Below are 111228 nucleotides of genomic sequence, written 5' to 3'. Positions count from 1 at the left end.
GTTCGTGGCCGTTACCGATCGCCGTTACCGCCTTGCGGCGCGTAAGGCGCGCGCGGGGGCCGCTGAGCCGGAGGGCAAGGTGGCGGTTGCTGCGCCTCCGTCTGCACTGGTAGCTGAAATGGAGAGCAAGTCCTGATGTTCCGGTTGCGTTTTCTTCTTCCTCTGGGCGTTTTTCTCGTCGTGGTGGGTTTTTTCTTTGTAACACTGCGGCAACCGGAAGGTACCCGTGAAGCCTTGCCCTCGCCGCTTATCAACAAGGCCGCGCCGGATTTTCGTCTGACCCAGTTACACGAGCCGAACCAGTTTTTTACACCAGCGGACGCGCGGGGCAAGGTATGGCTGTTGAATGTGTGGGCGTCCTGGTGCGTATCGTGCCGCCAGGAGCACCCAGTCTTGATGGAGTTGTCGCGCGCGGGTCTGGTGCCGATCTACGGACTGAACTATAAGGATAAGCGCGAAGACAGCGTGAACTGGTTGGCGCAGTTTGGTAATCCTTATGTGTTAAGTGCCGTCGATGGTGATGGGCGGGTGGGTATCGACTATGGTGTGTATGGCGCCCCAGAAACCTATGTGATTGATAAAAAAGGGATCATACGCTACAAGCATATCGGCCCTGTTTCGGTGGATGCCTTGCAAAGCAAGATTTTGCCCCTGGTCCAGGAGCTTGAAAAATCATGAAGCATGTTTTATTTGCGCTAATGCTATGTCTTTCACCCCTGGCGGTGCTGGCGGGTGAGGCTCAACTCACGAACAAAGATCCGGCGCTGGAAAAGCGCGTTATGGCACTGTCCGCCGAGCTGCGATGCCTGGTGTGCCAGAACCAGTCGCTGGCGGACTCCCATGCCGAGCTTGCCGCCGATCTGCGCAACGAGGTGCGCGATCTGATGAAGTCAGGCAAGAGCGACGCGGAGGTGGTCGATTACCTGGTGGCGCGCTATGGTGATTTTGTGCGCTACCGCCCGCCGATGAATACGACGACAGCCCTGCTGTGGTTCGGACCCTTGATCCTGGCCGTGATAGGGGGGGGCGTATTATTTTTTAACCTGATGAAGCGGCGGCGGCGCGTTGCCGAGACCGCTTTGACTGATGAAGAGCGTAAACGTGCAGCAGCACTGTTGAATGATGGGGCGGGAGAGACTAAGGCATGACGGTATTTTGGATTGTGGCGGCGTGTTTTATTATCGCCGCCCTGCTTTTTGTATTACCCCCCCTGTTGTACCGAGTGGACAAGGATAAGAAAGAGGTAGTTGAACGCGAAGTTATCAACACCTCGATCTACCGCGATCAGCTTGCCGAGCTGGAGCGCGACCTGCGTAATGACATGGTCGAGCCGGAGCAATATGCCCAGGGCCGTCGTGAGCTGGAGCGGCGTCTGTTGGAGGATGTCACAACACAGCCTGGCACTGCGCCGCTTCCAGTCTCGGTCATGCCGCGTTCCAGCCGTGCTACCGCGATTGTGTTGGGTCTTGCCCTGCCATTGTGCGCCGTGCTTCTGTACGTCAAATTCGGCAGTCCCAATGCCCTTGGGCCGCAGCCGGTGGCCAGTGCCGACGCTACAGCGGCAGGACAGCATTCCGATGCGCCCGAACAGATCAAGGCGATGATCGGAAAGCTGATTGATCGTCTGAAAAAGAATCCGCAGGATCCCGAAGGCTGGGCCGTTCTGGGGCGGTCATTGTATGCCCTGGGGCGTTTCGACGAGGCCACTGAGGCTTTCTCAAAATCGGTTGCCATGGTGCGCACCGATGCCCAGCTTCTGGCGGATTATGCCGATTCAATGGCGATGGCCAACGGCGAGCGTCTGGATGAGCAGTCCATTGCATTGATACGCGAAGCCTTGAAGATAGACCCCAATAACCAGAAGGCGCTATGGCTGGGGGGTACGGCGGATTTCGAAGCGGGGAACTTCTCCAGCGCGGTTGCCCACTGGGAGCGTTTGTTGAAGCTTTTGCCGCCTAACTCCGATGTCTCGCGCACCATGGCGGCGAACATCGAAGAGGCGCGCGGCCTGGCCTCTGGCAAACCACCGGGCATGCCCGCAATGTCCGGCAATGCCGATGCTGTACCAAATGATGCCGGAACGGCTGCTCCCGCCGCCACTGTATCCGGTATGGTGAATATTGCCCCCGCGCTTGCGGCCAAGAGCGCACCCACCGATACGGTATTTATCTTTGCCAGGGCGGCGCAGGGTCCGCGCATGCCGCTGGCGATCATGCGTGCCCAAGTCAAGGATTTGCCGTTATCGTTTACGTTGGATGATTCCATGGCGGCAATGCCGACCATGAAGCTGTCCGGTGTGCCGGAAGTCGTGGTCGGGGCGCGCATCTCAAAGTCAGGCGACGCCATGCCGCGTGCGGGCGACTTGCAGGGCAGCAGCCAGGTAGTGAAGGTAGGCAGCAGCGCTGTTAAAGTGGTGATTGACTCGGTAGTGCCTTAGAGCCGGTTCAAGATCTCGCTGAAGGGCGCATTGCGGCACACCCTGGGTTGCCCTCAGTTTACCCTGAAAACCGCAGATGTACGCCACAGAGAACACAGAGGTGATTGCGGGGGGCATGGTTTTTCTCTGCGAGCTCCGTGGCTAACCGCTTTTTATTATGTTGGAACGATGATTCACGCAATAAGCAGATTGTGTATCGTATTGATGCCATTGCTGCTTATTGCGGCTTGTGATCGGCAAACCGCTGCCGTGGATGTCGCGGCAGCGGCAAAACCCTTTCCCTCCGTATCCTTCTCATCGCTGGATGGCGCCGCCATATCCTCGGACTCCTACCGTGGCAGGCTGGTGGTGCTGAACATCTGGGCGACCTGGTGTTCACCTTGCCGCCGCGAGATGCCCGATCTGGAGCGTTTGGGCAAGGCGCTCGACCCGCAACGCTTCGCGGTCATCGGTTTGTCCGCTGACGAAGATGAGCACGTAGTGCGCGAATACCTCAATGATAAAGGTTTGACCTTCGCCCGTTTCATCGACAAGGATTTGAAAATCATCCGCGACCGGCTGGGCATTTCAGTTTATCCCGCCACCGTGCTTATCGCCCCGAATGGCATGCTGATCGGCCAGGTAATTGGTCCGCGTGAATGGCACAGCCCCGCGATGATCAGGCTTCTGGAGGACGCCTATCAGGGCAAGGCTGTGAAATTGGACGAGATGCCCTTGGCGAGGGGTTAACACGGCTGCCTAACTCACGTAAGTATTGTAAGTGTCCCGCCTGTTTTTATCCCGGATTGTCCATTAGGTGAAATAGGGCACACAACGTCGTTCGTGGTGAGCTTGTCGAACCATGAACGGCCCTTCGACAGGCTCAGGGCGAACGGTTTTGGGGCTAACGGACAATCAGGGGTCTGCTCGAACAAACCCTACCCCCGCCCAGCCCCCCGTCAAGGACACCACTGAAGCGCTCGCTCTGTGGAGCGCCGTTCAGTAGGCGGTCTTGCTCAATCAGTATTTCCCTGAGCCGTGCCGGGCTGTTACTATTGCTATTGCGACGGATTTACGTGTTTATTGAGGGAGGGCACTACAGTATGATGCGCTTTGATTCAAGTTTTATAATTCCAGTCAAATCCCTTTTTATTCAGCATATTAAACGACAAGCCGTGCTTGTCGTGGGGGGCGTTCTGGCGTTGATGGGTTGGAGTGGCATGGTTCATGCCGCGGACCCCGGCAATGGCGGAAAAATCTATGCAACGCACTGCTCAAGCTGTCATGGCGAGGATGGTGCCAGCACCATGCCCGGCACGCCGGATTTCTCCCGGCGCGAACGGTTGTTTAAACCGGACACGGCGCTGCTCATTAGTATCCGCGATGGCATAAGCGTTATGCCTGCCTATAAGGGGCTGCTGACGGATCAGGAGATTCTGGACATCGTCGCCTATCTGAGAACCATCCGGTAATGCATTTCCTGCATCCCCCTTTGTGTGCCGCGCTGCTCGCGGCATTGACAGTTTCCGCCTGCTCCAGCGCGCAAGACAATGCGCCCGCCAAGCCTGGCCAGGCGGCTAACCCGGCGAGCGCGCCTCAGACCGCGCCACGGGACCTCCTGAGCAATAATGTCCAGCACGCGAATGACCAGCGCGTGCTGGAAAACTTTGGCGTGGGCGATGATGCCTACGTGCGGGCACTGGCGGTTGATCCTGAAAAAAACAGCCTCTGGGTAGGCACATCATTGGGCGTGCATGAGGTTGACCTGGCGAGCCGCGATGTGCGCAATACCTTCACGCGCGAGGCAGGGCTGGCCAATGAATATGTCTTTGACATTATGGTGGACAGCAAGGGAAACAAGTGGTTTGGCACCAATGGCGGCGGCGCCTCGCGCTATAACGACGGCAAGTGGAAGACCTACTTCCCCATGCACGGCCTTGCCGACTACTGGGTGTATTCGTTCGGCGAGCAAAGCGACGGCACAGTCTGGATAGGCACGTGGTACGGCGTCAACCGTGTCGACGCCAAAACGGGTGAATTCAAGACCTATCTCAAGGAGCTGGTCAACGAGTGGGTCTACGGCATCGGTGTTGATGCGCAAGACCGGGTATGGTTCGGCACGGAGGGTGGCGTCTCGATGTTTGACGGGAAGACCTGGACAGCCTGGACGCACAAGGATGGCTTGGGTGCGCCGAATGCCGATAATCTTCCCGTGAGTTCGAACACGGGCCTGGGGACGCGGGCGCGGCATGATTTGAGCGTTGCGATGGAAGGCAAGCCTACCTATAACCCCGGCTATGTATTCTGCATTCATGTCGGCCCGGACAATACTGTGTGGGCGGGCACCTGGGGCGGCGGCGTCAGCCATTTTGACGGGGCGCGCTGGACCAATTACACCGTCAAGGATGGACTTGCCGGGAACATTGTGTTCAGCATCGCCCAGGATAAAGACGGGGTGTTGTGGTTTGGCACGGATCATGGCTTGACACGTTATGACGGCAAAAACTGGCGCACTTTTACGCGGGGTGAAGGTCTTATCAATGATAGTGTCTACGCCGTTGCTGCTACCAGGGACGGCGAGGTATGGGTGGGAACCAAGGGCGGTGTAGTGCGCATTGGGTATCCTTCGAAACAGGCAAAGACAGGCGGGTAAATGAAGCTTGATTACAAAGGTTGGGCGGTCATCGTTCTTGTCGGCGGCGGTTTGTTGGCGGGTGCCTATGCTGTGGGGCAGAAACAGGGCGGCAAAACAACTGAGGCGGTTGATTCCACCGCGCAGGGTTCGGCAGCCGGAGGCGTAATCAATACAGCTGCCGCGCAAACCCCGCCCAATCTGTCAGCGGGTGCCGCCACGGCAGGCAATGGCAAATTTACCCATTTCCGTGTTGGCAATCGCAACGTCAAAGGTATATTTGCCGACGGCGACATCGTGTGGATCGGCACCTCCGGCGGCGTGATCCGCTATGACGTCAAAACCGACAATTTCAGGATTTTTGACAATAAGACCAAGGGGTTGCTTTCCAATGGCATTTTCCATGTGAGCAAAGTGAATGACTGGATCGTGGCAGGCACCTACGGCGGCGGCCTGTCTATTTACGACCAGAAGGCTGACCAGTGGAAAAACCTGAACATCCCCAATGGCTTGGCCGATCAGTTCGTCTACGATGTGGTGAAGGTGTCCAATGGCGATGTGTGGATAGCTACCTGGTCCGGTGCAAACCGTGTGCGCGGCGGGGCGCTGATGGATCCGTCAAAGTGGGAAAGTTTCACCGTTGAAAACACCAAAGGGGGCTTGCCCAACCCCTGGGTGTACGGTGCTGAAGAAGGCAAGAATGGCGAGATGTGGTTTGCCACCGAGGATGGCTTGGCCCGCTACAAGGACGGCAAATGGCAGAACTGGCAGCATGAAGAGGGCCTGGGCGCGCCGCTGGAGGCAGTGCGTGACGCCATCCAGTTCAACAATGACCCTGCCAAGTCCTCGTCGCACCATGCGCAACAGAAAGCCGAGCAGGGCTTGCAGAATGTGGATATCGCCTACAATCCAAATTATATCATTTCGCTCAAGGTGGATCGGCAAGGCATAGTCTGGTGCGGCACGTGGGGCGGTGGCCTTGCGCGTTTCGATGGCAAGACATGGCGCAACTTCACCACCGCAGACGGCCTGCCGGCCAATCATATCTTCATGTTGTACCTCGACCCGCAGGGCAAATTGTGGGCGGGAACGAATAAAGGCCTGGCCAGGCTTAATGACGACGGCAAGAGTTTCACCGTGATGACTACGGCCGATGGACTGTATGCCGATAACGTGTTTTCCATGGCTACCGCAACGGATGGCAGCCTGTGGGTCGGCAGTTTTGGTGGCGTGGCCCATCTTGTCGGGCAACAACGTTAACGGGGATAGCATCTCAAACGCCATGGGAGGGGCTGATCCACGAAAAACACGAAAGGCACGAAGGAACCTCTGATTAATCCAGAGATTCTGCGACACATCGATGTGTCGCCTTACTTTATCCCAAATGAACAATCTGGGATGAAGCTTTTGCGTGCTTTTCGTGGACGGTGCGTGTCATCAATTACTAATAAAACCAAGAAATTTGCCGACATACTCCTATACAGCAATATTGTTGTGTTTTTATGCGGCCTGCCCAGGGATAAAAATTTTGTTGCAGATGATCAACCAATGTAACCAGGGTGTCGGCTCATGAAGAGCCTTGGTACCCGTCTTGCGTTGGTTATATCCAGCGTCTTGCTTTGCCTGATGTTTGCCGCCAATCTCTGGTTGGAGCGGCAACTGACAGAGGCTATTTATGAGGAAGAAAGGGCGCAGGCGGAAAGCCACGCCAAGACCCTGCTCGCCAGTCTGCAGACCTTGATGTTGAATGGCCAGGGTACGCTCGCCCGTGAATGGCTGGATCGCATGCACGGAATAGCGGGCATCGTTGATATCGAGGTCTTGCGCCGTAATGGTCAGGAGGCGTTTAGCGATCTTGCCACAGTTAAACTGGTCAATCAGTATCTCAACATCCCGCGTTTTCAGCGTGAAGCAAACCCTCCCCATGACCCTTCTCCCCCGCCCATGGATATCTTCCAGAGGGCGCTGAAGGGTGAGTTCGTCGTTGATCGCAAGGCGGACTCGATGACTGTCATGATGCCGATACCCGTCAAAACGGAATGTCTGGCCTGTCATGGCTATGAAGACGCGCCGTTGCGCGGGATATTGAAGCTCACTCTTTCCTCCGAGGCCGCCGAAGCGCGCCTCCAAAGTATGCGCAACAACCTTTGGATGATTTCAACCCTGATGGTGGCGTTGATCGGTATAGTGATGTGGACAGCGTTGCGGCTTAGTGTGCTGCGTCCGATCAGTGCCTTGCGTGATGCAATCGTGCGGGTCGGCCAGGGGGAACGCAACACCAAGCTGCCGGTGCTGCATAAAGACGAGCTTGGCGAAGTGGCGACGGTATTCAACCGCATGCAGAATGACCTGCAGGCGTATGAGGCGCGTATCCGGGCGGTGACAGACAACGTGCTGGACGCCATTATCACCATCGACGAACGCGGCATTATCGAGTCTGTCAACTTGGCGGTGGAAAAGATCTTTGGTTATGCCCCGCATGAATTGCTCGGTCAGAATGTCAGCAGGCTGATGCCTGAACCTTACCGCAGCATGCATGATGAATATCTTGGGAACTATCTCCGCACCGGTAACGCCCGGATAATCGGCGGGCGGCGTGAGCTGGTAGGGATGCGCAAGGACGGTTTTATATTTCCTATCGATATTGCCGTGTCCGAAATGAGAGTGGCTGGGAGCCGTCGTTTTATCGGTATCGTCCGCGACATCACCGAGCGCAAGGAACAGATGGCGGCACTCGAATATCAAGCGCTGCACGATGCATTGACCAGTCTGCCGAACCGTACTTTGCTTTCGGATCGTTTGTATCAGGCCATACTCCGCGCGCAACGCGAAGGTGTGCAATTAGCGCTGGTTCTGACCGATCTTGACCGCTTCAAGGAGATCAATGATACCCTCGGCCACCAGAATGGCGATCTGATCTTGCAGCAGGTTGCCCAGCGCTTGCGCAATGCACTGCGCGAGTCCGATACCATCGCCCGTCTCGGTGGTGACGAGTTTGCAATATTGCTGCCCACGGCGGACCTTGCCCTGTCCACTCAAATTGTGAGAAAACTGGCGGCCGTACTTGAAGAACCCTTTATGATTGAAGAGCAGAGCTTGCACGTGGCGGCGAGTTTCGGCATTGCCTTGTATCCTGACCATGGCGCGGATGAGGATGCATTGATGCGGCATGCGGATGTGGCAATGTATATCGCCAAAAGAGCCAATCTGGGCTATGCCATTTATGACCCGGCAAAGGATCAGCACAGCCTGCGCAATCTGGCATTAATGGGCGACCTTCGTGCCGCCATCGACAATGGTGATCTGATTCTTTTTTATCAGCCTAAAGTGAATCTAGCGACTGGAAAGGTGGTAGGGGTAGAAGCGCTGGTTAGATGGCGTCACCCGCGTCATGGGCTGATGTTTCCGGATAGTTTTATTCCGTTAGCCGAACAGATCGGCCTGATCAACCCCCTGACTTACTGGGTTGTGGGGGAAGCGCTCAGGCAATGCCGGATCTGGAATGAAAAGGGCATCATGCTCAGTGTCGCCGTGAATCTGTCTGCGCGGAATCTGCTGGATATCCAACTTCCTTTTCATATTGACGCCCTTTTTTCCGGGGCTTGCAAGCAAGCTAATCGTCTGGTGCTGGAAATTACCGAAACCGCTGTGATGGCAGACACTGCCCGCGCGCTTGCAGCACTGGCCAGCCTGAGAGAGATGGGCGTGAAACTTTCTATCGATGATTTTGGTACTGGTTATTCTTCGCTGTCTTATCTCAAGCAATTGCCAGTGCATGAACTGAAGATCGACAAGTCATTTGTGTTGGGCATGGCAGTGGATGATAACGACGCGGTGATTGTGCGCTCCACTATCGATTTGGCGCACAATATTGGCCTCGCTGTAGTTGCCGAGGGGGTCGAGGATAAAGCCACTTATGACTTGCTGACAAGACTAGGTTGCGATGTCGCCCAAGGGTACTACATCAGCCGACCCATTCCTGCAGAGGAGCTCGAGCGCTGGCTGGTGGAGTCGTGCTGGGGGCTGGAGAGTTAGGTTTTGTAGCGTGCGCTATACCCATAAAGGGGGCAATGTGCGCACCATTTTGGAACTACTTGCCAGAAACGTCATTGCCAGGATTGACGTCGGTGGCCTGTGCATCAGAAGTGCCGTCTTCGCCGTCAGCCTCTGGCGCGGGCACGAACATGCGTGAAAAGAAGACGCCGACCTCAAACAGCAGCCACATGGGAATCGCCATCATGGTTTGCGAGATGACATCCGGCGGTGTTAGCAGCATTCCGAGCACGAACGCGCCGACAATGACGTAGCGGCGTGCTGCGACCAATTGATCCGGCGTGACTATCCTTGCCCACACCACCAGGATAGTGGCGATGGGCACCTCGAAGGCCATGCCGAAGGCAAAGAACATGATGAGCACGAAATCCAGATACTTACCAATATCGGTCATCACCGCCACGCCCACAGGCGCCGCGCCGACCATGAAGCCGAACACCATCGGGAACACCACGAAATAGGCGAACGCCATGCCAGCGTAAAACAGCAGCACGCTGGAAACCAGCAGCGGAATCATCATGCGGCGTTCGCGCTGGTACATGGCGGGGGCGATAAAGCCCCATAGCTGGTGCAGTGCCACGGGCATGGCAATGAATACCGCTGTCATGAAGGCGAACTTGAAGGGGATCAAAAACGGCGAGACGACTTCCGTGGCAATCATGGTGCCGCCTGCCGGAAGATTTTTCAGTAAAGGACTTGCCAGCAGGCTATAGAGATCGTTGGCGAACGGCACCAGCCCCAGAAAAATCACTGCCACGGCGGCGAGTACACGCAGCAGCCGGTCGCGCAGCTCAATCAGGTGCGCGGTAAACGGCTGTTCAGGCGATGGGGGGTAATTATGTAGGGGTTTTTGAGGCATTGTCCGCCTGGCTGATGGCCGTCAGCGTCTGATCGGCGGAGGCTGTGTTGATGATATTGGCCGTGACTGTAACGCCGGGGTTGTCGGCATGCTGAACCACGGGGACAGCGGGTTTGGTGGTGTCAACATTCTTATAGCGTTCCACCAGTTCCGTCTGTTCGGCAAGAAGACGTTTCAGCTCGTCGGCCTTATACGCCTCGCGCTCAATTTCGGTTTTGACCGCATTAGCGAAATGGCGCATTTTACCCGTCCATTTTCCTACGGTACGTATCATGGCAGGAAGGTCTTTCGGCCCTATGACCAGCAACGCGACCACGCCGACCACGACGATCTCCCAAAAACCTATATCAAACATGGTGTTGCCAAAACGTCGGCTAGAGCCTAAGCCTTTTCTTTAGTGTGGGTAACGGCGTCGCTATCAATCACGCGATTGGCGTCACTCTGCTGGATTTTCTCGGCATTGCTTTTGGTGGTAGTCTCCGCCTCAGCCTCGCCTTCACGCACGGCGCTACGGAAGCCCTTCACTGCACCGCCGAGGTCACCACCAATGCTGCGCAATTTTTTCGTGCCAAACAGCACGACAATGATGAGCAGAACTATCAACAACTGCCATATGCTAATACCGCCGATACCCATGATTGCTTCTCCAAATCTTCTGGTTACGTCATCTTCATATCTTAAGAACCCCGCGGATGGAGGGAGTTCTTAAGGTATACCCTAGAAAGGAAGCCGTGCTACTTGGCTTCCCTTTTTGCTTTTTCCTCCACCCCGGAGATCCCGAAGCGGCGCTGTAATTCCTGGAGTACATCCTCCGGTTTCAAGCCTTGATGTGCCAGCAGCACAAGCGTATGAAACCACAAATCGGCGGTTTCATAAACAACCTGCCGGTTATCTCCGCCCTTGGCCGCGATGACCGTCTCGGTGGCCTCTTCGCCGATCTTCTTGAGGATGCTGTCCAACCCCTTGGCATAGAGTCCTGCAACATAGGAGCTGTTCGGGTCGGCGCCCTTGCGATCTTCCAGTATCTGCGCCAGCCGCCCCAGGACGTCGTTTTCCACATTATTCCTCGCATCATTCATGACGAAGATCCATTGTGCTCTTCACGGGTACGCCGTAGATTTCTGACGCCTGCTTGATCACGGGTTCTACCGTTACCCATCCGCCATTCTGCAGGCGCTTGAAAAAGCAGTTGTGGCGTCCTGTATGACACGCAATTCCGCCCTTTTGTTCAACTGTCATCAATAGTACATCGTTATCGCAGTCGAGGCGGAGGTCGTTGACGAGCTGCTCATGGCCCGATTCTTCACCCTTGCGCCACAGTTTGCCGCGGGAACGCGACCAGTATACAGCCTTGCCGGTTTTTTCAGTCAAGTCGAGCGATTCGCGGCTCATCCAGGCGAACATCAGCACCGTTCCGCTGCCCGCCTCCTGAACGATCACCGGCACCAGTCCATCGGCGGTCCACTTGATCTCATCTAGCCACTGTTCGTTCATGTTTTGAAGTTACGCCTTACACGTGCCGCTGTGTCTTCGCAGGGACCCAAATATTTAGTATATACGAGCCGCCTGCCGAACACGAGGCCGACGATCGCCATGCTGTCTATCGTGTTGCAGTGCCAATCCCGGCCCTTCTCAGCAAATCCACTGCGAAATTGATAGGGATGGCGTAAGTGATGCCGCTGGGTTTTTCAATGACGGTTTCCTTGGTTTCCTTGACAAACACCGAGTTGACCACGCCGATCACCTCGCCGGTATCAGGGTGATAAAGGGGGCTGCCGCTGCTGCCTGGGTAGGCGGTGGCGTCGAGCTGGAAGACATCGTAAGGTGATTGCAGGCGCTTGATCATCTTGGGGTTTAGCTGGCTTGACCCGTCAGTGGGGGTGGCAACCGGAGTAATCGCCGAGATCAGCCCGCGGTGGCTTACGGGATGCAGCCCTAGTACGGCCCCGATGGGGAATCCGGTGAACGCGTAGAGTTCGCCTTCCCGCACCCGGTCGGAATCGCCGAGTTTGAGCGGGGTTAGCGGCGCGCCGGATATTTTCAGCAGGCTCACGTCATGTTCCTGGTCCTCGGCGACGATGGTCAGTTCGCGCGAGCTGGTGGAGTTGCGCTCGCCCACAAACAGTGCCAGCGTCTCCTTAGCTTCGGATGAGAGGTTCCGGGCGATGACGTGCGCGTTGGTTAGCACATAACTGCCATCGCCCACCACAAAACCGGTACCCATGAATTTTCCGGGGGGGCGGCGCGTCAACTGTAGTGTGCCGATACCTACAATGCTGGGTTTTATCCGTTCGATGGTGGTGGGCAAGGCTGTCTCTGGGCTAGCGGCATGGGATGCTGGGGCGAAAAAGGCCGCCGCCATGCAGACGAGCATACCGCCCCACATCGGCCAGCCTTGCTGCCGATGGTTAAAGCCTTTTCTTGCCATGCCTTGGAGTCTCCCTTGTCGATTGTTGTCATCGCAACAACAAGCAGCCGTCAGATGTGTATAAAAGCTATTATAATCGTCTGGTGCCGGAATATTTAGGGATATTTGGGGTAACGTTGGACGTGAGGACAGTTTGTCAGCGGGAGGGGTAGTATGCGTTTTGATTGTTTGACCAGTGACCCTATCCCCTTGCGACAGCCCGGTGGGAATTGGAAATGACTCGTGTCATCACCGTGCCGATTTGGTTGGCGTTGTGCGCCAGCCTTGTCTTTTCACTTCATATTCAGGCGGATGTATTCGAGGGTTCTCCCGGTAACTACCGTGAACTGCTCAAGGGGCTTAAACCCGGAGACACGTTATTGCTGGCGCCAGGCGAGTATCGGCAGGGTTTGCCAGTGCATAACCTCAGCGGCGAGAAAGAGAGTCCGATAATTATTTCCGGCCCGAAGAGTGGACCGCGTCCAATCTTTTTTGCCAGTCCTGAGCGTAATACCGTCAGTATCGTCAACGCCAGCTTTGTTACGATTCGCAATCTGGAGTTGAATGGGCAGGGTTTGCCGGTAGATGGTGTGAAGGCGGAAGGCCATGCGGAATGGACTCACCACATTACGCTGGAAAACCTCATAATCCGAGGCCATGACAATAACCAGCAGACAGTGGGCATATCCACCAAATGCCCTGCCTGGGGTTGGGTAATCCGCGGCAATGTAATCAGCGGGGCGGGCACTGGCATGTATCTGGGCAACTCCGACGGCAGTGATCCTTTCGTGGACGGTTTAATCGAGCGCAATGTTATTGCCAATACCACGGGCTATAACCTCCAGATTAAACATCAGCAGGTGCGGCCGGAGATGCCCGGCATCCCCACGGGCAAAAGCACAACCATCATCCGCCACAATGTTTTCATCAAGGAGGAGGGTGGCGCGAAGGGGCCGATGGCGCGCCCCAATGTGCTGGTGGGGCACTGGCCGCTTGAAGGTGCCGGGTCAGAGGATATGTATCTCATCTATGGCAATTTCTTTTACCAAAATCCCGACGAGGCGTTATTTCAGGGTGAAGGCAATGTCGCGCTGTACAGTAACCTGATGGTCAATGCCCACGGGGACGCGGTTAATATCCAGCCCCATAACGACATCCCTCGCGCGGTGAGTGTGTTCTACAATACAGTTGTCGCTACTGGCTCGGGGATCAAGGTGCAAACACGGGCCGATAAGCAGGCAGGGCTCCAGCGAGTGGCGGGCAACGCCATTTTTGCCGGCATCCCGTTGGCAGGTGGCATTCAGGAGGCCAATATTATGGACAGCTTTGCAGCGGCATCAAGATATTTGTCACGTCCGTTTGCCCCGCTAGGTGAGCTGGACCTTTACCCCAAACCCGGAAAACTGCAAGGTGAGCCGATGCCTATACGTGTTTTTAATGCTTTCCCCGAGTGGAATCGGGACTTCAACGACCGCCCGCGGAAAGGAAATTTTCGTGGTGCCTATGGTGGTGAGGGAGTAAATCCGGGCTGGCGGCTGGCGGCGGCTCCAAAACCCTATGACTTGAGGGGCGGCCCGGCCAAGCGGGGTTCGTCAATCAATCATATAGAGACACCATGAGAGGACCAAGCCAAGCCTCATCAGCAGGTGTTGCGCAACAACATCGCCGCAGCTTTGCTGTAGTGGGGCTGATGTATGCCTTGTTCGTAGTCTATGGGAGCTTGGTGCCCCTGGATTATCATCCCAAGTCTTTTGCATCTGCCTGGGATGAGTTTCTTCACATTCCTTATCTGCAACTCGGCATCGCCTCCAGAGCCGATTGGGTTGCAAACATTGTCCTCTATATTCCGCTCTCCTTGCTCGCCTTTGCTTCGGTGACGCGCAACCGCGAGACTGCTTTCCTCCGGACGGTAAAGGCGCTTGTGATATTTTCGGGCTGTCTGCTGCTGGCCATTGGGGTGGAATTTGCCCAGCTTTATTTTCCAGCGCGCACTGTTTCCAAGAACGATATTATTGCCGAGACTATCGGCATTATTATCGGGATATCTTTTTGGGGCGTGGCGTCGCGGCGGTTGAACACGCTATGGCAGGAGATCAAATCCCGCGGCCCTGCCGCTATGCGCGCAGGCCTCATTTTTTACGCGCTGGCTTATCTCGCCGCTAGCCTGTTCCCCTATGATTTTGTTGTCTCTTTCGCTGAGCTTTCGGCCAGGCTAGCCAAGGGGCGCGACAGTCTCTTCATTTCACCTGAATATTGCACCGCCATTCTGCCCTGCATGACAAAATTTGCGCTGGAATTCATGGCGGTTATACCTCTTGGCATACTGATTGGTGAAATGCTCAAGAGCTCCCGCCGCCCCGTTACCGGAATCGCAATGACCTGCGGCGCCATCCTGGGGTTTGTCATTGAGGGCACGCAGATCTTTCTCGGATCCGGTGTGTCTCAAGGGGTTTCCGTTCTCACTCGCGCAATGGGCATGTCAGCTGGTGCTTTTCTGTTTAGCAATATTAGCCACGGCACACTCGGATATCTTAAGCCGCACGCGAGACTCATCATTATCATCATAGTGCTGCCCTACTTGGGCGTGCTGGCCATGCTCATCGGTTGGTTCCAAAATCAGCCGATGAGCATGGCGGAAGGGTTAAACCGGCTGAATACTGTCCACTTTCTGCCCTTCTATTATCATTATTACAGCACCGAGCAGGCTGCCCTGATTAGCTTGATGCAAACCACGGCCGTATATGCGCCAATAGGACTCGGATACTGGGGATGGATACTGGGAATGCGCTATGGGATCTATGCTGGTAGCGCCATTATCGCCGGGATCTTAGGCGGGCTTGTATCATTTGCCGTGGAGGCATCGAAGCTATTTCTTTCCGGAGAACATCCTGATCCCACTAATGTTTTGATAGCTATAATGGCATCCGCCATGACATACAGAATAGCAGTGTGGCTGACTAAATGGTCTGCGGGCCAGAGAGCAGCGACGGCTCGGGCAAATCAGGCCCGGAGGCAGGGTAGAGCCTGTCTGTGAATAAATCATCCCTGCGTTGCTGCCCCAAAACACGCCAGGCAAGGCGCGAGGCGCGAAGTTTGGTTGTTCCAAATGAGCGGCGAGCAACGCCGCATGGCGTGTTTTGGGGCGCAACCCGGAGGGACGGGGCCGGTTTTGCGCAGTGCGGCGTCACGCTTCGCTCATGTGCGACAGGCACACTACGCTCAGCCTTCCTTGCCCTGCGCAAAACCGGCCTCCGTCGCAGGGATGATTTATTCACAGACAGGCTCTAACCCCGGACAGGCCATCAACGGGCGGGGAAGAGCAAGCGGCCCATCAATAAATGAGTGATGGCCAAAACGGGCCATACCTGCGCCATGAGAGAAGCAAGTCCCGTGACATTGAGGGGGTTGCCCCGGATGAGCGGCCAGGCAGGTAAGGCAATCCCCCCAGGCTGGACGATAATCGCGTCGATCAACTGCACAGCAACGAAAGAGATCAAAACGGCAAGGGCAGCGCCGCAAGGCTGCTTTTTACTCCTGTGCTGAATAACAAGCAAGAGTATCAGCCCCATACCCAGCCCTGCCAACGCCTCCACGGAAATAAGTCGTGCCAGAACCGGCAGCTTGAGAAATATCGCCGCAGCGAAGAACTTGAACAATACGGCAGCGGTAAACAAGGCAACAGATACAGGCATCATGCGGTGGCGGGGGCTGATCAACGTCGCGGTGAACAACCCCAATCCGGCAATTTCCAGCATAAAAATCAGTATTTTCTGGAATTGGATACGAGATATATCAGGTGGCGCTTCCCAAAAAGGGGTGAACCCTGTGTGAAGATTTCCGGCGACTAAAGAGGGGGTTTGCAAACTAAGCTGAGATAACGCCCATAACCCGAGCAATGCAATTCCAAGATTGACCCACCACCCTGGAAGAAACCACCGTTTACGCCACGCGAACAAGAGAGATCCAGGCCAGCGATGACCTTCGGTCACTCTTGCTACAAATGCGCCCGCAAATGCACCGGCAGTGTTGGTAAGAACATCAAGATTGGAGGGGTTGCGGCCAGGCAGAAAATTTTGCAGTATCTCCATCAAAAGACTCAACAGCAGGCCCGCCGTGGCCACCCACCACACCGCATAACGTAGCCTCATCCGGGTCCGCAGCACTGACGCCAGCAAGAACCCGAAAGGAAGATAGACCAGGATATTGGTGGTGATATCGGTACGTGTCGCATAACGCGGCCATGAGGCAATCAAAAATGCAAGGAAGTGCTCGCCAGGTACTCGCCAGGCAGTTGCGGGATAAAGGCTGCCGGCGATAAGCAGCGCAAGATAACTCCACAGGGACAACAGCAATAACGCCCAGCGCCAAGAGCTGCGTGTATCGTTGGAGCGGAAAGGGCGGTTCATATTAGTTTTAAACACAGCTTGCGTAATGCTTTGAGTGTACCAAACGATGTGGTTCCTCTCTACACATCATGAGGGCGCAGGGTGGCGTTCACGCAATCTTACGACCGAATCCCATATCCCCTGTTGAGCAGGTGCAGTGCAAATCCGAACAATCCCGCGATAAAGCCCAGGATGGCCGCATAGGCCACGCCCAGATTGACATCCGATACCCCCAGCAAGCCATAACGAAAGGCGTTGACCATGTACAGGATGGGATTGGTCAGCGAGATAGACTGCCAGAAGGGCGGCAGCATGGCGATGGAATAGAACACGCCGCCCAGGTAGGTGAGCGGTGTCAGCACGAAAGTGGGGATCACGGAAATGTCGTCGAAGCTCTTGGCGTAAATCCCGTTAATAAAACCCGCCAGCGAGAACAATATGCTGGTGAGCACCAGTACTGAACACGCAACCCACAGGCTGTGCAGCGGGATGGGGGTAAAGAACAGCGCCACCACCGTCACGGCCACACCTACCGCCAGACCGCGCGCCAGCCCCCCACCGATGAATCCAAGCAAAATTAGATAATTGGGCACCGGCGCCACCAGCATCTCTTCGATATTGTGCTGAAACTTCGAGCTGTAGAAGGACGACACCACATTGGCGTAGGAGTTGGTTATCACGGTCATCAGGATCAGCCCCGGCACGATGTACTCCATATAGCGGAAGCCGTGCACGTCGCCCACCTGGCTACCGATAAGGCGGCCGAAGATCACGAAATACAGTGCCGTGGTAATCATCGGCGGCAGGATGGTCTGGATCCAGATACGCGCGAAACGCAATACCTCCTTGACCAGGATCGCCTTGAAAGCGACATACTGCTCGCGCCCGTTCATGCCGCATCTTCCTTGCTGCCGACCAGGCCGATAAACAGCTCCTCCAGCCGGTTGGTTTTGTTGCGCAGACTGCCCACCTCGATGCCCTGCGCGGAGAGCGCGGCGAACAGCGTATTGATATTGGCGTCGCGCGATACTTCCACCTCCAGCGTGAGATCATCAACGCGGCATGTTGCAAAACCGGGAAGATCTGGCGTGACATCCAGCGGGCGCGCCAGATCAAGTACCAGCGTGTGCGAGTTCATGCGATTGAGCAACTGGCGCATGCTGGTGTTTTCAACGATGCGCCCATTATCAATAATGGCGATGTTACGGCACAGCCGCTCGGCCTCTTCCAGGTAGTGTGTGGTGAGGATGATGGTCGTTCCCGCTGCATTGATCTCGCTGAGAAAGCTCCACATCGAGTGACGGATCTCGATATCCACCCCCGCCGTCGGCTCGTCGAGAATCAGCAAACGCGGCTCGTGAACCAACGCCCGAGCAATCATTAAACGTCGTTTCATACCACCCGAAAGCATGCGCGCCTGATCGTGGCGCCGCTCCCACAATCCAAGCTGAGTCAGATAACGCTCCGCGCGCTCGCACGCCAAACGGCGCGGGATGCCGTAATACCCCGCCTGATTAACCACAACCTCCACCACCGGCTCGAAGATGTTGAAATTGAACTCCTGCGGCACCAGCCCGATGCACGCCTTGGCGGCCGCCAGATCGGTGTCGATGTCATGGCCGAACACCTGCACCGTGCCGCCGGTCTTGTTGACCAGTGAAGAAACAATCCCGATAGTGGTGGACTTGCCCGCGCCATTGGGCCCCAACAGCGCAAAGAAATCCCCCGGCGCTACTTCCAGATCAATACCGTGCAGGGCAGTGATGCCGTTTTTGTAGACCTTGGTGAGATTATGCAGGGAAAGGGCTGGAATCATGGTGTTGGGGTGATGAGTTTGTGATTAATGAAAGAGGGGCGTAATTGTAGCATGGACTGAGGTAGTTGCCCCGAGGCGGGGGATGAGTGTAGTGAAGTACAGTAACATACTGAATCTCATATCAAGATTCGTTGACGCCGGATGTTCTGCGGATGATACTAACATGCAGTAAAGGTGCTGGATCATAAGTTAGGCGTGAGTTTGGCCAACTTTTCCACCACTACATTTGGATGATGTGGAAACTGAGATGGAGTTACTTGGTGATAGATGGGACCAAAAAATCTAATGGTTCATGGTGGCAAACAATCCCAGGCATCTTGGCGGGGGTGGGGACTGTTATAGCCGCTTTAGCTGCTCTGATTGTAGCTCTCTTTCAAGCGGGAGTGCTAGGTCGAGCTACGGATAAGGTCCATCCCGGCCCTATGCCTGTCCTAGAGAGTTTTGTTGGCTACTATGATTATCGATCAACTCCCGATGATATGGATCATGGCCCATTGATAGATGAACAAGGAAATAAGTGTTATCAACTGATAGGGGAACTCAGCATACGAAAAGAATTTCAAAAAGGATATTCAATCCATGCTACAAGGCTTTATTGCGTAACATTTGAATATGACAAGGTAGGCCTGAAAAGAATCGCCCCTGTTGAGTGGGGAGCGAAAAACGATGATGTTTTCATGCCTCAGATAGGAGAAGAGATTATTTTTCTTCTAACAACCGAAAAAGACCCTCCAAATAGAGGCTTGGTAAAAGCATCAATTTCTGAAAAAACAAGAGAAGGGAAGGCAGGCATTATTAGTGGAACAATGCTGTATCTAATCCCGCGAAATCCTGAAAGAAATCGTAATTCTCCCGTAACTACTCACCCCCGATTAAGTTGACCTCACCCGCGAGAGCCATTTGAATCGCAATAAGAGGATTATGTCCCTTGTTGGCCATAGTTTGCAGATAGCTTGATATTCGGCAATAAGCCTGAGCATAAATCTCTGAGCGGAAACAGCCAGAGACCTTTTGCTTCACCTTGGACATTCTCAAATCACGCTCGGCCCGGTTATTGGTGAAGGCGACATGAGGGTTTTTGGCGAACAGCAGGACGGATGCCTCATGTTTTTGCAATCGGTCCAGCAGATTGTGTGCATCTGACTTGGCGAGTTTGCCGCGTTTCCCGCTGGGCTTTTGGGGAATAGGTGGAAGCTCTTTTTCGCCACGGGTGAGAATCGTGCGGTAGCGCTTTTGCAACCGCGCCAGCGCTTCATCGGTCAATCTCTTTTCCGTGCTTCTGGAGACGGTGGCGCAGCTCTCCTGTAAAAGGCGTTTCATGTGGCGCGCCCAGGCATAGTCATTGGCGTCAACAATGAACGTCAATTCGCGCAGCAGATGCGAGCCGCACAGGCCGTGAGAGCAGTGATCATAGGACAAGTAGGATGACCAGCAGTCATGAATGATGACGCCATCGTAGCGCGGAATAATATCGATCGACGTGATCGCTGCCGTGCCCCGTTTTCGATGTAAAAACTTGAGGGTGATCTCCCCTGCGGAGTACACGTGTATCCAGTGGTTTTGCTTATCCACCCGCAAGGAGGTCTCATCCACATGCATAGAGGGTGCTTTCAGCAGCTGTGCGGTGGCGTGCTGCTCCCACCGCTCCAAGGCACGATGAAGCCGCAGCACAAAAGCCAGAAGAGTGGCTTCAGAGATCACAACACCGATCATGGAGGTCAGCAGCGTTTGCGCGCGATTGATCGCGACCATCTGAGACACCAGTAAATTGATGACAAAGGCCTTTAAGCCATCGCCGTATTGCAACGGGCCGTGCATATCCGCCGGGAACTTCCCTTTGACCGTCGCATCGCAGACCGGGCACTGCTTGACCTCGGCATCCACATGCTCAACGACTTTCTCAAAAACAATATCGATCTTCGTCCGTCTTTCATGGTGACTACAGGGCGTATTATCCAGATCTTCGCCACATACATCGCAGAGGCGGACTCTAGAAAGAGTCACACTCTCTTTGACGCGCGTGTTTTTCAGCAGGGCGCCGTTTTCGTTTTTCCCCTTACCCTGGCTCCCCGGATGACTCAACGAGGAGTCGTCCTTTTCCGTTTGGGAGGAGGGCTTGCTGGAGTTGCGGCTGTCTTTCTTGGTTATTCTTTCCAGAAAAATGGAGAGCATCAGCTCCATCATCATGAACATGCTATTCATAAGCACCTGAGTTTCGCGAGGCACTTTACCGTCGCAACTGAGCTGCTCAAAATCCGCTTTCAACCGGCTGACTTCGTTTCTGACCGAGGTTTTGTCTAGGCTTGCCATTAATAAGGGGGGCTATACGTTTGGAATAGCCAAAGGATAACATGGCATTTTTCGACCCCCTGATAACGGTCAGATCAGGCTGAAATGGTTTTTTCGACTTGAAATGGCAAGGCGGCTCATTGAAGAGATCAAAGCCCCTGCCAGCGGCAATAGAGAATAGATTTTACACCGAGATAAGGAAGTGGTTTTTTCGATAGAAAAAACCTGTCAAGAGATTTTTAAGTTATTTTTCGTGTGAAGGGAGTGAGTAGTTACGGTGGAATTTCGCAGAAAGGAGAAACTTGGTCCTCCCTATTATTTTATTGATGAGAAAATTTATAACGACTGGTTTTCAAATAAAAATTTAATAAGATAGCTTGCCCACCCTTATAAATGTAGGGTGGGTTAGGCACGCAGTTTGTGCCTAACCCACCGGACTTGCCGCCAGGCACTCATGAAATAACGCGTTGTGTTGCTGCGCAACGCTTGGTGGGTTACGCATAAAACGCTAACCCACCCTAAATTAATTATCCGGGAAAATATGACGCTTCCGATCCTTTTTTCTTTTCGTCGTTGTCCTTATGCGATGAGGGCAAGAATGGCGATTAAATATAGCAATGTGGCTGTTGAGCTCAGGGAAGTTGAGTTGCGTGATATGCCGCAACATATGCTTTTGCAGTCAGACAAGGGGACGGTGCCTGTGCTTATTCTGCCCGATGGTGCGGTGATAGATGAAAGCTGGGATATCATGAGATGGGCATTATCAATCAATGATCCCGACGATTGGCTATGCCGGAATCAGGCGCATCTGCTAGAAGAGGCAGAGCATCTCGTCCATGAAAATGACTTTGATTTCAAAGCTCACCTCGATCATTATAAATATTCGGTGCGGTATCCGGATTTCCCTATGGAACATTACCGGGAAAAAGGAGAAGTTTTTTTGTCTGCGCTAGAAGCCCGACTACAGCAGCTTGCTTATTTGGTTTGTGATCGCATAACGGTTGCCGATATTGCAGTTGCACCCTTTGTGCGGCAATTTTCTCTGGTGGATATGGCATGGTTTTCCCAGTCGCCATACGCGCATGTGAACGCATGGCTGGATAATTTTATATCTTCGCCTTTATTTGAAGGCGCGATGAAAAAATATGATCCATGGGTGCCAGGCTCCAGTATTGTTGTGTTTCCGTAATTGTACGGTGTTACAAAGCGCCGGAATGCTATTGCATAGGGCATCAATGAGTGGAACGTATTGCGCCGAATGGTTTGATCGCTCGCAATACGCTACGCTAGATTTCAGTAGCTGAAGCCTATTTTACAGGCGGCACATACCCCTCTGGTGCCGCTGAACCCTCACCGAAAAAGAATTTTTCCATTTCGAGTTGCAGGAATTGGCGCGCCTTGATGTCTACCAGCGCGAGGCGGTATTCGTTGATGAGCATGGTCTGGTGTTTCAGCCACATCTGCCAGGCTTCCTTGGAGACGTTTTCAAAAATCCGTTTGCCCAACTCGCCGGGGTAAGGAGGGAGGGCCAGGCCTTCGGCCTCTTTATCGAGTTTGATGCAGTGAACGGTGCGGGTCATGCGTGATTGTCTCCTGATAATTGTGTCAATAAACGCTGAACGGGCGCGGCCAGTCCCAGTGCTTTGGGGGATGCGGGATTGTACCAAATGGCGCTGCCCCCCTCCATGATGCCGTTCATTTCACGCACACGGGCGTGAACTGGTTTGATGTCGAGGTGGAAATGGCTGAAGGTGTGGCGTAGCGCCGGCCATGCCTCGCTGGCGGTGATGTGGCAGCCGAGATGCTGCGCGCACCAGGCCTCAATGTCCTCATCCACAGGACATTCTGGAAAACTCCATAGTCCGCCCCAGATGCCTGCTGGTGGGCGCTGTACCAGCAATATACCATCATGGGAATCGCGTAACATGAGCAGGGTGGTGGCGCGCACAGGCAGGGTCTTGCGTGGCTTGGTGGCGGGGAATTCAGCTACACGGTTTTGCTGATACGCCGCACAACCATCGCTGAGCGGGCATCGCTCGCAGCTCGGATTGGCACGCGTGCAGAGTGTGGCACCGAGGTCCATGATCGCCTGGGTGTAGTGCGCCACCCGCTGATAGGGGGTGTGTTGCTCCGCCAGATCCCATAGCATTTGCTCGACGTCTTTCTTGCCTGGCCAGCCTTCGATGGCGTGAAAACGAGTCAGCACACGCTTCACATTCCCGTCGAGTATGGCGTGGTGTTGGCCTGCGGACAGGGCCAGTATGGCGCTTGATGTGGAGCGGCCGATGCCCGGCAGCGCCTGTACGGCGATGATATCAATCGGGAATTGGCCGTTGTGCCGCTCCTGCACTATGCCTGCCGCACGGTGTAGGTTGCGGGCACGGGCGTAATAGCCGAGTCCTGTCCACAGGTGCAGCACTTCGTCCAGCGGTGCAGAGGCAAGCGCCGTGATATCAGGAAATCGCGCCATAAAGCGTTGAAAATACGGGATAACGGTGGCGACCTGGGTCTGCTGTAGCATGACTTCGGAAACCCACACGCGGTAGGGTGTGGTGTTGTGCTGCCAGGGCAGGTCCTTACGCCCGTGCATGTCGAACCATGCCAGTAGGCGGTTACTGAATTGCGTGGTTTTCATGGTGTTGCGACGTTATCTCAGCGTGCTAGTGTGTGTTATGCTAATATTTTTTAGGCGGCATCTCGCGCCCTCAATAGTGCCAATGTCGACAATCGAACAGCAGGACATCTGGATCAAGGGCAATGAAGGCCCACCCTGTGAAGGGGTGTTTTCTTCCACCGCCTATGATCAGCGCGACCGCATGGTAAGGGCGGCCAAGGCATGGGGAATATCGTGGGCGCTGTCGGCGCTCTCGCTGGTTACGTTTATCCCCGTTGTGCATGTGCTGGCGGCGGTAGGTTTTTTTATTGCCGGGCCGGTTACAGCCTATTCAAGATACCGCACATTGTCCACCGCTAATAATGCGACGGGCACATGCCCCGTATGCCAGCAGGTAATCACGATTGCCGTGCAAGCGGCGGATAAATTGCCATTATGGACGTATTGCCCCTCGTGCAGTGCGCCCATACATTTGGTTTCCAAATCGAAAGAAGTTTGATCTAAATCAAAGTAGAGTTCCACCGGAGAAATTACAATATGCGTGGTGTGTTTGCCATTTTCATTTTAAGTATTCTGATCTTGAGCTTTGCCGCGATGGTCTTTACCGGATTGTATGCGCTTGGTGTCATTGGCCCGGATAGATAATCTTCCGGGAACCCTTGATTTATGGTGTGCTGGGTGTGATGATCACAAGGCACTATCCATGCCATTGTGCGGTGTGTGCGGCCTGGTCTCTGTTTCATTTGAAGGGAGAAAAAACCATGAAAGCCTATTGTGTAGTCGTTGCAGACGGGACTCGCGCCCGCTTTTTTACCCTGGAACCGGCAGCTCTTCCCGCGGGGGAGGCGGGGCCTAACCTGGTGGAGCATGAAGACTTAATCAGCACCGAAAAGGAAGTCTCGAGCACGGAGATGTGGACCGATACCAAATCGGCACGCGGTGGCTCGCGGCCCGGCGCACCCGCTTACGGTTATGATGACCAGCGAGACCGTCACGAAGACGAGTTTGAGCGGCGCTTTGCTCAACGCATAACCGAAGAAGCAGTCCGCGTGGCACAGCAACAAAAGGCCGCGCATCTTGTTCTGGTTGCGGAGACACGCATGCTGGGCTTCCTGCGTGATGCACTCGATGTGCCCGCCCATGTGAGTTTCGAGGTGCATGAGCTGGCCAAGGATCTGACCAAGCTCACGTCCAGTGAGTTGCATGAGCATCTGGCGGGTGCGAATCTGTTGCCGGCAAGACAGGGTGCCCCGGGGTGGGTTCCGCGGGCGCAGTGATGGCAGGGTGATGCTGAAAGGTTTGGAGCGGGTGATGGGAATCGAACCCACGCTATCAGCTTGGGAAGCTGAAGTTCTACCATTGAACTACACCCGCTCAGGCAGTCCAAGCATTTTCACGTGTTTTGTCGTTTAGGTCAATCTTTAGTATACAAATGACAGGGCGGGCTCAAGCCCGCCCTTGTGGGATACCATGGAAATTTTTGTCAACGGCGCGGCACGCCAGGTGCCGGATGGTTACAGCGTCGCCGATCTAGTCGAAACGATGGCTTTGACTGGTAAGCGCATAGCAGTTGAAGTCAATCTCGACATTGTGCCGCGCAGCGCACATGCGGCGCGCCATTTGCGGGCAGGTGATCGGGTAGAGATTGTCCATGCCATCGGCGGCGGTTAGTCTGTCGGCACCATTCGCGCTATAATTTCATCCAGCCCAGGCGCGTCCGCGCCGCATCACAGTTCAGGATTCCATCATGTCACAACCCACCATTTCAACCGATCCCTTAATCATTGCGGGCGTCGCCTATCACTCCCGCCTGTTGGTGGGTACGGGTAAATACCGCGACCTCGACGAGACACGCCGCGCCACTGAGGCGAGCGGTGCGCAGATCGTTACTGTGGCGGTGCGCCGCACCAACATCGGTCAGACCCCCGGTGAGCCCAATTTGCTGGATGTGCTGCCGCTGGATAAATATACCCTGCTGCCCAACACTGCGGGGTGCTACACCGCCGATGACGCGATCCGCACTTGCCGGCTGGCACGTGAGTTGCTGGATGGCCACGATCTGGTCAAGCTGGAGGTGCTGGGCGATCAGAAAACCCTTTTTCCGGACATTGCTGAAACTTTTAAGGCTGCCGATATACTGATTAAGGACGGCTTCAAGGTGATGGTCTACACCAATGACGATCCCATTGCCGCCAAACGCTTCGAGGAGATGGGTTGTGTCGCGGTGATGCCGCTTGCCGCGCCCATTGGTTCCGGGCTGGGTATCCGCAATCCGTACAACATCCGCATCATCATCGAGAATGCCAAGGTGCCGATCCTGGTTGATGCCGGTGTTGGCACTGCCTCCGATGCGGCGATTGCCATGGAGCTGGGCTGCGATGGCGTACTCATGAACACGGCGATTGCCTGCGCCAAAGACCCGGTATTGATGGCCTCGGCGATGAAAAAGGCCATCGAGGCGGGGCGTGAGGCCTACCGCGCCGGGCGTATGCCGCGTAAGCTCTATGCAAGCGCATCGTCGCCATTGGACGGGACGTTTTTCTAAGAACCTGTTCACGATCTCGCTGAAGGGCGCATTGCGGCGTTAAAATCGAACTCAAAATGCTCACATACTTCGTGTATGCTCCGCTTTTTCGTTCGATTTTGCCTTGCACTGCATCCCTTGATCGAGATCGTGAACAGGTTCTAAGCGCTGTAATATTCTTGCAATATTTCAGCTATAGATTATCCCGGTTTTTGATATGAGAATGTAGGTTGGGTCAAGCGAAGCGGACCCAACATTTAGTTTTGATAAACCACGTGGTTAGCAAGCTCTAAACTATAAGAATGAACGAGGCCGATCTAAAGCAGCCCGATCTTTATATCAACCGCGACCTGAGCCTGCTTCAGTTCAACCGGCGCGTGCTTGAACAGGCCAGGGATGAGTCCGTGCCGCTGCTGGAGCGTCTGCGCTTTCTGTGCATTTTCAGCAACAACCTGGACGAGTTGTTCGAGACGCGGGTGGCAGGATTGACGCAATGGGTGGCGCTGGAGTCGGCGCAGACCGGGCCGGACAACATCACCCCGCTGGATGCCCTGAAGCAGATCGGTGTTGAAGTACGCGCGCTGGTGGATGAGCAGTACCGGCTACTCAATGAGGTGCTGACGCCGCGGCTCGCTGCCGAAAACATCCGCTTTGTGCGGCGTACCCACTGGAGCGCCAAACAGAAGCGCTGGGTAAAGCGCTTTTTCGAGAACGAATTGCTGCCGGTGCTGAGTCCTCTCGGTCTTGATCCCTCGCACCCCTTTCCCAATATCCTCAACAAGAGCCTGAATTTCATTGTCTCGCTTACCGGCAAGGATGCCTTCGGGCGTAGCGGGGAGGTGGCGGTGTTGCAGGCGCCGCGCGCCTTGCCGCGCCTGATCCAGATACCGGAGGAATATGCGGGCGGTCCACATGATTTTGTGTTCCTTACCTCCATCATCCACGCGCACGTCAAGGATCTGTTTCCCGGCATGAAGGTGACTGGCTGTTACCAGTTCCGCGTCACGCGCAACAGCGAGCTGTTTGTGGACAAGGAGGAAATCGACGACCTGCTGCGGGCGGTGGAGGGCGAGCTGCCCTCGCGCCGTTACGGCGAGGCGGTGCGGCTGGAGGTGGCCGACAATTGCCCCCCCGAGATGGCCGCCTATCTGCTCGATCAATTTGAGTTGACCCAGGATGACCTCTATCAGGTCAATGGCCCCGTGAATCTGGCGCGCCTGATGACTATCCCCGACGTGGTGGACAGGCCGGACCTGAAATATCCGCCCTTCACACCGGGGCTGCCTGGGCGACTGAAGCGCAGTACCAATATCTTCCAGACGCTGCGTCATGGCGATGTGCTGCTGCATCATCCCTACGAATCCTTCGCCCCCGTGGTCGATTTCGTTCGCCAGGCTGCCGCCGACCCCAATGTGCTGGCCATCAAACAGACCCTCTACCGCACTGGGCGAGATTCGGTGCTGGTCGATGCCTTGCTGGAGGCGGCCCGTGCCGGCAAGGAAGTCACTGTGGTTATCGAATTGCTGGCGCGCATGGACGAAGAAACCAACATCAATATGGCGACTCAGTTGCAAGAGGCGGGTGCCCATGTAGTATATGGCGTGGTGGGCTATAAGACCCACGCCAAGATGATCCTGGTGGTGCGCCGCGAAGAGGATGGCCTGCGTCACTATGTGCATCTGGGCACTGGCAACTATCATGCCCGTACCGCAAGGTCGTACACTGATTTCGGCCTGTTTACCCGCAATGAAGTGATCGGCGAGGATGTCCACAAAATCTTCCTGCAACTCACTAGCCTGGGACGCATCACGAAACTGAACAAACTGTTGCAGGCGCCTTTTACACTGCACAAGGAATTGCTGAAAAAGATCGAGCGCGAGACTGAATATGCCCGCCGCGGACGCACAGCGCGCATCATCGCAAAGATGAATGCCCTGATCGAGCCGAACATTATCCGGGCGCTTTATCGGGCATCCCAGGCCGGGGTGAAGGTTGATCTGATCGTGCGTGGGGTGTGCTGCCTGAGGCCGGGAATACCGGGTGTTTCCGAAAACATCCGGGTGCGCTCCATCGTGGGCCGTTTTCTGGAACACTCGCGGGTCTATTATTTCCATCACAGCGGCGAGCCGGAGGTGTTTTGCGCCAGCGCCGACTGGATGGATCGCAATTTTTTCCGGCGCGTGGAAGTGTGTTTTCCCATCGAAGCCAAGACCCTCAAAAAGCGCCTCATACAGGAGGCGTTGATGATGTGCCTGGATGACAATGTACAAGCGTGGCTGCTGCAAAGCGATGGAAGCTATGAGAAGGTCGCGCTGGAAAACCAGCATCCATACTCGGCTCAACTTGCTTTGCTGGAAAAGTTGGCGGAGGGAAATCCGCAAGAGCCTCCTCCATGATGCTCACAATACTCGGGAAAAACGTCTACCGTCTTTTCACCAGGAACAATCCCATCGCTAGTGCCAATACCAGCATTCCCACCACAGGCATATTTCCCACCCGCACATAGGGTGTTGCGCCACTCATTGGCTGTATTGTAGCGGTTAGTGCATACGTCTTGAATTGCGGCGCGACAGCAAGCTGTTTTCCGTTGGGGCCGATGATGGCGGTGATGCCGGTGTTGGTCGCGCGCAGCAGGGGGCGGCCTGTCTCCAGGGCGCGCATGCGGGTGATTTGCAGGTGTTGCAGCGGGCCTATGGAGTGGCCGAACCAGGCATCGTTGCTGACATTGACCAGCAGTGTGGCAGCGGGCAACTGGCGAATCACCTCTTCGCCGAACACGGCCTCGTAGCAAATCGAGATGGCCGCTTTCTGCCCCGCAACGCTCAGCGGCTGTTGATCCAGCCCGCCCTTGCTGAAATCAGACATCGGCACCTGAAGAAAATCGACGACGCCCGCCAGCGCGCTTTTCATGGGCAGGTATTCGGTGAACGGCACCAGATGATGCTTGTGGTAAAACGCCTGGTGGCTGCCGAGGCTGGTCATGCTGTTGTAATAGCGTTGCGTGCGCATATCCATGACCGGTACGCCTATCAACATATCAGCATGATGTTCGCGCGCCTCCTCGCCCAGCGCGCCGAGGAAATCCTCCGCCTCGTGGTAAAACACCGGCATGGCAGTTTCCGGCCAGATGATGAGGTTGCTGTCCCAGTGCTCGCGTGTCATACGCAGATAAAGTTCAAGGGTGGGGTCTCTGACATCCGGCGTCCATTTGATGTCCTGCGGGATATTGCCCTGGATCAGGCTCACTTTCAGCGGTGTCCCTGTCGGCTGGGTCCACTGCTGCATGCCCAGCAATCCCGCTGTGATCCATAGCGCCAGCAACACAGCGATATGTCTTAGCCTGTGCCACACGCCACCTTTATCCAGTACCACCGCCAGCAACAATCCGGCGCTGAACGCCGTTGCCCAGGAGACCCCATACACACCCAGTACCGGCGCCAGGCCGGCGAGAGGCGTGTCGATCTGGCTATAGCCGAGATTCAGCCACGGAAAGCCAGTCAGGAACCAACTGCGCACCCATTCAAAGAAGGTCCAGCCCGCGGGGAAGATCAGCAGCAGCTTGATGCGCACGGCGGCGGGTGTCGGCGCGGGATAGACGCGGGTGACAAAGTAACCGAAGAGGGCGGGAAACCAGGCCAGCACGATGACGAACAGCGTCATCAGGAATACCGACAAGGGAAGGCTGACGCCGCCGAATTCGTAGATGCTGACATAGATCCACGTCACACCGGTGCCGAACATGCCCAGGCCGAACAGCAGGCCACGCCACATCGCGCGCCGTGGCGATACGTTGAGCCACAGGGCGATGAGCAGGGCGGGGATGATGACCGCCAGCGGGAAGATCCCGAAAGGGGCGAATGCCAGCGGCAGCAGCGCCCCGGCCAGCGGGGCCAGCAAGTCGCCACGCCAGTTGGCTGTGGCCTGTGCCTTACTGGTGAATAAAGGCCTCAAGCGTCTGCGCGCTCCCTACGCTGCCGCATCAATCATGACTCGCCGGACAGTGCGGGTTGCTCAATCTCGCCTTCTTGCGTGCGCATGGTTACTTGCAGCAGGTGAATGCGGCGATTGTCGGCATGCAGCACCTTGAAGCGGAAGCGCCCAATGGCCAGTGCCTCGCCGCGTCGCGGCACCTTGCCGAAGTCGTGCACTACCAAGCCGCCAATAGTGTCGAATTCTTCATCGCTGAAATCGCTCCCGAAGTAGCTATTGAATTCGTCGATAGGTGTCAGCGCCTTCACCGTATAGTTGAAGTCGCTGTGTTTTTTGATATAGGCATCTTCGTCGATATCGTGCTCATCGGCGATTTCACCGACGATTTGCTCCAGCACATCTTCGATGGTCACGAGGCCAGACACCCCGCCGTATTCGTCCACGACGATGGCCATGTGATTGCGGCTGGCACGGAATTCCTTGAGCAGCACATTGAGGCGCTTGCTCTCCGGGATAAACACCGCCGGGCGCAGGATGTCGCGCACATTGAAAACCGCGTGCCGCCCGGTGACGAAGTAACCCAGCAGGTCTTTCGCCAGTAAAATGCCGATCACTTCGTCGCGGCTGTCGCCGATTACCGGGAAGCGCGAGTGCTCGGATTCGGTGATGACGGGGAGGATTTCCTGCAATGCGGCGTCACGATCCACCACCACCATCTGCGCGCGCGGCACCATGATGTCGCGCACCTGCATTTCCGATACCTGCAGCACACCCTCGATCATCGCCAGCGCGTCTGAATCGAGCAGCTGACGCTGTTGCGCATCACGCAACAGTTCGATGAGTTGTTCACGGTCTTTGGGTTCGCCCAGCAAAACGTGGCTCAGTCTTTCAAGCCAGGAGCGTTGCGCTGCGCCGTTAGTAGATCGGCCTTCGTTCATGTGTTGTCCATAGGATTAAAAATTTTTCGATTCTCTTATGATGGTTGATAGGGGTCAGAAAAACCCAATCGCGCCATGATGTCTGCTTCCAGCGTCTCCATGGCCTGTGCTTCCTGTTCGTCGACATGATCATACCCTAGCAGATGCAGTACGCCATGCACTACCATGTGCGCCCAGTGGGCGAGAGCTTCCTTGTGTTGTTCGAGCGCCTCACGTTCAACGACTGGCGCGCAAATCACAATATCACCCAATAAGGGCACAGGCAGCAGGTCGGCGTCCTCGACGGCGAATGACAGCACATTGGTCGGCCCCTGTTTGTGTCGATACGTTTCATTGAGTGCCGTACCCTCTTCGTTGCCGACGATACGCACCGTCAACTGGGCTACCTCACGCCGCTCCGCCAGCGCCGCGTGCGCCCAGGTGCTAATCTGATCCAGTGACGGTATGGCATCGTCCTGGGTCAATTCAGGCCCGTACTGGACATCCACCTGAATACTCATCTATTCTTCTTCTTTTGTTTTGCTTTCAAACGATTCATAGGCGGACACGATGCGCTGCACCAGCGGGTGGCGCACCACGTCCCTCGCCTGGAAGAAGGTGAAGCTGATGCCCTCGACATCGCGCAGCACGTCGATGACGTGACGTAGCCCGGACTGGCGCGGACGCGGCAAGTCGGTCTGTGTGATATCGCCGGTTATCACCGCAACCGAACCAAAACCAATGCGTGTGAGGAACATCTTCATCTGCTCGGCCGTGGTGTTCTGCGCCTCGTCGAGGATGATGAATGACTCATTCAGCGTTCGCCCGCGCATGTAGGCGAGTGGCGCGATCTCGATCACGTTGCGCTCGATCAGCTTGGCGACACGCTCAAACCCCAGCATCTCATACAACGCATCATACAGGGGACGTAGATAGGGGTCGATTTTCTGCGCCAGATCACCTGGCAAAAAACCCAGCCGCTCGCCGGCCTCCACCGCCGGGCGTGTTAGCAGTATACGCCGTACCTTTTCCTGCTCCAGCGCCGCAACGGCGCAGGCTACTGCCAGATAGGTTTTGCCTGTGCCCGCCGGGCCGATGCCAAAGTTAATGTCGTGCGCCAGGATATTTTTTATATAGCGCTGCTGATTGTAGCCGCGCCCCTTGATCACGCCACGCGGAATACGCAGGTTCACGTCGGCAAATGCCGGATCAGGCGCGCCTACTAGAGCATCCAGTCCGGATTCCTGTAAAAACAGATGCACACGCGCGGGTGTGAGCGCGGCTTGTGCCGTTTCGCCATAGAGGCTCTGGAGCAGCTCTTCGGCGGTATGCACCGTTGCCGCGTCATCGCCGATCACACGGAACTCGTGACCACGGTTATTGATTTCGACACCCAAGCGGCGCTCGATCTGTCGCAGGTGTTCATCAAATTGGCCGCAGAGATTGACGAGGCGCTGATTGTCCGCTGGCTCAAGCGTAAAATCAGAAGAATGAGGTTGGTCGTTCAAGATGGGTAGGTATATAAGCGTTCTTAAAAATGGATACGATCAAGGATTGCGTATTTTACACTGATATTGCGATCAATTGATGAATTATCAAGCGCATTTCGCTGTGACGCGCTCCACCCGTTCGCCGCGTAGCGAGCTTGCCAGGGCCTCGGTAATGCGCACATCGACGAACTGTCCGATCAGCGCAGGATCGCCCGAAAAATGCACCGCGCGGTTGTTCTCCACGCAGCCGGAGATGGAGCCATCCGGGTTGAAGCGCTCCACCAGGACGCGCTGCACAGTGCCTATCATGGCGTGAGCGATTCTTGCCGAGTGTTCGTTGATGCTGGCCTGGAGCCGTGCCAGCCGTGCCTGTTTGACTTCCATCGGCACATCGTCGGGCAGGCTTGCCGCCGGGGTGCCGGGGCGCGGGCTGTAGACGAAGCTGAAGGAGCGGTCGAAGCCGATTTCTTCGATGAGATTCATGGTGGCTTCGAAGTCGGCGTCGGTCTCGCCGGGGAACCCAATAATGAAATCCGATGATATGCAGATGCCGGGCCGCAGCGCGCGCAGGCGACGGATCTTGGCCTTGTATTCTTCCGCTGTATAGCCGCGCTTCATCAGCGCCAGGATGCGGTCGGAACCGCTCTGCACCGGCAGATGAACGTGATCCACCAACTGCGCTACCGATCCGTAGGACTCGATCAGGCTGTCGGAAAACTCCGCCGGATGCGATGTCGTGTAACGGATGCGCTCGATGCCGTCAATCGCGGCGACGTAGTCGATCAGCAATGCAAGATCCGCATCGAAGCCATCATGCATGCGCCCACGGTAGGCGTTGACGTTCTGGCCGAGCAGCGTCACCTCGCGCACACCCTGCGCCGCCAGCAAGCCGACCTCGTTGAGAACATCGTCAAACGGGCGGCTGACTTCCTCGCCGCGCGTGTAGGGCACCACGCAGAAGGTGCAGTATTTGCTGCATCCTTCCATGATCGACACGAAGGCGGTGGGGCCTTCCGCGCGAGGAGGGGGCAGGCGATCAAATTTTTCGATTTCAGGGAAGGTGATATCCATTGTCCGAACGCGCTTGCGTTCCACTTCTTCCAGTAATGCGGGCAGACGATGCAGTGTTTGGGGGCCGAATACGATGTCGACATAGGGCGCGCGCTTGAAAATGGTCTCGCCCTCCTGGCTCGCCACGCACCCGCCGACCCCGATCACCAGGCCCGGACGGTTCTTTTTCCACTCGCGCCACCACCCGAGTTGGGAGAATACCTTTTCCTGCGCCTTTTCGCGCACCGAGCAGGTGTTGAGCAGCAACACATCCGCTTCTTCGGCGACGGTGGTCAATTCCAGCCCATGCGATGCCTTCAGCACATCCGCCATTTTGGAGGAATCGTACTCATTCATCTGGCAGCCAAAGGTTTTGATGTAAAGCTTGCGTCCCATAATAAAGCGCCTGTTAAAGCTTAATAACTTGATGGCATAAGCTACTACTTTTACAGAAAAACTTCCAGTTTTGCCGGCCGGGCTGTCGCCGATTTCGCCAAAATGCAAAGTATTTTCAGCGCCTTGCGGCTTTCCTGCATATTTTTATGGACTTGTCAATAAAGTGTGATATTCTCGGGCGGTAGCTGCTTGTAGTGTTTTGCAGTTATCGCTGGAATGCTGGGCTGGGCCGAAGATCTTACCGCTCTTTGCCAAGGGTTTCCCCGGCATTTTGGCAAGCTTAATGAGTTTGTTTTTTTATGAGGAAGTAACAATGCGTATCGGTACAGTAAAATGGTTTAACGAATCCAAAGGCTTCGGCTTCATCTCCCCGCAAGATGGTGGCGAAGATGTATTCGTACATTACAGCGCGATCTCCGGTGATGGCTTCAAAACCTTAGCCGAAGGCCAGACTGTGAAGTTCGAGGAGAAAAAAGGCCCCAAAGGCCCGCAGGCGACCATCGTACAGGCTGCCTGATCCTGAACAATTTAGAATAAGCCGCTTCTAGAATACTCTTACCCCCGCCTTTACGGCGGGGTTTTTGTTTGCGCTTCTAAATTCTAAATCAATAGTGGAATCGTAGGGTGCGTCCCACGCACCTTACCTAACCTTCTTTCAGCGTTTTCCGCCACCCAGCAGCGAACCCAGTACCCCGCGCAGGATCTGCCTGCCCAACTGGCTGCCAACGGCGCGTGCCGCGCTCTTGGCCATCGCTTCCACGACACTCTCGCGTTGGCGCCCACCTTGAGGCTTGGGTGCGGCCGATTCGCTCTCCAGGGTCTCAGCAACAGAGCGCCGTCCCCGCGCGGCGGGTGCGGCTGCCTCTTTCTGTGCGGCAGCGGACTCGGCGCGGCTCTTGATGATTTCATAGGCCGATTCGCGGTCAACGAGTTTTTCGTAATGGCCATAGATGGCGGACTGCTGGATAATCGTCTGCCGCTGCTGGGCGCTGATGGGGCCGACCAGGCTGTGCGGCGGACACATCAGCGTGCGTTGCACTATGGTGGGCTTGCCATTCTCATCGAGCAGTGACACCAGCGCCTCGCCTATACCCAGCTCGGTGATGACGCTGGCGACATCAAGATTGGGATTGCTGCGAAAGGTTTCGGCGGCAGCGCGCACGGCTTTCTGGTCGCGCGGGGTAAAGGCGCGCAGCGCGTGCTGCACACGGTTGCCGAGCTGTCCAAGGATCTTGTCGGGGATGTCCAGCGGGTTTTGGCTGACGAAATACACACCGACACCCTTGGAGCGGATCAGCCGCACCACCTGCTCGACTTTTTCCAACAGTGCGGGCGGCGCATCGTTGAACAGCAGATGTGCCTCGTCAAAGAAGAACACCAGCTTGGGTTTGTCGCGGTCGCCGACTTCGGGGAGTTGCTCGAACAGCTCGGAGAGCAACCACAGCAGGAAGGTGGCATAGAGCTTGGGCGAGGCCATCAACTTGTCGGCGGCCAGGATATTGATCGTGCCATGGCCATTGCTGTCGGTTTGTATGAGATCATCGATGTTCAGCGCCGGTTCGCCGAAGAACTTTTCGCCACCTTGCGATTCGATGCTCAGCAGGGCGCGCTGAATGGCGCCGATGCTCGCCGCAGAGACGGTGCCGTATTCGGTGGTGAAGTCCTTGGCGTTATCGCCCACGAACTGGAGCATGGCGCGCAGGTCTTTGAGATCCAGTAGCAGCATGCCCTGGTCATCGGCAATCTTGAATGCGAGCGTAAGGACGCCTTCCTGGGTGTCATTCAAATTCAACAGACGGGACAGCAGCAGCGGCCCCATGTCGGAGACGGTGGTGCGCACCGGATGGCCCTGCTCGCCAAACACATCCCAGAAGGTTACGGGACAGCCGGCGAAGTTAAATCCCTCCAGTCCCATCTTCAGAATGCGCTCCCGAACCTTTGGGTTGTCCACGCCAGGCTGACTGAGGCCGGACAGATCGCCTTTGACATCCGCCATGAAGACTGGCACGCCGATACGGCTGAAACCTTCGGCCAGCCCTTGCAGGGTGATGGTCTTGCCGGTGCCGGTGGCCCCCGCAATCAGCCCGTGGCGGTTCGCCATGGCGGGCAGGAGATATTGGGGTTGTTCCCCTTTGCCGATCAACAATGGCTCAGTCATTCAATGCCCCTCATTTTTTTGTCGCTTTAACACGTTCTGGCTAGCGTTGCAATATATCACTTGAGATATCCGTTTGAGAATTTTTCTAATCAATAAACGCTAACCTCTTATCGCTCTTTGGATTTATTGGTTATTCACAAAATCTGTGGATAACTTTGTGGAGGAATCATGGCCAACTGCGCCAAGGCCGCGCCATTGTTGGGTTTGTGACAGAATGATGACAAATTGTCGATTATATAAAAACATAATAAAATCAATAAGTTAAATAACGCAGCGGATGCTTTATAAAAAATTGACAATTTTTGGCTTGCTCTGTGCGAATCATCCTATTACTGTGCATAAAAAACTGGTCTAAGTCTAAAATGCGTCATAACTATGCGGTGTACCAGGGTTTTCAGGAAAGACGGATTGGTGTCAATGCGCGCTAAAAAGGCTTGACGGTGACGAGTATCACTATTGCCATTAATAGCAATACCGAAACCTCGTTAAACCACCGGTAAAACACATGGCTGCGGCGGTTGCGATCATGTTTGAAATCCAGCATCAGTTTGCCGCAGTACGCATAATAGGCAACGAGAAACACCACCAGCATGAGTTTGGCGTGCAGCCAGCCCATATGAGAATAGGCCTGCCATGCATAGTCGATGAGCAACCAGATGCCCATCACGATGGTGAGGATGGCCCAGGGCAGCACGAAAATGAACAGTTTGCGTTCCATGATCTTGAAGCGTTCGATGGTTGCCGCATCCTCGGTTATGGCGTGATGGACAAACAGCCGCGGCAGGTAAAACAGTCCTGCGAACCATGCCGTCATGAATATGATGTGAAATGCTTTGACCCAGAGCATGAAAATCCCTTCCTTAATTTCGATCTTGAGTTAAGGTGCATTATAAATATAGCATTAACCCTTGCTTCGCGTGCAGCTAAAGCCCCGGCGCGTTATTGCCGATGATAATAGAACTCCACACTAAGAGAACAGGGGAAACGTAATGCCATTGTCCCTACATCTTGCGTGGCATGGCTACGGGAAAGGCACCGGTATTTTCGCATTGATGGTGTGGTTGTTGCTGCTGCCCGTTGCGGGTTTTTCCGGGGATGAGATAGTTCCTGAGATTATCGCCGGAATTAACCGGGTCGATGCTGAGAAACTGATCGAGCTTGAGCGTCGCTCGAATCTGGTCATTATAGATTCCCGTCTCCTCGTTGACCGCAGGCAAGGTTATATAGAAGGCTCCATCAGCTTGACGGACACAGTAACCGATTGCGATTCCCTTGCGGCTGTAGCGTCGGATGTAAAGGCACCGATCCTTTTTTACTGCAATGGCCCGCGTTGCCCACGCAGTGCCAGGGCCGCGGGTATCGCGCAGGCATGCGGGTATCGCAAGGTCTACTGGTTGCGCGGTGGCTTTGAGGAATGGAAGCAAAAAAAATATCCATACATAAAGAAGTGATAATGAGCGGTTATATCTCCTGATGCGCTTCCCTCGCCTGTCATTACGTACCTTTACCACGCTGCTGCTGGTGGTGTTGAGTATGGCATTAGTGCTGTTGAGCGGTGAGATCTACCGCAGTGTTGCCCATGATAACCAGCGCCATGCCTTGATGGATCTGGTGAAGCTGAAGGCAACCGAGGCGTTGACGGATCTGGAGAGTCAATTGCTGGATATTGGTCTGGCCATTCAGCTTGAACCGGAGTTCCGCCGCGCTTTTGAACACAAGGATACGGATAGGCTGAATTTTGAATTGGACAACCAATTTAACCAGTATAGTGTTGCGACGGGACAGGTAAAGCTGTTAAGGCTGTCTGCCTACGACCTGAATTTAGCATTAATGGCCCAGAGTTCGACAGAATTGATTGATGCCGGACGCGATGTGGTTATTTGTCCATCGCTGCTGGAGCGCGCCCGTGCCCGCACGGGAACGGCGCGTCTGCAGACGATCGCCGAGCTGTGCCCGGTGGCAGGAGGCCGACCCTATTACACTGTGCTGGTGCCTGTCGGCGGTTTGCATCCGGTTGGTTATATTCAAATAGTGGCTGACCCGGCACAAAGTCTGCGCTCTATTGATGCCGCATTGGGAATGCCCGTAAGGATTTCCCTAAATGATGGCAGTGAGGTTTTTAGATCCAGCACCTGGCAAAATCAGGATGTCGCGCAAAACAAGCTGATTACTAGCTATACCTTGACGGATGAGCATGGCGGGAGTGTGCTGAAAGTCTCTGCCATGACCGATATCAGCGCATTCAGCCGGGATTTTGCCTACGCGCGCAATCTGGTGATGGGCATCGGTGGTGCCATTACGTTGCTGGCGGTATTTATTGCTATCCTGCTGTTACAAAAAACCACCCTGAAACCTATCGCTTTGCTGACCCGGCAATTGCGGGTGGTAAGGCAAAACCGAAAACATCTTGGCGAGCAAGTAGCCGTGCAAGGCGATGCCGAGGTGAGTGAGCTGGCTACCGTTTTTAATGAAATGAGCGGTGAGCTGGATAAGTTATACCAGAAGCTTGAAAGAATGGCCTTTACCGATGCGCTGACGGAATTGCCTAACCGCGCGCAGTTTCAGGAGCTGCTTCGGCAAGCGATATCATTAAGCAGGATGCGTGAGAGCCGTTTTGGCCTGATTCTGCTGGATCTGGATGGCTTCAAAGAAAGTAACTACTCACTCCCTTCACACGAAAAATAACTTAAAAATCTCTTGACAGGTTTTTTCTATCGAAAAAACCACTTCCTTATCTCGGTGTAAAATCTATTCTCTATTGCCGCTGGCAGGGGCTTTGATCTCTTCAATGAGCCGCCTTGCCATTTCAAGTCGAAAAAACCATTTCAGCCTGATCTGACCGTTATCAGGGGGTCGAAAAATGCCATGTTATCCTTTGGCTATTCCAAACGTATAGCCCCCCTTATTAATGGCAAGCCTAGACAAAACCTCGGTCAGAAACGAAGTCAGCCGGTTGAAAGCGGATTTTGAGCAGCTCAGTTGCGACGGTAAAGTGCCTCGCGAAACTCAGGTGCTTATGAATAGCATGTTCATGATGATGGAGCTGATGCTCTCCATTTTTCTGGAAAGAATAACCAAGAAAGACAGCCGCAACTCCAGCAAGCCCTCCTCCCAAACGGAAAAGGACGACTCCTCGTTGAGTCATCCGGGGAGCCAGGGTAAGGGGAAAAACGAAAACGGCGCCCTGCTGAAAAACACGCGCGTCAAAGAGAGTGTGACTCTTTCTAGAGTCCGCCTCTGCGATGTATGTGGCGAAGATCTGGATAATACGCCCTGTAGTCACCATGAAAGACGGACGAAGATCGATATTGTTTTTGAGAAAGTCGTTGAGCATGTGGATGCCGAGGTCAAGCAGTGCCCGGTCTGCGATGCGACGGTCAAAGGGAAGTTCCCGGCGGATATGCACGGCCCGTTGCAATACGGCGATGGCTTAAAGGCCTTTGTCATCAATTTACTGGTGTCTCAGATGGTCGCGATCAATCGCGCGCAAACGCTGCTGACCTCCATGATCGGTGTTGTGATCTCTGAAGCCACTCTTCTGGCTTTTGTGCTGCGGCTTCATCGTGCCTTGGAGCGGTGGGAGCAGCACGCCACCGCACAGCTGCTGAAAGCACCCTCTATGCATGTGGATGAGACCTCCTTGCGGGTGGATAAGCAAAACCACTGGATACACGTGTACTCCGCAGGGGAGATCACCCTCAAGTTTTTACATCGAAAACGGGGCACGGCAGCGATCACGTCGATCGATATTATTCCGCGCTACGATGGCGTCATCATTCATGACTGCTGGTCATCCTACTTGTCCTATGATCACTGCTCTCACGGCCTGTGCGGCTCGCATCTGCTGCGCGAATTGACGTTCATTGTTGACGCCAATGACTACGCCTGGGCGCGCCACATGAAACGCCTTTTACAGGAGAGCTGCGCCACCGTCTCCAGAAGCACGGAAAAGAGATTGACCGATGAAGCGCTGGCGCGGTTGCAAAAGCGCTACCGCACGATTCTCACCCGTGGCGAAAAAGAGCTTCCACCTATTCCCCAAAAGCCCAGCGGGAAACGCGGCAAACTCGCCAAGTCAGATGCACACAATCTGCTGGACCGATTGCAAAAACATGAGGCATCCGTCCTGCTGTTCGCCAAAAACCCTCATGTCGCCTTCACCAATAACCGGGCCGAGCGTGATTTGAGAATGTCCAAGGTGAAGCAAAAGGTCTCTGGCTGTTTCCGCTCAGAGATTTATGCTCAGGCTTATTGCCGAATATCAAGCTATCTGCAAACTATGGCCAACAAGGGACATAATCCTCTTATTGCGATTCAAATGGCTCTCGCGGGTGAGGTCAACATAATCGGGGGTGAGTAGTTACCAAAGAAATTAATGATACTTTGGGCCATCATGTCGGCGATGTCTTGCTGCAACAGGTGAGCGAGCGCCTGAAGAGAACTATCCAGTCAATAAATATCGTTTGTCTGCTGGGTGCCGAAGATGATGCGCCGGATGTGTTGGCCGGGCAGGAGCCGGTGATGGCACGCCTGGGCGGTGATGAGTTCGCTTTTCTTTTGCCTGCACTGACCAATGCGCAGGAAATTATGACCGTAGCGCGAGAAATCACCGAAACCCTGCAGACACCTTTTGTCGTGGAGGGTAACACGGTGGCGATTGGCGGCAGCGTGGGAATTACCCTGTTTCCCGATCACGGCGAGGATGGCGAGACCCTGTTGCGGCGCGCAGATATCGCATTGTACATCGCCAAGAACACCCGCAATGCCTACGCTCTTTATGACCCTGCGCACGATCAAAATAGTATTGACCAATTGACCCTGCGGGCCGAATTGCGCAACGCGATAGATACAGGAGAGTTGGTACTTCACTATCAGCCCAAGCTGCACATCAAAACCGGGCGTATCCAGGGTGTCGAGGCGTTGGTGCGCTGGCAGCATCCGCTGCATGGCTTGTTGATGCCGCCCCAATTTCTTCCTGTTGCGGAACGCAGTGGTCTTATTGGAGTGTTGACGCAATGGGTGCTGGTGGAGGCGCTGCGCCAGCACAATGTCTGGCAGCGCGCGGGCCTGGATCTCAAGGTGGCGGTCAATCTTTCCTCGCGCGTGCTCTATGATCTGCGCCTGCCGGATCAGATTGCTCACCATTTGATGAGATTTCATGTGCCCCCTTCCTCGCTGGAGCTCGAGATCACGGAAGACGCCATTATGATCGACCCCCAGCGCGCACTGGAAATACTGGCGCGGCTGAATGCCATGAGAATCAAACTTTCCATTGACGATTTCGGCACCGGTTACTCCTCGCTGGGTTATCTCAAACGCCTGCCTGTCGATGAAATCAAGATAGACAAAACGTTTGTCATGGAGATGGAACAATCCCGGAGCGACGCCGCCATCGTCCATGCCACCATCGACCTGGCGCACAACCTTGGCCTGAACGTGGTTGCCGAAGGCGTCGAAAGCGAGGGGATGTTGAGCATGCTGGCAAGGTTGAATTGCGATACCGCACAGGGTTTTTATATCAGCCGTCCCATACCGGGGGATCGGATGCAGGAGTGGTTGTCAAAATCGTCCTATACGCAACACGAGGTAATGATTGCGGAGGGCGTATGAATGCCGGTAGCAAGGTGATTTGGCAAAAGCAGCCTGTGGCAACAGGAGATAGAGCTATCCATTCTGGGATATAATCGGCCTCTAACAACAGGAGACCGAAAATGGCCACACCGAATATCGATGCCGTCAAAACCTATCTGCTTAACCTCCAGGACCGCATTTGCAAGGCACTTGAAGGGGAGGATGGCCAGGAGCGCTTCAAGGAGGATCGCTGGGATCGCGCCGAAGGCGGCGGAGGTATCAGCCGGGTGTTGACAGAGGGTGCGGTCTTCGAGCAGGCGGGCGTTAATTTCTCGCACGTATTTGGCGACAAGCTGCCGCCTTCCGCCACAGCCCATCGCCCCGAACTGGCGGGCCGCACTTTTCAGGCGTTGGGTGTGTCGCTGGTCATGCACCCACGCAATCCCTATGTCCCCACGTCCCACGCCAATGTACGTTTCTTTATCGCAGAAAAAGAGGGCGCCGAGCCCGTGTGGTGGTTTGGCGGCGGCTTTGATCTGACGCCCTATTATGGCTTTGAGGAAGACGCCATGCACTGGCACAGTGTCGCGCGCGAGGCCTGCCGGCCATTCGGCGAGGATATGTATCCGCGTTACAAGAAGTGGTGCGATGACTACTTCTTTCTCAAGCATCGCGGCGAGCCACGCGGTATCGGCGGGCTGTTTTTTGATGACCTCAACGAAGGCGGCTTTGCCCGTTGTTTCGGCTTCATGACCAGCGTGGGTGATCGGTACATCAATGCCTATTTGCCCATCGTCGCGCGTCGCAAGAATACCCCTTATGGCGAGCGCGAGCGCGATTTTCAACTCTACCGGCGCGGGCGCTATGTGGAATTCAATCTGGTCTACGACCGCGGCACCCTGTTCGGCCTGCAATCGGGCGGGCGCACCGAGTCCATCCTGATGTCCCTGCCGCCACTGGTGAAGTGGCGTTACAACTGGCGCCCGGAACCGGGGACGCCAGAGGCCAGATTATATGAAGTATTTCTCAAGCCGCGCGATTGGCTGGCGGACGAGAAGTAATTCAAAAAATAGCCGCCGAGAACGTCAAACCCTCCGCTCCCGTCTTGACCTTTGATAGTTTGGCGTTCTTTGCGGCTTAATCTTTGCCGGGTTCGCACGCGCCGCGACAGGGTATGCTGATGCGTTCACGCACGGTGGCATCCATGCGTAACGCAGTCAATGTCCCGCCCCACACGCAGCCCGTGTCCAGGTGATGGACGCCTTGCACGTCACATGCCCCCAGCGTCGACCAGTGACCGAAGACAATCTCCATATCCGCGCTAGCGCGGCCTGGCGCCATAAACCACGGCAGGTGCCCAGGTGACTGCGTGCCGGGGGCGCCCTTTTCTTTTAGCGCCAAGCGTCCCTCGCCGTCGCAATAACGTAGCCGCGTAAGGCAGTTGGTGATAAAGCGTAACCGGGCAGCACCCATCAATGTGGCTGACCACTGATCAGGCCCATTGCCATAAATTGCGGCAAGATAGTCGTGATAGCCACTCCCACACAACGCACCCTCCACCTCGGCAGCGCAGCCCCGCGCCGTGGTAAGATCCCACTGCGGTGGCAAGCCGGCATGGAGCATGGTGATGCCCAGCGTGGCGTCGTGATGCAGCAGGGGCTGATGGCTCAGCCATTCGAGCAGTTCTTCGCGGTCCGGCGCATGCAGCACATCGTGGAACGTATCGTTGCGGCGCGGGCGCGTATGGCCGCCCGCTACCGCGAGCAGATGGATGTCGTGATTACCCAGCACGGTCACCGCATGCGCGCCCAGGTCCCGCACGAAGCGCAACACTTCAAGAGACTGCGGCCCCCGGTTGACCAAATCGCCGGCAAACCACAGTTGATCTTGCTGTGGGTCAAAGGCGATTTTGTCGAGCAGGGCCATCAGGTCATCGAAACAGCCCTGAACATCGCCGATGGCATAGACCGCCATGGAGATTTAATTCTCGATCAGGCTGCGCAGCATCCACGCGGTTTTTTCATGCACCTGCATGCGCTGGGTGAGCAGGTCTGCGGTAGGCTGGTCGTTGGCTTTCTCGACCGCCGGGAAGATGGAGCGCGCGGTACGTGTCACGGCTTCCTGTCCTTCCACCAGCAGCTTGATCATCTCCTCGGCCTTGGGCACGCCGGTGGTCTCGGGGATGGAGCTTAATTGCACAAATTCGGAATAGGTGCCGGGTGCCGGGAAGCCCAAGGCGCGGATGCGTTCCGCAATCAGGTCAACAGCGAGCGCCTGTTCGTTGTATTGCGCCTCGAACATCAGGTGCAGTGTCTGGAACATCGGTCCGGTCACATTCCAGTGGAAGTTGTGGGTCTTGAGGTAAAGCGTATAGGTATCCGCCAGCAATCGTGACAGTCCATCCACAATCTCCGCGCGGTCTTTCTTCGAAATGCCTATGTCAATTTTCATGGGATTATCTCCTTTCTCTTTGAATTTGAAAATTATTTTCCCGTCATATGCGAATATTGCATAACCCGTTACTGATGTAAAGGACGTTGTTTTGGTTGACATGACCTGCCTGATCTGGGTATCTTATCCGGCTTTATGTTTGGTTGTCGCCACGTGCGGCGCCGTTCCATCCATTTGTTGTCGTTCAAAATATCGGATAAAGCTATGAAAAGAACATTTCAACCTAGCGTTATCAAGCGCAAGCGTACCCACGGATTTCGCGCACGTATGAGCACCCCGGGCGGCCGTCAGGTTATCAAGCGCCGTCGCGCCAAGGGCAGGACGCGCCTGTCAGCCTGACCGGCGACCCCGCCGCTTTGAGCTCGATGCTGGGCCCCGCTCTGGTTTTCGTTGTTGATTCCAAACAGGGGTCGGCTTCCGAGAAGCGTTTCGGCAGGTGTTGCCGACTCACCAGCCCCAGCGAATACAAGCTGGTTTTTGATGGGCAATATAAGTCGTCGGGCGGTGTCTTGGCCGTGCGGGCGCGGAAAAATGGTTGCGATTCCGCTCGCCTAGGTCTGGTGATATCGAAAAAAAGCGTGAAAGCCGCAGTGGGCCGGAATCGCATCAAGCGCTTGACGCGGGAGAGTTTCCGCCAGCACCAGGCCCGTCTTGCGGGCTTGGATGTGGTGGTGATGAGCCGCGCGGGTGCGGCGGATGTGCCCAACAGCAAAATATTCGCGATCCTGAGCAGGCATTGGGAAGCCCTCGAACGATGGAAAAAATCCTGACATTCATGATACGGGGCTACCGTTATCTGCTGAGCCCGTTCCTGGGTAACAACTGCCGTTTTTACCCAAGCTGTTCCTGTTACGCCGAGACGGCAATAAAAAACCACGGTGCATTGACCGGCTCCTGGATGGCGTTGCGCCGAATAGCGCGCTGTCATCCATGGCATCCGGGCGGCATTGATCCCGTACCTGAAAAAACGGATAAAAAGGCCTGATGGATAACTACAGAATTCTCCTGTTTGCAGCTTTGTCAGTTGTCATCCTGCTGCTCTGGCAGGCATGGCAGCAAGACTTTGGCGCGCCGCAAACGCCCACCGTTGTCGCAACCGGCCCCGGCGCCACTCCTGCCGTTCCTTCTGCTTCCCCGGCAGCAACAACTTCCACCGCTCCTGCACTAACCCCCGGAGCGCCAGCCGCAACCGTAGCGCCTGCTGTCCAGGCGGCTGCGCTGAAATCGGCGCAGCGCGTCCACGTCAAAACCGACGTGCTCGACGTGTATATTGATACCATCGGTGGTGATTTGCGCCAGGCGGATCTGCTCACCTACCCTGTTAAAGTGGATAAGCCGAACGAACCAGTGCGGTTGCTCACCGATGCGCAGGCGGATTTGTTTATTGCCCAGTCAGGCTTGTTATCGAGCCGTGCGGCCCCTGATTATCAGGCGCAGTTCAGCGCGGAGCAGACCGAGTACACACTGGGCGCCAGTGGTGCCAGCGAGATCAAGGTTCCGTTGGCCTGGACAGGGCCGGATGGCGTAGCCGTCACCAAAACCTATACCTTTAAGCGTGGCAGTTATGTCGTCGATGTCGAGCAGGCCGTGAACAACGCCTCGACGACAGAGTGGAAGGGGCGGCAGTACCGCCAGTTCCAGCGCCGGGATTCCTCCGATGGCGGCATGTCGCTGATTTATACCTACACCGGCGGTGTCATCTACAGCGAAGCAAAGAAATACGAAAAGATCCAGTTCGATGATATGGCGGCGGAGAACCTGAGCCGTGACATCCCCGGCGGCTGGGCGGCGATGATCCAGCACTATTTTCTTGGCGCCTGGATACCCAAAGCGGGCGAGGCGAATCACTATTACAGCCAGGCGCTGGATGACAAGCGCTATGTGCTCGGCATGGCGTCTCCCGAGATGGTCGTCGCACCCGGACAGAGCGGCAGTTTCAGCAGCCGCCTCTTCATTGGCCCGAAGTTGCAGGATACGCTGGAAAAGGTGGCACCTGGACTGGAGTTGACAGTCGATTACGGCATGTTGACGGTGATCGCAAAACCACTGTTCTGGCTGCTGGAGTGGCTGCATAAGATGGTGGGCAATTGGGGTTGGTCCATCGTGCTGGTGACCTTGATGATCAAGCTGGTGTTTTTCAAACTGTCGGAAACCAGTTACCGCTCTATGGCGAATATGCGTCGTCTGCAACCCAAGATGACCGCGCTCAAGGAACGTCATGGCGAAGACCGCCAGAAGTTCAGCCAGGCGATGATGGAGCTGTACAAAAAGGAAAAAGTGAATCCCATGGGTGGCTGCCTGCCCATCCTGGTGCAGATCCCGGTATTTATCGCACTTTACTGGATGTTGCTGGAAAGCGTGGAATTGCGCCAGGCACCGTTTATTCTGTGGATACAGGATCTTTCCACGCGCGATCCTTTCTACGTGTTGCCGCTGCTGATGGGTGCAACGATGTTTATCCAGCAAAAACTCAATCCGCCGCCGCCAGATCCGGTGATGGCAAAGATGATGAAGTTTTTGCCCTTTATATTCACGCCGTTTTTCGCTTTCTTCCCAGCGGGGCTAGTGCTGTACTGGGTGGTCAATAACGTGTTGTCGATTGCACAGCAGTGGTATATTACGCGCCGTATCGAACAACAGAGTGCGAAGGCTGCATGATAACGGCATGGACATCCTGCCAGGTTGTCCATTGCCCTGATTGAAGAAATGACCGCACCCACCGAAACTATCGTCGCGCTGGCCACGCCGCCGGGACGGGGTGGCGTGGGCATCGTGCGCGTGTCGGGACCGCTGGCATCAAGTATCGCCCACGGCGTGCTTGGATGTGTCCCGCCGCCGCGCCGTGCTGAATATCTGCCATTTCGTGATACCGATGGCGCGGTGATCGACACCGGCATCGCGCTATTTTTTTCCTCTCCTCATTCCTTTACCGGCGAAGATATCCTGGAGCTACAGGGCCATGGCGGCCCAGTGGTGCTGGATCTCCTGATAAAGCGCGCCATAGCACTAGGTGCGCGCCTGGCGCGCCCTGGCGAATTCTCCGAACGTGCCTTCCTGAACGACAAGCTCGATCTGGTACAGGCCGAGGCCATCGCCGATTTGATCGAAAGCGGCACCGAGCAGGCGGCGCGGGCCGCCACGCGGTCGTTGCAAGGCGAATTTTCTTTACACATCAATAGTCTGATCGAGCAGTTGATCGAACTGCGCATCTATGTGGAATCCGCCATCGACTTTCCCGAAGAGGAGATAGATTTTCTTTCCACGGGCAATGTTGGCGTGCGATTAAAAGGGATTATCGAAAACCTGCGTGGTGTCCTGGGATCTGCGCATCAAGGGCGTCTGCTGCGCGAAGGCATGACAGTGGTAATCGCCGGACGCCCCAACGCCGGCAAATCCAGCTTGCTCAACCGCCTTGCCTGTAGGGATGCGGCCATCGTCACCGACATCCCCGGTACCACCCGCGATGTGTTGCGTGAACACATCAACATCGACGGCCTGCCGCTGCACATCATCGACACCGCAGGTCTGCGCGATAGTACTGATCCCGTGGAGCAGCAAGGCATACAGCGCGCCTGGGGCGAGATTGCGCGCGCCGACCGCGTACTGTTGATGATGGATGACGGGGCAGCATTGGACGACGGGCAGAGCGATGAGCTGCGGAGCATCGTCGAAAAACTACCGACAGGACTGCCCATGACAGTGGTGCGCAACAAGATCGATGTGACGGGGCGCGCGCCGGGCGTCCGCGAGGGAGGCTTGGGTCCCGAAGTGGCGCTTTCCGCAAAGACAGGCGCGGGGATAGAGGCGCTACGCCAGCACCTGAAAGAATCCATGGGATACAGCAGCGCCGGTGAAGGCGGTTTCATGGCGCGCCGCCGCCACGTCGACGCCTTACAGCGCGCCCATCAGAGCCTGGAAAATGCAGATCATCAGTTTGAGCGTCACCGTGCGGGCGAATTGCTTGCCGAAGACCTGCGCCAGGCGCAGCAGATCTTGTCGGAAATCACCGGCGAATTTACTTCAGATGATCTGCTCGGAAGGATATTTGCGAGTTTTTGTATCGGGAAGTAGGCTGCAAACAATGCGTCTACCCTGTTGGACTTTGAAATCTCCCCCCGCACTGGTCTGCGATACCCATTTCGACAACTTGATGGCCCATCACTTCTATACGCAGGGAAGTGCTAGCCCTTGATTATTCCCATTTTGGGAACTATAATTTATCTTATCCATGGGAAAGATAAACCTTCATGCGCATTCTGGGATTGCCGCAACTCGAAGCGTTCAAGAAAAAACACGCAGATATTCGCGGGCCGTTGGACGCATGGCGCAAAGAGGTGGAGCGGGAGATTTGGCATTCAACCCAAGACATCAAAAAGCGGTATCCCAGCGCGGATTTTCTGGCTGAAAACCGCGTGATTTTTAACATTAAAGGCAATTCGTACCGATTGGTTGTCAAGGTGCGCTACCAAGGCGGAATGGTCTTGGTCGAATGGGTGGGAACCCATGCCGAATACGACAAAAAGAAATTTTAAGCTGTCTCAATATGGGCTTGGCTTAGGAGAGAAATGGCGATGAACATTAAAGTCATTAAGTCCAACGAGGACTACACGCAAGCAATGGCGCGGCTTTCCGCTCTGATGACGCTCGACCCTGAAGCTGGCTCCAAGAAAGATAATGAGCTGGAGTTGCTGGCGTTGGTGATCGAAGATTACGAGCGCAAAATCGTGCCACCTGCAGTGCCTGCCCCGGTGGATGCCATTCTGTTCCGCATGGACCAAATGAAACTCAGCCGCAAGGAACTGGAGCAATACATTGGTTCCACTTCTAAAGTCTCGGAGGTGCTGTCGCGCAAACGTCCATTGTCCCTTCCCATGATCCGGCGCCTACACCAAGGACTCGGTATTCCCGCCGATGTGCTCATAGGGTGTGAGGGTAATGAGATCGCCCTTGGTAACGCACCAGAGTTGGACTACAGCAAGCTTCCTCTCAAGGAGATGCTAGACAGAGGGTGCTTTGGCGACTTCAAAGGCAACGCGCAACGACTAAAGGACTATGCCGAGGATGAGTTTCTCAAATTCATGCACGACCTGTTGCCAAAACAGGCAGAGCCTGCGTTCCTGCGTGCACCGCTGCACCAGCGTGGCGTGCGCGGGGCTGACGGTAATGCCCTTCTCGCCTGGCGCCTGTGTGTGCTGAAAAAGTCCCGTGCAATGCCGGTTTCCCGCGAATACAAGAAAGGCATCGTCACGACCAAATGGATGAAGTCTCTCGCGAGTCTATCCGTCTTCGAAGATGGGCCAAGGCTTGCGCGCGAACAGCTAGGCATGGCGGGCATTACCTTGGTCACCGAGCCCCATTTCAAAGGAACTTATCTTGACGGTGCGGCCATGCTCGATGATGGGTGCCCCATTGTCGCGCTGACGCTACGCCACGACCGGCTGGATAATTTCTGGTTCGTGCTCATGCATGAGCTCGCCCACGTCGCCAAGCACCTGGACGCAGCGAATCCAGTGTTCACGGATGACTTGGAAAGTTCCGGCGAACAAGACCGCAAAGAGCGCGAGGCAGACGACATGGCTCAGGAAGTTTTGATCCCCCAGGCAGTTTGGGAAAAGTCAGCAGCCCGCACCAGTCACCTTGCAAAGGATGCCATTGCCCTGGCGGAAAAACTCAGCATTCATCCGGCCATCGTTGCCGGCCGTGTCCGGCATGAGACCAAGAATTACCGCATCCTGGCCAAGCTGCTCGGCCATGGTCTGGTCAGCCGCCACTTTGCCTAGCAGCCGAGGGTGGACACATCTTTCTGTGTCCACGCGGACAAAATCAACACGTGATCCTGTCGGCTGCATTTCATTCGTCCCATTTCAAGGGTTTGCAAACAACTCCTGGCGCGCCGCCTCGGTGACAGCAACTACGGCCGGATGAGTCAGTCGACGCTCCACTGAAATGGCGTAGAACCGTTCGATGATTTCATCGGTCCGGCCGATGGCCTCGACGCCATATTGGCGCCGCACCTCGTCGGCGATCACGGATGGCGCGATGAAGATACCGATGCCGGATTGTCCGAAGGCTTTCATCAAGGCGCTGTCGTCGAATTCGCCCACGATGCGCGGTTGAATCTGTCGCTCGCCAAACCAGCGCATGAGCCTTCCCCGGACGATGGTATTTTCGCCGGGCACCAGCATGGGTGCGCCTTGCAAGCTGTGCGGAAAGTCGCTGCCGTATAAGGCGGCGAGTTTGGATGTGGCGAAGAAGGTGATGCCGCATTCGCCGAGCTTGTGGCTGTATCCCTTCACGTCCATCTCTGAAGGCATCGGGCTGTCGGCAATTACCAGATCGAGACGCTGAATCGCCAGTTCCGCCATCAATCGCTCCAGCTTGTCTTCCCGGCAGACGATGCGCAGTGGCTCGGAGAGCGCCATCGCGGGGGCGAGTAGACGGTAGGCGATGGATTTGGGTACCACGTCGGCAATGCCAACCCGAAACAGCGTGTGGCGATCCCCGGGCTGGGTGCGCAGCATTTCCTCCAACCTCCCTCCCGTCTGGAAAATCTCTTCGGCGTAGGAGAGCGCGAGCCGGCCGGTCTCCGTGAGTTTCAGGCGCCGTCCGGCCCGCTGGAACAGTTCAACGCCCAGTGTTTCTTCCAGCAAGCCGATCTGGCCGCTGATGGTTTGCGGCGTAAGGTTCAATTGTTCGCAAGCGCGGACGATGCTGCCCGTCTTGGCGACGGCCCAGAAGTAGTGCAACTGTTTGTAATTAAGCATGGCGGCACCTCAATAGTTCGTTAATCCCGAATAATATAAAAGAATAACACTGCTTTTCTTGGTGATGGTGGGCACCTATCCTGAATGTGTAGGATTCCCTCACCACCCCCGAGGGGGTATGAGAGGATCCACTATCGCTTCACGCCGAGGCGGTAAATCTTCACGAAACCTCAATTGTCGAAGGGAATGATAATCATGAGCATGAAATCTTTTTTGTTGATGGGATGTCTTGGTGTCGCTGCTGTGCAGACTTCTGCCGCATGGTCCATTACGCTGCCACCACACGCTGCCGCAAAGGTGCCTGCCGCAGTTGTTCAGAAACTTGAAACAGGAACGCCCCAGGAGGTAATCGTATTATTTGATGACGCCGGTATTCAAAAAGAAGTTGCCGCCATGCGGGAGGCGGCTGGCTTGACCTCTGATGACGAAACGCTGCTTTCTTTTAAGAAAAAAGGCTTCGACACTACAAAATCAAGAGTATTTTCCAAATTGAAGCGCACCGAAGTGGGGGGTCGTTATCGACTATAGCCATCTGCCGATGGCGTTCGTCAAGATCAAGGATGGGCAGGCGCTCCAGCGATTTTTAAGTGATCCCGACGTCGTGGCGGTCTATGAAAATGTAGCCCATGAAGCGACTCTCCCGCAGAGTTTGGCATTGATCAATCAGCCCATTGCTCAATCGTTCGGCAAGACCGGCCGGGGTACGATGGTAGCCGTTCTGGACACGGGCCTTGACTGGACTCAACCTGGCTTTGATGGGGTAACCCCTGGCTGGGGATGCAGCGCAGTGGGGGGCAGTTGCAAGGTGCGCGTTGCCATTGACTTTGCGCCTAACGATGGCGTGCGTGATGATTTCAGTATGCACGGTACAAATGTCGCCGGCATCGTGGCGGGTGTCGCCCCTCAGACATACTTTGCGGCGCTTGATGTGTTCTCGGGCTCGACGGCGCAGGCTGCTCATGTACTGGCAGCGATCAACTGGGTGGTGCAAAACGCACGCCCTCACAATATTGTCGCCATGAATCTCAGCTTTGGTGGCAATGTTGGACACAGCGCCGAGTGCAGCAGCTCCTATATTGCCTCCGCATTTCAGAATGCCCGGAGTGCCGGGGTAATACCGGTGGTTGCATCAGGCAATAATGGATTTCTCAGTGGAATCTCCGAGCCGGCGTGCGCACCGGGTGCGGTGCGGGTGGGGGCGGTTTACGACAGCAATTTTGGCTCATACTCAGGAAGCTGCTCGGATGCCACCACGGCGGCAGACAAGGTGACATGCTTTTCAAACAGCGCATCTTTTCTGACGCTGCTGGCGCCTGGGGCTATGATTACTGCCGCAGGAGTTACCAAGGGCGGCACCTCTCAGGCGGCACCGCATGTTGCAGGGGCCGTCGCGGTGTTGAGGGCGTCTAATGGATTTCCGGGGGACACGCTGGATAATACGGTGGGTCGTATGGTCAATAGCGGTGTGCAGGTAAGGGATCACAGGAATGGCATAATCAAGCCCCGCCTCAATCTTGGCAGGGCGCTGGGCCTCAATTAGGGTATGGCAGGCAACCCCCTGGCGGAGAGGTTTATCCGCCAGGATCCGTTTAGCAGTGGACAAGCTAAAGAGGACCATCTGCTGGAGGTATGGTATTAACGTTTGTCCGGATTAGGGTATTGATGGTGGTGCCTCTAAAAAAGCTGGGTCCGAGTCCGGAAGGCCCGCCAATATCGGGCATTGCCGGGCCAGGATTGTGTACTGCCTGGTCAGGGAGCATTGGGAAACCTTTCCCCCAGCAGAAAGGCTCTTCTGCGGCGCACCTAAATTCAGGAGTTACAGCAGGAATGGTCATGTTGTTAATGCCCCCCTCCGCGTGTGTCTGTCCGGCAGAAAAAAACAGCAGCAGGAGCGCAGTCCCACAGGTTGTGTTTCGCAGATTCATTTTGATCCTCCTCATTGATTGCTCCCAAGGTCATCGTACTCTTGCCCAGCAAGGTCTGGCCGCCAAAGTCCGTTTAGCAGTGGACACGCGAAAAAACACCATCTGCTGGAGGTATGGTATTAACGTTTGTCCGGATTAGGGTATTGATGGTGGGGCCTCTAAAAAAGCTGGGTCCGAGTTCTTCGGGTATTGCCGGGCCAGGATCGGGTAATTCCCAGTGACGCCATCCGATGCAGCCATTCCTCGCGTCGCACAAAAATTCAGAATTTTCAGGAGTTACAGCAGGAGCGGCTATGTTGTTAATACCCCCCTCCGCGCGTGTCTGTCCGGCAGAAAAAAACAGCAGCAGGAGCGCAGTACCGCAGATTGTGTTTCGCAGATTCATTTTGATCCTCCTCGAGATTTGCCACGCCTCGATTTTGGTTTTCGGGTAATCAAGTTCGAAAATATCAGGTTTTTGCTCCAATGAGAAGCAAAATAATCCGTTCTTTATAGAGAATACTGGCCGCGATATTTATGTAACGGCGCGATTTTTCGAATCTTTAAGAGGTAGTGAGTTCAACAAGGTAATTAAGCATGGCGGTACCTCAATAGTTCGTTAATCCCGAATGATATAGCAAAATAATACTGCTTTTCTTGGTGATAATGGACGCCTATGCTGAATGCGTAGGGTTCACTCACCACCCCCGAGGGGGTATTTCAGAAGGCGGACTTATATGCAAATCAATATTTATGCGCATGGATTTACCACCACCGAAGCCCTGCGCGAGCATGTCACGAGGCGCTTGCATCATGCGTTGGGGGGCTGTGCTGACCAAATCTCCCAGGCCAGGGTGCGCCTGTCGGATGTCAACGGCCCGCGCGGCGGTGCAGACAAGTGCTGCCAAATCCAGGTGCGCTTGGCGCACCTGGCCGATGTGGTCATCGAGAATACTGAAGCCGATCTCTATGTCGCCATCGACCGTGCGGCGGAACGGGTCGGCAGGACAGCGGCGCGCCACATTGCCCGCCAACGACGGCCGGTTCGTATGTCGTCGCGTCAGGAACCCGCCTCCGACTCGCTGGTGGAATGTTGAGTCCACAGCGGAGCCAATCATTCAACTCTCATTTAGAGGTAATGCCCCATGAACATGAATTCGCAAATAACGTCCCTTGGCCGTGCCCAGACATCGGTTCTGGAAACCAATAAGGTCATACGCAACACCTATATGCTGTTATCAATGACGCTGGCATTCAGCGCTCTCACAGCGGGCGCGTCGATGGCGCTGAATTTGCCCCATCCTGGCCTGATTGTCACCTTGATCGGCTATTTTGGGTTGCTCTTCCTCACCGCCAAATTCAAAAACAGCAGTCTGGGCCTGGGGTTCGTCTTCGCTCTCACCGGCTTTATGGGTTACACCCTCGGGCCTATCCTCAGTAGCTATCTCAGTCTGCCCAATGGCGGTCAGATCGTGATGACCGCGATGGGCGCGACTGCAGCCGTTTTCCTCGGTCTTTCCGGCTATGCCGTGACCAGCCGCAAGGATTTCAGTTTCATGGGCGGCTTTCTCATGGTCGGCATCCTGGTGGCCTTCCTTGCCGGCCTCGGCGCAATATTCTTTGAGCTGCCCGCCCTGTCGCTGGCCGTCTCCGCCATGTTCGTGCTGCTCATGGCGGGGCTGATCCTGTATGAGACCAGCAATATCATCCACGGCGGCGAGACCAATTACATCATGGCCACAGTGACGCTGTTCGTCGCCATCTTCAACCTCTTTACCAGCCTGCTGCACCTTCTGGGCTTTGCCAACAATGGCGAGTAATGGCGTGATTCAATCGAGTCTGAATTCAATGAAAGCGGCAGGGACCATGGCACGTATGAGAGTCGTTGTGATCGCGCTGGCGGTCGTCGGCCTGGCGGGTTGTGAACAGGCTGAACAGTCTGCCCAAAGGGTGTTGGGCAAGGCCGAGCAATCGGCACAGGGGGTGATCGACCAGGCCAAGCAGGCCGCTGGCAATCTGCTCGGCGCGTCGGGTGAAGATCAGGGCAAGGAGGCTAAGGAGAAATCCAAGGATACGGGCGAAGAGCATGAGCGAAAATCCGCCGAAGGCAAGGACGAATGACGCGACTGAGTTTCGCAGAGGCGGGCGCGTCTGCGCTGTCCCTCGTCCCTATTCGTAACCGCAGGAGAAAGTAGGCAATGATTTTGAACAAACAAGAACCATGTTCGATTCCATCAGCAACTCCGTTAGACTCCGCATGGAATTGGAACCTGGCTGTCATTGATGCGCAGAACTGGGTAAAAGACATTTTTGTCAAACCTCGCGTCACTCGCTACCCGGTCAAATTGCTGCGTTACTGGTTTATGTACAATTTGCTCCGAGAGGAGCGAACCCGGCTTGGGCGGCCGTTGCGCGTGTGCGAGATTGGCGTTGACCGAGGGCAAATGCTGCGCTTCACGCGAGATGCCGGGTTTGCCGATATTGAGTCCTGGGTGGCGGTGGATTGCAGGCTGCAACCCGAATTGCGCGAGTCTGGCTATACCAGGCAGATCGAGGCTAATGTTGATCTGCCCGATTTTTTCCTGGATGAAAAATACGACGTGATCATCGTGCTCCACCTTCTGGAACATCTCTTTGAGCCGGAACAATTGACCCATCGGCTGTCTGCCGCGCTAGCGCCCGGCGGGGTCATGATCGGTGGTTTTCCTGTTACGCCAAAGTGGGCGGCATCCTATTGGCAGAAGAGAATCCGTCGTACCGCGCCAAAGTTTGGTCACGTTAGCGTATTCTCACCGCGACGCGTGGAAAACATGGCGAACAGCTCCGGACTCCGCCTTGATTTTATTTCTGGCGCTTTCCTTATTCGGAAAACCGGGTCATTTATTGAGAATTCCAAGATATGGCTACGGCTTAATTTGCTCTTTGGCGCTCTTTTCCCCGCGCTGGGCGGCGAAATCTACTGGCGAATGCGTAAGTGAATCATTCTGGCGTATCATTAGTGCTTTGATGTAAGGCTGGAAGTCCGATGTGGAACCCCTATGTAATCATTCTTGGCCTCTTTGTCGCTGCCGGTTTTGTCGTCACCCTCTGGGGTTTGAGGATTATCGCCAAGGGTCGGAGAACGTTGCGTTGGCCCTCCACCGAAGGCAGTATCGAGGAGTCCAGGCTCGCCTCGGATACCGACGATCTGTTTCCGCATATCCTGTTCAGCTACAAGGTGGGCGCCCAAACTTACCGGCGAGAACTTGGGTTTCCAGGCGGGACTAACCCGACGCCGGAATTCGCTGCGAGTTATGTCAAGAAATTTCCCGTAGGCGAGAGAGTCCGGGTCTTTTACGATCCCGAACGACCGGATCAGGCCACACTTGAGCCCGGCCTGGTGCAGGGTGACTGGATGATACTCACATTAGGTATCTCAGCCACGATTTTTGGGATTTTATTACTGGTGTTTGGTCATAGCTGAGGCTTCGCGTAGGTTGATGGGCGCGTCATTATTATGTCACCGCGAACAAATGAGGGATGAAGGAAGTGGCGTGGTAATGGAAAGCCTGCTATGAGCGAAATGCTCGAATGGACATGAGCCGATGATGCGTTGCCACCGAACAATTGCGTGCATCCTGTGTGTTCACTGCACAACGCGCGCCCCTCATGTAATCGACTGACGTCGGCCCAGTCCGGGGCGGGCAGTTTCATGGCCCGCCAGCTCGAACATCGTCATGCCGGCGATCTACTCGCCGAAGACCTGTGCCAGGCGCAATACATCCTCTCCGAAATCACTGGCGAGTTTACCTCCGATGACTTGCTGGGGAGAATTTTCTCCAGTTTTTACATAGACAAATAGGCCCCCGTCTACTGTCACATAGTCAAGCCCTGCAAGAGCTGCTTGCCAACGGTGGCGGCTCTCCATTGTTACCATTCCTCTTATTTCCCCGCCTGAAGCCCTATCTTTGCCAGCTTTTCGAAACTTTTTTGATAAAACTGCTAAACCTTTTTAGAAGCCATCCGCTACAGGCGGCATGAGACTCAAAAGAATAATGGCAAATGCCCACTATATAGGGATGAATGCAGCATGAACATCAAGCAAAAAATATGGTCGTTGCCGGTTGTCGCCGTGCTGATCTTTGCGGTTGGCATCGCGGTCAATTACGTGTTTTCTTCGTCAACTTCTGCGTTGCTGGATCGGGTCCGCAATGTCGATTATCCGTTACTGGGTAATACGCAACAGCTCATTGCCGATTTCAAAGGTATCCAGGAAAACCTGAAGAACGCAGTGACGGCCAACGACAAGAAGGGATTGGAGTTGGCAGGGGAGAAGGCAGCCAGTTTCAGGAATAATCTTGGCGAACTGACCAAGATTCCTGGAACGAAGGAAAGTGCGGAAAAGATCGGTAAGGAGTTTGACGAGTATTACCAGGCTGCCGGTGACACCGCCTCCATCATGCTGGGTGTAAAAAGCGGCGATATTAGCGCATCCGCAGCCAAGATGCAGCCGACCCTGGAGGCCTTGAATACCACGCTCAGCTCATCCAAGGAACATGCAGCCAAGGAATTTGCGGCGGGATTTGCCGGGATAGAAAGTAATGTGCAGCGCGGGCTAATGGCCAGTATCGCTGTCGCGGTAGTGATCATTCTTGGTTTGGGACTGATCTCCTTTTTTGTCATTACTTCCATCACTACCAGCCTGAAAGAAATTCTAAGCCGCGTTGAGGATATCGCTAGCGGTGACGCCGACCTCACCAAGCAGGTGAACATCGCGAGCACCGATGAATTAGGCCAGCTTGCAAGCTTGATCAACAAGTTCATCGGTAATCTGCATGGCGTGATGTCGCGCGTGGCAACGATCTCGAAGGATGTGCGGAATTCCTCAAGAGAGCTTTCAACAGTCACCTCAGGTTTGTCTCAAGGAGGGCAGATGCAGGCCGATCAGGTGACGCGTATCGCCCGCGCCATGGAGGAGGTATCGGCGACAATTACCGAGATGGATAGAAGCAGCGCCAACGCGGCGGACTCCGCCACGGCAACCTATCAGGCCGCAAAAGAGGGCGGATTGGTCATTCAGGACACCATCGACAGCATGCACAAGGTGTCGGATTCCGTGAACGAAGCTGCCCACATGGTGCAAGCGCTGGGAGCGAGTTCCAGCCATATCGGCGAGGTAATCCGCGTGATCCGGGACATCGCCGATCAGACCAATTTGCTGGCGTTAAACGCCGCCATCGAGGCGGCGCGTGCTGGTGAACAGGGGCGTGGCTTCGCAGTGGTGGCCGATGAGGTACGTAATCTGGCGGGCCGCACTTCGCAGGCGACCTTGGAGATTAACCAGATGATCGAGAAGATTCAGGGCGAGGTCGGTGTCACAGTCAACTGCATTTCGTCCGGGAGAGAGGCGGCGTCGATCGGTAAGGAACGGGCAGCCAATGCTCAGTCGGCGCTGGAAAACATTTTGGGCAGTATCAATGGTGTCGGTGGATTGATCCGTGAAATTGCCATGGCGACGGAAAACGTCGCGCATGGCGTACAGGAGATCACCAGCGAAACTGATCAGATTGCCAGTGTCGCGCAAAACAGTTTGGCGCAGACCCGGCACGCCATGCAGCAAAGCGACAAGCTGGATAGCGCTACAGAGCAGTTGGACAAAATGGTAGGTAGTTTCAAACTTTAACGGAAAGGAGAAGGAAATGCAGTCTATTTGCAAAAGGTATTTAGCCGTGGCCATTAGCGGCATCAGCTTGGCTGCTGGAGTTCAATCAGCGCTGGCGGTGGAGATAAATGACAAGCTTTCAATTTACGGGTATGGCCATCAAGCCTATATGCGTACCAACGGCAATGCCTATCTCGAGGCGGACAAGAAGGGTGATTGGGGTTACGGTGCTCTTGCATTGGTGATTGCCGCAACACTTGATGACAAGACCAAGGTCTGGATGCACCTGCATAATACGGCAGAAACGACGCGCATGGACTGGGCCTACATCGACCGCCAGGTGAGCGCCGGTCTTGCGCTGCGTGCTGGCCAGATAAAGATGCCGGTGGGGTTGTATAACGAAATTCGTGACATCAAGTTTCTGCAGCTTGCCACGTTGGCTCCGGCTCTCTATCAGGAAGCCTCAAGAATGACCGATGAGGGCTATCGAGGCCTCGGCTTGACTTATAATCACGCTGTCGGAGCGGGTAGCCTCTCCTGGGATGGTTATACGGGCCAGGTGGTTGATCTTGAGGTTCTTGCAGGAACCGCCAAGGAGAAAATGCGGCGCATGGTTGGCGGGCGCGTTACTTACAATGCTCCGGTGGATGGGCTGCGCTTCATGGCCTCGACTTATGACAGCAGGCTGCAGCAGGGAGGCGGTCTCGAAGGTAGCCGGAGAGTGTGGATATTATCGGCCGACTACAAGGCGAACAATCTTGACATCAAGGCCGAGTATGCGCCGATGAAGTTTTTCGGCATCAAGAGCAAAACCTATTACGCGCAGGCAGGCTATACCCTTGCCGAGAAGTGGACGCCCTTCGCCCGCTACGACTATGTTACGACCGACAGCACGCAGAGCGACGATCCTTCTTACTACCAAAAGACCGCTACCATTGGCGTAGGCTACAAGTTTAGCGACAACGTCGGTTTCCGCCTGGAAGACCACTTCAATCGTGGCTATGCCCTGCCTGTAGTTACCGGCGAAACCGTTGCGGGTGCTGGCAAGAACAACTGGAATATGTTGGTGGCCAGCATTAACTTCATATTTTAAGGCGGGAGAAAAAGAAGATGAAAGTGATTTTGCGTAGCATTTTGGCGGCGGGTATAGGCGCCATGATGGCCCTGCCTGCCTGGGCCGGAGATGTGGTGGTGATCGTCAACAAGGGCAACACCAATGCCGTGGACAAGGCATTTGTCGTGAAGGTTTATACGGGCGAGGCGAAAGCCTGGTCGGACGGCGGCCCGATATTTTCCGTCGATCAGGGAGAGAGCAACCCGGTCCGCGCGGATTTTTCCAGCAACGTGCTCGGTAAGAGTGTTTCCAACATGAAGGCGCTGTGGGCGCAGAACATCTTTGCCGGCAAGGCGCTGCCACCCAAGGTCGTCGACCAGGATGCCGAGGTCAAGAAGGTGGTCAGCACCAACAAAAATGCCATAGGCTACATCAGCGCATCCAGCGTGGACGACACCGTGAAAGTTGTCGTGAAGTAACCACCGCCGCGGAGCGCCGCCCGCTTGCGGCCTTCGCGGCTTTTTTAGAAATCATCCTCAATCATCGCTTTGAGCGCGGCAAGCCTGTTTCGCTCCTGTGGCGTCAGGTATTTCATCTGATAGATCTCAACCGCGCCTGGCGTGGCGAGGATTTTGCCGAATTGCTGTATCCAGGTGTCCAGTTGCGCATCCCGGTATTGATAGTCCCCAAAGGGAAAGGGTGCCCAGCCCTCGCCATCGCGCCCGGCGAATTCTTCGGGAGTCATTTCGATGGGGAATATTTCCTTGGCGCGTTCTTCCAGTTCGAGCGGGGCTAAGGGGCGCTGCGTCTTGTTTTCGGGCATGATTCTGGTCTTTGGTGTGGTGGTAAAGTTGACTGTAAAGCGTAACATATCCCAGGCAATGAAATTGCCGCTTCCCTTTTTTGGTGATTCGCGTAAAATACCCGGTTTTATTCCGCCTGCGCGTTGTGCGGGTTTTTCAGGTTTGATTCAAAGGAAGCAGACACAATGGTAACCATTCGTTTGGCACGTGGCGGCGCGAAAAAACGCCCTTTTTACCACATCGTCGTGACCGATTCGCGCAATCCGCGTGATGGCCGCTATATCGAGCGCGTAGGGTTTTTCAATCCCGTTGCGACTGGCGGCGAAGTGCGCTTGAACGTAAACAATGAGCGGGTGAATTACTGGGTATCCAAAGGTGCTCAGCCCTCCGAGCGTGTTGCTTCGCTGGTCAAGCAGCAGGCCGCCTGATAAGGCAGGGTCAGCGGGAGGTGCATGCGCCCGCTTACCGCCCTCGGCGCATCCATAGATGAGCACCCTGAATGGCGCAAGTGACAATCCCTCTGATTTGGTTGTAGTTGGGCGGATTTCCGGAATTTTCGGGGTGCGCGGCTGGGTCAAGGTGTATTCGTACACCCATCCGCTGGAAAATATTTTGGTCTATAACCCCTGGCAGGTACGCCTGGGAGAAGAATGGAAGCCCATGAGCTTGCTGGGCGGTCGCCCTCATGGCAAAGGCATCGTCGCGCAGCTTGAGGGTTTCAGCGATCCCGAATCCGCCAGGACCCTGTTGGGTGCGGATATCGCGGTGTGCCGGGATCAGTTGCCGTCACCTCGCTCCGGACAGTATTACTGGAGGGATTTGGTGGGCTTGGCTGTCGAGACGCTCGACGGCGTCGCGCTGGGCACGGTGGATCATCTGTTGGAAACCGGCGCGAATGACGTGCTGGTGGTCATGGGTGAGCGGGAGCGTCTGATTCCCTATATTGACCAGGTGGTGGTTGAGGTCGATTTGCATGAGAAACGCATGCGTGTCGATTGGGATCCTGAGTTCTAGCGGATGCGTGTCGATGTTGTCACCTTGTTCCCGCCCATGTTCGAGGGGTTCACCCAGCATGGCGTGACAGGCAGGGCGGTACAGCGGGGCGTGTTGCAGCTAGGGCTGTGGAACCCGCGCGATTACACCCATGATCGTCATCGCACGGTTGATGCCCGATCTTATGGCGGCGGCCCCGGCATGGTGATGATGGCGCAGCCAATGCGCGATGCCATCCGTGCGGCGCGCGCTGCCGACGTGGAGCCGGTCCGGGTGATTTATCTCTCGCCGCAGGGACGGCGCCTGGATCAGGCTGGTGTGCATGAGCTGGCCGCGCGATCCCGGCTGGTGCTGGTGGCGGGGCGTTACGAAGGGATTGACGAGCGGGTGCTACTGACCGAGATCGACGAGGAATGGTCGATTGGCGACTATGTGCTCAGCGGTGGTGAATTGGCGGCGATGGTGGTTATCGATGCCGTGGCTCGATTGCAGGCCGGCGTGCTGGGGCATGAAGATTCCGCGCAGCAGGATTCGTTTGCCGAAGGACTACTGGATTATCCGCACTATACCCGGCCTGAAGAGGTTGACGGGATGAGGGTGCCAGAGGTGCTGATGAGCGGCGATCATAAGGCGATCCACCGTTGGCGGTGCAAGCAGGCGCTGGGGCGGACATGGCTAAGACGGCCGGACATGCTGGAGGATTTGACACTGGATGCGGCACAGCGTGAGTTGCTGAGTGAATTCCAGAGAGAATACAAGAAGTTGTAGGACAGGCGCATAACCGGCTTGACTCAATGAAGCTAAGATTTAACTGATTGGAGCGACAAACTATGAACATTATTCAACAAATCGAAGCCGAGCAGATGACTCGTGTGTTGCCTGCTTTTAACCCAGGCGATACAGTGACGGTGCAGGTGAAGGTTAAGGAAGGCAATCGTGAGCGTTTGCAGGCATTTGAAGGCGTTGTCATCGCCAAGAGCAGCCGTGGCTTGAATTCATCCTTTACCGTGCGCAAGGTTTCGCATGGTGAGGGCGTGGAGCGTGTTTTCCAGACCCATAGCCCGGGCATTGAGTCTGTTTCGGTCAAACGCCGTGGCGCCGTGCGCCGCGCCAAGCTTTACTACCTGCGCGATCTGAAAGGCAAGGCTGCGCGCATTAAAGAAAAGCTGTAATATCGTTTTCCTTCATTCCTCTTTGGCAATCAAGGGGAATGAAGGAAATGCCGACGGGCATTTTCTAGTAGTAAATTCCAAGCGGGGTGAGCGCGTTGTGATGAGAGACGGACGTTGCAACAAGCATCGCCGGTTTCCCTTTGCGCGCGCTATCTTCCGCTTTATGTTTTCCTTTTCTCGCTTTTTCCCTCAGACGAATAACTCCCGCGTGGTTCTTGGCCTGGCCCTGTGGCTGATGCTGTTTGCCATGCCCATGGCGCATGCCGATCAATTTGAAGAATTAACCACGCTGGCAGGGCAAAGCGCTACGGCCGGTCTCGCGATGCATCTGATAGATGTGCATCAGCCTGCTGCCTCATCAACCCCCTCTGATTGGGCGCAATGGGAACGGGTACGGATAGCCATCCTTCAGCAGCAGAGAGATTGGGAAACGGTAGCGCAACGGGTGGGTGCCTTGCCGCAAAATATGCCGCAAGAGTTTGTCCGATGGGCGCTTGCGCAGGGCGTGGCTGCGCATCTTGATCTGGGCCATGGTGCGGCGGCGCGCGAGTTGCTGTTGCGCTTGCTGTGGACGCCCGGTGAAGCTGGGGAAAGCCGCCCGTTCGCACAGTGGCGCGTGATGGTGATTCGCAGCTATATCATGGATGGCCTTAAGGACGATGCGTATACCGCGATGCTGCGTTATCAGCAGGATTATGGCGATACAGACGCGCAAACCCAGTTGCTGCGCGCGCAGGTGATGCTGGTCTCCGGACGCGCCGCCGAGGCTATTCAATCGTTGTTGACTGTGGCGGGGCCGGAGGCTTCCACATTGCGTTTGCTGGCGCGCCTGCGTAGTGGCGATAACCCGGAAGGCATCATGCGCGAGACGGAGGGTGCGCTGGCTGATGATAAGCTAGCCGCCCCGATCAAGGCCAGGCTATGGGCCACGCAGGCCGAGGCGGCGCAGCGCAGCGGTGATTGTGCCCGCCAGGTGCGCGCGCTGGAGCAGGTGCTGTCTTTGGATCAAGGCGCATTGGCGAAAGACGGTCTGTTTACCATCACCGCTGATACGGTATGGGACGCCTATCGGAGCTGCGCGCGTGCGGTGGGAAATCGTGAGCGATTATTAATGGGTGAATTCGAGCCGTGGTTTGCTGCTGCGCTGTACTTGATGGCCACGCAGCCAGCCGAGGCGCGCGCGGTCTTCGCAATACTGGCGCAGGAGGGTGATACGCTGGAGCTTCGCCTGCGAGCGCATCGGCAGCTTATCAAGTTGCTGGCTAAAGACAAGCAAGGTGAGGAGCTGGTGCGTCGGTTATACCGTGATCCAGGGCGTTTTTCCTAGCTGTGTTGTCCTATGACGCCATTCTGACCGCGCCTTTTCCTCAGGCGAAGCTTGGTATCCGTATTAACCGTGGTGCACTTTGCACTATCGATTTCCTTGATCCCAGCATAGATGACCTGCCGCCAATGGAGCCCGTTGCCCGGGAGGTGGCGCAGCAGTTGATGGCGTATTTCGCCAATCCCGCCCATGTTTTTTCGTTGCCGTCGGCGCTGCTGGGTACGCCTTTTCAACGCCGCGTATGGCAGACGCTGTGCGAGGTGCCGCCCGGCAAACCGTGCCGCTATGGTGATTTGGCCCTGCGGCTTGGCAGTGGCCCGCGCGCGGTGGGTGGGGCGTGCCGGGCCAACCAGATCCCTATTGTTGTGCCCTGTCATCGTGTCGTCAGTGCGAGCGGGTTGGGAGGATATTCCGGCGCGGTTTCAGGCGAAGGACTGGCTATCAAGCGCTGGTTGCTGGATCATGAAAGTCGATTGTGATGCGGACCTTGCCGCCATCGAGGTGTTTCTCGATGCGATATGGATGGAGCGCGGTTTAAGCGCCAATACCTTGGCGGCTTATCGCACGGATCTTGCCGGTTTTGCGGCATGGCTGACAGCGCAGGGCAAGGCTCTTATTTCCGCAGGGCCGGAGGATTTGTCCGGTTATCTGGCGACGCGAAAGCATGTTCGTTCCATGGCGCGCTTACTGTCCTGTCTGCGGCGGTTTTATCAGTATCTGGTGCGGGAGGGGCGTTTGGCGGCCGATCCCAGCGCGCTCATCGACGCACCCAAGCTGGGGCGCCCCTTGCCCAAGTCGTTGACCGAGACAGAGGTGGAGGCATTGCTCGACGCGCCCCCGACTGAGGAAGTGTTGGGCTTGCGTGACCGTGCCATGCTGGAGCTGCTCTATGCCAGCGGCCTACGCGTTTCAGAGCTGGTGGGCGCAGGTGTTGCGCAGGTGAATTTAAGTCAGGGCGTGGTGCGTATCACAGGGAAGGGTGGCAAGGAGCGTCTTGTCCCGATCGGTGAGGAATCGCTGTTATGGCTGGAGCGTTATCTGCGCGAGGGACGGCCTGAACTGCTGAAAGGGAGGCAATGCGTCGCGATGTTTGTGACGCAACGCGGCGCGGCGATGACGCGTCAAGCGTTCTGGTATCTGATCAAGCGCTACGCGCAACAGGCCGGAATCGCCGCTGCCAGGATTTCCCCGCATACGCTGCGCCATTCGTTCGCCACCCATTTACTGAATCATGGTGCCGATTTGCGCGTTTTGCAGATGCTGCTCGGGCACAGTGACTTATCCACCACGCAAATTTATACTCATGTCGCACAAGAGCGGTTGAAGAGTCTGCATGCCAGGCATCATCCGCGTGGTTGATGTTGTTCGCTAGAGGTTTTAAAGATATATGCCATCCTTTGACGTGGTATCGGAAGTAAACATGCCGGAAGTGCGTAACGCGGTGGATCAGGCCAACCGTGAGATTGCCACGCGTTTTGATTTCAAGGGGTCGGGCGCGCACATTGAGCAGGCCGATGCTGTGGTCACTCTCCATGCCAGCAGCGAATTCCAGATTGATCAGATGCTGGATATCATGTTGGGCAAGTTCGCCAAACGTGGCGTGGATATTGCTTGCCTGGATAAGGGTAAGGTAGAGGCCGCCGGTAACAAGGCGCGTCAACCGTTCACCGTGCGCCAGGGGATCGATGCCGAGCAGGCCAGAAAGATTGTGAAACTTATAAAGGACAGCAAGGCGAAAGTGCAGGTTGCGATCCAGGGCGAGCAGGTGCGTGTTACGGGAAAGAAACGCGATGATTTGCAAGAGGTTATCGCGCTGTTGCGGCAGTCCAAACTTGATCTGCCTGTGCAGTTCACCAATTTCCGCGACTGAGAGCCTATCCGTGAATAAATCATCCCTGCGACGGAGGCCGCCCTTCATATACAGGGGGCGCAGGGCCAGGAACGCTGAGCGTAGTGTGCTTGTTGCACATGAGCGAAGCGTGACGCCGCACTGCGCAAAACCGGCCCCGTCCCTTTGGGCATTGTCACCTTCACGGTGGTTGCGCCCCAAAATAAGCCATGCGGCGTTGCTCGCCGCTCATTTGGAATTACCAAACTTCGCGTCTCGCGTCTTGCCTGGCTTATTTTGGGGCAGCAACGCAGGGATGATTTATTCACGGATAGGCTCTAAGGCGACAATGATGATTAAAAATGTGTTTCTTGTGATATTGCTTGCCGTATCCGGCACCCAGATTGTGATGGCGGATGACGCCGATATGGCTGAAATCAACAAGGCGCTGCAGGTACTGGCGCCCGGCGTAAAGCCGGACAGCATCACGCCATCCTCGCTTCCGGGGATATACGAAGTCATGCTTGGCGCGGATGTGGTTTATATATCGAAAAATGGGCGTTATCTGCTGCAAGGCGATTTAGTGGATTTGCAGACAAAGAAAAATCTGACTGAGGGAAAACGCGCCGCAGGACGCCTCAAGCTGGTTAATTCCATGCGGGAAGACAGAATGATTGTGTTTGCGCCGACAAAAGTGAAGCACACCATTACGGTTTTTACAGATATCGACTGTCCCTACTGCCGGAAAATGCACGCGGAAATGTCCGCGTTGAATCAGCTTGGCATCAAAGTGCGCTACATGTTGTATCCGCGTGCCGGGATAAACTCTGAATCTTATGAAAAAGCGGTATCCGTATGGTGCGCGAAGGATCGTAAGGCGGCGCTGACTACAGCGAAGGCCACTGGCACTATCGCAAAGAAAACCTGCGAGAATCCAGTACGGGAGCATATGGCCCTGGCCGACAGTATGGGGGTGACGGGTACGCCTACCCTGGTGCTGGAAGACGGCAGTACGTTGCCGGGCTATGTTCCGGCGCAGCGTTTAAGCAGATTGTTGGATGACGCCAGCGCGAGTAAAGTGAATTAAATCTAAAAACGGTATAGAGCACTTTACAAAGCGCCAAAATGTAGAGCATGATACTCAACAGTTATGGTTTTTATATTTCATGGCTGGGATGCTGGGGAAGGTTTGCAACGATTATTATCCATGGGACGGGGTGCAAGGATGGGGCATGGAAACGTGATCGCCACGGAGTGACGCGGGGCAAGGATGCCCGACTGGAGTAGTGGAAAGGCGGCCTTCGGGCCGCCTTTCTTTTTTCATGGCCTAACGCACAGGCAGAATCGCATTCTCGATGCGCTTTGCGCCTTTGATCGCGTCAGATGGGTAGGAGGGTAGCGGCGGCATGGCGATGGTTTTGTCGGTGGTCAACGCCAGGCCTTTGCGGTAACAGTCTAAGGCGTTTCCCTGTTCCCCCAGCCGCTCCAGTAGCTGCCCCAGTATCTGAAATGTTTCAGGTTTGGCCTCCTCACCAATGCTGCTCTCAAGGTAACGGCGTGCTTTGCCCCACAGACGGTTGCGTAGACACAGGCGGCCCAGCGTCAGCAGCAGCACAGTATTATTCTCCCGGTCTTTGAGCCACGCTTCTGCGCGGGCAAGCTGTTTTGCCGGATCGGCCCCGGTAGCCAGTCCATAGAGATAGACCAGGGTGTTGCTCCAATTTTTCTGGATTGACTCCTGCAACATCGTTTCCGCCTGCTCGCCCGCGCCTTGGGCGATGAGGGCGCGGGCGTATTCGGACAAGATGCTTTCGTGTTGACGCAATTTTTGCGGCACCTGCTGCCAGGCCTTTACCAACGCCAGTGAATCGGGGCCTTGTGCGGCGCGGGCCAGCAGCCTTGCATGAGCCGTGCATTCCAGGTCATCAGCACGTTGGCCATCTATGACGCCAAGCCGGCGCAGATCGGGCAGTAACTCAAGCAGGTGTTGCCATTCCTGTGATTCGATATATAAGGTCATGAGCAGTTTTAGCACAGCGGTGTTTTTGTGCGCGATACCGCGCAGTTTGTGCAGCGTGGCTATCGCCTGGCCGGTTTGTTTATGGGCGATTTGCAGGGTGGCTTGAGTTAAGCCGGTTGCGACATCATGGCTGGGGTCACATTGTTGTGCCAGTTGCAGATAATTGTCGCGCCGGTCATCAGCGCCTTGCTCCTGTGCGGCGCGCGCGGCGGCGAGATAGTTGAGGAGCGGTGTCTCGCTATGCTCGGTATGTTTGGTGAGTTCTTTCTCTGCTGCAGCCCAATTACCCTCAGCCAATTTGACAAATCCATGTATTAGCGCGGTACGCGCCCTGTTCAGCCGTTTCTGTTTCTGCAATTGTTTCAGCCGTTTTGGGAAGCGCCGCATCGCCGTCCAAAGGCGCAGCACGTAGTGGAAGGCGAAAAAGGCTAGCAGCAGCACAATCACTAGCAGCACGAGGCTGGTTTCCAGCGTCCACTCGCGATAAACGATCTGGACATATCCCGGATCGCCTGATACACCCAGACCGATGCCGGCGGCGGCAATCAGGGCGAGCAGCACATAGGCCAATAGCTTCATGGAGATGACTTACCTTGAGTGTCGCTCTGAACGCCAGGTGTGGCGGGTGCCACAGGGTGGGTGATGGCGCCTCCATTGCGCGCGAGCCAGGCGTGCAAGGTTTTCAGCGAGGGGGAAATATCCGGCAGCGGCGGCGCAAGATCCATCTTTTCAAGCCGGGCTATGGTATCTTGCGCGGCTTTGGCGGCGGCATCCTGCTCAAAATAGCGAGCCAGCCAGTCACGCGCGGTTGATAGGCTCATGTGCAAGGTTTTTGTGTCGCGCCGCAGCAGGGCAAGGCGCGCTGTTTCCAATGCCAGGCGCAGATTGTGGCGCAGGAAAAAACGCTGATCAGGGCTGGTCAGCGGCAGGATGGCCTGATCGGTGCGTCTGATTACCACCAGGCTTTTGAGTTCTTGCCATGCGCCGCTCCAGAAATTTTGTGTCTCACGAGGAAGCGATGCGGTGGGCGCCTTGGTTTGTGATCCCAGTGGCGTCCATCGTTCCACCTGATTTTGCAGGCTGTTGAGCGTTAAGGAGGCGCCGACGATATCCGGTTGCGGTACGGCCTTTAATTGGGTGATTTCATCGATTAACTGTTGACGCGCCCCAAGCAGAGCGGGATCGGCTGCTTCTCCCAGGCGCTGATTGGCTTCTTCCAGGGTGGTGATGGCGGTGGATACATCCTGCTCCAGAAGCAGGCGGTGGCTGGCGATGCGCATCAGGTATTCGGCATCCGATGCCGTCGAAAAGTCATGGCTTTTTTCCATGTTGGAGCGCATTTCCTGTGTGAAAGTGCGCAATGCCTGCTGCTCGGCCCGCAGCTCCTCCAGGCCTTTGAGTTCGCTTTTGATGGTGCTGTCCAACACGCGCAGCGCGGCGCCGGTTTGGGCCATATCATTGTTGAGCGCCTGCTGGCCGGTCCAGAGGAAATAGCCTGCTGCACCCAGGCCTATTGTAAGAAGCAGGGCAAGCAGCGCCAGAAACAGCGTTGGGCCGCTCCTGCGCGTCCATCCCTGTGCATCACGCGGGGCGGCGGATGTTTCAGGCTTTTTGGGAGGATTCACCGGAGGGGTATGGTTGGGTGACGCTGGCTCCGTGCCGGCATGCCCCGATGTTTTACCCTGAAGGGCGCTAGTTTCATTGTCGTTCATGTCATGTTCACAGATGAAACGTATTCGTTATTGCACCAGTCCTTGATGGCAGTCACCAGTCCCGCATCGCTGGCCTCACTTGCTATCAGTGGCTGACAGACAAAACCAAGTTCGCCCGCCAAGTCCGCCGTGCGCTTGCTGATTACCACCAAGGGTATATACAGCAGCCATTCCCTGCCTGTTTCGCCCGCTATTTCCCATAAGTTACGCAGGCTCTCGTTGCTGGTTACGATGATGACATCAATTCCGGCATCCATCACGCTGCTGAAGTCCGCCGCGGGTTTGCCACGCCGGTAGACTTCCGCGTACTCCACATGCGCGCCGCGCTCTCTGAGTGTGTCACCCAGCAGTTCGCGGCCACCTTCGCCGCGGAAGATCACTATCCTTTTGGATGCGACATCACGCATCATGTTCAGGGCGAGTAACGCCTCGCTATTGAACTGTTGGTGGGGGCGGATATCGACAGGCCTACTGCGGCGCTCCAACTCCTCGGCAGTGCGCGCACCCACCGCGGCCACCTTCAGGCGCGGCGGCCAGTCGTGGCGTGGCGACAACAGCTCCATCGTCTTGCTCACGGCATTGGTGCTGATGAAAATGGCGATGTCGAATTCATCGAGACGGTCGATAACTTTCCGCGCCGCGTTAATGTCCTGCGGATCGAGGATTTCAATCGTGGGAAGCAGCACCACGCGCCCGCCCTCGGCCTCAATCAGCTCGCACAAGCGCTGTGACTGATGGGCCGGGCGTGTAACTAATACGGTTTTGCCTTCCATTGCGGGATTCCGGGTCATGGTGGAGTGGGAAGGCCGTCCTGGTAGACATCTTTCAAGATCGCGGCGGCGCCACGCTTCAGTAAATCATCAGCAAGTGCTGTGCCAAGTTGCTCCGCCTCCTGCTGTGGCCCGTTGATTTCACCCCGCACCACCTCGCTGCCATCAGGGCGGCCCACCAGGCCGCGCAGGGTGAGATTGCCGCCATCGAGCACAGCGTATCCGGCGATGGGCACCTGACAACCTCCCTCCAGGCGTCGGTTCATGGCGCGTTCCGCCGTGACGCGGATATGGGTGGGCGCGTCATTTAATGGTGCGAGCAGGGCGTGGATGCGTTTGTCATCCTCGCGGCATTCGATGCCCACCGCACCTTGTCCCACAGCGGGTAGGGAGATCCGAGTGTCCAGATATTCCGTGATGCGTTCCGCCATACCCAGGCGCAACAGCCCGGCGCTGGCGAGGATGATGGCGTCGTATTCGCCTGCGTCAAGTTTCGCAAGACGTGTGTTGACATTGCCGCGTAGTGTGAGGATAGCAAGATCGGGTCGCTTCTCATTCAGTTGGCACTGGCGGCGCAGACTGGATGTGCCCACCCGCGCGCCCTGCGGCAGGTCATTCAGGCTGGCGTAGGTGTTCGAGACAAAGGCATCGCGCGCGTCTTCGCGTTCACATACTACCGCCAGGTGCAGGCCGGGCGGAAATTCCGCAGGCACGTCTTTCATTGAATGAACGGCGATATCGGCGCGTCCCTCCAGTATGCCCTGCTCCAGCTCTTTGACGAACAGCCCTTTGCCGCCGATCTTGGCCAGCGGGCTGTCGAGGATCTTGTCGCCTTGGGTGGTCATCTTTAACAGCTCCACCTGAAGCCCAGGATGGGCCTCCAGCAGTCTGTCGCGGACATATTCGGCCTGCCACAGGGCGAGTGGGCTTTTGCGGGTGGCGATACGGACTATATTTGTGGGCATGTGCGAACCAGGTTTTGATGTTTTGGGTTGCAGGGGCGAGCAATCCCGCTCCTGCTTTCGACTAATGATACCGTCTGTAACCGCAAATTCACAGGTTCACCCTAAAAACGGCGATTCACCGCAGAGCGCGCAGAGAATGCAGAGGAAAAACAATATCTTGACAAGGTGTTCCGAGTTGCCCGTTGGGTGGGTGCGCTTGTTATGCTAGCCCCCCTGAATTTCTTTGCGCCCTCTGTGTTCTCTGCGGTTCAATAGCTTTTTTTAGGTTCACACTTTCAACCTCTTTTTGACCAGCGGCAAATGGCTACGGCTGACCTCCAGCCGGTCGTCGCTGCCGCGCAGCGTAACCTCATAATGCCCTCCCTTATTTTTTGCCATGCCGATGAGATGCGCGTTGGCTACCAAGGCATTGCGATGGATGCGGGTGAAGTGCCCGGCGAACTCCTCTTCCAGTGATTTGAGTGACGCCTCTATCAGTACTTCGCCGGCAGTATGGCGCACCGTGACATACTTATGATCGGCCTGGAAGTAGAGGATATCCGCCACCGCCACCAGTTGAATCCTACCTGCCGAATGTGAACTAATGTGGGTGCGGGCGTGCATATCGACGTTTTCATTGCGTGTTACGGCATGGGGCTGGGCGCGGTTGAGCTTGCTTGCCTTGTCCAGGGCTTGCCGCAAGCGCTCCTTGCGGATGGGTTTGAGCAGGTAGTCGACGGCGTGCGCCTCGAAGGCGGCCAGGGCGTGGTCGCCGTAGGCGGTAGTGAAGATCACGGCGGGTGGGTTTTCCAGGGTTGCAAGGTGCTGGGCCGCTTCCAGGCCGTCCATGACTGGCATGCGGATGTCGAGCAGTATGACGTCTGGTGCCAGTTCGCTGGCCGCAAACAGCGCTTGTTTGCCATTAGCTGCCTCGCCGGCCACATCAACACCCTCCATTTCCTCAGTGAGTGAGCGCAGGCGCGCCCGTGCCAGTGCCTCGTCGTCCACAATCAGTATCCTCATGAGGCGTGCCCTACCGGAAAAGTGAGCCGGATACGGTAATAGTCCTCGGTGCGTTCCGTTGTGAGCTCGCCCTGTGACCCGTAATGGGCCGTCAGCCGCTGGCGTATGTTGTCCAGCGCCATGTGGTGGCCGCCGCGCCGTGCGGTGATGCTCTGCGTTGACACGGGATTGCTGATGGTGATGTGAATCAGCCCCAGCGTTTGCTGCCCGTTGATGTGAATCACCCCTCCTTCCGGCAGCGGTTCTATGCCATGGTAGATCGCGTTCTCCAGCAACGGCTGGAGGGTGAGCGCCGGGAGCAGCGCACCGTCAAAGATCCCGTGTAAATCCCATGCAACGATCAACCGCTCACCCAAACGCAACTTTTCGATGTGCAGATAGCGCTGCGACAGCTCCAGTTCCGCCTGGAACGTGATGAGCTCATGGGCGTCGGACAGACTGACGCGGAACAGATCGGCCAGATCCATTACGGCTTCCTCTGCCAGAGCCGGCTGACTGCGCGTCAGGCTGGCAATGGTGTTCATGCTGTTGAACAAAAAATGCGGACGGATGCGCGCCTGTAGCGCCTGAATGCGCGCCCTCGATTCGGCCTGAATATTCTGTTTCAACTGATGCTGCACATAGAAATAGCGCATCACCACGGCGCTGACAATGGCGCTGATGGTGACGTTGCGGATAGCAAATCCTGCGTGTTGCTCGGCGCCCGCGCCCATTTGCGCATAGGCTATCCAGTCAGTGGCGCCACTCACCAGTGCAGTAATAATGACCGGCAACAGGTAACTGAAAAGTGCGGCGACCCGGTTGTCCAAAGTGGCGAGCCAAGGGCGGCCCAGGCACAACACCGCAGTACTGGCCAGTGCCACCCACTGGATAAACAGCGAGGTCAGGCTCAAATTATCCCATACCTGATGACTGGGTGAGCTTGCCAGCACGATCAGAAAGGCCAGCAGCTCCGCGATAATCACAATCGCAAACACCATGCGGATATTGCAAAAATCCGGCAGAAATAGTGTGCCGCTGGTGGTGGCATTCGCGGTGGGTGTGGGAGATTTTGCCATGGTGTCATGAAATGGAGGCTGTCCTGTCTATATCGGCTATTTCCGGCGGATTCCTGACCCGGAAAATTGCTATACTTTCCACCACATTATTTTCGTAACAGGATAAAAGCGTGGCTAGCGACAAAAGTATCGACAAACCCTGGGCGGGGCGTTTTACTGAGGCGACGGATGCCTTCGTCGAGGCGTTCACCGCCTCCGTGTTATTCGACAAACGGCTCTACCGGCACGACATCGCAGGCTCCATCGCCCATGCGCGCATGTTGACGCGTGTGGGGGTGTTGAGCACGGCGGAATGCGAGGCTATCGTCGATGGTTTGCAGGGCATCTTGCACGACATCGAGCACGGCGACTTCACATGGTCGGTGGCGCTGGAAGACGTGCATATGAATATCGAGGCGCGCCTCACCGAGCGCATCGGCATTGCCGGCAAGAAATTGCATACCGGCCGCTCGCGCAACGACCAGGTTGCCACCGACATCCGCCTTTATCTGCGTGATGAGATCGACGCCATCATGGCCGAGCTGACGCGCTTGCAAGCCGCGCTGCTTGATGTGGCCGAACGCGAGGCAGACACCATAATGCCCGGATTTACCCATCTCCAAGTGGCCCAGCCCGTCACCTTCGGCCATCACATGATGGCATGGTTCGAGATGTTCAGCCGCGACCGCGCGCGCATGCAGGATTGCCGCAAGCGCGTCAACATCATGCCCTTGGGAGCGGCGGCGCTGGCGGGCACCAGCTATCCCATCGACCGTGCCTACGCCGCCCAGTTACTAGGCTTCGACGCGCCGGCTGAAAACTCCCTCGACGCCGTCAGCGACCGCGACTTCGCCATCGAATTCACCGCCGCCGCCGCGCTGATCATGACGCACCTGTCGCGCTGCTCCGAGGAGCTGATCCTGTGGTCATCCACGCAGTTTGATTTCGTCGATCTTCCTGATCGCTTCTGCACGGGTTCGTCCATCATGCCGCAGAAAAAAAATCCCGACGTGCCCGAGCTGGTGCGCGGCAAGGTCGGGCGCGTCAACGGCAATCTGATCGCTTTGCTTACTATCATGAAGAGCCAGCCACTGGCCTACAACAAAGACAATCAGGAAGACAAGGAACCGCTGTTCGACACCATCGACACCGTGCGTGGCTCGCTCAAGGTCTATGCGGACATGATTCCCGCCGTGCAGATCAAGCGTGACAATATGGCCCATGCCGCGCGGAGCGGTTTTTCCACCGCAACCGATCTGGCGGATTATCTGGTGCGACGCGGCGTGGCGTTCCGCGATGCCCACGAGATTGTCGGCAAGGCGGTGCGTCGCGGTATCGAGACAGGCAAGGACCTCGCGCAAATGACGCTCGATGAACTGCGCCAGTTTTCTACAGCCATCGAACAGGATGTGTTTGATGTGTTGACACTGGAAGGCTCAGTGGCGTCACGCAACCACCTGGGCGGTACTGCGCCGGATCAGGTGCGGGCAGCGGTAAAGCGGGGAAGGGCGCGCTTGTAGCGGTAAGATTATCTTGAGTCCAAATAGTCCGTTAGCGCAAAGCTGCGTCATTCCCGCGCAGGCGGGAATGGCGGGCTAATGGATTAGCCTAAAAAACTCAGCCATCCACGAAAGTCACAAAAAAACACGAAAATATTCAAATACATATCGCGATTCTACTTGCCACCCATCCGGTGAATTGCTGAAGCAATCCATGTTTTTGTTTTATTTCGTGAATTTCGTGTTTTTCGTGGACAAAAAGCGGTTTTTAGGATTATTTTTGATTACGGAGGACTGAGTAAAACCATAAGGCAAGCAAGGCCGCATTGAATAGACCATGCAGTACTGGGATTTAAGGGTGGCGGGAGGAAAAATTAGTGGCGCGACCTCCGGGGAACCCGAAAGTCACGCCAAATAGGCTAAAAGTGCCAGGATTACTTGATCTTGGCTTCTTTGTAGGCAACGTGCTTGCGCACCACGGGATCAAACTTCTTCATTTCGAGTTTGTCTGGGGTGTTGCGCTTGTTCTTCATGGTGGTGTAGAAATGGCCGGTGCCGGCGCTGGATACGAGTTTGATTTTTTCACGCATGGTTTAGTTCCCCTTATGCCTTTTCGCCACGGCTGCGCATTTCGGCCAGTACGGCGTCTATGCCAACCTTATCAATCATGCGCATGCCCTGTGTGGAAAGGCGCAGGCGCACCCAGCGCTTCTGGCTCTCTACCCAAAAGCGATGGACGTGCAGATTCGGCAGAAAACGGCGCCGTGTTCTGTTATTGGCGTGGGAAACATTGTTTCCGGTTATCGGGCGTTTACCCGTGACTTGACATACTCTGGACATGCTAAATCTCCAAACGACGAATTCGGTGCTGTCGGCCATTAGGCCGGGGCGAAACCATAATTTATAACAAATTCGGGTGTGATGCGCAAGGAAAACCTGTTTCACTTACATTTAGGTTTTAAAGCAACCCACGTTCCGCAAAGGATACCACATCTTCGCCATCGCCGATAATCAGATGATCGAGAACGCGGATGTCGACCAGTGCCAGGGCGTCTTTTAGGCGCCGTGTCAGCGTTTCGTCGGCGCGGCTGGGTTCGGCGATGCCGGAGGGGTGGTTGTGGGCGAAGATCACCGCCGCCGCGTTGTGCGCCAGCGCGCGCTTGACCACCTCGCGTGGGTGGACGCTGGCGCCGTCGATAGTGCCGGTGAACATCTCGTCGAAGCGTATCACCCGGTGGCGGTTATCGAGAAACAGGCAGGCGAACACCTCGTGTGGGTAGCCACGCAGGCGCGCCGTGAGGAAGCGGCGGGTGTCATTGGGATTGCTCAGGGCATCGCCGCGCTCCAGTGTCTCGCTCAGATGGCGGCGGCTCATCTCCAGCACGGCCTGAAGCTGAACATATTTGGCCTGCCCCAGGCCGTGACCGCGACAAAACCGTTTTTGATCGGCCTCAAGAAGGGAGCGCAGCCCGCCGTATTCATTCAACAGGTCGCGGGCCAGATCGACGGCGCTTTTGCCGGGTACGCCAGTGCGCAAAAAAATCGCCAGCAGTTCGGCGTCGGACAATGCGCCGGGGCCGCGCAGCAGCAGCTTTTCGCGGGGACGTTCGTGTTCAGGCCAGTCGGTGATGGGCATGGCGCGCTCTTTCAAGTGGGAATGTCACAAACAGTATCGGAATTTAGGTTAAAATCTGAATCATGTTCTACCGATTCGACCATCCGGCATGAAGCAACTGGAAAATAAACGCATTCTTCTTGGCGTTACGGGCGGTATCGCAGCCTATAAGAGCGCTGATCTGACGCGCCGCCTGCGCGATGCCGGGGCCGATGTGCGGGTAGTGATGACGCGCGCCGCGACGGAGTTCATCACGCCGCTCACCATGCAGGCGTTGTCCGGCAATCCGGTGCGTCTGCATTTGCTTGATCCGCAGGCCGAAGCGGCGATGGGCCATATCGAGTTGGCGCGCTGGGCGGATGCGATATTGGTGGCGCCGGCAAGCGCGAATTTCATGGCGAAGCTGGCGCATGGACTGGCCGACGACCTGCTTAGCACGCTGTGCCTGGCCTGCGATGCGCCGCTCGCGCTTGCGCCCGCGATGAACCGGCTGATGTGGGCTAATCCAGCGACGCAGGACAATCGCCAGCTGCTTGAGCGCCGCGGTGTGCGGCTGTTTGGTCCCGCTGCTGGCGAGCAGGCGTGCGGCGAGGTAGGCGAGGGGCGCATGGTGGAGCCACAGCACTTGGTGGAAATGACAGCAGGGCTGTTCGCCACCGGGAGATTGAGCGGTCTCAAAGTAGTGGTGAATGCCGGGCCGACGCGTGAGGCGATTGATCCGGTGCGCTTCATCAGTAACCGCAGCTCGGGAAAGATGGGCTATGCCGTTGCCGCCGCCGCCGCAGAGGCGGGTGCTACCGTAACCTTGATCAGCGGCCCGGTGGCGCTGCCTGCGCCACCGCGTGTAGCGCGCATTGATGTGGAAAGTGCCGGGCAAATGTATGAGGCGGTGCTGGCGAATATGCGCGACTGCGATATCTTTATAGGCGCAGCGGCGGTGGCCGATTATCGCCCACAGCAGTTGGCGCAACACAAGATTAAAAAAACGCAGTCTGAGGTGAGCTTGGCGCTGGAGCGTACTCCTGACATTCTCGCCAGCGTCGCAGCATTGCCCAATGCGCCGTTTACGGTGGGTTTCGCCGCCGAGACCGAGGATCTGGAAACGCATGCCCGCGCCAAGCTCGCCGCCAAGGGGCTGGATATGGTTGCTGCCAACTGGGTGGGGCAGGGCATGGGCTTTGATAGCGATGAGAACGCGTTGACGCTGTTTTGGCCGCTCCCGGCATCCGGCCTCCCGCGGCACTCGCGCATCCCTGCACGTCGGCCCTCGGATTCGAGCAACCCTGTCCATCAGCAGGATGGCAGCATGACATTGCCACACGCCGCCAAGGATAAGCTGGCCCGCGATCTGATTTCTGTAATCTCTGAGAGATATCATGCACAAGATAAAACTTAAAATACTCGACCCGCGCATCGGCAATGAATTTCCTTTGCCGCATTACGCCACGCACGGTGCAGCGGGCATGGATCTACGCGCCTGTCTGGATAGTGCGCTGGAGATACATCCCGGCGAAAGCCATTTGATCCCGGCTGGGCTGGCGATCCATATTGATGATCCATCATTGGCCGCCGTGTTGTTGCCACGCTCCGGCTTAGGGCACAAGCACGGCATAGTGCTGGGCAATCTGGTGGGGTTGATTGACTCGGATTATCAGGGCCAGGTGTTCGTCTCGTGCTGGAACCGTGGCAGCCAGCCCTTTCGCATTGAGCCGGGAGAGCGTATCGCGCAAATGGTATTCGTGCCCGTAGTGCAGGCCGCCTTCGAGATCGTCGATGACTTTGCGGAGAGTGCGCGTGGCGAGGGTGGATTTGGTCACTCGGGGCGTCATTAGCCATTACCTTAGAATAGTGAAGCATGAAAACTCTAAACGTTAATCATCGCTGATGGTACGAAAGCTGTTACGTCCTGGCGGACGCTGGTGGGGCGGGATCAGTCTTGCCGAACTCAGTCTGTTCTCGTTTCTGGCGAGCGGCTTGGTGGTGTTTATTGCCGCGTGGTTGGCATTTCATCTGTTGACGGCGCAGGCGGCGCGGCATAACCAATTTCATAATCAGGCAGAGCTTGATAGTGTCGCGCATCAATTGGATAGCGTGATTCAGCGGCATACCGCCACGGTCGAGGCGCTGGCGCGTGACCCGAGGCTGGCGCGATTGTTGCTGAGCAGTGATAGACGGGCCGTGAGCAATGAGGAAATTGAGCTGGGCGCCCTGTTTCCCGATGCGCTCAGGGTGAGCCTGCTCCAGCCTGGCGCCATGGGGCTGGATGTTGGCGTGTTTCCACGCTTGGGTGCCGCCGATCTGGAGTTGATTCAGAAAATCGAGTCACAGACCTCGCTGCCGCTCTTGGAAGCACACTTGCCGGGAACGCCGCAGCAGCATTTCGACATTGCGCGCCCGGTCTATGGTGCCGGGGGCAAGATTATCGGCCATCTTCTGGTAACCTTCGATAAGGCATTTTTACAGCAGGCATTGGATAAGATCCCCTTTTTCAGGGGCTATGCGGAAATACGCCAAGAAGACAATTCCGGGCAGGAGTTGGCATTGGCGGCACGTGGTGACCAAACACTGCAAGGTGCCACGTCTTCCGTGGTTGCTCTTTTGCCGGATACGCACTGGAAGCTTGCCTTGTGGCCGGTCACCAGCGGCAGGGAAATGCTGGCGCCGGATGCGCTGTTGTTTTGGTCGATATTCGCAAGCGCGCTGTTATTGATGGCGCTGATCGCCTTTTTCTCGAACAAGGTGCTGACAGTGCTGGTGCGCGGTGATTTGACCACCCTGGTCGCCGTGGCGCGCGATCCGGAAAACAAGCACGGTGCCCCGGTGGATCTGCATGATTTTAAGGGCGCATTTGCTGCATTGGGTAATCGCGCCATGCTTCCGGTGCCACAAAAAGATAGCAAGCGCAGCATGGCTAAAGGCGCGAATGCCATAGAAGAGGCAAGCATACGCCTGGCGGAGATTCATGATGTTATGCGGATTTTTGAAAAACAGGCGCCGGCAGCGGCAATAACAAAACAACGAAAGGGTGATGTAATGATTCCTGCTTCTATTTTCAGGGCCTACGATATCCGTGGCGTGGTAGGTGATACGCTGACGGCGGACATCGTATATGAGATTGGCCGCGCCATCGGCAGCGAGGCCCATGCGCGCGGCCAGCAGAGCGTGATTGTGGCGCGCGATGGGCGGCTCTCCGGGCCGGAGTTCGTGCAAGCACTCAGTAATGGCCTGCGTGCCTCGGGGCGCGATGTCATCGACATCGGCCAGGTGCCCACCCCCGTGCTGTACTACGGCACTCATTATTTGAGCAGCAGTTCCGGGGTGATGGTCACCGGCAGCCACAACCCGCCGGACTACAATGGCTTCAAGATCGTGCTGCGTGGCGAGACGTTGGCGGAAGCCGCCATCCAGGGCTTACGTAACCGCATCGAGACGGGCGACTTGACGAGCGGCAACGGCTCCTACCGCATCATAGATATTGCCTCTGATTATCTTGAGCGCATCACCAGCGATATCCATCTCGCACGTCCCATGCGCGTGGTGGTGGATTGCGGCAACGGTGTGGCTGGCGAAATCGCGCCGCGCCTGCTGCGCGCCCTGGGGTGTGAAGTCACCGAGCTGTATTGCGAAATTGACGGTAATTTTCCCAATCATCATCCCGATCCCAGCCATCCCGAAAACCTTGAAGATTTGATCAAGACGGTACGCGAACAGCGGGCCGACATTGGGCTGGCCTTTGACGGTGACGGTGACCGGCTCGGCGTTGTAACATCGGAAGGCGAAATCATCTGGGCCGATCGGCAAATGATGCTCTATGCCGCCGATGTGCTATCGCGCAACCCCGGCGCGGAAATCATTTTTGATATTAAATGCTCCCGCCATCTGGCGCGCGTCATCCGCGAACTTGGCGGACAACCACTGATGTGGAAGACCGGGCATTCGCTGGTCAAGGCCAAGATGAGAGAGACTGGCGCACCGTTGGCCGGTGAAATGAGTGGCCACATCTTCTTCAAGGAACGCTGGTTCGGTTTTGACGACGGCCTTTACACTGCGGCCCGCCTGCTGGAAATCCTGTCACGCGACCCACGCACCTCCAGCGAGGTATTCGCCGAAGTGCCGGATGCAGTGAGCACGCCGGAGCTCAAAATAGAGTTGAAGGAAGGCGAGCAACTGCCTTTCATGGCGCGTCTGCTGGAGCGTGCCCATTTCCCGGGCGCCGAACTGACCACCATTGATGGATTGCGCGCCGACTTTCAGGACGGCTGGGGCCTGGTGCGTTCCTCCAACACTACGCCGTCCCTGGTGCTGCGTTTTGAGGCCGACACTGCCGAGGCACTCAAGCGCATCCAGGAACAATTCCGCATCCTGCTGCTCGAACTAAACCCCAACTTGACCCTGCCATTTTAAGAAGGTTTGTCAAATGACGTTGACCGCCACCTCCGCCATGAACATCGCCCAGGTATTGACCAAGGCGCTGCCCTACATACAGCGTTTTCAAGGCAAGACCATCGTCATCAAATACGGCGGCAATGCCATGGTCGACGAGGCCCTGAAAAACAGCTTCGCGCGTGATGTCGTGCTGATGAAGCTGGTCGGCATCAACCCCGTGGTAGTGCATGGCGGCGGGCCGCAGATCGGCAAGCTGCTTGAGCGGCTCGGCAAGCAGAGTGAATTTGTCCAGGGCATGCGCGTCACCGACAGTGAAACGATGGACGTGGTGGAAATGGTGCTCGGCGGCTTGGTCAACAAAGAGATCGTCAACAACATCAACCGCCACGGCGGTAGCGCTGTTGGCTTGACTGGCAAAGATGGCGGCTTGATCCATGCCAGAAAGCTTACCCTCACCCGCAACGCGCCGGAGCTGAACGAGCCCGAGATTATCGACATCGGCCATGTCGGCGAGGTAGCGAGCATCGACGCCTCAGTGGTGGATATGCTGGTGGGCGGCAACTTCATCCCAGTCATTGCCCCCATAGGCGTAGGCGAGAATGGACACTCCTACAACATCAACGCCGACCTGGTGGCGGGCAAGCTCGCCGAAGTACTGCAAGCCGAAAAGCTGATGTTGCTGACTAACATTCCCGGCGTGCTCGACAAGGAGAATAAAGTCTTGACTAATTTAAAGCCAGACCAGGTCGATGCGCTGATCGCCGATGGAACCATCTACGGCGGCATGCTGCCCAAGATCCGCTGTGCCCTCGAAGCCGCGCGCGGCGGCGTTAATGCAGTGCACATCATCGACGGGCGCGTCGAACATGCCGTATTGCTGGAGCTATTTACAGATGAAGGCGTTGGCACGCTGATCCGCCGTTAAAGGCTCGCTACGCGCAGCCGCGTATCCCATATCGCGCCTGATAGGCGCGGATGTTCTCCAGCGCATCCGTCATCGCTGGCTGTGCCGACAAGTATTCAATCAAATTGTCCAGATTGACAATGCTTGCCACCTTGAGCCCATGCGCCTCTTCTACTTCCTGGATCGCAGATAACGCGCCCACGCCGCGCTCTTGTCTGTCCAGCGCAATGACAACGCCCGCCGGAACCGCCCCCGCCGCCTTGATGATTACAATCGATTCACGCACCGACGTGCCCGCCGAGATCACATCGTCGATAATCATTACTTTGCCTTCCAGCTTCGCCCCCACCGTTGTACCGCCCTCGCCATGATCCTTGGCCTCCTTGCGGTTGAAGGCATAAGGGATATCGCGCCGGTGATGATCGGCGAGCGCGATCGACGTAGCTACTGCCAGCGGTATGCCCTTATAAGCCGGGCCAAACAGCATGTCATAGCTTAGATTTGCATTTTCCAGCGCGGCAGCATAATGGCGCCCCAATCGCGCGATGCTGCCGCCGGTATTGAACAGGCCGCTGTTGAAAAAGTAGGGGCTGATGCGCCCGGATTTCAGGGTGAACTCCCCAAAACGCAGCACACCTGTAGTAATCACAAAATCAAGGAATTCGCGCTGATAATTTTGCATGGAGGTTTGCCCGTGATTAAATTTCGGCTATTGTACCGGCCTCGTCGCATAATGGAAAACACATGAAAATAATCGCACTCAACACCAACGGCATCCGCTCTGCCGCCAGTAAGGGATTTTTTGAGTGGATGCTAAAGCAGAACGCCGACGTTGTGTGTCTACAGGAGACCAAAGCGCAAGAACATCAGCTTCCTCCCGAAACCTATCGCCCGCCCGGCTACCACGCCTATTTTCATGATGCAGAAAAGAAAGGGTATAGCGGCGTGGCACTGTATTGCAAAAAGAAGCCGGATCGCGTGGTGATGGGGCTGGGCTGGAAGGATATCGATGCGGAGGGAAGATTTATCCAGGCTGATTTCGACAACCTCAGCGTGATCTCCCTGTACATGCCATCGGGCAGCAGCGGCGAGCAGCGCCAGGCGGTGAAATTCGACCTAATGGAGCGCATCAAGCCCGTTCTCAGGCAATTCCAGGAAGATCAGCGCGAATACATTATCTGTGGCGACTGGAACATAGCCCATAAAGAGATTGATCTCAAAAACTGGCGTGGCAACCGGAAAAACTCCGGATTTCTACCGGAAGAGCGCGCCTGGATGGATGAATTGTTCGGCCCGCTGGGGTTTGTGGACGCTTTTCGCGTCGTCAACCAGGAGACAGGTCAATATACCTGGTGGTCCAACCGAGGCCAGGCGTGGGCCAAAAACGTGGGGTGGCGCATTGACTACCAAGTTATTACGCCGGGCCTGAAAGATAAAATCAAAGAAGCGTCTATTTACAAAGAGCAGCGCTTCTCCGATCATGCCCCGCTAATCCTCGAGTACGATTTCTAGCGCGGATATTTCATGAGTTCGTGTCCTGTCTCGCTCTGCGCCCGCCGCATTCGTCGCAGGCGTTTATGTGCGAATACCAAGCTACAATTGGTACGGGTGGCTTGCGTAAATGCTTGATGCCCGATTGCGTGAAATGGCTGTCGAAAGACGTCATGGATGACATGCAAACATAAATTCAAAACACGTCTTGACGCCGGATGTAACCATGTGGCACGATCCGATTTGGGATGCAGTTTATAAGGGATTAGCTTGATACCACCTTGCAATTTCTCTTTATTGGTGGTAAATACATAACGAATGACATTTGCCATGTGTCATTCCGGGTTTGCACAGTTAACGAGCAAGTGCATAAGCAGCAACCATATGGGAGGGATAGATGAATAATAAGCTGACTCTGGGGAAGATTTTTTTCCCCGCTTTTATCGGTGGCTTTACCACCGGCATGGGTAATGGAAGTGTGTTCGGCGCTGCAGTGATGTGCGCCGTAGGGCGTGGCCCCTACGAAAGCTGGGGCGGTTGGGGTATGGATGCTTATAATCCGGCGACTTTTTCGGGGTTTGTCGACTGGATGATGTTCGTCTTTGGGGCTGCGTTCTTTATCATTATGGTAATGGCGATGGCTAGGCATGGCGCGCTTGAGGCTGCTGCGATCGCTAAGGGTGAAAAGCCAGCGTATTTCTAGTGGCTGGGGAATCATAGATTTCTTTGCTGGCTATTAGTCACTTCAGTTATTGAGATTAAAGGGGGTTTCATTATGTTGGCGACATTCGCTGGTGGTTGCGGTATTTTGCTCGCGTTTTCAAGTATGTGGATGTCTTGGTATATCCTGAATATGATGAAAGAGTAGTTGTTTGTTTGGGCAGAATAAAGGTTAGTGTTACTACCTGGGAGGTGAGGGGTTATGTTATTTAAATATTTGTCCGCAAAGAATGAGGATATCCCGCCAGGATCAGCGGCGATATTCTTTGGGTTTTCCGCTATTTTCTGGTTTGTGGTAGGGACAGGTTTGGGCTCGTTCAATGCCGCCAAGCTGGCGTTCCCGGACTTTGTGACCGGCACTGAGTTGTTCGCTTTTGGTCACATGCGACAGGTGCACGTTCTCGCGGTGATCGTTGGCTGGATTTCCATGGCCTTCGCCATGACCATGATGTACATGACGCCAGCGCTGGGTAATACCCGCATGTGGTCGGAAAAATTAGGTCTGTGGACGGCGCTCCTGTGGAACGTGGGTCTGTCCTCTGCGCTTATTAGTCTCTGGATCGGTATTACATCGGGCCGTGAGTATTCCGATTTTGCTTGGCCGTTTGATCTGGTGATCCTGTTTGGTGTAATCACGCCGTTGTGCGTCAACGTCATCATGACGATTGCTCACCGTCGTACGCAAGGTATTTACATCACCAACTGGTTTTTCGGCGCCTGTACCTTCATGGTGGGTATCGTATTGCTGGTGGGTAACTCCCCTGAGTACTTCCACCTTACAGGCTTATCCGAAGCCTACCTGACGTGGTGGAACGCCCATAATCTTCTGGGTCTGTGGATTACGCCCGTTGCTGCTGCGATTGCGTACTATACGATCCCCAAGCTGACAGGTAATCCGCTCTACTCACACCGTATTGGCCATATGCACTTTTGGTCGATTGTCGTGTTTTATTCTACCCCGGCCTCGCATCACTTGATGTCTTCGCCGTTGCCTGAATGGTTGAAGTCATTCGCCTCAGTAGAAGGCGTGTTGATTTTGATCCCCGCCGTTGCCTTTGTTGCCAATATTCTGTTGACCATGAAAGGCAAATGGAGCATGTTTGTGGAGAACATGGAAGTCAAATTCTCCATTACCGGCGTGTTTTTGGCGATCCCACTAAACATGCAGGGTGGATTCCAGCAAACCCGCTCCATTAACTGGTTCATCCATGGTACGGGTTGGATTGTGGCTCACGCCCATTTAGCTTTGCTGGGTATGTCAACCTTCCTGGAAATTGCGGCGGTCTACTTCGGTCTGCAACAAATGCTGAAGAGAAAGCTGTATTCCTTGGCTTTAGCCAACTTCCACTACTGGTTCGTGCTGATCGGTTTCTGTACCTACTGGATATCCATGACCATTGCAGGTCTGATCCAGGGTGCAGGCAAGGTCTATGAAGTGCCTTATATCGACGTCGTGATTGCAGAGCATCCCTACATGATTGCACGCTGGATTGGGGGCACCATGGTGTTTACCGGTAATTTGGTGTGGCTCTACAATATGTGGATGACTGCCCGTGTAGGTACGTTGGTTCCAGATGGCCGTTATGCCCATGAACTGGCATACGAGCGTTAAAAGAGACATCTGATATCGTTACATCCTAAAATCCCCCGGACGCCAGGTTGCCGGGGGATATAATGTGAACCAATAGTTGGGAGGGATAAAAATGGCTTTTAAAGAGTATAGATTAGGTGCTGCAATGGTCGGGGGCGCGTTGGGGCTCTCGATGACAATCACGCTGTTCATGCCTAGCTTCGATTTGAGATCTGCGGTGTCAACCAAGATGGCCTTGGAGAAGCAGTTGTCCGCGGGCTTTGACATAGGCTTTGGTTATGCTGATCCGCTGCTGCTGGGTATCAACAGGCCTATTACTGTCGACCTGGAAACGGACCCCAAAACAGGTGCCAAATTGGATCCGCCAATCAGAGCGTATGTGTACAAGCCAGGTGTTCCGATGCCGCCGAATATCCGGCATCCCCACGATCTGGGTAAGGGCGTATACGACCTGAGCGAAAGCCAGGGTCAGATTACCGCTGTCAGCGGCTCGAACCATACCAAAGGGACTCAGGAAGGTGTGGTTTTCACACTGGCGCTCGGAGAGTTCAATGGTGAAGAGCTGACCTACATCGAGAATGCCTCGGTAACCAAGGGCTGGACGCCTGATGCTACCCTCGCTGCTGCCGGAGATAAGAATACCCATCTCATTTCCAAAGGCAAGACGGAGTTTGTCGTGCAAGGTTGCTGGTGGTGCCATACACTCTTGCCTGAGCAGACTCAGGATTGGCAGGCTTTTGGCGCCCCCCCCTATCTGGGCGACTTCAATGGTGAAAACCCGACCGCCTTCGGTTCCGACCGTAAAGCACCGGATATTCTCCATGTAGCCTCCAGAAACTCCTCTCGCGAGTGGATGATGATGCACTTCTTCAATCCAAGATTGGTGCAGGTCAACTCCATCATGCCGCGTTATGACTACCTATGGGGCGATAAAGATGCTCAAGGCAACACTATCGATTTTGATAAGTGGCGCGCCGAGTATCTGGAATACTCCGTCGGCAAGAGAACCTATCCGCCAGAAGTGCCTGATTACGCGCCCAATAGCGAAATACGGGCTTTGATTGACTGGGTTCTGAGTCTGAAGTAATCGATCACATATTAAAAGGGGTATTATTATGGCCTGGAAAATGGATAACCCGCTGTACTCGCTTTCCGATGAGCAAGAGCAGCAGGAAATATTAAAGATGTGGGGTGAGGAAAGGATGGGTGGGTTGATACACCCGGCGAATAATCGCCTGCCCTTCGCGCTGACGTTCCTGATCGCACTGATCATCCTCACGGCGTTCATGCTTACCATGCCGATATGGGGGCAAAGGCCAACAGCTGCGATTTACCAAACTCATGTGGAGTTGATGAATTCTCCGGAGGTGCAGAAGCTGGCTACGGCTGAGGAGAAGATGAAGTACATCAACACCGAGGCGTATAACAGGGCACCGGATAATGCTTTGAAAGGTCAGCTTGAGCGTCATCCCATTGATTGGTATGACTTGCAGAATCTGGCCCCACACATCATTGAGTTGCAGAAGCAGACCAAGTATCCTCTCGATAACTTCACAGTGTTGGGTGATACAGTTGTGTTGGCGAACTTCGAGGGCAACTTCCGTGCCGATGGCGTCAGGGAGCGTAAGCAGCCGTGGTGGGACAAGGGATACACTATCGATGTATTCTACGTGAGCTACTACTGCTTGTGGATGATCATTATGATCAAACGCTTGCCGCACTTTTCCAAGAAACCCGTCACCACTTGATTTAATTAGTTTGAAGAGGACTAAAGCATGATAGATATCGACAATCTCTCTTATGTGACGGCAGGAATCATTGCCTTTGTATTTGGTGCCCCCCTGCTGTACAGCACAATCGTGGATAAATACTGGCGGGAGCATAAGGAAGACAAGCAAATGGCAAAGGATGCCGAGGCATTCAAGTAGTCTTTATACCTACCTACCCGGTGGGTAATGTAATATCCTGCTAAGATGCCGCTCTGATAAAGGGCGGCATCTTTTTTATTGGCCTGCACTTCTGGTGGTCAGGTAAAGTTGTACAACTCTCAAAAAAACGAACCATCATTGCCAGCTTCTGTCCAACTTGGCATAGGGTTGATCTTTGGCCCGTGGATAGAGTGACGATGGGCTTGAGTGACGAGGCGGGCGCATTGGATAATGCCCATTCTTATCATGCGGCGATACGGTGTGTTAGGTAAGTATTTAATTATGAATATGTGGAATGAGTTTCAGTCTCTCTTTTCAACTCTTCTTGCAAATGCCCGGTTCGGGGAATATTCTGGAGCGATGCTAGTAAAGGTGCAAGAAGGCCCCAGCGCTCTTTTTGGCCTGGATCTGACCATTGAAGGGTTGAATAGCCATCGTTACAGTATTGCCATTTTCGTTTTTTTAATCATGCAGGTTATATTGTTTTCCTTCATGATTTTCATTTACATGAAAAAAAGCAAGCGTGTATTGAAAACCGGGGAAAAGGTGATGTTCGGCGCCCTCATTATGGGCATTATTATTGGGGTGATTTTTGGTTGGACGCAAATGATCGAAGGTTACCTCTTCTAGGAGAAAGACATGACTGAATATCTGCAATCTTTACCTGATGGTTGGACCATATATGTTTGGCTTGTCGCTGCGGCAATGATTTTGATTGTGGCTGGTTATTTTATGTGGTGGGCGGCCAAGAACGAGCAGTTTGATGAAGACATTAAATACGTTATCTTCGATGAGAAGGATAAGAACAAGATGTCACCCGAGGATTTCGCGAAAAGCCAGGAAGTGATGAAGCAGCAGATGCAGCGTCGGGAAGAGAACCTGGCAAAGAAAAACAAGTAGGAATTCAAATGCGTAAAGGCGAGAAAGGCATTCTTGCCGTTATTGCTGTATTGTCTGTGGTGCTGGTGGGCCATAAAATATGGCAATTGAGTACCGAAAAAAAAGAGGTGGATCGTGGCATCCCCTTTTATTCAGCGGCGTCTTCCAAGTTGGAGGTTGCAGGTTCCGATCTTTATCGCCGCCTTGAATGTAAAAACTGCCACTCGTTGTGGAGCGTGCGTGATATGAGTGCTAATGTGCCGGCCCCGGCATTGGATGGCATTGGTTCATTGCGTGATGAACAGTGGTTTTATACGTATTTCTCTGCCGAGAATCCTCAGGTGATTCTGCCTACGCGATTGAAGAAGATGTATAAAATGCCTTCTTATGCGCATCTTTCCGAGGATGAGCGTAAAGTCCTCGCTTCTTATATGGCTAGCCTTAAGGTGCAGGACTGGTATTTGGAAGAGACTAAAAAGGCAGAGTTTGAAAAGCTGACAGGCAAACCTTATCTCGCAGCAGGTAAAACGCCCCAATGAACGGGAAAATAAAAATTAGACTTCTTGATGTTCTAGTCGCGGCTGCTGCCGTAACGGTGGGAGTTTTAATTAATGTTATTGGTGATAGTTGGACAGGTGTCCAGTTGCATTTATTTTTCGGAATTGATTACTTCACCTATGATTGGGCTATCACCCTCTTTTTTATACCGTTTGTTGCCGGGCTCCCCGTTGCGCTGATTTATGGGTTTGGGGGTAAGCTATTGGCATTTTTTGTGCCTTTTATTGTGCAGGGGTATAAGTATCTGGACGCATTTTACGGTGGCGCCGTGATGCCGGAGGGTGCCAGGCTGCTTCCTGTTGTCTACTGGGCGTTGGTTGTTCTAATTGCCATGGAGTTCGCTGGTCTCGGTGGATTGGTGGGTGAGGTTATTATAAAGAAGACCTATGGGCGTACCCCCAGGCATTTGCGCTACAGGATTTACAAAAAAGCAGGCGGCGACGAGTTGGTTCCTGAGAGCTTGCCAGTTACCGATGGTGTCCCGTCTGGAGTAGACAAGTGAGGTCGGGTGGGATACGTGGTGGGCGAGTTGCTACACCAGTGCAGATTGCTATACGCAAACGGTATATTGCGGCGACTTTGGTTTCATGTGTTGCCTTGACCATGATCTTTGCAACTTTGCATGTAGTGAAGCTCGGCTCCAACCGCATGGCGGATATGCGCAGTAAAGCCTCTTACGATCTCAAGGAGATGCATAGCAAGATCCGGGCAGCAGGTGAGGATATAACCCTTAACAAGAACAAAGCGAAAGCGGGGCCTGTGGCGGCAGCTTACACGCTAGCCGAGGTGGAGGCGCTGCTGACGCCTGAACAGTGGCGTGAAGTGGATTCGATGCTGTCGATCCCCGCTGGTGAATTTGCGATGGGGACGGATCGTGAGCGTGATGATATGCAAAACCGTCCGCAGCATCGCGTTGTATTAAAAACCTATCTGATTGACAAATACCCGGTAACCAACGCCCAATATGCGCGTTTTGTGGCGGCGGGTCATCGGCCGCCTCTGAATTGGCGTAAGGGCAGGATTCCCGAGGGCACCGAGCTGCATCCTGTGACGATGGTGTCGTGGTTTGATGCGGTGAGTTACGCAAAATGGGCGGGGAAACGCTTGCCCACTGAAGCGGAGTGGGAGAAGGCAGCGCGCGGCGTGGATGGACGGCGCTGGCCATGGGGGGATAAAATGGACCCGACGCGATTGAATACCTATTATTCAGTAGGCTCAACCACGCCCGTAACAGCTTATCCTTCAGGAGCAAGTCCCTATGGGGTGCTTGGTATGGCGGGCAATGTCAGTCAGTGGGTTGAAAATGATCTGCTGCCGTATGCGGGCAGTGATGCGCCGGAGGATGTTTTTAAGGCCAAGGTTGCTCAAATAAATTCGGCGGCGGACAGGTCGCTGAAAGTTGTCGATTTGGTGCCCACAGAAAAACGCTACAAGGTTCTGCGCGGCGGCTCTTGGAAGAGCGATCCATTTTCCACCTCGACATATCACCGGAATTTTTCCTGGCCTTATGCTGCGTCCGATTTTTTTGGGTTTCGTTGCGCTAAAGACGCTGGCTCCTCCTGATATGAGGCGGTACTTATGAAAAAATATGTTGGTTTAATGGGCGCTTTTTCGCTGCTGGTGTTGTCAGATTCTGCCCTGGCATTAGATAGCTACCGCTATTTGCATGTTACGATTGATACCCCTTGGTTCATTTTTCTGTTTCTGTTGCCCATGGTGTTGGGTCCCATCATTATTATTGCGATCCTTTATTGGTATTTTGCCATGCGTAAGCGTGCGGAGGGGGCTGAGGTAGCCAAGGAGCCAGAGGAGGCGTAGCAGGTTTGTTCCAAGATGAAAGTCATCGTTGACCAAAGCCCCGTACGGGGCTTTTTAATATGTGCCGGAGTTGGAAGCATGACAGCAGCAAGTTGCCGCATGATGAGTGCCAGTAAAAGCTGGTTGGTTTTATTCCTTGTGGCGATTTTTACGGGTGTGCTGGCCTCGCCGCCGGTCAGTGCAAATGCAAATGAAAGTCACGAGGTGATGCAATCCTTTGTCAACAAGGAGCAAACTGTCGGCAAAGATGTTTTGATTGCTGACAAAAAGAAGCACCAGATTTTATTTGTCATGGGTATCCTGCTGCTGATTGGCATTATTGGCGCTGCCGCGTTTGGTATCGCAATGGCCGTGTTTGGCAAGCAAGTTTTTGTTGCGCATATGGTATTTGCGGGATTCAGCGTCTTTCTGGCGATTGCCCATGCTGTTACCGCAATTGTCTGGTTCTTTCCTTTCTGAAGCGCTTTTTGCTTAATTTAAAAAAACCTCATGCAAGTTGATCAGGCGCTCAATCCCGAATTGAGCGGTTTCTCTCCACAAGCCAGTGTCCCCCGTCTTTGGGTTTGGGTGCTGATCCTGCTCTATTTTGTCTCTGGCCTTACCAGTCTTGCCTATGAAGTCTTGTGGGCTCGCATGTTGGGCTTGCAGTTTGGCGTCAGCATTTTCGGTGTGGTGGTGACGGTTGCCACCTTCATGGCTGGCCTTGGTCTGGGCAGTTTGCTGGGAGTGAGGTTTGCACGCAACATACGGGCGCCGCTGGTGGCTTTTGCCGCGCTGGAGGTTGGGATTGCTCTCTATGCCTTGTGCATGCCGTGGATGCAGCAGATGTTCGATGGCTGGCTGGGTGTGTACGCTGCGCAGGCGAGCCTCACGGCCTGGTATGTATTGCAATCCCTGACTGCATTGGTGTTGCTCTTTATCCCGGCGCTGGCGATGGGGGCGGGATTCCCTCTGGTGCTGAGGGTGCTTGCGGGCGGCGCCGCATCACCCAGCGTCTCATTAGGCAAGATCTATGGCTTCAATGCTGTGGGTGGCGCGGTGGGAGCGTTATTGCCCTTGCTGCTGTTGCCATGGCTGGGATGGTCTAGCGCGGTGCAGGTGGTTGCTGGCATCGGCTTGTGTGTGGGCATAGCGGCATTTTTTCTGTCCTTTACGCCACTGACGAATGCCGCGACCGCGAAGGAAAACCCAGAGGGAGGCGTTGCGCGGTTATCTTTCGTGTCGCTTGCTGCCTATGCTGGTGTGGGCGCGGCGGCATTGATGCTGCAGGTGGGTTGGACGCGTCTGTTCGGCATGATCCTGCTGCGTACCGAGTATGTGCTGGCAGTACTGTTGGCAGTGTTCCTGGTGGGTATTGGTCTGGGTAGTCTGGCGGCACGGCACATGCGCGGTGTGCGCTGGTTTGCCGTTCTGCCATTGCTAGGGGGCAGTTTTAGCCTGCTGGGTCTGTGGCTGGTGCCGAAGTTGGCGGGATGGGTCGAACAAGCACATTTTTCATCCCTCGCGGGTGCATTGTGGTGGCAAGGCCTGGCTGTCGCCGCGCTGACCTTGCCGGTGACGTTTATACTCGGCGCGTGGTTGCCATTGCTCAATAGCCGGCTGGGGGATCAGCATGGCACGGGGTCGTGGCTGTATGGCGTCAATTCGCTCGGTGCGGCGTTGGGTGCGGTGCTGGCGGGATTCGTGCTCATACCCTGGCTGGGAACCATGGCCACTCTGTGCGTGGCGGCAGTTGCATTGTTCGCGTGCGGCATGGCGTGGGCTGATGGACGCTGGCCCTGGCTGGCTATGCTTGGCGTAGTGGTGCTGGCGGGGGTGGGCAGGGTGTATGAACTGCCTGCGGTGAGTGCGCTGCTGCCCGTGACTCAGGCGGGCAGCCAGGATGTTTATGTGCATGAAGACGCCATATCCATTACGCACGTTGTGGAGCGGATCGACGATCAGCGTTTGTTGCTGGCCGATTTGCAACGTATGGACGCATCTTCCGATCCCGCTGCTGTCGAGGCGCAGCAAAATCAGGCCCGTCTGCCATTGATGCTGCACCCCGCGCCGCGCTCGGTACTGTTTCTTGGCTTGGGCACGGGGATATCTGCGGCGGGATCGCTGCCGTACCCGCAATTGTCACGCAAGGCAGTGGAGCTTTCGCAGGGGGCTATTACAGCGGCGGCGCAGTGGTTTGCGCCGGTGAATCAGAATGTGATGGGCAAGCTGGCTGTGACGCGAGATGACGCGCGGCGCTTTTTACGCCGGGACACAGGGCATTACGATGTCATTATCGGCGATTTGTTTCATCCCGATCTGGTTGGGCATAGCGCCTTGTTATCCGTGCAACAGTTTCAGCGCGCCCGTGACAGGTTGACGGAAAATGGGTTGTTTGTGCAGTGGCTGGCGCTCAATCAGTTTGATGCCGGATCGCTGGATATTATTTTCCGCAGTTTTCGACAGGTTTTCCCCGGCGCGGTCATTTTTATGGACGGTTTCCGTGTCGCGCTGGTAGGTCCGAAGGATGTTGTGCAGGGCGCGCCCGCCTTGCTCGCAAATTTGGGCCGTCTGGCGCAAGCCGGGCAGTCCGCCGCGACGGGCGGGGAGGGCGCATGGACATGGCTGGGCCGGTACTGGGGACCGATTCCGCCGAGTGTGGGTCCGGTGCAAGACGAATGGGCGCCGCAGATCGAATACCGTTTACCGCGCGCGCGATACCGTGATGCATTTAATCTTGATGCGTTATTGTCTAGGCTGCTGGGGCAGCGGCCTGGCTTGATGCAGGCAGCGCTCGCCTTGAATGTGCCGGCTAATGCCATGCAGGAATTCGAGCGCAGCTATGTGGCCTCTTTTTTGGCGGTGAGAAGCTGGGTCGCCGCTCTACGGGGTGATAATACGGGCGAAGCGCAGCGTCTGATGCGCCTCGCCTTTGAAGCCAATCCCCGTGATCGCTGGATTGGTTTTGATCTGGCCGACAAAATGCTGGCGACATTGCCGCAGGCGCTGGATCACGGTATGAACAAACGGCAGGCGTTGCAGGCTATTTTGAAGGTGCGTCCAGATCATGCCGAGGCCTTACGGGCTTTATGGCGCGTGGAGAAGGATGCCGGCGATGGTAAAATGGCGGCCTTATATCGTGCCCGGCTCAAGGTGGTCAGCCCCCTGGATCGTGATATTTATGACCTTGGGATGGGGCAGGCGCAGAAAAAGCTCCGGCCTTCGTTGTCAGTTCAAAATTAGCAAGTCTTGATAATCGCTGAAATAAAAAAGCCCGGCATTGCCGGGCTTTTTTATTCAGGGCCGTAACGAGCGTTAGCCCTTCTTGCCTTTTCTTCCGGCTATATCCTTGAAAGCGGCGCTTGCGATCAAGCCTGAGCCAAAGATCAGGAAGCCAAATATCGCCAAAGGAATCAGAATGTTGATGCCAATATTTTGAACCATTACTTACACCCTCCCATCATTGTGTGTTTGGCGGTTTGTCAGATCTAACCAACCTCGGTTATATATAAAGCATTGGAATGGGAAACGCAATGCTTTTTTAGCTTTTTCTGCGTGTACTCTTCCTGGCGGCGGAGTTAAACAAATTGCATGGTTTGCAAGGAGTAATGTACAATGTCCGGCTTAGTTGGTTGTAGTTGTTTGTTTATGTAAATTTTCACTCCTTGCCTTCCCGCGTCATTTCAATAGCAAAGGCGTAGAAGGCTGCTATAAACCGTAAGGAGAATTCAATGAAGCATTATGAAATCGTGTTTCTGGTCCATCCAGACCAGAGTGAGCAGGTTCCCGCCATGATCGAGCGTTATCGCTCGACTATCGAATCCAAGGGTGGGGCAATCCATCGCCTTGAAGACTGGGGTCGCCGTCAGTTGGCTTACCCGATCAATAAGGTCCATAAGGCACATTATGTGCTGATGAATATCGAATGCGGCACAGAGACTATCAGCGAACTCACCAGTGCCTTCCGCTTCAACGACGCTGTGCTGCGTAATCTGGTTGTCTCATGCAGCGAAGCGATCACCACGCCATCGCTTTTGGCCAAATCTACTGAGGACCGTGAAGATCGTGAGGTCAAGTTCCGGCCGGATGTTGAAGAGATCGCCGAAGAAGTCGAGGGCGATCTGGCAGTGGCGGCAGAGTAAGCTGCGACCCTTGCATCACAATTGATTCGATAGATCTGGAGATTATTTATGTCGCGTTTTTTCCGTCGCAGAAAGTTTTGCCGCTTTACCGCTGAAAAAGTCAAAGAAATTGATTACAAAGATATCGCCGTATTGAAGAACTACGTCACGGAGACTGGCAAGATTGTGCCGAGCCGTATTACCGGAACCCGTGCCAGATATCAGCGGCAGTTGACCACCGCCATCAAGCGCGCACGTTATCTGGCATTGCTGCCCTATTGCGACGCGCATTGATTGCGGAAGGCGCGGGGAGTTTTTGTTAAGCTCTGCGCCTTTATTTCCTGGGGCTGTGCTGGTGACGATAGGTTTCGTGGCGTCGGCGTGATTTGATACGAGCGCGAGCGCGGTTTGATGCAAAAATTTGCCGCATTTATTATGCGCGGCCGTATCCAGGCGATGCTGGTAGCGGCGCTGTTTGGCATCCTCTCTTTGTTGTTGCCATTCGCGCAGCCCTTGATGACCGTTGTGAGTGGGGCCGTGGTTGCCTTGGTGGCGCTGCGTCTTGGCGCGCGGGAAGGCGTCTTTGTCGTTATAGGGGCGGCGCTAGGGGTGTCGGCGCTTACCTTGGTGACACTGGGGAATCCGGCACCGGGGCTGGTGTTTGCAGCGGTGATTTGGCTGCCGGTGTGGCTGCTGGCACTGCTATTGCGAGCCACCGTTTCCCTGGCGCTGGCTTTTCAGGCGGCAGCGCTGCTGGGTGGGTTGATCGTTCTCGCCGTGTATGCGGTGCTGCCTGATCCGGCGGCATGGTGGGGCAAGATGTTTGAGGCCGTTATGCTCCCTGCGATGCAGCAGGCGGGTATGGGCGATGCCGATCAGGTACGGCAGGTGCTGGGCGCCGTGTTGTCGCGCATGACCGGTATACTGGCTGGGGCGCAGGTGTTGACCCTGTTGTTCAGTCTGGTAATCGCGCGCTGGTGGCAGGCGTTGCTCTACAATCCAGGTGGTTTCGGGAGTGAATATAACGCTCTTCGCCTGGGGGATCGCCTGGCCTATCCGGCCTTGATTGTGCTTGGCGCGGGCCTGTTTGTTTCGGGCAGTATCGGTGATGCTGCGAAAGACCTGCTGGTGGTGCTGACCGGGGTGTATATGTTGCAAGGGCTTGCAGTAGCGCATGGCGTGGCCGCGGCTGCCAAGGCAAACCCAGCGTGGTTGATGGCCCTTTATACCTTGATGGCGATTTTACTGCCTTTTGTGGCAGTGGCGCTGGCTGGTGTGGGTCTTGCTGACAATTGGTTGAATATCCGATCTTATTTTGGCGTTAACCGGAAGCCGCCCGCTGAAGGTTGAACAGTTTTTATTATCACTGCGTGAGTGAGGTATTGTGAGATGGATTTGATTCTTCTTGAGAAAGTTCAGAATTTGGGTGTTTTGGGTGAAGTGGTGTCAGTCAAGCCTGGCTATGGCCGGAATTACCTGATCCCGCGTGGCAAGGCGGCGGTTGCTACCCCTGAGAATCGTGCCAAATATGAAGCGCGCCGTGCTGAGCTGGAAAAGGCAGCGGCCGAGGTGCTGGCATCCGCTCAGGCGCGTGCTGCAGCGCTGGTTGACAAAGTTGTCACGGTGCGCAGCCAGGCGGGCGAGGGAGGCCGGCTATTTGGCTCCGTAGGTACGCGCGATATCGCCGAGGCGGTGACCGCCGCCGGTGTCGCCGTTGAGAAGCATGAAGTGCGACTCCCCGCAGGGGCGCTGCGCCAAGTGGGTGAGTATGATGTCGAGATTCACCTGCACCCAGATGTTAATGCCCAGGTGAAGATTGTCATAGCGCCTGAGGCGTAATCAGAGGCTAGGGATCAAGAGACGGGGATCAGTGAAAGCAATTTCGAGCTGATACTGATCCCCGCTATCTTTTTCCTAAAATATGCACGACTTAGCCTTCGCAACAAGATCCCCCGATGTGGCGACCGAGGCGCTGAAGGTCCCGCCGAATTCGATTGAGGCTGAACAAGCCGTCATCGGCGGCCTGATGCTCGAGAACAGCGCCTGGGATCAGGTGGCTGACATGGTGGTCGAGGAGGATTTTTATCGCCGCGATCATCGCCTGATATTCCGCGCTATCGTCGATCTCTCCAGTCGCAACACTCCTTTCGATGTAATTACTCTCTCCGAACGGCTCGAAGCCATCAGCGAGTTGGAGAATGCCGGTGGCTTGGCCTATCTTGGTATGCTCGCCAAGAATACCCCCACCGCCGCCAATATCAAAGCCTACGCCGCCATTGTGCGCGAGCGTTCGGTATTTCGTCAGTTAATCCGCGTTGGTACAGAGATCGCCAACAGCGCGTACGCGGCGGAGGGGCGTGATAGCCCCGAATTGCTCGATAACGCGGAAAAGCTGGTGTTTGAAATCGCCGAGCGGGGCGCGCGCGGCAAGCGCGGCTTTACTTCGATCAAGGATTTGTTGGTCAAGGCGGTGGATCGTATCGATACCCTGTTCCAGCAGGACAACCCGATCACTGGTATTCCCACCGGATTTAGCGATTTTGATGAGATGACTTCCGGCCTGCAGCGCTCGGATCTTGTTATTGTCGCTGGCCGCCCGTCAATGGGCAAAACTACATTTGCGATGAACTTGGCGGAGCATGCCGCGATCAAGACCGGCCTGCCAGTGGCGGTGTTCAGCATGGAAATGCCTGGCGAGCAGCTGGCGATGCGTATGATGTCGTCACTGGGACGCATCGATCAGCACAAGCTGCGCACCGGCAAGCTTGATGACGACGACTGGCCGCGTGTTACCTCGGCGGTGGGGATACTTGCCGAAGCCCCGCTATTTATCGACGATACACCAGCGCTGACACCCACCGACCTGCGCGCGCGCGCGCGTCGTCTGGCGCGTGAGCACGGCCTGGGCATGATCGTTATCGACTATCTGCAGTTGATGCAGGTGTTGGGCAATAAGGAAAACCGTGCCACCGAGATCTCGGAAATCTCGCGTTCTCTCAAGTCGCTGGCCAAGGAATTGAGTGTCCCGGTAGTCGCGCTGTCACAGCTCAACCGCAGCCTGGAGCAGCGCCCCAACAAGCGCCCGGTGATGTCGGACCTGCGCGAATCCGGCGCTATCGAACAGGATGCGGATTTGATCGTGTTCATTTATCGTGACGAGGTTTATAACACGGATAGCCAGGACAAGGGCACGGCGGAGATCATCATCGCCAAGCAGCGTAATGGTCCCATCGGTACCACGCGCTTGACCTTCCTCGGGCAATACACGCGATTTGAAAACTTCACATCCAACCGCTACAACGATGGCGAGTAAATGGCGCGTGCTGCTGCGGCGCTGATCGATCTGGATGCGTTGCGGCACAACCTGCAGCGCGTGCGCGAGGCGGCGCCGGGACGCCATGTGATGGCCATCATCAAGGCCAACGGCTACGGGCACGGCATGGTGCGCGTGGCGCGCGCGCTGACCCATGCCGATACCAGCGCCGATGCCTTTGGCGTGGCAAGCATCGATGAGGCCATCGTGCTGCGCGAGGCTGGCATCGATACCCCGATCACTCTACTGGAAGGTTTTTTTGAGGCGCAGGAGCTGGCGCTGATCCAGCATCACCGCCTTGGTGTGGTGATACATCACGCCGCGCAGCTCGACATTCTCGAAGCGCATCCCTTATCGACACCCATCCCCACGTGGCTCAAAATCGACTCAGGCATGCACCGGCTGGGCTTTGCCCCGGAAAACGCGCAGAATGCCTGGCGGCGTCTCAAGGCATGCCGCTGGGTAGCTAACCCGATCCGTCTGATGACCCATCTCGCCAGTGCCGATGACCGCCATAGTTCGCAGACGCTACGTCAGTTGGCCTGCTTTAGTGCCGCAATCGCCGGCATCGAAGGTGAGCGCAGCATCGCCAATTCGGCGGGGATACTCGGCTGGCCGCAGACCCATGCCGATTGGGTGCGCCCAGGCATTATGCTGTACGGTGTGTCGCCTTTCGTTGTTGGCGTGGCGGTAAGTGATAATCTCAAGCCGGTGATGACACTCACTTCCAAACTTATCTCCGTAAACCACTTCAAAAAGGGTGATGCGATTGGTTATGCGGCATCCTGGGTGTGCCCGCAGGATATGCCGGTAGGGGTCGTCGCGATTGGCTACGGCGACGGCTATCCACGCCACGCCACGCCGGGTACGCCGGTGCTGGTCAATGGTAAGCGGGTACCGCTGATCGGGCGCGTGTCTATGGATATGATCACCGTCGATTTGAGCAGTCAACCCAACGCGCAGATTGGTGACCCGGTGACGTTGTGGGGGAAAGGGTTGCCGGTGGAAGAAGTGGCGCATTGTGCCTCGACCATTCCTTACCAATTATTGTGCGGGGTGACGCAGCGGGTGAAAATAGTCGAGAGCGGAGAAAGGTATGATTAAACACATTGTGTTGTGGAAACTCAAAGAAACCGCCGCAGGTCGTAGCGCGGCGGAGAATGCCCTGGAAGTAAAGCGGCGTTTGGAGGCGCTTAACGGGCAGATCCCCGGCATGTTGCGCCTTGAGGTTGGAATAGATTTCAGCAAGGAGGATGCGTCATCCGATGTCGCGCTCTATTCCGAGTTCGAGAGCAGGGCGGCGCTGGATGTATATCAAAGCCATCCGCTGCACGAAGAGGTCAAGGGGTTTGTGATGGCGGTGCGCTCGGAACGGCGTCTGGTTGATTATGAGGTTTGAGGGCGGGTTTTTTGCGCCAAGATAATAACGCGCAGCATATCATGTTGTTTATTAATAACATGTTTACAGAAGTGTCCGGTAATTTAATTGAATAGATTCAATTGGTTATTGTCTTTCTGCATGCTCATTTGCGTCTCCGCATTTTTAAGTAATTGATCGAGTGGCGTTTTCTCGAAAAGAGTCAGGCTCAAAATCTGTAGGATTGTGTAAAGCGAAGCCTCGGTATTGAGCCGCTTTTTCACGATGGCGACCACGACGTAAACCGCGATGGCGATCCATATTTGCGTCTTGACTGCATTCTCGGTGGTGCCATAGAACCGCTTGATTCGAAGATGCTGTTTGATCCACTTGAAGAATAGCTCGACCTGCCAGCGGCAACGATAAAGCTGAGCGATGGTCAGCGCAGGCAGGTCGAAGTTGTTGGTCAGAAAGACCAGAAACCTGTCGTGTTCGGCATCGTAGAACTTGATGCGTCGCAGGTGCTGCGGGTAATCCTTGCTGGCCTTGCGAGCAGTCAATGCAATGGTCTGGTCGCAGCGCAGTCCAGTGGACTTGTCCACGGTGCGAGAGTAGACGCGACGAAAGAGCAGATTGGATTTGCCACGGATGACAAAGAACGCCTGTGCTTGATGCAGGGTGAACCAGCGAGCGAAGTCGGTGAAGCCACGATCCATGATGTAAAAGCTGCCGGCTTCGGGTATCAGGATATCGAGCACATTGACCTCGTGCATCTTGCCATCGCTGATGTGGATGAAGGTTGGAATGTTGCCGCGCAGGTCGAGCAGCGTATGCATCTTGACGGCAGCTTTGGTGGAGCGGAAGCGTGCCCACGGAAAGACGCTCAAGCACAGGTCGATGGTCGTGGTATCGAGTGCGTAGACCGTCTGTTCCAGTTCGACCGCAAAGCTGTCGCTGGCGTAAAGCTTTCTGGCGGTCTGGATTAAGCTCATCGCGAAATCCGCGTAGATGCGACAGTCGCGTTGCTCGTTGGCATCGGCCAGCGTGCTCTTGGCGATGTTGCCTCGTATGCCCAAGTGATAGAGCTTGGCTTGGTGGGCGCGCAGACAGGTTTCGATGTCGCGCAGGCTTTCGCGGTAAGTCAGCTGCGCGAACGCCATGCAGAGAAATTGATCGAGATGCGAAAAAGTCTTGGTGGGATATTTGGAAGGGTAGCGCTGCACGCAGCGACGGAATGTGTGAAGGGGCAAATGCTCCATGAGTTGTGCGAACACCAACTGGCCTGAATACATGACGGAAACTCCTGGGGGGAAAGCCCCAGTTTCCCAAAAAATTCACGTTCAAGTCGGTGACACCCCTAAACACACACTTTCCTATTCAACATCATCATGTTATATAGCCGTCTTTGCGAAATTGCCGGACACTTCTGACATGTTTAGTTTATTTTGCATTGTTATCTGGCGCATGGATAATAAACGGTGGAGGGTCAAATGGACGCCTCGGCACTCATTTCACAGCACTCCGCGCCACCCCATCCAGCAACTTGATGAAATTCCGCTTCGGCTTGTACTGCACACGTAGCTCCGCTAGGTAGTCGCCAAATTGCCGTGACTGGTTCTGCGCATTCATTAGCGCGCCCACTTTACGAATAAATTTAGTCGCCTCCTCATAGGCAGTATTATTGGTCTGTGCGACGATGGGCGGCACCACGCGGCGGTAGAGGTTAATGGCATCATCGGGACGCGAAGATTCGAGCTTACCGGCCAATGTGACGAGTAGGCCGCGATCACAGGCGCCTTCATGTGCAGCTGTCCAGGCCGCATCCAAATCCTGCTCCCACAGCGCTATTTCCACACGCAACGAGTAGTTGGGCATCGACGGCTTCGGTTTCCAGTGGCTCGTCGCACTCGCCTCGCGTGCGATGATCTCGGTGACCCTTGCCAATGCCCGGTCGCGCTGCTCCGGCCAAAGGCCGAGCTTGCCGGCAACATCGTGCAGCTTCTTGTAGTGTTCAAGACTCGATCGCTCCTCGAACTGAATCCAGGTGAGTTGCAATGCCTCGTCATTGCGTTTGCGCGCAAGGTACGCCGCCACCAGAAAATCCCGGAGCCGGTTGTCGGGCCGCTCCGGAAAAGCCTTCAGGCCGCGTTCCGCCCATTCCAGCGCTTTGTCCGGCTGCTTGGCCTTGGTCCAGATTTCGGCGATGTCGAGATAGCGGTAGCAGGACGAAAGATCCTGCGACTTGATAGCCACCAGTTCCTCGACGTTGCCGCTCGCCTCGGCCAGCCGCTCCATGATGCGGGTGATCGTTGCCCGGTGAGTATCGTAGCTGTCCTTCACATCCCGTGGCTTGAGCTTGCGCCACTCGGCTTCCGCCAGCTCTCGATAGCGGCGCAGACCTTCCTTGCCGAGGGCGTCGCCATAAGTGGTGACATCGAAGCTGCACACGCCGAATGGTAGCGTTGTCTCGAACCGGAACAGACGTTCGGCCAGCCCTGTGGACTCCGGCCGCGCCATGGTGCAGGCCTTCAAATGTAATTCGCCCAAGCGATAGACGATGCTGCCGATCTCGCCGTTCGAGTCGTCAACTTGCTCCAGCGCATTCTCGACGCGCTCGATGGCGTACTCGGCCAGATCGACCAGCATGGCGGCGGTGTCGGGCTTGAGCAGTTCAGCCAGTGAATCTGCCACCTGGTCGATATTACCGGCGAAGGTGCCAACCTCCCGCCAGTCGACAAAGCCGTGGATGCGCGTCGCGCCGTCGATGGCCCTTTGGTACGCCTTGGCCACGTTCCCGCCACTGCTGCTACGTTCAGTCTTGAGCAATAGCGACTGGTAGAGCCTATCGTCGCGCTGGGCTACGTCCAGCAACAGCTCGACCAAGGCTTCCGATGGCTGTGTGGTCAGATATTCCTTGATATCGCGCCACGGATCGCGCTGCTTCTTCTTGCCGGAGGCGGCGCCGGATTTTGGAGCGGCCGCGTTCTCTTCCAGCCACGCCAAACCAACCGCCACGCAGTGCTTGCAGAAATAACCGTCGGCGGCGCGTGGGCAGGTGCAATCGTAGGCCAGATCGCCACCGTCATCCCGCAGCTCGACCTGATAGGTTTCCGTGCCTTCAACTTGGGCGGTGATCTTGCCATCTGTCGCACGAAGACGCTCGACGGCGCCGACATAACAATATTCCTCGCCGCGCTGGAAGGCGGTGCTGCCGGCGAGGTCTTCGAGGGTGGATCGGGAGATCAGGTTGTTGAGCATTGTTTTGGCCGTTCATTTCCGGGATACATGGGGGCGGTCTTCAGCCTCAAGATAATAATGTGCCACATACCATGTTGTTTATTAAGCACATTATTGTTTATTTCGCATTGTTATCTGGCGCATGGATAATAAACTATAGGCGTTGAACCGCGCCAGCTTTTGAGGTGATCAGCCGAAAATCGAGATCATGAAAACCACCCCATGAAAATAAACAACTTTATATCTGTTTGTTTTTATTGCTGTTGATTCGTTATCTGTCGTTATTATTAGATGTGTCTGCAAATAACCTCGGCTCATCCTCCCTCCCGTTCTGAACAGGTTTGTGGTAGACCATATTGCGCTTGGCGCGCCCCTCAGCCTGAACAAGCACCCCTTGCTCGACCCACCGTTTGAGCATTCTCGAAGCACGCGAGGTGTCGGTACCGGCAATCTGACATAGGTCAGCATTGGAAATAGGGCCATTGCGGTCGATCCAGCCGCTAACTTGTTCCCACATCGGGGGGCGCGCCTCGTTGAGTGGCGTTACCGATACAGCCTCTTGCGCCTGATCGCGAAGTTCCCTGTAAAAAGGCGGGTAAAGGTCGCTGGTCTTCATCAGGCTAAACATCATCCGTACCCCTTCTCCGGCATCCACATTTGGCGGTTCTGGGAATTCCCGCAGATTGTGGGCAATCAACGGGTTGCGCGCAAATGAACCGGCTCTCTCAATATTGGCGGGCGTAATCCGCCCCGGAAACAGGCCCAGGCTGAGTACTTCGATGCGGTTGTGAATATGCAGATTATGAATGTCACGGTTTAGTCGTGGCGAGCTTGGTAGTGAAATAACATAACTTGTTGACTCCAAGTCCGCGCATGTATAGTAAAGTCGTATACTGGCATTCGGCTATAGTCGACAACCAAGCAAATACGAACCAAAACAATAATGCCACCTAAGGTTGGCCTGTAAACGCACCAGGAAATGACGACTCGAACTGATATTGACATCTTCATGGCTGCCGCAAAGAATACAGTTGTTCCCATGAACTGGCGGGAGAAGCTAATGAAGAAAGACCCCCAATGGTGGGAATATGTCAGCGCGGTTGAGCTTGATGGAGTGGTGGTTGAAGATGTCCAGTTTATTGTCCAGTGGAGGCCTAGCGTGGGCGCTGCTGGAGACAAATACAATTGCGGGCTGGTTTACCGGGTTGACCGGGTTTATGCCGTTGACTTTGACCCGGATGGACAGCATACCAACAATTGTGGCAAAGGCCGGGCACTGTATAGGAAGCGCTTTGGGCCGGGAACGCATGAGCATACCTGGTCAGAAGATGGATATGGGTATGCCGAACCGATTTCGCCGGATTTCCCAGATTTCTCGGCATTGTTCGACTACTTTTGTCATAAGGCCAATTTGGCTGTGGAAGGCGGTTTCAAGTCGCCTTCCAGCATACAACTGAACTTACTTTGAAAATGAACTGCGCCAACTTACTCGAAAATCTTGGTTACACCTGCGCGCCGCGCCAGAATGGCGCGTTGCGCCTATGGTCGCCCTTTACTTTCGATGATGGTGAACACCTTGGCCTGTTTCTGGAACCGTCGGGCAACGGCCAATGGCTGGTGACTGACCACGCCGACACCCTCATGCACGCCAGCGCCCACGGTGCCGAGCTCACCCCATACAGGCTGAACAAAATCCGCGCGCAGTTCGCTGATGTGAAGATTTCCGAAGGTGGCGCGCTGATGGCGGTGACCGATCAGGACAACCTGGCGCGCACTGTAACCGAAGTACTGAACACGGCCATTGCCATCAGCCATGCGGAAGAAAGCTGGAGACCAAAGACCCGAGAGCAGAAATTTATCGCCACCGTAGGGCAGGAACTGGAAGCCGTGGCGGGCAAGAAGCTGCAACGCAACATCACAGTCAGCGGGGTTTCCGGCCATCAGATTAAGTTCCCTTTTGCCATTGACGACCCTGCGGCAGGCCGCCAGTTTATCCAGCCCGTGGCTTACGGTGATGAGCGGGTGGACTGGGGCAATGTGTACAAGGCTTCAGGCCAGATGTTCGATCTCAAATCCGCTGGCGCGGAAGAATCTCAGCGGATTGTCATTGTGGAAGATAGCCCAGGCGATGAGGAATTGGGCAAAGCCGTCACACTACTAAGCTATACTTCCATAGTGCTGCTGTTCAGCCACCGTGACCAGTGGCTGCCGCGTTTCCGCCGCGCGGCCTGAATACCGATGCCGTTTCTCGATTGGGTGAATAAGGCCCAGGCGGTGAGCAGTGCCGCCGATGTGCCTTACCACCTGCTGCAATTTGAATCCGCGCATGGTGATACCAGCGCGGAAAATCTGCTGATTCAGGGCGACAACCTCAAGGCGCTGAAAGCGCTGCTGCCTTTCTACCGGGGGCAGGTGAAGTGCATCTTCATCGACCCGCCGTACAACACCCAATCCGCCTTCGAGCATTACGACGACAAGCTGGAGCACTCGCAATGGCTTTCCACCATGTATCCCCGCCTGGTGCTGCTGCGCGAACTGCTGGCCGAGGACGGCAGCATCTGGGTGACCATAGACGACAACGAGGGGCATTACCTGAAGGTGTTGATGGATGAAGTATTCGGGCGGTCGAATTTTGTGACGAATGTGGTTTGGCAGAAACGAGTTTCTCCTGCCAACGATGCCACTCATTTCAGCAGCGACCACGACAACGTAATAGTTTTCGCAAAGAAAAAAAATACGTGGTCGTTAAACCGCCTTGAGCGCACTGAGTTGCAAAACTCGTACTACAAAAACCCGGATAACGACACGCGTGGGGACTGGAACTCCGTAACATATACCGGCAACAAAACGCGAGCAGAACGACCGAATCTGTACTACGGCATCCGAAATCCAAATACAAACGAACTGGTTTTTCCTCCAAAAACCCTTACATGGCGTTACGGCGAAGAAACGCACCGCAAGAATGAGGAACAGGGACTGCTATATTGGGGAAAGAACGGCGACTCAAAAGCTCCTCGGATGAAAATGTTCCTTACCAATGCAGAACCCGTGGTTCCAAGAAGTGTCTGGACGGCATCGGATGCTGGCAGTACACAGATCTCAATGACAGAGCAGAAAGCATTGTTCTCAAACGCTTTTGGCACCCCCAAGCCGGAACTTCTTTTGCAACGCATCCTCCACATTGCCTCGACCCCCGGCGATCTCGTGCTAGACAGCTTCCTTGGCAGCGGCACGACCGCTGCCGTAGCCCATAAAATGGGCCGCCGCTGGATCGGCATCGAGATGGGAGAGCACGCCGTCACCCATTGCCTGCCACGACTGCAAAAAGTGATTGATGGCGAGCAGGGCGGCATTTCAAAAACCATCGGCTGGCAGGGCGGCGGCGGTTTCCGCTTTCACACCCTGGGCGAGCCGGTGTTCGATGCCGATGGCGGCATTCACCCCGCCGTGCGATTCAAGGCGCTGGCCGCCTTTCTCTGGCATTTCGAGACTGGGGAGCCGTGGGGATTGCCCCCCTCACCCCAGCCCTCTCCCCCCGCAGGGGGAGAGGGTGCGCTAATGCCAATGCCAACACCCTTGCTCGGCATCCATAACGGCACGGCCTATTATCTACTCTATAACGGCATCCTGGGTGACCGGCGACCGCAGGGCGGAAACGTACTGACTTCCACTGTGCTGGCGCACCTTGAAGAACAGTTCCCCCATGATGGTCCACGCGTGATCTACGGCGAAACCACCCGATTGGGTGAGACGCGCTTGCGCGAGGCGGGCATTACCTTCAAGCAGATTCCCTACGACATCAAGGCGCGCTAATCTTTGAACAGGAGGAAACCCATGAATACCCTGCTGGAAAACCAGATCCTTGAACGTTTGCATCAAATGGACGATGTGCGCTTGCTTGAGGTTCTTGATTTTGTTGAGTTTGTCGCTGCCAGAAAAAAGCGCCGCGAGTTGCAGGAAGATAATGATTATCTCCTTGGAGTGGCGGCCTCCTTGACCGAATGGGCTGAGCAGGCTGATGAGGTGGCTTATCGTGACCTATAGGGCTTTTGATGTGGTTCGTGTGCCATTCCCGTTTTCCGACCGCAATGCGACGAAAAACCGACCGGCGTTGATTCTTTCGGATGAAACGGCTTTCAATACACCCATTGGCCACTCGGTGATGGCGATGATTACTTCCGAGGCTAATCCACCTTGGCCGCTTGACTGTGTCTTGCATAACCTGCAAGCAGCGGGGCTGAGCACACCGTCAAAGGTGCGCTTCAAACTTTTTACGTTGGATCATAGCCTGGTGCGGGGCGTGTTGGGGCGGCTGGATAGTGCCGACGAGAGTGAGGTCAGGCATGCATTAAGCGTACTGCTGGACACGGGAGTCAAACCATGACCATTCCTCCCGAACTCATTCTGCGCTTTCCTGATTTGCTGAAGTCGCAGGAAGCCATGAAGCGCGCGGCGGCGCAGGCCCGCCGCTTGGCCGAGCAAACGGGGACCCGGCTTATTGTAGCCGATAAGGTCGCGGCTACAGTGCGGCCAGAGCCTGCCGATAAGCAAAGCGCTGATTAACCCATGTTCAAGCTCAAGGATTATCAGGACAAGGCGCTGGTGACGCTGGATGCGTTCTTTCGCAAGCTGCGCATGGCCGGGCTGGAAGCTGCCTGGCAGGATTGTGCGCCGGTGCAGGAAAAGAATGGTCAAGCCTGGCAGGCCGATTATGACGCCAATGCGCTGGGCGAGGTACCTGCAGTGTGCGTGCGTATCCCCACCGGTGGCGGCAAGACTTTTCTCGCTGCCCATGCGGTGGCGCGGGTAGGCAAAAGTTACTGTGATACCGACGCGCCGGTGGTTTTGTGGCTGGTGCCTTCCGATGCCATCCGCTCCCAGACCCTGGCCTCGCTCTCGACACCGCGCCACCCTTGCCGCGAGGCGCTGACGGAGTATTTCGGCGAAAGAGTCCGCGTTTGCGCACTGGATGAGCTGGCCACAGTGGGGCGGCATGAGGTGGGCCAGAATAGTGTGAGCGGTTCCGCCATTATCGTGGTGGCGACGATTCAATCCTTTGCCATTACCGACAAAACCAAGCGCAATGTCTATTCCTTCGATGAAAGCCTTGCGCCCCACTTTCAGGCACTGACGCCACAACAGGAAGCGCGGCTGGACAAGGTGACGGAAGCGGATATTGCCGCCCAGCCTTATCTGACTGCCGCCGACATCGGCAAGATCAAGGCATCGCTGGCTAACTGGCTGACGCTCCATCAGCCGATAGTGGTGGTGGACGAGGCGCACAACAACCGCACCGATCTGGCCTTCCGCACTCTTAGAAACTTGCACCCGGCCTGTTTGATTGAAATGACCGCCACGCCGGTAAGCGGTAGCAATGTGCTGTTTCACGTTGGCGCGCAGGCGCTGGCGCGGGAAGACATGATCAAGCTGCCTATCGTGCTGATGGAGCACCCGACCGGCTGGAAAGATGCGGTGCGCGACGCCATTCTGACCCGTGACCGACTGGAAACGCTGGCGGCCAGGGAGCCAGACTTCATCCGCCCGGTGCTGTTGTTTCAGGCCGAGCCGAAGAACGGTGAGGCTACGGTCGAAAAACTGCTGGTGCACCTGACGAGTGCTGATGGCGAAAAACTCGACCGCAAGCAAATTGCCGTGGCCACCGGCGACCAGAAGGAATTGGACGGTATCGTGATAGCTGATCCGGCCTGCTCAATCCGCTACGTCATCACCGTGGAAGCACTCAAGGAAGGCTGGGACTGCCCCTTTGCCTATGTGCTGTGCGGCTTACAGGACATGAAAAGCTCCAAGGACGTGGAGCAGATTCTCGGACGAGTGCTGCGTATGCCCTATGCCCGCCCGCGTAATCAACCGGAACTGAGCAAGGCCTATGCTCACATGGTTTCTAGCGTGACCGCGCGGGTGGCGGATCAACTGGCCGACCGACTGGTGAACAACATGGGCTTTGAGGCGTATGAGGCCGCGCTGGCAATTGCCCCGGCGCAGAGCATATTGCCTTTGCTGGATGGCAGCGGCCACCACCAACCTCGCCCGGCGGAAGCAGTGATTTCACTGCCAGTAACACCGACACAACCAATTCCCGAGGCGCTCAAGGAGTGTATTGAGATACGCCCCACCACGAACGGCGCAACGGCCATCGTGCGTGGAGAATTGTCCGAGGCAGTGGAAGATTTCCTGCTCACGACCTGCAAGGGCGCGAAACAGCAAGAGGCGGTGAAAGAGGCTATAGAGCGCGAGCGTACCCGGCAGGCGGCACTGCTGGCGCCATCGGCGCGGGGTGAGCGCTTCGCTCCCCTGCCGCAACTGTGCCTCGATTGGGATGGCGAAGTGCAGCCGGTGGAAAAAAGGTTGCTTTCTGAATTAGGCGATTTTGATCTATTCGCGGAGCCGATGAACCTGGCCGGTTTTACCATCCGCGAGAGCGGCGCGGCTTTCGAAATTGATGTGGAGGGCGGCAAGGTGGTCTATCAGGCCACGGACAGCGGCCAGCTTCACCTCAACGAAATTGCCGCCCATGCCAGCGAAAACGATCTGGTGCGCTGGCTGGATCGGGAATGCCGCCAGATTGATGTGGGTCAGGCCGTGCTCATCAAGTGGTTGTTGGCACTGGTTCGCCACCTGATTGCCGACCGGAGTCTCACACTTACGGCGCTGGTGCGCGCCAAGTATCCGCTGGCGGAGGCCGTGCGGCGGGAGATTGACCGGCGCAGGCAAGCTGCGGTCAAGGCGGGTTTTCAGAAGTCGCTGCCGGGCTTTTTTGCCGCCCCACGGCTGGAAGAGAGCTTTCGTTATGCCTTCACTTTTCACCCCAATCATTACCCGGCACGACCGCCGTTCTATTCCGGGCGCTACCGTTTCCAGCATCACTATTATCCAGTGATCCACGGCTTGCGCGAGAAGCGTGCTGACGGCCAGCTCGCTGAGGAATTCTTGTGCGCCCAAGCCATCGACCTGAACCCGCAAATAAAGCATTGGGTGCGAAACGTGGAAAGGGAGGATCGTTTCTCTTTCTGGTTGCCAACTTCGACGGATTACTTCTATCCGGATTTCGTTTGTGAATTGACCGATGGCCGGGTGTTGATGGTCGAATACAAGGGCGAGCCCTATAAAACCAACGACGACTCGCGAGAGAAAATGCAGGTGGGCCACCAGTGGGAGCAATCCAACGGCGGGCGCTTCCTGTTCCTGATGGCGGTGGAGGAAGATGTGCAGGGGCGGAATGTCAGCCAGCAAATTGCCAACAAGCTCAAAGGGTAATCAGTCGCGTCGCTCAGATCCTTTTTTAATGGCTTGTAGGCGAAGTCCAGGGCGCCATCTCCAAGAAGATGTTCATGGACGTGGAGATTTACACCGACACCAATAATACGGGGCAGTCCTGACCTAACCCAATACTGTTCACTTAACCGTTCGTGGTGAGCTTGTCGAACCACCAGCCACTCACCCAAGGCCCTTCGACAAGCTCAGGGCGAACGGAATTTTTCTTAAGTGAACAGTATTGTGACCTAACCCGAATTTATGAAACATTCGGGCTAAGCCCGTCAGGCTGCCAGATGTTCCCGCTCCAGCACCGGCCTGAGAAACCGCCCGGTGTGCGAATCGGGATACGCGGCGATGTCTTCAGGTGTGCCGACGACCAGCACTTCGCCACCCTTGTCGCCGCCCTCCGGTCCCATGTCGATGAGCCAGTCGGCGGTTTTGATAACATCGAGGTTGTGTTCGATTACCACGATGGTGTTGCCGTGGTCGCGTAACTGGTGCAGCACGGCGAGCAGTTGCTTGATGTCGTGGAAGTGCAGGCCGGTAGTGGGTTCGTCGAGGATGTAGAGCGTGCTGCCGGATTCGCGCTTGGAGAGTTCGCGTGACAGTTTGACGCGCTGTGCCTCGCCACCGGACAGGGTGGTGGCGTTCTGGCCGAGTTTGATGTAGGACAGTCCGACATCCATCAGGGTTTGCAGCTTGCGGTGGATGACCGGCACGGCACTGAAGAAGTTCAACGCGTCCTCGATAGTCATATCCAGCACCTCCTGGATGTTCCTGCCCTTGTAGCGCACTTCCAGCGTCTCGCGATTATAGCGTTTACCCTTGCACACATCGCACGGCACGTAGATGTCGGGCAGAAAGTGCATCTCCACCTTGATCACGCCGTCGCCCTGGCAGGCCTCGCAGCGTCCGCCCTTGACGTTAAAGCTGAAGCGGCCCGGATTGTAGCCGCGCGCCCGTGCCTCCTGTGTGCCCGAGAACAGTTCGCGGATCGGCGTGAACAGGCCGGTGTAGGTGGCGGGGTTGGAGCGTGGTGTGCGCCCGATGGGGCTTTGGTCGATGCTCACCACCTTCTCGAACTGCTCCAGGCCGATGATCTCCGCGCAGGGTGCGGGTTCTTCAGTGCTGCCGTACAGCGCACGCGCCGCCTGACGATAGAGGGTGTCGTTGACCAGGGTGGATTTGCCGGAGCCGGACACGCCGGTGACGCAGGTCATCAGTCCCAGCGGGATGTCGACATTGACGCCCTTTAAGTTGTGGCCGCTGGCGCCACGGATGAGCAGTTGGCGCTCCGGGTCGGGCGCGATGCGTGCGATGGGCACGTCGATCTTGCGGTGGCCGCACAGGTATTGTCCGGTGAGCGAGGCAGGATTGTCGATGATCTCTTGCGGCGTGCCTTGCGCCACGATCTTGCCGCCGTGTACGCCCGCGCCGGGGCCGATGTCGACCACGTAATCGGCGAGGCGGATGGCGTCCTCGTCGTGCTCGACCACGATCACGGTATTGCCCAGGTCACGCAGATAGACCAAGGTGTGCAGCAAGCGCTCGTTGTCGCGCTGGTGCAGGCCGATGGATGGCTCGTCCAGCACATACATCACGCCCACCAG

Annotated in this window: 121 protein-coding genes, 1 tRNA gene and 1 pseudogene (2 of these 123 cut by a window edge); 84 read left to right on the top strand and 39 right to left on the bottom strand. The window is 55.6% G+C overall.

Annotation, left to right across the window (positions count from 1 at the left end; translation table 11 throughout):
* The 9 genes from M3A44_03795 to M3A44_03755 all read left to right on the top strand — a co-directional run.
* Positions 1 to 136: the final stretch of a heme lyase CcmF/NrfE family subunit gene (locus M3A44_03795; protein ID MEQ6340781.1), read on the top strand. 1895 nt of this gene lie to the left of the window's left edge; 136 of the gene's 2031 nt are visible here — the last part of the coding sequence; its start codon lies beyond the left edge, outside the window; it ends in the stop codon at positions 134 to 136.
* Positions 136 to 678 carry a DsbE family thiol:disulfide interchange protein gene (locus tag M3A44_03790; protein ID MEQ6340780.1) on the top strand — a complete coding sequence of 181 codons (543 nt, stop codon included), beginning with the start codon at positions 136 to 138 and terminating at the stop codon, positions 676 to 678. The genes M3A44_03795 and M3A44_03790 overlap by 1 nt, the downstream gene beginning before the upstream one ends.
* Positions 675 to 1148, top strand: coding sequence for a cytochrome c-type biogenesis protein CcmH (locus tag M3A44_03785; protein ID MEQ6340779.1), 474 nt, complete (start codon positions 675 to 677; stop codon positions 1146 to 1148). The genes M3A44_03790 and M3A44_03785 overlap by 4 nt, the downstream gene beginning before the upstream one ends.
* Positions 1145 to 2437, top strand: coding sequence for a c-type cytochrome biogenesis protein CcmI (gene ccmI, locus M3A44_03780; GenBank protein ID MEQ6340778.1), 1293 nt, complete (start codon positions 1145 to 1147; stop codon positions 2435 to 2437). The genes M3A44_03785 and ccmI overlap by 4 nt, the downstream gene beginning before the upstream one ends.
* 168 nt (positions 2438 to 2605) lie before the next feature.
* Positions 2606 to 3166, top strand: coding sequence for a TlpA family protein disulfide reductase (locus M3A44_03775; GenBank protein MEQ6340777.1), 561 nt, complete (start codon positions 2606 to 2608; stop codon positions 3164 to 3166).
* A gap of 470 nt (positions 3167 to 3636) precedes the next feature.
* A complete protein-coding gene (locus M3A44_03770) occupies positions 3637 to 3888 on the top strand; it encodes a cytochrome c (GenBank protein MEQ6340776.1) in 252 nt (83 codons plus the stop codon).
* Entirely contained in the window at positions 3888 to 5069 is a 1182-nt protein-coding gene (locus M3A44_03765) for a regulator (protein MEQ6340775.1), read from the top strand. Before M3A44_03770 ends, M3A44_03765 begins: the two co-directional genes overlap by 1 nt.
* Positions 5070 to 6308, top strand: coding sequence for a regulator (locus M3A44_03760; GenBank protein ID MEQ6340774.1), 1239 nt, complete (start codon positions 5070 to 5072; stop codon positions 6306 to 6308).
* Between the two features lie 309 nt (positions 6309 to 6617).
* Positions 6618 to 9083 (top strand): EAL domain-containing protein, encoded by a 2466-nt coding sequence (locus M3A44_03755; protein ID MEQ6340773.1) that lies wholly within the window; start codon positions 6618 to 6620, stop codon positions 9081 to 9083.
* Positions 9084 to 9138: 55 nt separating this feature from the next.
* Here M3A44_03755 and tatC read toward each other — a convergent pair whose 3' ends face one another.
* The 6 genes from tatC to M3A44_03725 all read right to left on the bottom strand — a co-directional run bounded on the left by tatC (position 9139) and on the right by M3A44_03725 (position 12388).
* Complete coding sequence (gene tatC, locus M3A44_03750; protein ID MEQ6340772.1) at positions 9139 to 9960, bottom strand: twin-arginine translocase subunit TatC; 822 nt, start codon at positions 9958 to 9960, stop codon at positions 9139 to 9141.
* Positions 9938 to 10315 (bottom strand): Sec-independent protein translocase protein TatB, encoded by a 378-nt coding sequence (tatB, locus tag M3A44_03745; protein MEQ6340771.1) that lies wholly within the window; start codon positions 10313 to 10315, stop codon positions 9938 to 9940. Before tatB ends, tatC begins: the two co-directional genes overlap by 23 nt.
* 26 nt (positions 10316 to 10341) lie before the next feature.
* Positions 10342 to 10596, bottom strand: a complete 255-nt coding sequence (tatA, locus tag M3A44_03740) for a Sec-independent protein translocase subunit TatA (protein MEQ6340770.1) — start codon at positions 10594 to 10596, stop codon at positions 10342 to 10344.
* A gap of 98 nt (positions 10597 to 10694) precedes the next feature.
* The gene (locus M3A44_03735) at positions 10695 to 11039 is read right to left on the bottom strand and encodes a phosphoribosyl-ATP diphosphatase (GenBank protein ID MEQ6340769.1); all 345 of its coding nucleotides are present in this window, start codon (positions 11037 to 11039) and stop codon (positions 10695 to 10697) included.
* Positions 11032 to 11454: a phosphoribosyl-AMP cyclohydrolase gene (gene hisI, locus M3A44_03730; protein ID MEQ6340768.1), complete on the bottom strand. Its 423-nt coding sequence runs from the start codon at positions 11452 to 11454 to the stop codon at positions 11032 to 11034. The genes M3A44_03735 and hisI overlap by 8 nt, the downstream gene beginning before the upstream one ends.
* 106 nt (positions 11455 to 11560) lie before the next feature.
* On the bottom strand, positions 11561 to 12388 hold the full coding sequence (locus M3A44_03725; protein MEQ6340767.1) for a serine protease: 828 nt from the start codon (positions 12386 to 12388) through the stop codon (positions 11561 to 11563).
* A gap of 215 nt (positions 12389 to 12603) precedes the next feature.
* On the opposite strand from M3A44_03725, the gene M3A44_03720 reads away from it, so the two are divergent.
* Together M3A44_03720 and M3A44_03715 are read left to right on the top strand one after the other, a co-directional pair.
* Complete coding sequence (locus M3A44_03720) at positions 12604 to 13986, top strand: hypothetical protein (protein MEQ6340766.1); 1383 nt, start codon at positions 12604 to 12606, stop codon at positions 13984 to 13986.
* A 104-nt stretch (positions 13987 to 14090) separates the two neighbouring features.
* Positions 14091 to 15401 carry a VanZ family protein gene (locus M3A44_03715; GenBank protein MEQ6340765.1) on the top strand — a complete coding sequence of 437 codons (1311 nt, stop codon included), beginning with the start codon at positions 14091 to 14093 and terminating at the stop codon, positions 15399 to 15401.
* 268 nt (positions 15402 to 15669) lie between these two features.
* On the opposite strand, the gene M3A44_03710 is transcribed toward M3A44_03715, so the two are convergent.
* The 3 genes from M3A44_03710 to M3A44_03700 form a co-directional block, all read right to left on the bottom strand.
* On the bottom strand, positions 15670 to 16773 hold the full coding sequence (locus M3A44_03710; protein MEQ6340764.1) for a VanZ family protein: 1104 nt from the start codon (positions 16771 to 16773) through the stop codon (positions 15670 to 15672).
* 98 nt (positions 16774 to 16871) lie between these two features.
* Positions 16872 to 17645 (bottom strand): ABC transporter permease, encoded by a 774-nt coding sequence (locus tag M3A44_03705; GenBank protein MEQ6340763.1) that lies wholly within the window; start codon positions 17643 to 17645, stop codon positions 16872 to 16874.
* The gene (locus tag M3A44_03700; protein MEQ6340762.1) at positions 17642 to 18568 is read right to left on the bottom strand and encodes an ABC transporter ATP-binding protein; all 927 of its coding nucleotides are present in this window, start codon (positions 18566 to 18568) and stop codon (positions 17642 to 17644) included. Before M3A44_03700 ends, M3A44_03705 begins: the two co-directional genes overlap by 4 nt.
* Positions 18569 to 18828: 260 nt before the next feature.
* Here M3A44_03700 and M3A44_03695 point away from each other — a divergent pair, with 260 nt between their 5' ends.
* Positions 18829 to 19449 (top strand): hypothetical protein, encoded by a 621-nt coding sequence (locus tag M3A44_03695; protein ID MEQ6340761.1) that lies wholly within the window; start codon positions 18829 to 18831, stop codon positions 19447 to 19449.
* Here M3A44_03695 and M3A44_03690 read toward each other — a convergent pair.
* Positions 19427 to 20878 carry an IS66 family transposase gene (locus tag M3A44_03690; protein MEQ6340760.1) on the bottom strand — a complete coding sequence of 484 codons (1452 nt, stop codon included), beginning with the start codon at positions 20876 to 20878 and terminating at the stop codon, positions 19427 to 19429. The two genes, M3A44_03695 and M3A44_03690, sit on opposite strands and share 23 nt — an antisense overlap.
* A gap of 520 nt (positions 20879 to 21398) precedes the next feature.
* Between M3A44_03690 and M3A44_03685 the strand changes: the two genes are divergently transcribed.
* The gene (locus M3A44_03685) at positions 21399 to 22046 is read left to right on the top strand and encodes a glutathione S-transferase (protein ID MEQ6340759.1); all 648 of its coding nucleotides are present in this window, start codon (positions 21399 to 21401) and stop codon (positions 22044 to 22046) included.
* A gap of 118 nt (positions 22047 to 22164) precedes the next feature.
* Here the strand turns inward: M3A44_03685 and M3A44_03680 are convergent, their stop codons facing one another.
* A complete protein-coding gene (locus M3A44_03680; protein ID MEQ6340758.1) occupies positions 22165 to 22437 on the bottom strand; it encodes an oxidative damage protection protein in 273 nt (90 codons plus the stop codon).
* A complete protein-coding gene (gene mutY / locus M3A44_03675) occupies positions 22434 to 23492 on the bottom strand; it encodes an A/G-specific adenine glycosylase (protein MEQ6340757.1) in 1059 nt (352 codons plus the stop codon). Before mutY ends, M3A44_03680 begins: the two co-directional genes overlap by 4 nt.
* Before the next feature lie 82 nt (positions 23493 to 23574).
* Between mutY and M3A44_03670 the strand changes: the two genes are divergently transcribed.
* A complete protein-coding gene (locus tag M3A44_03670; GenBank protein MEQ6340756.1) occupies positions 23575 to 23970 on the top strand; it encodes a hypothetical protein in 396 nt (131 codons plus the stop codon).
* 262 nt (positions 23971 to 24232) lie between these two features.
* Positions 24233 to 24748: a host attachment protein gene (locus M3A44_03665; GenBank protein ID MEQ6340755.1), complete on the top strand. Its 516-nt coding sequence runs from the start codon at positions 24233 to 24235 to the stop codon at positions 24746 to 24748.
* A 23-nt stretch (positions 24749 to 24771) separates the two neighbouring features.
* Here M3A44_03665 and M3A44_03660 read toward each other — a convergent pair.
* Positions 24772 to 24845, bottom strand: a tRNA-Gly gene (locus tag M3A44_03660).
* A gap of 96 nt (positions 24846 to 24941) precedes the next feature.
* Between M3A44_03660 and thiS the strand changes: the two genes are divergently transcribed.
* The 3 genes from thiS to ppk1 all read left to right on the top strand — a co-directional run bounded on the left by thiS (position 24942) and on the right by ppk1 (position 28391).
* Complete coding sequence (gene thiS / locus M3A44_03655) at positions 24942 to 25142, top strand: sulfur carrier protein ThiS (protein ID MEQ6340754.1); 201 nt, start codon at positions 24942 to 24944, stop codon at positions 25140 to 25142.
* 76 nt (positions 25143 to 25218) lie between these two features.
* Entirely contained in the window at positions 25219 to 26016 is a 798-nt protein-coding gene (locus M3A44_03650) for a thiazole synthase (GenBank protein ID MEQ6340753.1), read from the top strand.
* 281 nt (positions 26017 to 26297) lie between these two features.
* A complete protein-coding gene (gene ppk1, locus M3A44_03645; GenBank protein ID MEQ6340752.1) occupies positions 26298 to 28391 on the top strand; it encodes a polyphosphate kinase 1 in 2094 nt (697 codons plus the stop codon).
* A 25-nt stretch (positions 28392 to 28416) separates the two neighbouring features.
* Here the strand turns inward: ppk1 and lnt are convergent, their stop codons facing one another.
* The 5 genes from lnt to miaB all read right to left on the bottom strand — a co-directional run bounded on the left by lnt (position 28417) and on the right by miaB (position 33778).
* Entirely contained in the window at positions 28417 to 29946 is a 1530-nt protein-coding gene (gene lnt, locus M3A44_03640; protein MEQ6340751.1) for an apolipoprotein N-acyltransferase, read from the bottom strand.
* Between the two features lie 32 nt (positions 29947 to 29978).
* Positions 29979 to 30863 (bottom strand): CBS domain-containing protein, encoded by an 885-nt coding sequence (locus M3A44_03635; protein ID MEQ6340750.1) that lies wholly within the window; start codon positions 30861 to 30863, stop codon positions 29979 to 29981.
* A 35-nt stretch (positions 30864 to 30898) separates the two neighbouring features.
* Positions 30899 to 31363: an rRNA maturation RNase YbeY gene (gene ybeY / locus M3A44_03630; protein MEQ6340749.1), complete on the bottom strand. Its 465-nt coding sequence runs from the start codon at positions 31361 to 31363 to the stop codon at positions 30899 to 30901.
* Positions 31364 to 32350, bottom strand: coding sequence for a PhoH family protein (locus M3A44_03625; protein ID MEQ6340748.1), 987 nt, complete (start codon positions 32348 to 32350; stop codon positions 31364 to 31366).
* Positions 32351 to 32437: 87 nt separating this feature from the next.
* Complete coding sequence (gene miaB / locus M3A44_03620) at positions 32438 to 33778, bottom strand: tRNA (N6-isopentenyl adenosine(37)-C2)-methylthiotransferase MiaB (GenBank protein ID MEQ6340747.1); 1341 nt, start codon at positions 33776 to 33778, stop codon at positions 32438 to 32440.
* Between the two features lie 313 nt (positions 33779 to 34091).
* On the opposite strand from miaB, the gene M3A44_03615 reads away from it, so the two are divergent.
* A complete protein-coding gene (locus M3A44_03615) occupies positions 34092 to 34295 on the top strand; it encodes a cold-shock protein (GenBank protein MEQ6340746.1) in 204 nt (67 codons plus the stop codon).
* Between the two features lie 138 nt (positions 34296 to 34433).
* Here the strand turns inward: M3A44_03615 and M3A44_03610 are convergent, their stop codons facing one another.
* The gene (locus tag M3A44_03610) at positions 34434 to 35936 is read right to left on the bottom strand and encodes a DUF853 domain-containing protein (protein ID MEQ6340745.1); all 1503 of its coding nucleotides are present in this window, start codon (positions 35934 to 35936) and stop codon (positions 34434 to 34436) included.
* 424 nt (positions 35937 to 36360) lie between these two features.
* On the bottom strand, positions 36361 to 36783 hold the full coding sequence (locus M3A44_03605) for a CopD family protein (GenBank protein MEQ6340744.1): 423 nt from the start codon (positions 36781 to 36783) through the stop codon (positions 36361 to 36363).
* A gap of 142 nt (positions 36784 to 36925) precedes the next feature.
* On the opposite strand from M3A44_03605, the gene M3A44_03600 reads away from it, so the two are divergent.
* The 5 genes from M3A44_03600 to hemF all read left to right on the top strand — a co-directional run bounded on the left by M3A44_03600 (position 36926) and on the right by hemF (position 42568).
* A complete protein-coding gene (locus M3A44_03600; GenBank protein ID MEQ6340743.1) occupies positions 36926 to 37387 on the top strand; it encodes a rhodanese-like domain-containing protein in 462 nt (153 codons plus the stop codon).
* A 22-nt stretch (positions 37388 to 37409) separates the two neighbouring features.
* Positions 37410 to 38621 (top strand): diguanylate cyclase, encoded by a 1212-nt coding sequence (locus tag M3A44_03595; protein ID MEQ6340742.1) that lies wholly within the window; start codon positions 37410 to 37412, stop codon positions 38619 to 38621.
* 223 nt (positions 38622 to 38844) lie between these two features.
* On the top strand, positions 38845 to 40296 hold the full coding sequence (locus tag M3A44_03590; GenBank protein MEQ6340741.1) for an IS66 family transposase: 1452 nt from the start codon (positions 38845 to 38847) through the stop codon (positions 40294 to 40296).
* Between the two features lie 23 nt (positions 40297 to 40319).
* Positions 40320 to 41546 (top strand): bifunctional diguanylate cyclase/phosphodiesterase, encoded by a 1227-nt coding sequence (locus M3A44_03585; protein ID MEQ6340740.1) that lies wholly within the window; start codon positions 40320 to 40322, stop codon positions 41544 to 41546.
* Between the two features lie 101 nt (positions 41547 to 41647).
* Positions 41648 to 42568, top strand: coding sequence for an oxygen-dependent coproporphyrinogen oxidase (gene hemF / locus M3A44_03580; GenBank protein ID MEQ6340739.1), 921 nt, complete (start codon positions 41648 to 41650; stop codon positions 42566 to 42568).
* 76 nt (positions 42569 to 42644) lie between these two features.
* Here hemF and M3A44_03575 read toward each other — a convergent pair whose 3' ends face one another.
* Both M3A44_03575 and M3A44_03570 read right to left on the bottom strand, forming a co-directional pair.
* Positions 42645 to 43481: a symmetrical bis(5'-nucleosyl)-tetraphosphatase gene (locus tag M3A44_03575; protein ID MEQ6340738.1), complete on the bottom strand. Its 837-nt coding sequence runs from the start codon at positions 43479 to 43481 to the stop codon at positions 42645 to 42647.
* Between the two features lie 6 nt (positions 43482 to 43487).
* On the bottom strand, positions 43488 to 43958 hold the full coding sequence (locus M3A44_03570; protein MEQ6340737.1) for a DNA starvation/stationary phase protection protein: 471 nt from the start codon (positions 43956 to 43958) through the stop codon (positions 43488 to 43490).
* Positions 43959 to 44162: 204 nt separating this feature from the next.
* Between M3A44_03570 and rpmH the strand changes: the two genes are divergently transcribed.
* The 7 genes from rpmH (at position 44163) to M3A44_03535 (ending at position 49738) form a co-directional block, all read left to right on the top strand.
* The gene (rpmH, locus tag M3A44_03565; protein MEQ6340736.1) at positions 44163 to 44297 is read left to right on the top strand and encodes a 50S ribosomal protein L34; all 135 of its coding nucleotides are present in this window, start codon (positions 44163 to 44165) and stop codon (positions 44295 to 44297) included.
* A gap of 26 nt (positions 44298 to 44323) precedes the next feature.
* Entirely contained in the window at positions 44324 to 44728 is a 405-nt protein-coding gene (rnpA, locus tag M3A44_03560; GenBank protein ID MEQ6340735.1) for a ribonuclease P protein component, read from the top strand.
* Positions 44713 to 44943, top strand: a complete 231-nt coding sequence (yidD, locus tag M3A44_03555) for a membrane protein insertion efficiency factor YidD (protein MEQ6340734.1) — start codon at positions 44713 to 44715, stop codon at positions 44941 to 44943. The genes rnpA and yidD overlap by 16 nt, the downstream gene beginning before the upstream one ends.
* Positions 44943 to 46616, top strand: a complete 1674-nt coding sequence (gene yidC, locus M3A44_03550; GenBank protein ID MEQ6340733.1) for a membrane protein insertase YidC — start codon at positions 44943 to 44945, stop codon at positions 46614 to 46616. Before yidD ends, yidC begins: the two co-directional genes overlap by 1 nt.
* 48 nt (positions 46617 to 46664) lie before the next feature.
* Positions 46665 to 48029 carry a tRNA uridine-5-carboxymethylaminomethyl(34) synthesis GTPase MnmE gene (mnmE, locus tag M3A44_03545; GenBank protein MEQ6340732.1) on the top strand — a complete coding sequence of 455 codons (1365 nt, stop codon included), beginning with the start codon at positions 46665 to 46667 and terminating at the stop codon, positions 48027 to 48029.
* A 176-nt stretch (positions 48030 to 48205) separates the two neighbouring features.
* Positions 48206 to 48490, top strand: a complete 285-nt coding sequence (locus M3A44_03540) for a type II toxin-antitoxin system HigB family toxin (protein ID MEQ6340731.1) — start codon at positions 48206 to 48208, stop codon at positions 48488 to 48490.
* A 39-nt stretch (positions 48491 to 48529) separates the two neighbouring features.
* A complete protein-coding gene (locus tag M3A44_03535) occupies positions 48530 to 49738 on the top strand; it encodes an ImmA/IrrE family metallo-endopeptidase (protein ID MEQ6340730.1) in 1209 nt (402 codons plus the stop codon).
* Positions 49739 to 49822: 84 nt separating this feature from the next.
* On the opposite strand, the gene nhaR is transcribed toward M3A44_03535, so the two are convergent.
* A complete protein-coding gene (nhaR, locus tag M3A44_03530) occupies positions 49823 to 50722 on the bottom strand; it encodes a transcriptional activator NhaR (GenBank protein ID MEQ6340729.1) in 900 nt (299 codons plus the stop codon).
* A gap of 195 nt (positions 50723 to 50917) precedes the next feature.
* Here nhaR and M3A44_03525 point away from each other — a divergent pair, with 195 nt between their 5' ends.
* The 11 genes and pseudogenes from M3A44_03525 to M3A44_03475 all read left to right on the top strand — a co-directional run bounded on the left by M3A44_03525 (position 50918) and on the right by M3A44_03475 (position 59800).
* A complete protein-coding gene (locus M3A44_03525) occupies positions 50918 to 51250 on the top strand; it encodes a hypothetical protein (GenBank protein ID MEQ6340728.1) in 333 nt (110 codons plus the stop codon).
* A 10-nt stretch (positions 51251 to 51260) separates the two neighbouring features.
* Positions 51261 to 52262 carry a S8 family serine peptidase gene (locus tag M3A44_03520; GenBank protein MEQ6340727.1) on the top strand — a complete coding sequence of 334 codons (1002 nt, stop codon included), beginning with the start codon at positions 51261 to 51263 and terminating at the stop codon, positions 52260 to 52262.
* 1101 nt (positions 52263 to 53363) lie between these two features.
* Positions 53364 to 53723, top strand: coding sequence for an HPF/RaiA family ribosome-associated protein (locus M3A44_03515; protein ID MEQ6340726.1), 360 nt, complete (start codon positions 53364 to 53366; stop codon positions 53721 to 53723).
* Between the two features lie 54 nt (positions 53724 to 53777).
* On the top strand, positions 53778 to 54446 hold the full coding sequence (locus tag M3A44_03510; protein MEQ6340725.1) for a Bax inhibitor-1/YccA family protein: 669 nt from the start codon (positions 53778 to 53780) through the stop codon (positions 54444 to 54446).
* A 46-nt stretch (positions 54447 to 54492) separates the two neighbouring features.
* Positions 54493 to 54747, top strand: coding sequence for a hypothetical protein (locus M3A44_03505; GenBank protein ID MEQ6340724.1), 255 nt, complete (start codon positions 54493 to 54495; stop codon positions 54745 to 54747).
* Positions 54748 to 54824: 77 nt separating this feature from the next.
* The gene (locus tag M3A44_03500) at positions 54825 to 55604 is read left to right on the top strand and encodes a class I SAM-dependent methyltransferase (protein ID MEQ6340723.1); all 780 of its coding nucleotides are present in this window, start codon (positions 54825 to 54827) and stop codon (positions 55602 to 55604) included.
* Positions 55605 to 55651: 47 nt separating this feature from the next.
* Positions 55652 to 56089: a DUF3592 domain-containing protein gene (locus M3A44_03495; protein ID MEQ6340722.1), complete on the top strand. Its 438-nt coding sequence runs from the start codon at positions 55652 to 55654 to the stop codon at positions 56087 to 56089.
* Positions 56090 to 56326: 237 nt separating this feature from the next.
* Positions 56327 to 56467 (top strand): annotated as a pseudogene (locus M3A44_03490) (tRNA uridine-5-carboxymethylaminomethyl(34) synthesis GTPase MnmE).
* Positions 56468 to 56695: 228 nt separating this feature from the next.
* Positions 56696 to 58288, top strand: coding sequence for a methyl-accepting chemotaxis protein (locus tag M3A44_03485; GenBank protein ID MEQ6340721.1), 1593 nt, complete (start codon positions 56696 to 56698; stop codon positions 58286 to 58288).
* 46 nt (positions 58289 to 58334) lie between these two features.
* Positions 58335 to 59360: an OprO/OprP family phosphate-selective porin gene (locus M3A44_03480; GenBank protein ID MEQ6340720.1), complete on the top strand. Its 1026-nt coding sequence runs from the start codon at positions 58335 to 58337 to the stop codon at positions 59358 to 59360.
* A gap of 17 nt (positions 59361 to 59377) precedes the next feature.
* Positions 59378 to 59800: a substrate-binding domain-containing protein gene (locus M3A44_03475; GenBank protein ID MEQ6340719.1), complete on the top strand. Its 423-nt coding sequence runs from the start codon at positions 59378 to 59380 to the stop codon at positions 59798 to 59800.
* 44 nt (positions 59801 to 59844) lie between these two features.
* Here M3A44_03475 and M3A44_03470 read toward each other — a convergent pair whose 3' ends face one another.
* A complete protein-coding gene (locus M3A44_03470) occupies positions 59845 to 60144 on the bottom strand; it encodes a hypothetical protein (GenBank protein MEQ6340718.1) in 300 nt (99 codons plus the stop codon).
* Positions 60145 to 60309: 165 nt separating this feature from the next.
* Between M3A44_03470 and rpsP the strand changes: the two genes are divergently transcribed.
* The 9 genes from rpsP to M3A44_03425 all read left to right on the top strand — a co-directional run bounded on the left by rpsP (position 60310) and on the right by M3A44_03425 (position 66528).
* Positions 60310 to 60552, top strand: a complete 243-nt coding sequence (gene rpsP, locus M3A44_03465; GenBank protein MEQ6340717.1) for a 30S ribosomal protein S16 — start codon at positions 60310 to 60312, stop codon at positions 60550 to 60552.
* Positions 60553 to 60610: 58 nt separating this feature from the next.
* Positions 60611 to 61138 (top strand): ribosome maturation factor RimM, encoded by a 528-nt coding sequence (gene rimM / locus M3A44_03460; GenBank protein ID MEQ6340716.1) that lies wholly within the window; start codon positions 60611 to 60613, stop codon positions 61136 to 61138.
* A 3-nt stretch (positions 61139 to 61141) separates the two neighbouring features.
* A complete protein-coding gene (trmD, locus tag M3A44_03455) occupies positions 61142 to 61885 on the top strand; it encodes a tRNA (guanosine(37)-N1)-methyltransferase TrmD (GenBank protein ID MEQ6340715.1) in 744 nt (247 codons plus the stop codon).
* Between the two features lie 62 nt (positions 61886 to 61947).
* Positions 61948 to 62289: a 50S ribosomal protein L19 gene (rplS, locus tag M3A44_03450; GenBank protein MEQ6340714.1), complete on the top strand. Its 342-nt coding sequence runs from the start codon at positions 61948 to 61950 to the stop codon at positions 62287 to 62289.
* A 208-nt stretch (positions 62290 to 62497) separates the two neighbouring features.
* Entirely contained in the window at positions 62498 to 63616 is a 1119-nt protein-coding gene (locus M3A44_03445; protein MEQ6340713.1) for a hypothetical protein, read from the top strand.
* Between the two features lie 2 nt (positions 63617 to 63618).
* Positions 63619 to 64092, top strand: coding sequence for a methylated-DNA--[protein]-cysteine S-methyltransferase (locus tag M3A44_03440; protein ID MEQ6340712.1), 474 nt, complete (start codon positions 63619 to 63621; stop codon positions 64090 to 64092).
* Entirely contained in the window at positions 64076 to 64972 is an 897-nt protein-coding gene (xerD, locus tag M3A44_03435) for a site-specific tyrosine recombinase XerD (GenBank protein MEQ6340711.1), read from the top strand. Before M3A44_03440 ends, xerD begins: the two co-directional genes overlap by 17 nt.
* A 28-nt stretch (positions 64973 to 65000) precedes the next feature.
* Positions 65001 to 65483 carry a YajQ family cyclic di-GMP-binding protein gene (locus M3A44_03430; protein MEQ6340710.1) on the top strand — a complete coding sequence of 161 codons (483 nt, stop codon included), beginning with the start codon at positions 65001 to 65003 and terminating at the stop codon, positions 65481 to 65483.
* A 307-nt stretch (positions 65484 to 65790) separates the two neighbouring features.
* Complete coding sequence (locus M3A44_03425; protein ID MEQ6340709.1) at positions 65791 to 66528, top strand: DsbC family protein; 738 nt, start codon at positions 65791 to 65793, stop codon at positions 66526 to 66528.
* 240 nt (positions 66529 to 66768) lie between these two features.
* Here the strand turns inward: M3A44_03425 and M3A44_03420 are convergent, their stop codons facing one another.
* From M3A44_03420 to M3A44_03395, 6 genes are all read right to left on the bottom strand, one after another.
* On the bottom strand, positions 66769 to 68040 hold the full coding sequence (locus M3A44_03420) for a heme biosynthesis protein HemY (GenBank protein ID MEQ6340708.1): 1272 nt from the start codon (positions 68038 to 68040) through the stop codon (positions 66769 to 66771).
* Complete coding sequence (locus M3A44_03415) at positions 68037 to 69173, bottom strand: uroporphyrinogen-III C-methyltransferase (protein MEQ6340707.1); 1137 nt, start codon at positions 69171 to 69173, stop codon at positions 68037 to 68039. Before M3A44_03415 ends, M3A44_03420 begins: the two co-directional genes overlap by 4 nt.
* Positions 69170 to 69946 (bottom strand): uroporphyrinogen-III synthase, encoded by a 777-nt coding sequence (locus M3A44_03410; protein MEQ6340706.1) that lies wholly within the window; start codon positions 69944 to 69946, stop codon positions 69170 to 69172. Before M3A44_03410 ends, M3A44_03415 begins: the two co-directional genes overlap by 4 nt.
* 14 nt (positions 69947 to 69960) lie before the next feature.
* On the bottom strand, positions 69961 to 70908 hold the full coding sequence (hemC, locus tag M3A44_03405) for a hydroxymethylbilane synthase (protein ID MEQ6340705.1): 948 nt from the start codon (positions 70906 to 70908) through the stop codon (positions 69961 to 69963).
* 267 nt (positions 70909 to 71175) lie between these two features.
* Complete coding sequence (locus M3A44_03400) at positions 71176 to 71910, bottom strand: LytTR family DNA-binding domain-containing protein (GenBank protein ID MEQ6340704.1); 735 nt, start codon at positions 71908 to 71910, stop codon at positions 71176 to 71178.
* The gene (locus M3A44_03395) at positions 71907 to 72968 is read right to left on the bottom strand and encodes a sensor histidine kinase (GenBank protein MEQ6340703.1); all 1062 of its coding nucleotides are present in this window, start codon (positions 72966 to 72968) and stop codon (positions 71907 to 71909) included. The genes M3A44_03400 and M3A44_03395 overlap by 4 nt, the downstream gene beginning before the upstream one ends.
* A gap of 110 nt (positions 72969 to 73078) precedes the next feature.
* Here M3A44_03395 and argH point away from each other — a divergent pair, with 110 nt between their 5' ends.
* On the top strand, positions 73079 to 74467 hold the full coding sequence (gene argH / locus M3A44_03390) for an argininosuccinate lyase (GenBank protein ID MEQ6340702.1): 1389 nt from the start codon (positions 73079 to 73081) through the stop codon (positions 74465 to 74467).
* Positions 74468 to 74880: 413 nt separating this feature from the next.
* On the opposite strand, the gene rpmG is transcribed toward argH, so the two are convergent.
* From rpmG to radC, 3 genes are all read right to left on the bottom strand, one after another.
* Positions 74881 to 75036 carry a 50S ribosomal protein L33 gene (gene rpmG, locus M3A44_03385; protein MEQ6340701.1) on the bottom strand — a complete coding sequence of 52 codons (156 nt, stop codon included), beginning with the start codon at positions 75034 to 75036 and terminating at the stop codon, positions 74881 to 74883.
* Positions 75037 to 75049: 13 nt separating this feature from the next.
* Positions 75050 to 75286, bottom strand: a complete 237-nt coding sequence (gene rpmB, locus M3A44_03380) for a 50S ribosomal protein L28 (protein MEQ6340700.1) — start codon at positions 75284 to 75286, stop codon at positions 75050 to 75052.
* A gap of 118 nt (positions 75287 to 75404) precedes the next feature.
* Positions 75405 to 76082 (bottom strand): DNA repair protein RadC, encoded by a 678-nt coding sequence (gene radC, locus M3A44_03375; GenBank protein ID MEQ6340699.1) that lies wholly within the window; start codon positions 76080 to 76082, stop codon positions 75405 to 75407.
* An 88-nt stretch (positions 76083 to 76170) separates the two neighbouring features.
* Here radC and coaBC point away from each other — a divergent pair, with 88 nt between their 5' ends.
* From coaBC to argB, 4 genes are all read left to right on the top strand, one after another.
* On the top strand, positions 76171 to 77457 hold the full coding sequence (gene coaBC / locus M3A44_03370; GenBank protein MEQ6340698.1) for a bifunctional phosphopantothenoylcysteine decarboxylase/phosphopantothenate--cysteine ligase CoaBC: 1287 nt from the start codon (positions 76171 to 76173) through the stop codon (positions 77455 to 77457).
* The gene (dut, locus tag M3A44_03365) at positions 77438 to 77893 is read left to right on the top strand and encodes a dUTP diphosphatase (GenBank protein ID MEQ6340697.1); all 456 of its coding nucleotides are present in this window, start codon (positions 77438 to 77440) and stop codon (positions 77891 to 77893) included. The genes coaBC and dut overlap by 20 nt, the downstream gene beginning before the upstream one ends.
* Positions 77894 to 79094: 1201 nt before the next feature.
* Positions 79095 to 80465, top strand: a complete 1371-nt coding sequence (locus M3A44_03360; GenBank protein ID MEQ6340696.1) for a phosphomannomutase/phosphoglucomutase — start codon at positions 79095 to 79097, stop codon at positions 80463 to 80465.
* Positions 80466 to 80478: 13 nt separating this feature from the next.
* The gene (gene argB, locus M3A44_03355) at positions 80479 to 81372 is read left to right on the top strand and encodes an acetylglutamate kinase (protein MEQ6340695.1); all 894 of its coding nucleotides are present in this window, start codon (positions 80479 to 80481) and stop codon (positions 81370 to 81372) included.
* Positions 81373 to 81379: 7 nt separating this feature from the next.
* Here the strand turns inward: argB and pyrE are convergent, their stop codons facing one another.
* The gene (gene pyrE, locus M3A44_03350; protein ID MEQ6340694.1) at positions 81380 to 82033 is read right to left on the bottom strand and encodes an orotate phosphoribosyltransferase; all 654 of its coding nucleotides are present in this window, start codon (positions 82031 to 82033) and stop codon (positions 81380 to 81382) included.
* A 62-nt stretch (positions 82034 to 82095) separates the two neighbouring features.
* Here pyrE and M3A44_03345 point away from each other — a divergent pair, with 62 nt between their 5' ends.
* Positions 82096 to 82863 (top strand): exodeoxyribonuclease III, encoded by a 768-nt coding sequence (locus tag M3A44_03345; protein ID MEQ6340693.1) that lies wholly within the window; start codon positions 82096 to 82098, stop codon positions 82861 to 82863.
* Here the strand turns inward: M3A44_03345 and M3A44_03340 are convergent.
* On the bottom strand, positions 82860 to 83174 hold the full coding sequence (locus tag M3A44_03340; GenBank protein MEQ6340692.1) for a hypothetical protein: 315 nt from the start codon (positions 83172 to 83174) through the stop codon (positions 82860 to 82862). The two genes, M3A44_03345 and M3A44_03340, sit on opposite strands and share 4 nt — an antisense overlap.
* A gap of 65 nt (positions 83175 to 83239) precedes the next feature.
* On the opposite strand from M3A44_03340, the gene M3A44_03335 reads away from it, so the two are divergent.
* The 20 genes from M3A44_03335 to M3A44_03240 all read left to right on the top strand — a co-directional run bounded on the left by M3A44_03335 (position 83240) and on the right by M3A44_03240 (position 99148).
* Complete coding sequence (locus tag M3A44_03335; GenBank protein MEQ6340691.1) at positions 83240 to 83545, top strand: hypothetical protein; 306 nt, start codon at positions 83240 to 83242, stop codon at positions 83543 to 83545.
* A gap of 219 nt (positions 83546 to 83764) precedes the next feature.
* A complete protein-coding gene (locus M3A44_03330; protein MEQ6340690.1) occupies positions 83765 to 85174 on the top strand; it encodes a cbb3-type cytochrome c oxidase subunit I in 1410 nt (469 codons plus the stop codon).
* A 91-nt stretch (positions 85175 to 85265) separates the two neighbouring features.
* Entirely contained in the window at positions 85266 to 86240 is a 975-nt protein-coding gene (locus tag M3A44_03325) for a cbb3-type cytochrome c oxidase subunit II (protein ID MEQ6340689.1), read from the top strand.
* Positions 86241 to 86268: 28 nt separating this feature from the next.
* Positions 86269 to 86901 (top strand): hypothetical protein, encoded by a 633-nt coding sequence (locus M3A44_03320; protein MEQ6340688.1) that lies wholly within the window; start codon positions 86269 to 86271, stop codon positions 86899 to 86901.
* 27 nt (positions 86902 to 86928) lie between these two features.
* On the top strand, positions 86929 to 87081 hold the full coding sequence (locus M3A44_03315) for a hypothetical protein (protein ID MEQ6340687.1): 153 nt from the start codon (positions 86929 to 86931) through the stop codon (positions 87079 to 87081).
* A gap of 231 nt (positions 87082 to 87312) precedes the next feature.
* Complete coding sequence (locus M3A44_03310; protein ID MEQ6340686.1) at positions 87313 to 87711, top strand: hypothetical protein; 399 nt, start codon at positions 87313 to 87315, stop codon at positions 87709 to 87711.
* Between the two features lie 9 nt (positions 87712 to 87720).
* On the top strand, positions 87721 to 87981 hold the full coding sequence (locus M3A44_03305) for a hypothetical protein (protein MEQ6340685.1): 261 nt from the start codon (positions 87721 to 87723) through the stop codon (positions 87979 to 87981).
* An 8-nt stretch (positions 87982 to 87989) separates the two neighbouring features.
* Positions 87990 to 88499, top strand: coding sequence for a c-type cytochrome (locus M3A44_03300; protein ID MEQ6340684.1), 510 nt, complete (start codon positions 87990 to 87992; stop codon positions 88497 to 88499).
* Complete coding sequence (locus M3A44_03295) at positions 88496 to 89020, top strand: hypothetical protein (protein ID MEQ6340683.1); 525 nt, start codon at positions 88496 to 88498, stop codon at positions 89018 to 89020. Before M3A44_03300 ends, M3A44_03295 begins: the two co-directional genes overlap by 4 nt.
* Before the next feature lie 101 nt (positions 89021 to 89121).
* Positions 89122 to 90081, top strand: coding sequence for a formylglycine-generating enzyme family protein (locus tag M3A44_03290; protein MEQ6340682.1), 960 nt, complete (start codon positions 89122 to 89124; stop codon positions 90079 to 90081).
* A 15-nt stretch (positions 90082 to 90096) separates the two neighbouring features.
* Positions 90097 to 90336, top strand: a complete 240-nt coding sequence (locus tag M3A44_03285) for a hypothetical protein (protein ID MEQ6340681.1) — start codon at positions 90097 to 90099, stop codon at positions 90334 to 90336.
* Between the two features lie 15 nt (positions 90337 to 90351).
* On the top strand, positions 90352 to 90795 hold the full coding sequence (locus tag M3A44_03280) for a hypothetical protein (protein MEQ6340680.1): 444 nt from the start codon (positions 90352 to 90354) through the stop codon (positions 90793 to 90795).
* A 30-nt stretch (positions 90796 to 90825) separates the two neighbouring features.
* Positions 90826 to 93558, top strand: a complete 2733-nt coding sequence (locus M3A44_03275) for a fused MFS/spermidine synthase (GenBank protein ID MEQ6340679.1) — start codon at positions 90826 to 90828, stop codon at positions 93556 to 93558.
* 488 nt (positions 93559 to 94046) lie between these two features.
* A complete protein-coding gene (gene rpsF, locus M3A44_03270; protein ID MEQ6340678.1) occupies positions 94047 to 94457 on the top strand; it encodes a 30S ribosomal protein S6 in 411 nt (136 codons plus the stop codon).
* 48 nt (positions 94458 to 94505) lie between these two features.
* Positions 94506 to 94730 carry a 30S ribosomal protein S18 gene (rpsR, locus tag M3A44_03265; protein MEQ6340677.1) on the top strand — a complete coding sequence of 75 codons (225 nt, stop codon included), beginning with the start codon at positions 94506 to 94508 and terminating at the stop codon, positions 94728 to 94730.
* A 117-nt stretch (positions 94731 to 94847) separates the two neighbouring features.
* Positions 94848 to 95786, top strand: a complete 939-nt coding sequence (locus M3A44_03260) for a DUF2232 domain-containing protein (protein ID MEQ6340676.1) — start codon at positions 94848 to 94850, stop codon at positions 95784 to 95786.
* Positions 95787 to 95825: 39 nt separating this feature from the next.
* Positions 95826 to 96275 (top strand): 50S ribosomal protein L9, encoded by a 450-nt coding sequence (rplI, locus tag M3A44_03255; GenBank protein MEQ6340675.1) that lies wholly within the window; start codon positions 95826 to 95828, stop codon positions 96273 to 96275.
* An 82-nt stretch (positions 96276 to 96357) separates the two neighbouring features.
* On the top strand, positions 96358 to 97749 hold the full coding sequence (gene dnaB, locus M3A44_03250) for a replicative DNA helicase (GenBank protein MEQ6340674.1): 1392 nt from the start codon (positions 96358 to 96360) through the stop codon (positions 97747 to 97749).
* Entirely contained in the window at positions 97750 to 98853 is a 1104-nt protein-coding gene (gene alr, locus M3A44_03245) for an alanine racemase (protein ID MEQ6340673.1), read from the top strand. It begins immediately after the preceding gene.
* Positions 98846 to 99148 carry a Dabb family protein gene (locus tag M3A44_03240; protein MEQ6340672.1) on the top strand — a complete coding sequence of 101 codons (303 nt, stop codon included), beginning with the start codon at positions 98846 to 98848 and terminating at the stop codon, positions 99146 to 99148. Before alr ends, M3A44_03240 begins: the two co-directional genes overlap by 8 nt.
* 83 nt (positions 99149 to 99231) lie before the next feature.
* On the opposite strand, the gene M3A44_03235 is transcribed toward M3A44_03240, so the two are convergent.
* From M3A44_03235 to M3A44_03225, 3 genes are all read right to left on the bottom strand, one after another.
* A complete protein-coding gene (locus M3A44_03235; protein MEQ6340671.1) occupies positions 99232 to 100398 on the bottom strand; it encodes an IS4 family transposase in 1167 nt (388 codons plus the stop codon).
* A 214-nt stretch (positions 100399 to 100612) separates the two neighbouring features.
* Positions 100613 to 102364 carry an SWIM zinc finger family protein gene (locus M3A44_03230; GenBank protein ID MEQ6340670.1) on the bottom strand — a complete coding sequence of 584 codons (1752 nt, stop codon included), beginning with the start codon at positions 102362 to 102364 and terminating at the stop codon, positions 100613 to 100615.
* Between the two features lie 250 nt (positions 102365 to 102614).
* Complete coding sequence (locus M3A44_03225) at positions 102615 to 103208, bottom strand: hypothetical protein (protein ID MEQ6340669.1); 594 nt, start codon at positions 103206 to 103208, stop codon at positions 102615 to 102617.
* 195 nt (positions 103209 to 103403) lie between these two features.
* Here M3A44_03225 and M3A44_03220 point away from each other — a divergent pair, with 195 nt between their 5' ends.
* Genes M3A44_03220 through M3A44_03190 form a run of 7 tightly spaced genes read left to right on the top strand, consistent with a single transcriptional unit; the run spans position 103404 to position 109618 of the window.
* Entirely contained in the window at positions 103404 to 103811 is a 408-nt protein-coding gene (locus tag M3A44_03220) for a hypothetical protein (GenBank protein ID MEQ6340668.1), read from the top strand.
* A 2-nt stretch (positions 103812 to 103813) separates the two neighbouring features.
* Complete coding sequence (locus M3A44_03215; protein MEQ6340667.1) at positions 103814 to 104575, top strand: DUF1828 domain-containing protein; 762 nt, start codon at positions 103814 to 103816, stop codon at positions 104573 to 104575.
* A gap of 6 nt (positions 104576 to 104581) precedes the next feature.
* Positions 104582 to 106156 carry a site-specific DNA-methyltransferase gene (locus M3A44_03210; GenBank protein MEQ6340666.1) on the top strand — a complete coding sequence of 525 codons (1575 nt, stop codon included), beginning with the start codon at positions 104582 to 104584 and terminating at the stop codon, positions 106154 to 106156.
* A 21-nt stretch (positions 106157 to 106177) separates the two neighbouring features.
* Positions 106178 to 106387: a hypothetical protein gene (locus M3A44_03205; GenBank protein ID MEQ6340665.1), complete on the top strand. Its 210-nt coding sequence runs from the start codon at positions 106178 to 106180 to the stop codon at positions 106385 to 106387.
* Complete coding sequence (locus M3A44_03200; GenBank protein MEQ6340664.1) at positions 106377 to 106727, top strand: type II toxin-antitoxin system PemK/MazF family toxin; 351 nt, start codon at positions 106377 to 106379, stop codon at positions 106725 to 106727. The genes M3A44_03205 and M3A44_03200 overlap by 11 nt, the downstream gene beginning before the upstream one ends.
* Positions 106724 to 106906: a hypothetical protein gene (locus tag M3A44_03195; GenBank protein ID MEQ6340663.1), complete on the top strand. Its 183-nt coding sequence runs from the start codon at positions 106724 to 106726 to the stop codon at positions 106904 to 106906. Before M3A44_03200 ends, M3A44_03195 begins: the two co-directional genes overlap by 4 nt.
* Before the next feature lie 3 nt (positions 106907 to 106909).
* Positions 106910 to 109618 carry a DEAD/DEAH box helicase family protein gene (locus M3A44_03190; GenBank protein MEQ6340662.1) on the top strand — a complete coding sequence of 903 codons (2709 nt, stop codon included), beginning with the start codon at positions 106910 to 106912 and terminating at the stop codon, positions 109616 to 109618.
* Between the two features lie 281 nt (positions 109619 to 109899).
* Here M3A44_03190 and uvrA read toward each other — a convergent pair whose 3' ends face one another.
* Positions 109900 to 111228, bottom strand: the 3' portion of a protein-coding gene (gene uvrA / locus M3A44_03185; protein ID MEQ6340661.1) for an excinuclease ABC subunit UvrA. Its footprint extends 1512 nt past the window's final position; the window shows 1329 of its 2841 coding nt (coding positions 1513-2841); its start codon lies off the right edge, out of view — the gene reads right to left on this strand; its stop codon occupies positions 109900 to 109902.

The organism is Gammaproteobacteria bacterium (genome assembly GCA_040183005.1).
Lineage (GTDB): Bacteria > Pseudomonadota > Gammaproteobacteria.
Note: the sequence above shows the minus strand (reverse complement) of the source record. Positions and strands in the feature narration are given on the sequence as shown.

What these genes read in the sequence shown, in the direction of transcription:
- M3A44_03470 (MEQ6340718.1), bottom strand. Translation starts at nt 60,144, where the DNA reads ATGCCCGAAAACAAGACGCAGCGCCCCTTAGCCCCGCTCGAACTGGAA.
- M3A44_03325 (MEQ6340689.1), top strand. Translation starts at nt 85,266, where the DNA reads ATGGCTTTTAAAGAGTATAGATTAGGTGCTGCAATGGTCGGGGGCGCG.
- M3A44_03605 (MEQ6340744.1), bottom strand. Translation starts at nt 36,783, where the DNA reads ATGCTCTGGGTCAAAGCATTTCACATCATATTCATGACGGCATGGTTC.
- miaB (MEQ6340747.1), bottom strand. Translation starts at nt 33,778, where the DNA reads ATGGGACGCAAGCTTTACATCAAAACCTTTGGCTGCCAGATGAATGAG.
- M3A44_03735 (MEQ6340769.1), bottom strand. Translation starts at nt 11,039, where the DNA reads ATGAATGATGCGAGGAATAATGTGGAAAACGACGTCCTGGGGCGGCTG.
- M3A44_03690 (MEQ6340760.1), bottom strand. Translation starts at nt 20,878, where the DNA reads ATGGCAAGCCTAGACAAAACCTCGGTCAGAAACGAAGTCAGCCGGTTG.
- M3A44_03505 (MEQ6340724.1), top strand. Translation starts at nt 54,493, where the DNA reads ATGGCACGTATGAGAGTCGTTGTGATCGCGCTGGCGGTCGTCGGCCTG.
- rnpA (MEQ6340735.1), top strand. Translation starts at nt 44,324, where the DNA reads ATGCTGGGCCCCGCTCTGGTTTTCGTTGTTGATTCCAAACAGGGGTCG.
- M3A44_03760 (MEQ6340774.1), top strand. Translation starts at nt 5,070, where the DNA reads ATGAAGCTTGATTACAAAGGTTGGGCGGTCATCGTTCTTGTCGGCGGC.
- M3A44_03235 (MEQ6340671.1), bottom strand. Translation starts at nt 100,398, where the DNA reads ATGTATTCAGGCCAGTTGGTGTTCGCACAACTCATGGAGCATTTGCCC.
- M3A44_03540 (MEQ6340731.1), top strand. Translation starts at nt 48,206, where the DNA reads ATGCGCATTCTGGGATTGCCGCAACTCGAAGCGTTCAAGAAAAAACAC.
- M3A44_03415 (MEQ6340707.1), bottom strand. Translation starts at nt 69,173, where the DNA reads ATGAACGACAATGAAACTAGCGCCCTTCAGGGTAAAACATCGGGGCAT.
- alr (MEQ6340673.1), top strand. Translation starts at nt 97,750, where the DNA reads ATGGCGCGTGCTGCTGCGGCGCTGATCGATCTGGATGCGTTGCGGCAC.
- coaBC (MEQ6340698.1), top strand. Translation starts at nt 76,171, where the DNA reads ATGAAGCAACTGGAAAATAAACGCATTCTTCTTGGCGTTACGGGCGGT.
- yidD (MEQ6340734.1), top strand. Translation starts at nt 44,713, where the DNA reads ATGGAAAAAATCCTGACATTCATGATACGGGGCTACCGTTATCTGCTG.
- M3A44_03700 (MEQ6340762.1), bottom strand. Translation starts at nt 18,568, where the DNA reads ATGATTCCAGCCCTTTCCCTGCATAATCTCACCAAGGTCTACAAAAAC.
- thiS (MEQ6340754.1), top strand. Translation starts at nt 24,942, where the DNA reads ATGGAAATTTTTGTCAACGGCGCGGCACGCCAGGTGCCGGATGGTTAC.
- tatB (MEQ6340771.1), bottom strand. Translation starts at nt 10,315, where the DNA reads ATGTTTGATATAGGTTTTTGGGAGATCGTCGTGGTCGGCGTGGTCGCG.
- rimM (MEQ6340716.1), top strand. Translation starts at nt 60,611, where the DNA reads ATGAGCACCCTGAATGGCGCAAGTGACAATCCCTCTGATTTGGTTGTA.
- M3A44_03240 (MEQ6340672.1), top strand. Translation starts at nt 98,846, where the DNA reads ATGATTAAACACATTGTGTTGTGGAAACTCAAAGAAACCGCCGCAGGT.
- M3A44_03650 (MEQ6340753.1), top strand. Translation starts at nt 25,219, where the DNA reads ATGTCACAACCCACCATTTCAACCGATCCCTTAATCATTGCGGGCGTC.
- M3A44_03395 (MEQ6340703.1), bottom strand. Translation starts at nt 72,968, where the DNA reads ATGGCAAAATCTCCCACACCCACCGCGAATGCCACCACCAGCGGCACA.
- rplI (MEQ6340675.1), top strand. Translation starts at nt 95,826, where the DNA reads ATGGATTTGATTCTTCTTGAGAAAGTTCAGAATTTGGGTGTTTTGGGT.
- trmD (MEQ6340715.1), top strand. Translation starts at nt 61,142, where the DNA reads ATGCGTGTCGATGTTGTCACCTTGTTCCCGCCCATGTTCGAGGGGTTC.
- rpsF (MEQ6340678.1), top strand. Translation starts at nt 94,047, where the DNA reads ATGAAGCATTATGAAATCGTGTTTCTGGTCCATCCAGACCAGAGTGAG.
- M3A44_03535 (MEQ6340730.1), top strand. Translation starts at nt 48,530, where the DNA reads ATGAACATTAAAGTCATTAAGTCCAACGAGGACTACACGCAAGCAATG.
- M3A44_03520 (MEQ6340727.1), top strand. Translation starts at nt 51,261, where the DNA reads ATGGCGTTCGTCAAGATCAAGGATGGGCAGGCGCTCCAGCGATTTTTA.
- M3A44_03320 (MEQ6340688.1), top strand. Translation starts at nt 86,269, where the DNA reads ATGGCCTGGAAAATGGATAACCCGCTGTACTCGCTTTCCGATGAGCAA.
- M3A44_03770 (MEQ6340776.1), top strand. Translation starts at nt 3,637, where the DNA reads ATGGTTCATGCCGCGGACCCCGGCAATGGCGGAAAAATCTATGCAACG.
- M3A44_03190 (MEQ6340662.1), top strand. Translation starts at nt 106,910, where the DNA reads ATGTTCAAGCTCAAGGATTATCAGGACAAGGCGCTGGTGACGCTGGAT.
- M3A44_03425 (MEQ6340709.1), top strand. Translation starts at nt 65,791, where the DNA reads ATGATGATTAAAAATGTGTTTCTTGTGATATTGCTTGCCGTATCCGGC.
- mnmE (MEQ6340732.1), top strand. Translation starts at nt 46,665, where the DNA reads ATGACCGCACCCACCGAAACTATCGTCGCGCTGGCCACGCCGCCGGGA.
- M3A44_03420 (MEQ6340708.1), bottom strand. Translation starts at nt 68,040, where the DNA reads ATGAAGCTATTGGCCTATGTGCTGCTCGCCCTGATTGCCGCCGCCGGC.
- M3A44_03595 (MEQ6340742.1), top strand. Translation starts at nt 37,410, where the DNA reads ATGCGCTTCCCTCGCCTGTCATTACGTACCTTTACCACGCTGCTGCTG.
- M3A44_03260 (MEQ6340676.1), top strand. Translation starts at nt 94,848, where the DNA reads ATGCAAAAATTTGCCGCATTTATTATGCGCGGCCGTATCCAGGCGATG.
- rplS (MEQ6340714.1), top strand. Translation starts at nt 61,948, where the DNA reads ATGAACATTATTCAACAAATCGAAGCCGAGCAGATGACTCGTGTGTTG.
- M3A44_03725 (MEQ6340767.1), bottom strand. Translation starts at nt 12,388, where the DNA reads ATGGCAAGAAAAGGCTTTAACCATCGGCAGCAAGGCTGGCCGATGTGG.
- rpsR (MEQ6340677.1), top strand. Translation starts at nt 94,506, where the DNA reads ATGTCGCGTTTTTTCCGTCGCAGAAAGTTTTGCCGCTTTACCGCTGAA.
- M3A44_03495 (MEQ6340722.1), top strand. Translation starts at nt 55,652, where the DNA reads ATGTGGAACCCCTATGTAATCATTCTTGGCCTCTTTGTCGCTGCCGGT.
- M3A44_03205 (MEQ6340665.1), top strand. Translation starts at nt 106,178, where the DNA reads ATGAATACCCTGCTGGAAAACCAGATCCTTGAACGTTTGCATCAAATG.
- M3A44_03360 (MEQ6340696.1), top strand. Translation starts at nt 79,095, where the DNA reads ATGATTCCTGCTTCTATTTTCAGGGCCTACGATATCCGTGGCGTGGTA.
- yidC (MEQ6340733.1), top strand. Translation starts at nt 44,943, where the DNA reads ATGGATAACTACAGAATTCTCCTGTTTGCAGCTTTGTCAGTTGTCATC.
- M3A44_03525 (MEQ6340728.1), top strand. Translation starts at nt 50,918, where the DNA reads ATGAGCATGAAATCTTTTTTGTTGATGGGATGTCTTGGTGTCGCTGCT.
- M3A44_03210 (MEQ6340666.1), top strand. Translation starts at nt 104,582, where the DNA reads ATGCCGTTTCTCGATTGGGTGAATAAGGCCCAGGCGGTGAGCAGTGCC.
- M3A44_03295 (MEQ6340683.1), top strand. Translation starts at nt 88,496, where the DNA reads ATGAACGGGAAAATAAAAATTAGACTTCTTGATGTTCTAGTCGCGGCT.
- mutY (MEQ6340757.1), bottom strand. Translation starts at nt 23,492, where the DNA reads ATGAAAACCACGCAATTCAGTAACCGCCTACTGGCATGGTTCGACATG.
- M3A44_03685 (MEQ6340759.1), top strand. Translation starts at nt 21,399, where the DNA reads ATGACGCTTCCGATCCTTTTTTCTTTTCGTCGTTGTCCTTATGCGATG.
- M3A44_03280 (MEQ6340680.1), top strand. Translation starts at nt 90,352, where the DNA reads ATGAAAGTCATCGTTGACCAAAGCCCCGTACGGGGCTTTTTAATATGT.
- M3A44_03220 (MEQ6340668.1), top strand. Translation starts at nt 103,404, where the DNA reads ATGAAGAAAGACCCCCAATGGTGGGAATATGTCAGCGCGGTTGAGCTT.
- M3A44_03765 (MEQ6340775.1), top strand. Translation starts at nt 3,888, where the DNA reads ATGCATTTCCTGCATCCCCCTTTGTGTGCCGCGCTGCTCGCGGCATTG.
- M3A44_03310 (MEQ6340686.1), top strand. Translation starts at nt 87,313, where the DNA reads ATGCCCATTCTTATCATGCGGCGATACGGTGTGTTAGGTAAGTATTTA.
- M3A44_03670 (MEQ6340756.1), top strand. Translation starts at nt 23,575, where the DNA reads ATGTCGACAATCGAACAGCAGGACATCTGGATCAAGGGCAATGAAGGC.
- hisI (MEQ6340768.1), bottom strand. Translation starts at nt 11,454, where the DNA reads ATGAACGAACAGTGGCTAGATGAGATCAAGTGGACCGCCGATGGACTG.
- M3A44_03680 (MEQ6340758.1), bottom strand. Translation starts at nt 22,437, where the DNA reads ATGACCCGCACCGTTCACTGCATCAAACTCGATAAAGAGGCCGAAGGC.
- M3A44_03275 (MEQ6340679.1), top strand. Translation starts at nt 90,826, where the DNA reads ATGCAAGTTGATCAGGCGCTCAATCCCGAATTGAGCGGTTTCTCTCCA.
- M3A44_03515 (MEQ6340726.1), top strand. Translation starts at nt 53,364, where the DNA reads ATGCAAATCAATATTTATGCGCATGGATTTACCACCACCGAAGCCCTG.
- M3A44_03340 (MEQ6340692.1), bottom strand. Translation starts at nt 83,174, where the DNA reads ATGGCAAATGTCATTCGTTATGTATTTACCACCAATAAAGAGAAATTG.
- pyrE (MEQ6340694.1), bottom strand. Translation starts at nt 82,033, where the DNA reads ATGCAAAATTATCAGCGCGAATTCCTTGATTTTGTGATTACTACAGGT.
- M3A44_03710 (MEQ6340764.1), bottom strand. Translation starts at nt 16,773, where the DNA reads ATGAACCGCCCTTTCCGCTCCAACGATACACGCAGCTCTTGGCGCTGG.
- argB (MEQ6340695.1), top strand. Translation starts at nt 80,479, where the DNA reads ATGACGTTGACCGCCACCTCCGCCATGAACATCGCCCAGGTATTGACC.
- M3A44_03330 (MEQ6340690.1), top strand. Translation starts at nt 83,765, where the DNA reads ATGTTATTTAAATATTTGTCCGCAAAGAATGAGGATATCCCGCCAGGA.
- M3A44_03305 (MEQ6340685.1), top strand. Translation starts at nt 87,721, where the DNA reads ATGACTGAATATCTGCAATCTTTACCTGATGGTTGGACCATATATGTT.
- M3A44_03720 (MEQ6340766.1), top strand. Translation starts at nt 12,604, where the DNA reads ATGACTCGTGTCATCACCGTGCCGATTTGGTTGGCGTTGTGCGCCAGC.
- M3A44_03215 (MEQ6340667.1), top strand. Translation starts at nt 103,814, where the DNA reads ATGAACTGCGCCAACTTACTCGAAAATCTTGGTTACACCTGCGCGCCG.
- M3A44_03335 (MEQ6340691.1), top strand. Translation starts at nt 83,240, where the DNA reads ATGAATAATAAGCTGACTCTGGGGAAGATTTTTTTCCCCGCTTTTATC.
- M3A44_03705 (MEQ6340763.1), bottom strand. Translation starts at nt 17,645, where the DNA reads ATGAACGGGCGCGAGCAGTATGTCGCTTTCAAGGCGATCCTGGTCAAG.
- xerD (MEQ6340711.1), top strand. Translation starts at nt 64,076, where the DNA reads ATGAAAGTCGATTGTGATGCGGACCTTGCCGCCATCGAGGTGTTTCTC.
- M3A44_03500 (MEQ6340723.1), top strand. Translation starts at nt 54,825, where the DNA reads ATGATTTTGAACAAACAAGAACCATGTTCGATTCCATCAGCAACTCCG.
- M3A44_03600 (MEQ6340743.1), top strand. Translation starts at nt 36,926, where the DNA reads ATGCCATTGTCCCTACATCTTGCGTGGCATGGCTACGGGAAAGGCACC.
- M3A44_03410 (MEQ6340706.1), bottom strand. Translation starts at nt 69,946, where the DNA reads ATGGAAGGCAAAACCGTATTAGTTACACGCCCGGCCCATCAGTCACAG.
- ccmI (MEQ6340778.1), top strand. Translation starts at nt 1,145, where the DNA reads ATGACGGTATTTTGGATTGTGGCGGCGTGTTTTATTATCGCCGCCCTG.
- tatA (MEQ6340770.1), bottom strand. Translation starts at nt 10,596, where the DNA reads ATGGGTATCGGCGGTATTAGCATATGGCAGTTGTTGATAGTTCTGCTC.
- M3A44_03430 (MEQ6340710.1), top strand. Translation starts at nt 65,001, where the DNA reads ATGCCATCCTTTGACGTGGTATCGGAAGTAAACATGCCGGAAGTGCGT.
- M3A44_03570 (MEQ6340737.1), bottom strand. Translation starts at nt 43,958, where the DNA reads ATGAAAATTGACATAGGCATTTCGAAGAAAGACCGCGCGGAGATTGTG.
- M3A44_03475 (MEQ6340719.1), top strand. Translation starts at nt 59,378, where the DNA reads ATGAAAGTGATTTTGCGTAGCATTTTGGCGGCGGGTATAGGCGCCATG.
- M3A44_03635 (MEQ6340750.1), bottom strand. Translation starts at nt 30,863, where the DNA reads ATGAACGAAGGCCGATCTACTAACGGCGCAGCGCAACGCTCCTGGCTT.
- rpmB (MEQ6340700.1), bottom strand. Translation starts at nt 75,286, where the DNA reads ATGTCCAGAGTATGTCAAGTCACGGGTAAACGCCCGATAACCGGAAAC.
- M3A44_03510 (MEQ6340725.1), top strand. Translation starts at nt 53,778, where the DNA reads ATGAATTCGCAAATAACGTCCCTTGGCCGTGCCCAGACATCGGTTCTG.
- M3A44_03615 (MEQ6340746.1), top strand. Translation starts at nt 34,092, where the DNA reads ATGCGTATCGGTACAGTAAAATGGTTTAACGAATCCAAAGGCTTCGGC.
- M3A44_03790 (MEQ6340780.1), top strand. Translation starts at nt 136, where the DNA reads ATGTTCCGGTTGCGTTTTCTTCTTCCTCTGGGCGTTTTTCTCGTCGTG.
- M3A44_03485 (MEQ6340721.1), top strand. Translation starts at nt 56,696, where the DNA reads ATGAACATCAAGCAAAAAATATGGTCGTTGCCGGTTGTCGCCGTGCTG.
- M3A44_03400 (MEQ6340704.1), bottom strand. Translation starts at nt 71,910, where the DNA reads ATGAGGATACTGATTGTGGACGACGAGGCACTGGCACGGGCGCGCCTG.
- M3A44_03610 (MEQ6340745.1), bottom strand. Translation starts at nt 35,936, where the DNA reads ATGACTGAGCCATTGTTGATCGGCAAAGGGGAACAACCCCAATATCTC.
- M3A44_03195 (MEQ6340663.1), top strand. Translation starts at nt 106,724, where the DNA reads ATGACCATTCCTCCCGAACTCATTCTGCGCTTTCCTGATTTGCTGAAG.
- M3A44_03230 (MEQ6340670.1), bottom strand. Translation starts at nt 102,364, where the DNA reads ATGCTCAACAACCTGATCTCCCGATCCACCCTCGAAGACCTCGCCGGC.
- ybeY (MEQ6340749.1), bottom strand. Translation starts at nt 31,363, where the DNA reads ATGAGTATTCAGGTGGATGTCCAGTACGGGCCTGAATTGACCCAGGAC.
- hemC (MEQ6340705.1), bottom strand. Translation starts at nt 70,908, where the DNA reads ATGCCCACAAATATAGTCCGTATCGCCACCCGCAAAAGCCCACTCGCC.
- rpsP (MEQ6340717.1), top strand. Translation starts at nt 60,310, where the DNA reads ATGGTAACCATTCGTTTGGCACGTGGCGGCGCGAAAAAACGCCCTTTT.
- dnaB (MEQ6340674.1), top strand. Translation starts at nt 96,358, where the DNA reads ATGCACGACTTAGCCTTCGCAACAAGATCCCCCGATGTGGCGACCGAG.
- M3A44_03775 (MEQ6340777.1), top strand. Translation starts at nt 2,606, where the DNA reads ATGATTCACGCAATAAGCAGATTGTGTATCGTATTGATGCCATTGCTG.
- tatC (MEQ6340772.1), bottom strand. Translation starts at nt 9,960, where the DNA reads ATGCCTCAAAAACCCCTACATAATTACCCCCCATCGCCTGAACAGCCG.
- M3A44_03755 (MEQ6340773.1), top strand. Translation starts at nt 6,618, where the DNA reads ATGAAGAGCCTTGGTACCCGTCTTGCGTTGGTTATATCCAGCGTCTTG.
- dut (MEQ6340697.1), top strand. Translation starts at nt 77,438, where the DNA reads ATGCACAAGATAAAACTTAAAATACTCGACCCGCGCATCGGCAATGAA.
- M3A44_03665 (MEQ6340755.1), top strand. Translation starts at nt 24,233, where the DNA reads ATGAAAGCCTATTGTGTAGTCGTTGCAGACGGGACTCGCGCCCGCTTT.
- M3A44_03290 (MEQ6340682.1), top strand. Translation starts at nt 89,122, where the DNA reads ATGATCTTTGCAACTTTGCATGTAGTGAAGCTCGGCTCCAACCGCATG.
- M3A44_03575 (MEQ6340738.1), bottom strand. Translation starts at nt 43,481, where the DNA reads ATGGCGGTCTATGCCATCGGCGATGTTCAGGGCTGTTTCGATGACCTG.
- M3A44_03300 (MEQ6340684.1), top strand. Translation starts at nt 87,990, where the DNA reads ATGCGTAAAGGCGAGAAAGGCATTCTTGCCGTTATTGCTGTATTGTCT.
- hemF (MEQ6340739.1), top strand. Translation starts at nt 41,648, where the DNA reads ATGGCCACACCGAATATCGATGCCGTCAAAACCTATCTGCTTAACCTC.
- M3A44_03285 (MEQ6340681.1), top strand. Translation starts at nt 90,097, where the DNA reads ATGAAAAAATATGTTGGTTTAATGGGCGCTTTTTCGCTGCTGGTGTTG.
- radC (MEQ6340699.1), bottom strand. Translation starts at nt 76,082, where the DNA reads ATGCCCATCACCGACTGGCCTGAACACGAACGTCCCCGCGAAAAGCTG.
- M3A44_03590 (MEQ6340741.1), top strand. Translation starts at nt 38,845, where the DNA reads ATGGCAAGCCTAGACAAAACCTCGGTCAGAAACGAAGTCAGCCGGTTG.
- M3A44_03315 (MEQ6340687.1), top strand. Translation starts at nt 86,929, where the DNA reads ATGATAGATATCGACAATCTCTCTTATGTGACGGCAGGAATCATTGCC.
- M3A44_03785 (MEQ6340779.1), top strand. Translation starts at nt 675, where the DNA reads ATGAAGCATGTTTTATTTGCGCTAATGCTATGTCTTTCACCCCTGGCG.
- M3A44_03345 (MEQ6340693.1), top strand. Translation starts at nt 82,096, where the DNA reads ATGAAAATAATCGCACTCAACACCAACGGCATCCGCTCTGCCGCCAGT.
- rpmH (MEQ6340736.1), top strand. Translation starts at nt 44,163, where the DNA reads ATGAAAAGAACATTTCAACCTAGCGTTATCAAGCGCAAGCGTACCCAC.
- ppk1 (MEQ6340752.1), top strand. Translation starts at nt 26,298, where the DNA reads ATGAACGAGGCCGATCTAAAGCAGCCCGATCTTTATATCAACCGCGAC.
- rpmG (MEQ6340701.1), bottom strand. Translation starts at nt 75,036, where the DNA reads ATGCGTGAAAAAATCAAACTCGTATCCAGCGCCGGCACCGGCCATTTC.
- nhaR (MEQ6340729.1), bottom strand. Translation starts at nt 50,722, where the DNA reads ATGCTTAATTACAAACAGTTGCACTACTTCTGGGCCGTCGCCAAGACG.